General features: G+C 63.5%; 107 protein-coding genes and 2 pseudogenes (2 of these 109 only partly in view). 61 read left to right on the top strand and 48 right to left on the bottom strand.

The window, feature by feature from the left end:
- Positions 1-1,049, top strand: the 3' portion of a protein-coding gene (gene hpnN / locus AWB74_RS15270) for a hopanoid transporter HpnN (protein WP_061147590.1). It extends 1,612 nt beyond the left edge of the window; the window shows 1,049 of its 2,661 coding nt (coding positions 1,613-2,661); its start codon lies off the left edge, out of view; it ends in the stop codon at positions 1,047-1,049.
- Positions 1,046-2,038 (top strand): MlaA family lipoprotein, encoded by a 993-nt coding sequence (locus AWB74_RS15275; RefSeq protein ID WP_061147591.1) that lies wholly within the window; start codon positions 1,046-1,048, stop codon positions 2,036-2,038. Before hpnN ends, AWB74_RS15275 begins: the two co-directional genes overlap by 4 nt.
- A gap of 133 nt (positions 2,039-2,171) precedes the next feature.
- On the opposite strand, the gene AWB74_RS15280 is transcribed toward AWB74_RS15275, so the two are convergent.
- From AWB74_RS15280 to AWB74_RS15320, 9 genes are all read right to left on the bottom strand, one after another.
- A complete protein-coding gene (locus AWB74_RS15280; protein ID WP_235024588.1) occupies positions 2,172-2,537 on the bottom strand; it encodes a type II toxin-antitoxin system Phd/YefM family antitoxin in 366 nt (121 codons plus the stop codon).
- Entirely contained in the window at positions 2,534-3,190 is a 657-nt protein-coding gene (locus AWB74_RS15285; RefSeq protein ID WP_061147716.1) for a phosphorylase, read from the bottom strand. The genes AWB74_RS15280 and AWB74_RS15285 overlap by 4 nt, the downstream gene beginning before the upstream one ends.
- Positions 3,191-3,216: 26 nt before the next feature.
- Positions 3,217-5,196, bottom strand: coding sequence for a squalene--hopene cyclase (gene shc / locus AWB74_RS15290; protein WP_061147593.1), 1,980 nt, complete (start codon positions 5,194-5,196; stop codon positions 3,217-3,219).
- Complete coding sequence (gene hpnE, locus AWB74_RS15295) at positions 5,196-6,443, bottom strand: hydroxysqualene dehydroxylase HpnE (protein WP_061147594.1); 1,248 nt, start codon at positions 6,441-6,443, stop codon at positions 5,196-5,198. Before hpnE ends, shc begins: the two co-directional genes overlap by 1 nt.
- The gene (hpnD, locus tag AWB74_RS15300; protein WP_061147595.1) at positions 6,443-7,291 is read right to left on the bottom strand and encodes a presqualene diphosphate synthase HpnD; all 849 of its coding nucleotides are present in this window, start codon (positions 7,289-7,291) and stop codon (positions 6,443-6,445) included. The genes hpnE and hpnD overlap by 1 nt, the downstream gene beginning before the upstream one ends.
- 224 nt (positions 7,292-7,515) lie before the next feature.
- Positions 7,516-8,457, bottom strand: coding sequence for a GGDEF domain-containing protein (locus AWB74_RS15305; protein ID WP_061147596.1), 942 nt, complete (start codon positions 8,455-8,457; stop codon positions 7,516-7,518).
- A gap of 19 nt (positions 8,458-8,476) precedes the next feature.
- Positions 8,477-9,097 (bottom strand): chemotaxis protein CheC, encoded by a 621-nt coding sequence (locus AWB74_RS15310; protein WP_061147597.1) that lies wholly within the window; start codon positions 9,095-9,097, stop codon positions 8,477-8,479.
- Entirely contained in the window at positions 9,090-9,458 is a 369-nt protein-coding gene (locus AWB74_RS15315; protein ID WP_061147598.1) for a response regulator, read from the bottom strand. The genes AWB74_RS15310 and AWB74_RS15315 overlap by 8 nt, the downstream gene beginning before the upstream one ends.
- Before the next feature lie 110 nt (positions 9,459-9,568).
- The gene (locus AWB74_RS15320) at positions 9,569-9,769 is read right to left on the bottom strand and encodes a hypothetical protein (RefSeq protein WP_143749232.1); all 201 of its coding nucleotides are present in this window, start codon (positions 9,767-9,769) and stop codon (positions 9,569-9,571) included.
- A 493-nt stretch (positions 9,770-10,262) separates the two neighbouring features.
- Here AWB74_RS15320 and AWB74_RS15325 point away from each other — a divergent pair, with 493 nt between their 5' ends.
- Together AWB74_RS15325 and AWB74_RS15330 are read left to right on the top strand one after the other, a co-directional pair.
- Positions 10,263-12,542 carry a hybrid sensor histidine kinase/response regulator gene (locus AWB74_RS15325; protein WP_061147600.1) on the top strand — a complete coding sequence of 760 codons (2,280 nt, stop codon included), beginning with the start codon at positions 10,263-10,265 and terminating at the stop codon, positions 12,540-12,542.
- Positions 12,543-12,721: 179 nt separating this feature from the next.
- Positions 12,722-14,137: a hypothetical protein gene (locus AWB74_RS15330; protein ID WP_061147601.1), complete on the top strand. Its 1,416-nt coding sequence runs from the start codon at positions 12,722-12,724 to the stop codon at positions 14,135-14,137.
- Positions 14,138-14,206: 69 nt separating this feature from the next.
- Here the strand turns inward: AWB74_RS15330 and AWB74_RS15335 are convergent, their stop codons facing one another.
- A complete protein-coding gene (locus AWB74_RS15335; protein ID WP_061147602.1) occupies positions 14,207-14,758 on the bottom strand; it encodes an NADPH-dependent FMN reductase in 552 nt (183 codons plus the stop codon).
- A gap of 479 nt (positions 14,759-15,237) precedes the next feature.
- Between AWB74_RS15335 and AWB74_RS15340 the strand changes: the two genes are divergently transcribed.
- Positions 15,238-15,477, top strand: coding sequence for a DUF4148 domain-containing protein (locus AWB74_RS15340; RefSeq protein ID WP_061147603.1), 240 nt, complete (start codon positions 15,238-15,240; stop codon positions 15,475-15,477).
- A 117-nt stretch (positions 15,478-15,594) separates the two neighbouring features.
- On the opposite strand, the gene AWB74_RS48585 is transcribed toward AWB74_RS15340, so the two are convergent.
- Positions 15,595-15,978, bottom strand: a complete 384-nt coding sequence (locus AWB74_RS48585; protein WP_061147604.1) for an AEC family transporter — start codon at positions 15,976-15,978, stop codon at positions 15,595-15,597.
- Positions 15,979-16,540: 562 nt separating this feature from the next.
- Here AWB74_RS48585 and AWB74_RS15350 point away from each other — a divergent pair.
- Complete coding sequence (locus tag AWB74_RS15350; protein WP_061147605.1) at positions 16,541-17,110, top strand: lipocalin family protein; 570 nt, start codon at positions 16,541-16,543, stop codon at positions 17,108-17,110.
- Between the two features lie 9 nt (positions 17,111-17,119).
- Here AWB74_RS15350 and AWB74_RS15355 read toward each other — a convergent pair whose 3' ends face one another.
- Complete coding sequence (locus AWB74_RS15355; RefSeq protein ID WP_061147606.1) at positions 17,120-17,374, bottom strand: hypothetical protein; 255 nt, start codon at positions 17,372-17,374, stop codon at positions 17,120-17,122.
- 92 nt (positions 17,375-17,466) lie between these two features.
- A complete protein-coding gene (locus AWB74_RS15360; protein ID WP_061147717.1) occupies positions 17,467-18,921 on the bottom strand; it encodes a sigma-54 interaction domain-containing protein in 1,455 nt (484 codons plus the stop codon).
- 294 nt (positions 18,922-19,215) lie between these two features.
- On the opposite strand from AWB74_RS15360, the gene AWB74_RS15365 reads away from it, so the two are divergent.
- From AWB74_RS15365 to AWB74_RS15385, 4 genes are all read left to right on the top strand, one after another.
- Entirely contained in the window at positions 19,216-20,616 is a 1,401-nt protein-coding gene (locus AWB74_RS15365) for a GntP family permease (RefSeq protein WP_061147607.1), read from the top strand.
- An 803-nt stretch (positions 20,617-21,419) separates the two neighbouring features.
- A complete protein-coding gene (locus tag AWB74_RS15375) occupies positions 21,420-22,214 on the top strand; it encodes a 3-hydroxybutyrate dehydrogenase (RefSeq protein ID WP_061147608.1) in 795 nt (264 codons plus the stop codon).
- Between the two features lie 156 nt (positions 22,215-22,370).
- Positions 22,371-23,933: a methyl-accepting chemotaxis protein gene (locus AWB74_RS15380; protein ID WP_061147609.1), complete on the top strand. Its 1,563-nt coding sequence runs from the start codon at positions 22,371-22,373 to the stop codon at positions 23,931-23,933.
- Positions 23,934-23,987: 54 nt separating this feature from the next.
- Positions 23,988-24,221, top strand: coding sequence for a hypothetical protein (locus AWB74_RS15385; protein WP_061125777.1), 234 nt, complete (start codon positions 23,988-23,990; stop codon positions 24,219-24,221).
- A gap of 18 nt (positions 24,222-24,239) precedes the next feature.
- Here AWB74_RS15385 and AWB74_RS15390 read toward each other — a convergent pair whose 3' ends face one another.
- Positions 24,240-26,237 (bottom strand): AI-2E family transporter, encoded by a 1,998-nt coding sequence (locus AWB74_RS15390; protein ID WP_061147610.1) that lies wholly within the window; start codon positions 26,235-26,237, stop codon positions 24,240-24,242.
- A gap of 286 nt (positions 26,238-26,523) precedes the next feature.
- On the opposite strand from AWB74_RS15390, the gene AWB74_RS15395 reads away from it, so the two are divergent.
- The 6 genes from AWB74_RS15395 to zwf all read left to right on the top strand — a co-directional run bounded on the left by AWB74_RS15395 (position 26,524) and on the right by zwf (position 32,655).
- Positions 26,524-26,706, top strand: coding sequence for a DUF1289 domain-containing protein (locus AWB74_RS15395; protein WP_014251595.1), 183 nt, complete (start codon positions 26,524-26,526; stop codon positions 26,704-26,706).
- Positions 26,707-26,814: 108 nt separating this feature from the next.
- Positions 26,815-27,117, top strand: coding sequence for a hypothetical protein (locus AWB74_RS15400; RefSeq protein ID WP_061147611.1), 303 nt, complete (start codon positions 26,815-26,817; stop codon positions 27,115-27,117).
- A gap of 159 nt (positions 27,118-27,276) precedes the next feature.
- Entirely contained in the window at positions 27,277-27,897 is a 621-nt protein-coding gene (locus tag AWB74_RS15405) for a glutathione S-transferase family protein (protein ID WP_061147612.1), read from the top strand.
- A gap of 64 nt (positions 27,898-27,961) precedes the next feature.
- On the top strand, positions 27,962-30,037 hold the full coding sequence (locus AWB74_RS15410) for a 2Fe-2S iron-sulfur cluster-binding protein (protein ID WP_061147718.1): 2,076 nt from the start codon (positions 27,962-27,964) through the stop codon (positions 30,035-30,037).
- A 67-nt stretch (positions 30,038-30,104) separates the two neighbouring features.
- Positions 30,105-31,004 (top strand): LysR family transcriptional regulator, encoded by a 900-nt coding sequence (locus tag AWB74_RS15415; protein WP_061147613.1) that lies wholly within the window; start codon positions 30,105-30,107, stop codon positions 31,002-31,004.
- 175 nt (positions 31,005-31,179) lie between these two features.
- Positions 31,180-32,655 (top strand): glucose-6-phosphate dehydrogenase, encoded by a 1,476-nt coding sequence (gene zwf / locus AWB74_RS15420; RefSeq protein WP_061147614.1) that lies wholly within the window; start codon positions 31,180-31,182, stop codon positions 32,653-32,655.
- A gap of 27 nt (positions 32,656-32,682) precedes the next feature.
- On the opposite strand, the gene AWB74_RS15425 is transcribed toward zwf, so the two are convergent.
- Both AWB74_RS15425 and AWB74_RS15430 read right to left on the bottom strand, forming a co-directional pair.
- Positions 32,683-33,975, bottom strand: a complete 1,293-nt coding sequence (locus AWB74_RS15425) for an FUSC family protein (protein WP_087039028.1) — start codon at positions 33,973-33,975, stop codon at positions 32,683-32,685.
- 89 nt (positions 33,976-34,064) lie between these two features.
- On the bottom strand, positions 34,065-34,703 hold the full coding sequence (locus tag AWB74_RS15430; protein WP_061147720.1) for a LysE family translocator: 639 nt from the start codon (positions 34,701-34,703) through the stop codon (positions 34,065-34,067).
- A gap of 215 nt (positions 34,704-34,918) precedes the next feature.
- Between AWB74_RS15430 and AWB74_RS15435 the strand changes: the two genes are divergently transcribed.
- Positions 34,919-35,938, top strand: a complete 1,020-nt coding sequence (locus AWB74_RS15435; protein ID WP_061147615.1) for a DUF2515 family protein — start codon at positions 34,919-34,921, stop codon at positions 35,936-35,938.
- Positions 35,938-36,564, top strand: a complete 627-nt coding sequence (locus AWB74_RS15440; protein WP_143749234.1) for a flagellar biosynthesis sigma factor — start codon at positions 35,938-35,940, stop codon at positions 36,562-36,564. Before AWB74_RS15435 ends, AWB74_RS15440 begins: the two co-directional genes overlap by 1 nt.
- Positions 36,565-36,586: 22 nt before the next feature.
- Here AWB74_RS15440 and AWB74_RS15445 read toward each other — a convergent pair whose 3' ends face one another.
- The 3 genes from AWB74_RS15445 to AWB74_RS15455 are packed head-to-tail and all read right to left on the bottom strand — an operon-like array spanning position 36,587 to position 39,170.
- Positions 36,587-38,203 (bottom strand): alkaline phosphatase D family protein, encoded by a 1,617-nt coding sequence (locus AWB74_RS15445; RefSeq protein ID WP_061147617.1) that lies wholly within the window; start codon positions 38,201-38,203, stop codon positions 36,587-36,589.
- A complete protein-coding gene (locus tag AWB74_RS15450; RefSeq protein WP_061147721.1) occupies positions 38,161-38,757 on the bottom strand; it encodes a universal stress protein in 597 nt (198 codons plus the stop codon). The genes AWB74_RS15445 and AWB74_RS15450 overlap by 43 nt, the downstream gene beginning before the upstream one ends.
- Before the next feature lie 26 nt (positions 38,758-38,783).
- Positions 38,784-39,170 carry a hypothetical protein gene (locus AWB74_RS15455; protein WP_061147618.1) on the bottom strand — a complete coding sequence of 129 codons (387 nt, stop codon included), beginning with the start codon at positions 39,168-39,170 and terminating at the stop codon, positions 38,784-38,786.
- 392 nt (positions 39,171-39,562) lie between these two features.
- Here AWB74_RS15455 and AWB74_RS15460 point away from each other — a divergent pair, with 392 nt between their 5' ends.
- Together AWB74_RS15460 and AWB74_RS15465 are read left to right on the top strand one after the other, a co-directional pair.
- Positions 39,563-40,045, top strand: a complete 483-nt coding sequence (locus AWB74_RS15460; protein ID WP_061147619.1) for a glycoside hydrolase family 108 protein — start codon at positions 39,563-39,565, stop codon at positions 40,043-40,045.
- A complete protein-coding gene (locus tag AWB74_RS15465) occupies positions 40,045-40,740 on the top strand; it encodes a hypothetical protein (RefSeq protein WP_061147620.1) in 696 nt (231 codons plus the stop codon). Before AWB74_RS15460 ends, AWB74_RS15465 begins: the two co-directional genes overlap by 1 nt.
- A 54-nt stretch (positions 40,741-40,794) precedes the next feature.
- Here AWB74_RS15465 and AWB74_RS15470 read toward each other — a convergent pair whose 3' ends face one another.
- Together AWB74_RS15470 and AWB74_RS15475 are read right to left on the bottom strand one after the other, a co-directional pair.
- On the bottom strand, positions 40,795-41,091 hold the full coding sequence (locus AWB74_RS15470) for a hypothetical protein (protein ID WP_143749236.1): 297 nt from the start codon (positions 41,089-41,091) through the stop codon (positions 40,795-40,797).
- 85 nt (positions 41,092-41,176) lie between these two features.
- Complete coding sequence (locus tag AWB74_RS15475; protein ID WP_061125764.1) at positions 41,177-41,944, bottom strand: IclR family transcriptional regulator domain-containing protein; 768 nt, start codon at positions 41,942-41,944, stop codon at positions 41,177-41,179.
- A 268-nt stretch (positions 41,945-42,212) separates the two neighbouring features.
- Here AWB74_RS15475 and AWB74_RS15480 point away from each other — a divergent pair, with 268 nt between their 5' ends.
- Both AWB74_RS15480 and AWB74_RS15485 read left to right on the top strand, forming a co-directional pair.
- On the top strand, positions 42,213-43,622 hold the full coding sequence (locus AWB74_RS15480; RefSeq protein ID WP_061147622.1) for an MFS transporter: 1,410 nt from the start codon (positions 42,213-42,215) through the stop codon (positions 43,620-43,622).
- A gap of 117 nt (positions 43,623-43,739) precedes the next feature.
- The gene (locus tag AWB74_RS15485; protein ID WP_061147623.1) at positions 43,740-44,654 is read left to right on the top strand and encodes a LysR family transcriptional regulator; all 915 of its coding nucleotides are present in this window, start codon (positions 43,740-43,742) and stop codon (positions 44,652-44,654) included.
- Positions 44,655-44,663: 9 nt separating this feature from the next.
- Here AWB74_RS15485 and AWB74_RS15490 read toward each other — a convergent pair whose 3' ends face one another.
- Together AWB74_RS15490 and AWB74_RS15495 are read right to left on the bottom strand one after the other, a co-directional pair.
- A complete protein-coding gene (locus AWB74_RS15490) occupies positions 44,664-45,548 on the bottom strand; it encodes a bifunctional helix-turn-helix transcriptional regulator/GNAT family N-acetyltransferase (RefSeq protein WP_061147624.1) in 885 nt (294 codons plus the stop codon).
- Positions 45,549-45,609: 61 nt separating this feature from the next.
- The gene (locus AWB74_RS15495) at positions 45,610-46,623 is read right to left on the bottom strand and encodes an AraC family transcriptional regulator (RefSeq protein WP_061147625.1); all 1,014 of its coding nucleotides are present in this window, start codon (positions 46,621-46,623) and stop codon (positions 45,610-45,612) included.
- A gap of 189 nt (positions 46,624-46,812) precedes the next feature.
- On the opposite strand from AWB74_RS15495, the gene AWB74_RS15500 reads away from it, so the two are divergent.
- The gene (locus AWB74_RS15500) at positions 46,813-47,664 is read left to right on the top strand and encodes a class I SAM-dependent methyltransferase (protein ID WP_061147626.1); all 852 of its coding nucleotides are present in this window, start codon (positions 46,813-46,815) and stop codon (positions 47,662-47,664) included.
- Between the two features lie 52 nt (positions 47,665-47,716).
- Here the strand turns inward: AWB74_RS15500 and AWB74_RS15505 are convergent, their stop codons facing one another.
- The 4 genes from AWB74_RS15505 to AWB74_RS15520 all read right to left on the bottom strand — a co-directional run bounded on the left by AWB74_RS15505 (position 47,717) and on the right by AWB74_RS15520 (position 51,197).
- Positions 47,717-48,763: a Gfo/Idh/MocA family protein gene (locus tag AWB74_RS15505; RefSeq protein ID WP_061147627.1), complete on the bottom strand. Its 1,047-nt coding sequence runs from the start codon at positions 48,761-48,763 to the stop codon at positions 47,717-47,719.
- Between the two features lie 70 nt (positions 48,764-48,833).
- Positions 48,834-49,055, bottom strand: a complete 222-nt coding sequence (locus tag AWB74_RS15510; RefSeq protein WP_061147628.1) for a hypothetical protein — start codon at positions 49,053-49,055, stop codon at positions 48,834-48,836.
- A 103-nt stretch (positions 49,056-49,158) separates the two neighbouring features.
- Positions 49,159-50,538 carry an ATP-binding protein gene (locus tag AWB74_RS15515; protein ID WP_061147629.1) on the bottom strand — a complete coding sequence of 460 codons (1,380 nt, stop codon included), beginning with the start codon at positions 50,536-50,538 and terminating at the stop codon, positions 49,159-49,161.
- On the bottom strand, positions 50,535-51,197 hold the full coding sequence (locus tag AWB74_RS15520; RefSeq protein ID WP_061147630.1) for a response regulator: 663 nt from the start codon (positions 51,195-51,197) through the stop codon (positions 50,535-50,537). Before AWB74_RS15520 ends, AWB74_RS15515 begins: the two co-directional genes overlap by 4 nt.
- A gap of 196 nt (positions 51,198-51,393) precedes the next feature.
- On the opposite strand from AWB74_RS15520, the gene AWB74_RS15525 reads away from it, so the two are divergent.
- From AWB74_RS15525 to AWB74_RS15550, 7 genes and pseudogenes are all read left to right on the top strand, one after another.
- Positions 51,394-51,780, top strand: coding sequence for a hypothetical protein (locus AWB74_RS15525; RefSeq protein ID WP_143749238.1), 387 nt, complete (start codon positions 51,394-51,396; stop codon positions 51,778-51,780).
- Between the two features lie 158 nt (positions 51,781-51,938).
- On the top strand, positions 51,939-53,141 hold the full coding sequence (gene hpnI, locus AWB74_RS15530; RefSeq protein WP_061147632.1) for a bacteriohopanetetrol glucosamine biosynthesis glycosyltransferase HpnI: 1,203 nt from the start codon (positions 51,939-51,941) through the stop codon (positions 53,139-53,141).
- Positions 53,142-53,163: 22 nt separating this feature from the next.
- Positions 53,164-53,706, top strand: a pseudogene (locus AWB74_RS15535) (hopanoid biosynthesis associated radical SAM protein HpnJ); the annotation flags it as partial.
- 5 nt (positions 53,707-53,711) lie between these two features.
- Positions 53,712-53,861 carry a hypothetical protein gene (locus AWB74_RS47270; RefSeq protein ID WP_160110258.1) on the top strand — a complete coding sequence of 50 codons (150 nt, stop codon included), beginning with the start codon at positions 53,712-53,714 and terminating at the stop codon, positions 53,859-53,861.
- A 4-nt stretch (positions 53,862-53,865) separates the two neighbouring features.
- Positions 53,866-54,702 (top strand): hopanoid biosynthesis-associated protein HpnK, encoded by an 837-nt coding sequence (hpnK, locus tag AWB74_RS15540; RefSeq protein WP_061147633.1) that lies wholly within the window; start codon positions 53,866-53,868, stop codon positions 54,700-54,702.
- Positions 54,699-55,694 carry a lysylphosphatidylglycerol synthase domain-containing protein gene (locus AWB74_RS15545; protein ID WP_061147634.1) on the top strand — a complete coding sequence of 332 codons (996 nt, stop codon included), beginning with the start codon at positions 54,699-54,701 and terminating at the stop codon, positions 55,692-55,694. The genes hpnK and AWB74_RS15545 overlap by 4 nt, the downstream gene beginning before the upstream one ends.
- 98 nt (positions 55,695-55,792) lie before the next feature.
- On the top strand, positions 55,793-56,773 hold the full coding sequence (locus tag AWB74_RS15550) for a bifunctional helix-turn-helix transcriptional regulator/GNAT family N-acetyltransferase (RefSeq protein WP_061147635.1): 981 nt from the start codon (positions 55,793-55,795) through the stop codon (positions 56,771-56,773).
- Position 56,774: 1 nt separating this feature from the next.
- Here AWB74_RS15550 and AWB74_RS15555 read toward each other — a convergent pair whose 3' ends face one another.
- From AWB74_RS15555 to AWB74_RS15570, 4 genes are all read right to left on the bottom strand, one after another.
- Complete coding sequence (locus AWB74_RS15555) at positions 56,775-57,698, bottom strand: dihydrodipicolinate synthase family protein (RefSeq protein ID WP_200821975.1); 924 nt, start codon at positions 57,696-57,698, stop codon at positions 56,775-56,777.
- A gap of 13 nt (positions 57,699-57,711) precedes the next feature.
- The gene (locus tag AWB74_RS15560) at positions 57,712-59,424 is read right to left on the bottom strand and encodes an IlvD/Edd family dehydratase (RefSeq protein WP_061147636.1); all 1,713 of its coding nucleotides are present in this window, start codon (positions 59,422-59,424) and stop codon (positions 57,712-57,714) included.
- 145 nt (positions 59,425-59,569) lie between these two features.
- Complete coding sequence (locus AWB74_RS15565; RefSeq protein ID WP_061147637.1) at positions 59,570-60,886, bottom strand: MFS transporter; 1,317 nt, start codon at positions 60,884-60,886, stop codon at positions 59,570-59,572.
- A gap of 17 nt (positions 60,887-60,903) precedes the next feature.
- Positions 60,904-62,085 (bottom strand): M20 aminoacylase family protein, encoded by a 1,182-nt coding sequence (locus AWB74_RS15570; RefSeq protein ID WP_061147638.1) that lies wholly within the window; start codon positions 62,083-62,085, stop codon positions 60,904-60,906.
- Between the two features lie 134 nt (positions 62,086-62,219).
- On the opposite strand from AWB74_RS15570, the gene AWB74_RS15575 reads away from it, so the two are divergent.
- Complete coding sequence (locus tag AWB74_RS15575; RefSeq protein ID WP_061147723.1) at positions 62,220-63,122, top strand: LysR substrate-binding domain-containing protein; 903 nt, start codon at positions 62,220-62,222, stop codon at positions 63,120-63,122.
- A gap of 41 nt (positions 63,123-63,163) precedes the next feature.
- Here the strand turns inward: AWB74_RS15575 and AWB74_RS15580 are convergent, their stop codons facing one another.
- Entirely contained in the window at positions 63,164-63,682 is a 519-nt protein-coding gene (locus AWB74_RS15580; protein ID WP_061147724.1) for a hypothetical protein, read from the bottom strand.
- A 182-nt stretch (positions 63,683-63,864) separates the two neighbouring features.
- Between AWB74_RS15580 and AWB74_RS15585 the strand changes: the two genes are divergently transcribed.
- Positions 63,865-64,503: a YceI family protein gene (locus tag AWB74_RS15585; protein ID WP_061147639.1), complete on the top strand. Its 639-nt coding sequence runs from the start codon at positions 63,865-63,867 to the stop codon at positions 64,501-64,503.
- Between the two features lie 30 nt (positions 64,504-64,533).
- Here the strand turns inward: AWB74_RS15585 and tdh are convergent, their stop codons facing one another.
- Both tdh and AWB74_RS15595 read right to left on the bottom strand, forming a co-directional pair.
- On the bottom strand, positions 64,534-65,565 hold the full coding sequence (gene tdh, locus AWB74_RS15590) for an L-threonine 3-dehydrogenase (protein ID WP_061147640.1): 1,032 nt from the start codon (positions 65,563-65,565) through the stop codon (positions 64,534-64,536).
- A 99-nt stretch (positions 65,566-65,664) separates the two neighbouring features.
- The gene (locus tag AWB74_RS15595) at positions 65,665-66,867 is read right to left on the bottom strand and encodes a glycine C-acetyltransferase (RefSeq protein ID WP_061147641.1); all 1,203 of its coding nucleotides are present in this window, start codon (positions 66,865-66,867) and stop codon (positions 65,665-65,667) included.
- Between the two features lie 154 nt (positions 66,868-67,021).
- Between AWB74_RS15595 and AWB74_RS15600 the strand changes: the two genes are divergently transcribed.
- Positions 67,022-67,618, top strand: a complete 597-nt coding sequence (locus AWB74_RS15600) for a helix-turn-helix domain-containing protein (protein ID WP_061147642.1) — start codon at positions 67,022-67,024, stop codon at positions 67,616-67,618.
- A gap of 117 nt (positions 67,619-67,735) precedes the next feature.
- Here the strand turns inward: AWB74_RS15600 and AWB74_RS15605 are convergent, their stop codons facing one another.
- Complete coding sequence (locus tag AWB74_RS15605; RefSeq protein WP_061147643.1) at positions 67,736-67,924, bottom strand: CsbD family protein; 189 nt, start codon at positions 67,922-67,924, stop codon at positions 67,736-67,738.
- A gap of 267 nt (positions 67,925-68,191) precedes the next feature.
- Between AWB74_RS15605 and AWB74_RS15610 the strand changes: the two genes are divergently transcribed.
- Complete coding sequence (locus tag AWB74_RS15610) at positions 68,192-68,548, top strand: DUF2471 family protein (protein ID WP_061147644.1); 357 nt, start codon at positions 68,192-68,194, stop codon at positions 68,546-68,548.
- A 63-nt stretch (positions 68,549-68,611) separates the two neighbouring features.
- Here AWB74_RS15610 and AWB74_RS15615 read toward each other — a convergent pair whose 3' ends face one another.
- A complete protein-coding gene (locus tag AWB74_RS15615; protein ID WP_061147645.1) occupies positions 68,612-70,036 on the bottom strand; it encodes a DUF2252 domain-containing protein in 1,425 nt (474 codons plus the stop codon).
- A gap of 186 nt (positions 70,037-70,222) precedes the next feature.
- Here AWB74_RS15615 and AWB74_RS15620 point away from each other — a divergent pair, with 186 nt between their 5' ends.
- Positions 70,223-71,263 (top strand): tyrosine-type recombinase/integrase, encoded by a 1,041-nt coding sequence (locus AWB74_RS15620; protein ID WP_061147646.1) that lies wholly within the window; start codon positions 70,223-70,225, stop codon positions 71,261-71,263.
- Between the two features lie 16 nt (positions 71,264-71,279).
- Here AWB74_RS15620 and AWB74_RS15625 read toward each other — a convergent pair whose 3' ends face one another.
- The gene (locus AWB74_RS15625; protein ID WP_061147647.1) at positions 71,280-72,479 is read right to left on the bottom strand and encodes a DNA-binding protein; all 1,200 of its coding nucleotides are present in this window, start codon (positions 72,477-72,479) and stop codon (positions 71,280-71,282) included.
- 1,722 nt (positions 72,480-74,201) lie between these two features.
- Here AWB74_RS15625 and AWB74_RS15630 point away from each other — a divergent pair.
- Complete coding sequence (locus tag AWB74_RS15630) at positions 74,202-75,566, top strand: replication initiation protein (protein ID WP_061147648.1); 1,365 nt, start codon at positions 74,202-74,204, stop codon at positions 75,564-75,566.
- An 86-nt stretch (positions 75,567-75,652) separates the two neighbouring features.
- On the opposite strand, the gene AWB74_RS15635 is transcribed toward AWB74_RS15630, so the two are convergent.
- Positions 75,653-76,714 (bottom strand): ParB/RepB/Spo0J family partition protein, encoded by a 1,062-nt coding sequence (locus AWB74_RS15635; RefSeq protein ID WP_061147649.1) that lies wholly within the window; start codon positions 76,712-76,714, stop codon positions 75,653-75,655.
- Between the two features lie 24 nt (positions 76,715-76,738).
- Positions 76,739-77,338, bottom strand: a complete 600-nt coding sequence (locus AWB74_RS15640) for an AAA family ATPase (RefSeq protein WP_235024591.1) — start codon at positions 77,336-77,338, stop codon at positions 76,739-76,741.
- Between AWB74_RS15640 and AWB74_RS47275 the strand changes: the two genes are divergently transcribed.
- Positions 77,258-77,479 carry a hypothetical protein gene (locus AWB74_RS47275; RefSeq protein WP_235024592.1) on the top strand — a complete coding sequence of 74 codons (222 nt, stop codon included), beginning with the start codon at positions 77,258-77,260 and terminating at the stop codon, positions 77,477-77,479. The genes AWB74_RS15640 and AWB74_RS47275 overlap by 81 nt on opposite strands.
- A gap of 246 nt (positions 77,480-77,725) precedes the next feature.
- On the top strand, positions 77,726-80,167 hold the full coding sequence (locus AWB74_RS15645) for a bifunctional acetate--CoA ligase family protein/GNAT family N-acetyltransferase (RefSeq protein WP_061147651.1): 2,442 nt from the start codon (positions 77,726-77,728) through the stop codon (positions 80,165-80,167).
- A gap of 72 nt (positions 80,168-80,239) precedes the next feature.
- Here AWB74_RS15645 and AWB74_RS15650 read toward each other — a convergent pair whose 3' ends face one another.
- Together AWB74_RS15650 and AWB74_RS15655 are read right to left on the bottom strand one after the other, a co-directional pair.
- A complete protein-coding gene (locus AWB74_RS15650; protein WP_061147652.1) occupies positions 80,240-80,785 on the bottom strand; it encodes a hypothetical protein in 546 nt (181 codons plus the stop codon).
- A gap of 105 nt (positions 80,786-80,890) precedes the next feature.
- Positions 80,891-81,667: an IclR family transcriptional regulator gene (locus AWB74_RS15655; RefSeq protein WP_061147653.1), complete on the bottom strand. Its 777-nt coding sequence runs from the start codon at positions 81,665-81,667 to the stop codon at positions 80,891-80,893.
- Between the two features lie 236 nt (positions 81,668-81,903).
- Between AWB74_RS15655 and AWB74_RS15660 the strand changes: the two genes are divergently transcribed.
- The 11 genes from AWB74_RS15660 (at position 81,904) to AWB74_RS15710 (ending at position 93,626) form a co-directional block, all read left to right on the top strand.
- Positions 81,904-82,905: a sugar ABC transporter substrate-binding protein gene (locus tag AWB74_RS15660; protein WP_061147654.1), complete on the top strand. Its 1,002-nt coding sequence runs from the start codon at positions 81,904-81,906 to the stop codon at positions 82,903-82,905.
- Between the two features lie 8 nt (positions 82,906-82,913).
- A complete protein-coding gene (locus AWB74_RS15665) occupies positions 82,914-84,419 on the top strand; it encodes a sugar ABC transporter ATP-binding protein (RefSeq protein WP_407642445.1) in 1,506 nt (501 codons plus the stop codon).
- The gene (locus AWB74_RS15670; RefSeq protein WP_061147656.1) at positions 84,409-85,431 is read left to right on the top strand and encodes an ABC transporter permease; all 1,023 of its coding nucleotides are present in this window, start codon (positions 84,409-84,411) and stop codon (positions 85,429-85,431) included. Before AWB74_RS15665 ends, AWB74_RS15670 begins: the two co-directional genes overlap by 11 nt.
- Positions 85,432-85,440: 9 nt before the next feature.
- Complete coding sequence (locus tag AWB74_RS15675) at positions 85,441-85,758, top strand: UxaA family hydrolase (protein ID WP_061147657.1); 318 nt, start codon at positions 85,441-85,443, stop codon at positions 85,756-85,758.
- An 8-nt stretch (positions 85,759-85,766) separates the two neighbouring features.
- Positions 85,767-87,035, top strand: a complete 1,269-nt coding sequence (locus AWB74_RS15680) for a UxaA family hydrolase (RefSeq protein ID WP_061147658.1) — start codon at positions 85,767-85,769, stop codon at positions 87,033-87,035.
- Between the two features lie 34 nt (positions 87,036-87,069).
- Positions 87,070-88,119 (top strand): aldo/keto reductase, encoded by a 1,050-nt coding sequence (locus tag AWB74_RS15685; RefSeq protein WP_061147659.1) that lies wholly within the window; start codon positions 87,070-87,072, stop codon positions 88,117-88,119.
- On the top strand, positions 88,116-88,964 hold the full coding sequence (locus tag AWB74_RS15690) for an amidohydrolase family protein (protein WP_061147660.1): 849 nt from the start codon (positions 88,116-88,118) through the stop codon (positions 88,962-88,964). The genes AWB74_RS15685 and AWB74_RS15690 overlap by 4 nt, the downstream gene beginning before the upstream one ends.
- Before the next feature lie 52 nt (positions 88,965-89,016).
- Positions 89,017-89,760, top strand: coding sequence for an SDR family oxidoreductase (locus AWB74_RS15695; protein ID WP_061147661.1), 744 nt, complete (start codon positions 89,017-89,019; stop codon positions 89,758-89,760).
- A gap of 41 nt (positions 89,761-89,801) precedes the next feature.
- Complete coding sequence (locus tag AWB74_RS15700) at positions 89,802-90,650, top strand: ureidoglycolate lyase (protein WP_061147662.1); 849 nt, start codon at positions 89,802-89,804, stop codon at positions 90,648-90,650.
- Between the two features lie 179 nt (positions 90,651-90,829).
- Complete coding sequence (locus AWB74_RS15705) at positions 90,830-92,068, top strand: MFS transporter (protein WP_061147663.1); 1,239 nt, start codon at positions 90,830-90,832, stop codon at positions 92,066-92,068.
- Between the two features lie 85 nt (positions 92,069-92,153).
- The gene (locus AWB74_RS15710) at positions 92,154-93,626 is read left to right on the top strand and encodes a mechanosensitive ion channel family protein (RefSeq protein ID WP_061147664.1); all 1,473 of its coding nucleotides are present in this window, start codon (positions 92,154-92,156) and stop codon (positions 93,624-93,626) included.
- A gap of 29 nt (positions 93,627-93,655) precedes the next feature.
- Here the strand turns inward: AWB74_RS15710 and AWB74_RS15715 are convergent, their stop codons facing one another.
- On the bottom strand, positions 93,656-94,096 hold the full coding sequence (locus AWB74_RS15715) for a PaaI family thioesterase (protein WP_061126290.1): 441 nt from the start codon (positions 94,094-94,096) through the stop codon (positions 93,656-93,658).
- 272 nt (positions 94,097-94,368) lie between these two features.
- Here AWB74_RS15715 and AWB74_RS15720 point away from each other — a divergent pair, with 272 nt between their 5' ends.
- Positions 94,369-95,910, top strand: a complete 1,542-nt coding sequence (locus tag AWB74_RS15720; protein ID WP_061147665.1) for a methyl-accepting chemotaxis protein — start codon at positions 94,369-94,371, stop codon at positions 95,908-95,910.
- 12 nt (positions 95,911-95,922) lie between these two features.
- Here AWB74_RS15720 and AWB74_RS48590 read toward each other — a convergent pair.
- A pseudogene (locus AWB74_RS48590) lies at positions 95,923-96,050 on the bottom strand (AGE family epimerase/isomerase); the annotation flags it as partial.
- A 413-nt stretch (positions 96,051-96,463) separates the two neighbouring features.
- Here AWB74_RS48590 and AWB74_RS15725 point away from each other — a divergent pair.
- On the top strand, positions 96,464-97,207 hold the full coding sequence (locus tag AWB74_RS15725) for a glycosyltransferase family 2 protein (protein WP_061147725.1): 744 nt from the start codon (positions 96,464-96,466) through the stop codon (positions 97,205-97,207).
- Positions 97,208-97,254: 47 nt separating this feature from the next.
- Here the strand turns inward: AWB74_RS15725 and AWB74_RS15730 are convergent, their stop codons facing one another.
- Complete coding sequence (locus tag AWB74_RS15730; RefSeq protein ID WP_061147666.1) at positions 97,255-98,367, bottom strand: AGE family epimerase/isomerase; 1,113 nt, start codon at positions 98,365-98,367, stop codon at positions 97,255-97,257.
- Between the two features lie 126 nt (positions 98,368-98,493).
- On the opposite strand from AWB74_RS15730, the gene AWB74_RS15735 reads away from it, so the two are divergent.
- The 7 genes from AWB74_RS15735 (at position 98,494) to AWB74_RS15760 (ending at position 105,326) form a co-directional block, all read left to right on the top strand.
- The gene (locus tag AWB74_RS15735) at positions 98,494-99,177 is read left to right on the top strand and encodes an MgtC/SapB family protein (protein ID WP_061147667.1); all 684 of its coding nucleotides are present in this window, start codon (positions 98,494-98,496) and stop codon (positions 99,175-99,177) included.
- Positions 99,178-99,383: 206 nt separating this feature from the next.
- The gene (locus AWB74_RS15740; protein ID WP_061147668.1) at positions 99,384-100,352 is read left to right on the top strand and encodes a hypothetical protein; all 969 of its coding nucleotides are present in this window, start codon (positions 99,384-99,386) and stop codon (positions 100,350-100,352) included.
- Positions 100,353-100,608: 256 nt separating this feature from the next.
- On the top strand, positions 100,609-100,761 hold the full coding sequence (locus AWB74_RS46935) for a hypothetical protein (protein WP_200821976.1): 153 nt from the start codon (positions 100,609-100,611) through the stop codon (positions 100,759-100,761).
- Positions 100,762-101,218: 457 nt separating this feature from the next.
- Entirely contained in the window at positions 101,219-102,382 is a 1,164-nt protein-coding gene (locus AWB74_RS15745) for a quaternary amine ABC transporter ATP-binding protein (RefSeq protein WP_061147669.1), read from the top strand.
- Positions 102,375-103,277: a choline ABC transporter permease subunit gene (choW, locus tag AWB74_RS15750; RefSeq protein ID WP_061147670.1), complete on the top strand. Its 903-nt coding sequence runs from the start codon at positions 102,375-102,377 to the stop codon at positions 103,275-103,277. Before AWB74_RS15745 ends, choW begins: the two co-directional genes overlap by 8 nt.
- Before the next feature lie 12 nt (positions 103,278-103,289).
- Positions 103,290-104,282 carry a GlxA family transcriptional regulator gene (locus AWB74_RS15755; protein ID WP_061147671.1) on the top strand — a complete coding sequence of 331 codons (993 nt, stop codon included), beginning with the start codon at positions 103,290-103,292 and terminating at the stop codon, positions 104,280-104,282.
- Between the two features lie 99 nt (positions 104,283-104,381).
- Positions 104,382-105,326, top strand: a complete 945-nt coding sequence (locus AWB74_RS15760; RefSeq protein ID WP_061147672.1) for a choline ABC transporter substrate-binding protein — start codon at positions 104,382-104,384, stop codon at positions 105,324-105,326.
- A 121-nt stretch (positions 105,327-105,447) separates the two neighbouring features.
- On the opposite strand, the gene AWB74_RS15765 is transcribed toward AWB74_RS15760, so the two are convergent.
- The 4 genes from AWB74_RS15765 to AWB74_RS15780 form a co-directional block, all read right to left on the bottom strand.
- A complete protein-coding gene (locus AWB74_RS15765) occupies positions 105,448-106,866 on the bottom strand; it encodes a Kelch repeat-containing protein (protein ID WP_087039029.1) in 1,419 nt (472 codons plus the stop codon).
- 237 nt (positions 106,867-107,103) lie between these two features.
- Positions 107,104-107,868, bottom strand: coding sequence for a class II aldolase/adducin family protein (locus AWB74_RS15770; RefSeq protein WP_061147674.1), 765 nt, complete (start codon positions 107,866-107,868; stop codon positions 107,104-107,106).
- A 51-nt stretch (positions 107,869-107,919) separates the two neighbouring features.
- Entirely contained in the window at positions 107,920-109,011 is a 1,092-nt protein-coding gene (locus AWB74_RS15775; RefSeq protein WP_061147726.1) for a GlxA family transcriptional regulator, read from the bottom strand.
- A 137-nt stretch (positions 109,012-109,148) separates the two neighbouring features.
- Complete coding sequence (locus AWB74_RS15780) at positions 109,149-109,463, bottom strand: hypothetical protein (protein ID WP_061147675.1); 315 nt, start codon at positions 109,461-109,463, stop codon at positions 109,149-109,151.
- Between the two features lie 33 nt (positions 109,464-109,496).
- On the opposite strand from AWB74_RS15780, the gene AWB74_RS45635 reads away from it, so the two are divergent.
- The 3 genes from AWB74_RS45635 to AWB74_RS15790 all read left to right on the top strand — a co-directional run.
- A complete protein-coding gene (locus AWB74_RS45635) occupies positions 109,497-109,715 on the top strand; it encodes a hypothetical protein (protein ID WP_143749240.1) in 219 nt (72 codons plus the stop codon).
- Positions 109,716-109,845: 130 nt separating this feature from the next.
- The gene (locus AWB74_RS15785) at positions 109,846-111,240 is read left to right on the top strand and encodes an L-serine ammonia-lyase (RefSeq protein WP_061147676.1); all 1,395 of its coding nucleotides are present in this window, start codon (positions 109,846-109,848) and stop codon (positions 111,238-111,240) included.
- Between the two features lie 43 nt (positions 111,241-111,283).
- Positions 111,284-111,928 carry the 5' portion of a sarcosine oxidase subunit beta family protein gene (locus tag AWB74_RS15790; protein WP_008344986.1) on the top strand. It continues 600 nt past the right edge of the window, so 645 of the gene's 1,245 nt are visible here — the first part of the coding sequence; it begins with the start codon at positions 111,284-111,286; its stop codon lies beyond the right edge, outside the window.

Consider the following 111,928-nt stretch of genomic DNA (forward strand, 5'->3'; position numbering starts at 1 on the left):
CGCTCATCCCCGCCGATCAGCCGAAGAAGCTCGCGCTGATCAAGGCCGCAGCGGATCAGCTTTTACCGGCGCTTGATCAGCCGACCGCGTCGCCGGTGACGGACGAAGTGCGCGTCGCGGCGCTCAAGCGCCTGTCGAGCCAGCTGTCGCTCGCCGCCGACGAGCATCCCGGTCCCGGCGATAAGCAGGCAAAGCGTCTGTCGCAGACACTCGCGAAACTGGCGCAAGCCGACGCCGCGACGCGCGACCGCGCCGAGCACGCGATGGCCGAGCCGCTGCGCCTTGCGCTCGCGCACTTGCGCGCGCTGCTCACGCCGACGGAGATCACGCGCGCGACGCTGCCGCCGCAGATGGTCGCGTCGTTCGTGACGCCGGACGGCCAGGCGCTCGTCGATGTATCGCCGAAGGTTCCGGCGGGCGTCGATCCCAACGACGACACGCTGCTCGCCCACTTCGCCGATGCCGTGCAGAAGGCCGCGCCCGATGCGATCGGCGGGCCGATCTCCGTGCGCCATTCGGCGGAAACGATCATCAAGGCGTTCCAGCAGGCGGCGCTCTACTCGCTCATCGCGATCGCGGTGCTGCTGTGGATCGCGCTGCGCCGTTTTGGCGACGTTTTGCGAACTTTGGTACCGTTGCTCGTTTCCGCGATCGTCACGCTGGAGTTGTGCGTCGTCTTCCGGATGCCGCTCAACTTCGCGAACATCATCGCGTTGCCGTTGATGCTGGGCGTCGGCGTCGCGTTCAAGATCTATTTCGTGATGGCGTGGCGCTCGGGCCAGACGCGGCTGCTACAGTCCAGCCTCACGCATGCCGTTATGTTCAGTGCGGCCACGACCGCGACGGCATTCGGCAGCCTGTGGTTCTCCCATCATCCGGGGACGTCCAGCATGGGGCGGCTGCTGGCGCTGTCGCTGCTTTGCACGCTGATCGGCGCCGTGGTTTTTCAGCCGGTATTGATGGGCAAGCCGCGCAAAGTACGTGCGGCCGACCGTGCGAAGCTGCGGGCGGCGCGACGACATGACAACCTAAGAGGAATTGAAGAATGAAGTGGGGATCGACGGCTTTGACCGCTCGTGCAGTGCGCAAAATTGGAGTAAGTCTGGCGATCGCGGGCGCGCTCGCGACCGCGGGCTGCGCGACCGGCCCGGACCGCAATCCGAAAGACCCGCTCGAGCCGATGAACCGCAAGATCTTCACGTTCAACGACACGCTCGATACCTACGTCGCGAAGCCCGTCGCGCAGTTCTACGTCGATTACACGCCGAGCCCGTTCCGCACGGCGGTCAGCAACTTCTTCTCGAATCTCGGCGATTTCTCCAACTTCGCGAACAATCTGCTGCAGTTGAAGATCACCGACGCGACGCAGGACTTGATGCGTATCGCGATGAACTCGGTGTTCGGCATCGGCGGCCTGATCGATATCGCGTCGCCCGCGGGCTTGCCCAAGCATCATCAGGACTTCGGCCTGACGCTCGGGCACTACGGCATGCCGTCGGGGCCGTATCTGGTGCTGCCGCTGCTCGGCCCGAGCTCGTTCCGCGATTCGACGACCTGGCTCGTCGACTGGCGCGTGAATCCGCTGAGCTACTCGGGGCCCGAGATTCTCTGGCCGCTCTTCGGCGTGAATTTCGTGAGCGCGCGCGCGGATCTGATCGGCGCGACCGATCTGCTCTCGGCCGCCGCGCTCGACAAATACGCGTTTGTGCGCGACGCCTACACGCAGCGTCGTCAGTATCTGCTGACGGGCGGCGGCGCTGACACACTGCCCGATTACGGCGACGAGGGCGCGTCGGCACCCGAAGGCGCGAGCGCGCCTGAAGGCGCCAGCGCGCCGGGCGGAAGCGGTGGCGGCAGCAAGGAGCAAGGCTTGCCGACGTATGACGATCCGGGCGCGGCGGCATCGCCTGCGGGCGGTGTCGGCGGCAAGGCGCCCGCGCCGGCGGAGAGCACGCCGAAGGCTCAGCCGTCGCCGAGTTCGAGCAAGGGGCAGGGGTTGCCGCAGTATGACGATCCGGCGGCGCAGCCGGCGAAGTGAGTCTTCACAATGAAACGGGCGCTTCGGCGCCCGTTTTTTTAGTTGCCTGCAAAGACTCTGCCCTCTGTCCCAGGCAGCAGCGGCGGACGAGATCGACCAACCGATAACCTACGCCTCGCAGGTTCATGGGCCATCACAGATCGTCGAGACTGACCTTGACCGCGCGCTTCACCGATTTCAGCCGCGACTGGACCAAGGTGGCCAACTGGCGCTCGTCATACAGCTCGGCCGTTTCGGCCATCAATTCGGGCGAAACGGCATAGAAGGCCGGGCGGTTGTGGCTAAACACGGCGACGGGTTCGCCGCGTGCTTCTTCCAGCACCTTGCCGGGGTTTTGCCTGAACGCTGAAATGCTGACGGACAGCAACGCGTGGACACGTTCCATGACGGCATCAAAAAATAGGTCTTCACGACGATCAATGTAAGGCCTGCGCAGTTTCTTCCTCGACGACGAAACAAAGGTTTGGCCGGCAGGATGCAGCTTTCGACAACCGATCAACCCAATACCAACGCCCGCGCCGAATCCATCGCGTGCCGCGCCTGCACGAGCGTCGCGCGGGCTTCTCGCGCATCGGACGCTAGCCGCAGCAGCGCGCCGAGCTGCCGGGGCTCGCGCAGCAATTCCCGCAAAATCGGACCGATCGCCGTGGTGCCGTCGTCGCGCAAACCCGCGGTCGCGGCGGGCGGCAGCGTCCGCCAGGCCGGGTCGACCACCGCGCGGCACACGGCGAACGGCAGCCCGCGCGCCGTCGCGATCGCCCCGGCGATATGCGATTCCATATCCACGGCAAGCGCGCCCGTCGACGAATGCAGCGAGCGCTTTTCCGCCTCGCTCTTGACCGGCGCCGTCACGCCCGACATCTTGCCGCGCCGCATGACGCGCTCGACAGGCGTGCCCGCGAACGCATCGACGATACGCGCCGACCACGCCGCATCGGTGCGCAACTCGCCGAACGGCCCGCACACGCTCTCGGCGACGATCAGCGCGCCTGGTTCGAGATCCGGCGCAAGCCCGCCCGCCGTGCCGAAGCTGATGATGCCCGAGCAGCCGCGCGCGATCGCGTCGGACAAGGCGCGCTCGAGCCAGTCGGCGCGCGCCGCGAACACGACATCGACGCCGCGCCCGCGCACGATCTTCGCTTCGAACGCCATGCCGGTCACGGCGACGACGGGCGCGTTCACATCGCCGCCGTCACGCGCGTGAGACCTTCGCGCGTCAGATTGCGATAGCGCGCGAGCGCCCACAGCGGGAAGAACTTGCGATAGCCGTGGTAGCGCAGATAGAACACGCGCGGGAAGCCCGTCGCGGTGAAGCGCGTTTCGTCCCACAGGCCGTGCGTCTGCTGTGTCTTCAGCAGATAGTCGATGCCGCGCGCGACCGCCGGATGCCCGACCATTCCCGCCGCCATCAGCCCGAGCAGCGCCCACGCAGTCTGCGACGACGTGCTCGGCGCCTGTTCGTAGCCACGATAGTCGAGCTTGTAGCTCTCGCCGTCCTCGCCCCAGCCACCGTCCGCGTTCTGGATACCGATGAGCCAGTCCGCGGCGCGCGTCATGCGCGGGTCCGTCGGCGCGACGCCGGCTGCGTTCAGCGCGGACATCGCCGACCAGGTGCCGTAGACGTAGTTCAGGCCCCAGCGGCCATACCAGCTTCCGTCGCGTTCCTGATCGTTCACGATGTAATCGAACGCGCGGCGTGCAGGCTCGCTGTTCAGCGATGTCTCGCCGAGCTGCGCCAGCATCGAAAGACACCGCGCGGAGACGTCGACGGTCGGCGGGTCGAGCAACGCGCCGTGGTCCGAAAACGGGATGTTGTTCAGGTAGTACTGCGTGTTTTCCGGCTCGAACGCGCCCCAGCCGCCGTCGCTGCTCTGCATGCCGACGATCCACTCGCGCGCCCGCGCGATCGATTCGCCGTACATCGCGGTGCCGTTCTCGCGGTCGGCGCGCTCCATCGCCATCGCGACGACCGCGGTGTCGTCGACGTCCGGGTAATGCGGGTTCGCGAACTGGAACGCCCAGCCGCCCGGCCGCACGTTCGGGCGGCGCGAAACCCAGTCGCCGCGCACGTCGAGAATCTGCAGCGGCACCAGCCATTCGAGGCCGCGCGTGACCGCCGCGCGCGCTTTCGGCTCGCCCGTTTCGAGCAGCGCGTGCGCGGCGAGCGACGTATCCCACACCGGCGACAGGCACGGCTGGCAATACGCTTCGCCGTCGTCGGCTTCGTCGATGATCAGCAGTTTGTCGATCGACTTGCGCGCGATCGCGCGGTTCGGATGCTCCGGCGGAAGACCGAGCACGTCGTACATCATGACCGAGTTGGCCATCGCCGGGAAAATCGCGCCGAGGCCGTCTTCGCCGTTCAGGCGCTCATCGACGAAACGCACAGCTTCATCGATCGCGCGCTCGCGGCCCGCCTTCGGCAGCAGCGGATCGGCGACGCGCAGGATCGAATCGACGACGCGGAAGAACGCGAACCAGCCGCGGCTCTGATGCCCCGAGCGCGACGGCATGCCGGTGTTGACCGGCGGATTCGTGAACACTTCGTCGATGCGCACGCCGCGCGGATTGCGCGCGCGCGGGCGCTTCGCGTTGAGCACGAGCATCGGCACGATGACCGTGCGCGCCCAGTACGACACCTTCGACAGATGGAACGGGAACCACATCGGCAGGCGCATGATCTCGACGGGCATCATCGGCACCGCGCGCCACGACACCACGCCGAAGAGCGCGAGCAGAATACGCGTGAACACGTTCACCTTTTCCGCGCCGCCCGTGGCGAGAATCGCGCGGCGGGCGCGCTGCATGTGCTCGGCGTCGGGCGAATCGCCGATCATCTTCAGCGCGAAATACGCCTTCACGGTCGCGGAGACGTCCATCGCGCCGTCGGTGAAAAGCGGCCAGCCGCCGTCCTCGCGTTGAATGCGCCGCAGATAGCGGCCGATCTTCGCTTCCAACTTGTCGTCGGCGGTCTCGCCGAGATAGTGGACGAGCAGCACGTATTCGGCCGGAATGGTTGCGTCGGCTTCGAGTTCGTACAGCCAGTAGCCGTCGCGATGTTGCGCCGCGAGCAGCGCATCGGTGGCCTGGTGGATTGCGGTATCGAGCGGGGCGCCCGATACGCGCGCGTCCACGGCCGACAGGGATAATTCGTTCATCAGCGTTCCATCGATGGGTTCAACAGCGCGTCCACGGCCTTCTGGCCGGAACGGATCGCGCCTTCGATCGTCGCGGGCAGGCCGGTCGCCGTCCAGTCGCCCGCGAGCGTGAAATTGTGCCAGCGCGTGCGCGTGGCGGGCCGCGAGCCTTCCTGCGCGGGCACGGCGGCAAACGTCGCATGTTCCTCGACGACGACTCGCCACGGCGGCGTCGGCACGGCGGGCATGCGCACCGCCTTCGCCGTCTCCAGCCACGTCAGCCGCGCGAGTTCTTCGTGCGGCGTCGAAAGCCATCGTCCTGAATCCGCAAGCGTGACGGAGAGTCGCCCGTCAGCCGCGAAAATCCAGTCCGACATACCGGCGGGCGCGTCGGCGGCGAAATGCACCGTGACGATCGCCCGCGATGCTTGCGGCGCGCTCAGATCCGGCACTACGCGGCGCGCCGCATCGGGCGGCACGGCGAGCACGACGGCATCGTCCGCGCCGAGCACGACCGGTTCCGCCGCGCCTTCGAAAGCGAGCGAGCTTACACGCTCTCTCGAATCCGTGCCCGATATCCCGATGCCCGCCACGCGCGAGCCGAACCGGATGTCCGCGCCGCCATATTGCAGAAGGCGCAGCGCCGGCTCGACGAACGCGTGCGACAGCCCGCTTCTCGCGACGAGCGGACGGCAGGCCTGACCGCCCTGCGCGACCGTTTCGCGCAGCAGCCCGGCGGCGAGTTCCGCGCTCGCCTCCGACGGATCGGCGTTGAGCATCGCGCGCAAAAGCGGTCGCACGAGCAGGTTCCACACGCGATCCTTCCGGCGCACGGATTCATCGATCGTGCGGCCCGGCTTCGCGAAGAACAGCGGCAGGATCGGCAGATAGTCGGCGGGTTGCGTGCCGGGCACGCGCGCGTCGGCGTCGAAGATCCAGCGCGGCAAGCGTCCGGACGACATGCGGATGGTCCACGCGTCGCCGCTCGTCACGTCGAAGAACGGATACTCGGGCTGCGTCGGGCCGATGAGCGACTCCGCCGCGCCGATCGCGCGCAGATAAGCCATCGTCGATTGATTGCCGGACAGCAGCAGATGATTGCCGTTGTCGAGCGTGACGCCGAGTTTCGAATCGAAGAAAGAGCGGCAGCGGCCGCCTGCGTGAGACGCCGCCTCGTGCAGCACGACACGCGCGCCGCGTCGTTGCGCCTCGACCGCGGCGGCGAGGCCGGCCACGCCCGCTCCGACGACGAAAACCCGCCGGGACATCAGATCAGATTGCGCGCCACGATCCACAGCAGGCGCGAACGCGGCGTGCGCACGCGCGTGCGCGGCAGGTCGAAGCCGCGTTTCAGATTGGCGTCGAGCACGGTGCGGTACGCCGCCGACATGATGCGCGGCGCGCGCACCTGCGAACGCGGCGACGCGGCCATGATCGCGTCGGACTGGGCGTAGTGGCCCTTCGCGCGCTCGGCGATGACGGCGCACACGCGCGGCAGACGCGCATCGCCGACGATGGTCGCCGGATCGCTCGTCGAAATGCCTTCGCGCGCGAGCAGTTCGCGCGGCAGATAGACACGGCCGATTTCCGCGTCTTCGTCGATGTCGCGCAGGATGTTGGTCAGTTGCAGCGCCCGCCCGAGATGGTGCGCAAGGCGCCGTCCGGCGTCCTCGTGCATCCCGAAGATTCTCACCGATAGCCGCCCGACCGCGCTCGCCACGCGATCGCAATACAGGTCGAGCGTGGCTTCGTCGGGCGCGACGATATCGCCGGCGGCGTCCATCGCCATGCCGTCGATCACGGCCTGGAAGTCGTCGCGGGAAAGCTGGAAAGCCTGGATGTGACGCGTGAGCGCTTCGAGCGACGGCTTCGGCGTGCCGGCGTAGCACGCGTCGATGTCCGCGCGCCACTGGTCGAGCGCGAGCGCGCGCTCGCGGCGCGGCAGCGTGCCTTCGTCGGCGATGTCGTCGACCGCGCGGCAGAACGCGTAAATCTCGTACATCGCGTCTCGCTGCGCAGCGGGAAGGATGCGCATCGCGAGATAGAACGAGCTTCCCGACGACGTCTTCGCGGCGTCGGGAGCAGATTCGTCAGCGATGATGTTGGAAACGGCCAAGACGAACTCCGCTGTGGCGCCCCCAAGGGCAAATTAAGTGATCAGGCGCGGTCTCGATTCGACCCGGCGCGCGCGGAACCACCTGGCGCTGTAAGGGAAGAATCGAAGAGGAAAGCCGGCGCGAGCCGGCTGCGACTGCGCCGGAAGCGGCAAAGAGTATATCAATACTTTGACCGCTTGCGCCTGATCGCGCCGGGAGCGCCAGGCGGGACGTACAGCGCGCTTCAGGCGAAACCCACCGCCCGGTTGCGCCCTTCGCGCTTTGCGGTGTAGAGCGCCGCATCGGCCTCATTGATGAGCGCCTCGTACGACGACGTCACGCCGCTTCTCGCGCGCGCCGCGCCGACGCTCGCCGTCACCGGCACGCGCGCGCCCTGCACGTCGATGGGCGTTTCGCCGATCGCACGGCGCACCTTGTCCGCGACGATCATCGCGTCGTCAAAATTGGTGCACGGCAACAGCAGCGCGAATTCCTCGCCGCCGAAGCGCCCGAACACGTCCTGCACGCGCACGGTCTTCGCTACGCGCTCGGCCATCACGCGCAGCACCGTATCGCCGACGAGGTGGCCGAGATCGTCGTTGATGCGCTTGAAGTGGTCGAGATCGAAGAGCAGCATCGACAGTTCGCCGCCGTAGCGCTGCCAGCGCGAAAACTCGTCCGCGAGGCGCAATTCGAAGTAGCGCCGGTTCGCGATACCGGTCAGGCCGTCGCGGTCCGCGAATTCCTGCAGCTTCGCCACCGCTTCGTCGCGGGCGCGCTGCATCATGCTCGCGTGCGTCGCGTCGGAGATCGTCACGCACACGGCGCGCACTTCGCGCTCGAGCGTGAGCGGCATGAAGGTGCAATCCTGCTGCATGAAATCGACGCCGCCCGTGATCGGACGGTCGTGATCGAACTTGAAGAGATACGGCCGCTGCTCCCACGAGCTGAACGCGAAGCTGCCGAGCTGGAACACGCTTTCGACCTTGCGCGTGAACCATACGCGCGGCAGTTCCGGAAAGCTCGCAAAAATCGATTTACCGATGACCTGTTCCGCCGTCTTGCCGCTGTGGTCCTGCATGAACCGGTTCCACATCAGCACGTTCAGATCGCGGTCGAGCACGAAAATGCCAAAACCGACGCGCTCGATCACGAGTTCGGAAAGCGCGTGCCGCAGTTCATCCATACTCACGATGACGTCCCGTTCAGATGCTCGACAGCAGCGTGTCGAGCGCGTCGCTCAAGTGCGCGATGGCGTCTTCGGCCATCAGCATCACGAGGTGCGCGCGAAAACTGTGATCCTCGAGCGCGAAATTCACTTCGAGCAGGAGCGCGGTCTTCCACGCGAGCATTGCGGGCTGGAAGACATCGTCGAGGCCGATTTCCTGCCCGAGCATGCCCGGCGGCGAGAAGATCGGCGAGCGGCCGAGGCGGTCGAGAATGCACGACACGCACGCGCCCATCAGCACGGTGGCGACATCGAAGACGAGCTCGGTGCGCGTCGTCGCTTCATAGGTGGATTTGGTGTACGGATCGTCGACGAGCGCGCACAGCTGATCGACGCTGCCGCTCTTGCACAGCACGATCGCCTCGCCCTTGATGTCGGAGCGGAAGCCCTGGCGCACGGCGGTGACGGCATCGGTGATGCCGGTCATCTCGGCGAGCGCGGAGGAGGCCTCGGCCACGCTCACGACGCGCACGCGCGGCACCGACAGCTCGATGAACGTGCCGAGCAGCGCCGACAGGCGCGTCGCAGCCTGTCCCATCGCCATGTTGGCGACTTCCTGCAGCGCGTCGCGCTGATCTTCGTTCAGGGCTTCAACCATGAAGACCGTACTCCTTCAAAACGGGACGCAGCGCTTCGGGCGTCACCGGTTTCGGCAGGAACGCGATCGCGCCGAGCGCGCGCACCCGCTCCTGGGCCATCGGCTGCACGTCGGCAGACACGACGATCACGAACGTGTTCAGGTCTTCGTGCTGCAACGCGTCCAGCACCTGATAGCCGGTCATGTCGGGCATCGTGAGGTCGAGGAACATCACCGAGGCGCGTCCCGCGCGGTAATGCTCCAGCGCCTCGCGCCCGTTGGTCGCGTAGGAGATTTCGACGTCCCAGTCCGTCGGCAGCGCGCGCGTCAGCACCCTGCGCGCGAGCAGGGAATCATCGGCAATGACAATCGGCAACGGCATGGTTGGCTGGATCTCTTGTGCGGTTTCGGGCTGAGGACGTCATGTCGGCAGACACGGCGTGCTCTCGCATACTGATTACGGCATCCGCGCGGCGAACTTTATGGCGATGTTCACGGCGCGACCGGCGCGAGCCCTTTCGCCCGGCGGGAACGCGGGCGCTGTCGGAGTTGCAGTTCGGCGGCGATGAGCCAGGCGCGGCGCCCGTGGACGTACGCGCGCCATGCGGCGGGCGTGCGCTGTGTGATCGCCGTGCGCAAGGCACGCGATGCGTGTTGGGTTCCGATCGGCGTCATCGTGCCTGCCCCGTGCATGATCCGGACGTTTCCGGACAGTGGCCTTCTTCTCCTCGCCTGGTCGCGCGGCTGGCCGGCTTCGTCGCCGAATCAGCGGTACTTCTCCCCGGCGCGCGCCGCGAGGCTGCTCGTATCTCCGTCGCGCGCTCTGTGGCGTATACGTCGGAGGATTGCATTGTGTGCTCATGAGAATGTCAAAGCAACTCGACAAAGCGCATCACGCGAAATGATATGACTAAAAGGATTGCACGCCGAGCAATTTTCGCTCGATGTATCTTGATGTGATACCTTCCATGCTTTTGTGTACGTTTGCGCTTCCGGGAATCTCGCTAAGTGCGCAGACGGTCGAGTATTCATTCAAACGGCGCGCGTGCAAAAAGCGGTCGCCCGGTATGTTTCGTGCGTGCTTTCTGCGGTTCCGCAGCTCACGTCCGATGGGCCGGGCCCGCGCGCCCGTCGCCACGTGCGAAACGCGCGGGCTTCGAGTAAGTTTTCCAATTCGCTGCCAAAAATGACGCTGCAACGTGAGGAGTCCGAGACCGGGCCTGCTGCGCAATCCTGGCAGGACGAACCGCCATTCCCGGTGGTCCCCGAGCGCAACTTCACCGCGCAGCGGATGACGCTGTACGCGCTGCTCGTCGCGGCGATCGTGCTGCCGTGCGTGTACGTCGCGGCGACCGCATTCACCGATTACCACGCGCGCGTCGCCGATGCCTCCGAGCTCGTCGCGCGCAACGCCCGCGTCGCCGAAGAGCACGCGCTCAAGGTCTTCGATCTCAACGTGACGCTCAACGAGCGCATCGTCGATCTGCTCGACGACCTCGACGCCAGCGCGATCCGCCGCGACGGCGCGATGATCCATCAGCGCCTCAAGGCGATCAGCAACAGCTACCAGCAGGTCGCGGCCGCGTCGGTGTTCGGACCGGACGGCAAGCTGCTCGCGACGAGCCGCACGTATCCGACGCCCGACATCTCGATCGCGGACCGCGAGGACTTCGGCGGCCTGCGCGCGGGACGGCAAATCGAGCTGATTTCACGCGTGATGACCGGCCGCGTCGCCGGCGAGCAGGTGTTCAACACGGCGGTTGCGCGCCTGACGCCCGCCGGCAAGTTCGACGGCGTCGTGTCGATCGCGCTGCGGCCCGCCTACTTCGGCGCGTTTTATCGCGAGCTGATCGGCGATAACCCCAGCGTGTCGATCGGCCTGTCGCGCTCCGACGGCGAAGTGCTCGCGTGGTATCCGCCGCGCCCGCCGGAGCGCATGTCGCTCGCGGCCAGCTCGCCGCTGCGCGACGCGTATCGCGGCGGCGTCAGGAGCGGCGTCGTCAAGATGGTCTCGGGGCTCGACAACCAGCTGAAAATCGTCGCGTTTCGCCGCGTCGGCGGGTATCCGGTCTACGTGTCGAGCGGCTATCCGATCGCGACGATCTGGTCCGCCTGGTGGAAGCATCTGAGCGTGCTCGCGCTGTCGATCTTCGCGCCGTGCGTCGTGCTGTGGGGCGTGATCGGCCAGTCGCTTCGGCGGCTCGCGACGGAAGAAGAAGCGTGGGAGCGCTGGCAGGCGGAAGCGTCGATGCGCCGCTCGATCGAATCCGCGTACCGGCAGGCGCGCAAGATGGAAGCGCTCGGCAATCTCGTCGGCAGCGTCGCGCACGACTTCAACAATCTGCTGATGATCGTCTCGACCAACGTGCAGATCGCGCGGCGGCGCGGCGCGCCGGGCCTCGATCGCGAACTGACCGCGATGGAGCGCGCGCTGAAGAGCGGCCAGTCGCTCACGCGCCAGTTGCTCGGCGTCGCGCGCAAGCAGCCGCTGCGCAGCGAGATCATCGGCATCGGCAAATGGGTGACGGCCGGGCGCGAGCTGCTGCGCGCATCGCTCGGGGCGAAAGTGGCGCTCAACGTCGAGGTTGCGCCCGACGTGTGGTCGATCCGCGTCGATCCGGCCGAGCTGGAGCTGGCGCTCATCAACCTGGCCGTGAACGCGCGCGACGCGATGCCCAACGGCGGCACCTTCACCGTGCGCGCCAGCAACGTGCGCTTTCGTCATCAGGACGGTTTTCCGATCACCGGCGAATTCGTGCAGATCACGCTGGAGGACACCGGCATCGGCATGAGTTCCGATGTGCTCGGCCGCGCGTTCGAGCCGCTTTTCACGACGAAGCCGAAAGGCATGGGCACGGGACTGGGCCTGCCGCAGGTGTTCGCGTTCTGCGAGCGCGCGGGCGGGCTCGCGACCATCGACAGCGCGGTCGGCGCGGGCACGGCCGTGCGCCTGTATCTGCCGCGCGCGGCGGCGGCCGCGGCGCCGGGCGTGGCTGCCGCCGAAGAACACGCCGCGGCGGCCGAAGCCGACGGCCTGCGCGTGCTGCTGGTCGAGGACAACGAGGAAGTCGCCGCCGGCACCGAGGCGCTGCTCACGATGATGGGCCACCACGTCACCTACGTCTTCAACGCCGATACCGCGGCGACCGTGCTCGAAGCCGCGCGCGCCGACGCATCGATTAGTTTTCCGTTCGATGTCGTGCTGTCCGACATCCACATGCCGGGGCAGATGAACGGCATCGATCTCGCCGAAATGCTGCAGCGCTTCGAGCCGCACGTTCCGGTGATTCTCGTCACCGGTTATGCCGAAGAGCTCGACCGCGCGCGGCAGGTCGGCGCGCGCGTGCTGTCGAAGCCGTTCGACATCGCCTTGCTCGATTCGCTTTTGCGCGCGATCGGCGAGCGCAAGCGCGAGCCCGGCCGCTCGTCGTCCGACGTGCGGACGGCGCGTTCCACCGAGCGTTGAATCGGCGTCTTTTGTACGCGTGGTTGTAAAAGCGCCGCCCCGCTTTCGTCCCCCTTTTGTCTCCGCTCGTCCGCACGCGCCGCCCGCGCGCATCCGGCACGCGAGTTGCGTGAATCCCTCCATGTACGGCGACGCGACGTCGCCGATCCCAGGAATTCCGCCCATCGCAGGAGGCGACCATGCGGCACACCGTCATCGGAGTTTTCGACACTTTCGCGCAAGCCGAGGACGCGCGCTCGGCCCTGATCGCCGCCGGCTTCCCGCGCGCGGATATCGAACTGCAGGCCAATCCCAAACGCGACGACGCCGCCGCGCCGTCCGACATGCCCGACGCCCAGACGCACGCGGAGCCGGGCATGCTCGCGAACATCGAGCGCTTTTTCAGCATGCTCTTCGGCGGGCGCGATCAGCCGCCTGAAGTCGCGCATTATTCGGAGGCCGTGCGGCGCGGCGCGGTGCTCGTTGCGGTCGATACCCCGAGCGTCGAGCAGGCGGATGTCGCCCGCGCGACGCTGAGCGACCAGGGCGCGATCGATATCGACGAACGCGCGGCAAGCTGGACCGCGCTCGAGCACGGCACGCCGGCATCCGCGGCAGCGGACGACCGCGATCATTCGATACTCGACGAACTCGGTCTCGGACGCGGCAGCGCCGTGCCGGGCCGCGAACCGGTGAACGAGCCGGAGGTCATGCCGCCGCCGCGCGCGCGGGCTTATCCGCGGGCCGACGTCGGCGATCCGGCCGAGTTGACGCCGCGCGATTACGTCAGCGACCCGGCCGACGATCCGCTGATGCCGCGCCAGAGCATGCAGTCGCAATCGCAGTCGATGCAGTCGCAGTCTCAATCGATGATAAGCGAAAGCGAACGCGCCGCGCGCGACCCCCTCGCCGGACGCGATCCGCTGACGGGCCGCGATCCGTACGCGAGCACCGGCATCGATCCGCTTGCCGATCCGCTCGCCGGCACGTCCGCCGATCCGCTGGCGGCGCGCACGGAGCTTTCGGGTCAATCGCTGTCGGAGCGCGATGCGCTCGCGGGCCGCGATCCGCTGCGCACGACGGGCGCCGTTCCGCCCGATCGCGCCGCGATGGACGATCCGCTGATGGCGCGCGATCCGCTTCCGGGCGTGCGCACCGACACGGCATCCGAATGGCGCTCGGTCGAACCGCTCGGTCCGCTCGACGAGCCGGCGGCGCCGTATCAGCCGGGCGCGGCACGTGCGGCGGGAACGTCGCCCGATCCGGTCATGAGCTCGGCCGGCACGCAGGCGGGCGGCCCGGTGGGTCCGTCGCCGACGATGTATCCGCAAACCGTCCCCAACGAGTTCATGGAGTACGAAGAGGACTTCCGCGCCGACTACGATTCGAAATATTCGGCGACGGGCGAGCCGTATGAGGACTATCAGGGCGCGTATCGCTACGGCGCGACGCTCGGCAACGACGACCGCTTCCGCAGCCGCGCATGGGACGATCAGATGGAGTACGAGACGCGCCGCGACTGGGAAAGCAAGCATCCCGAAGGCGATACGTGGGAGCGCTTCAAGGCAGCGATCCGCCACGGCTGGGATCGCGTGACGGGACATCATCACGTGTGATTTTTCCCCGCGTCGTGAAAGCAACGGCCCGCGTTTGCGGGCCGTTTTGCGTTCAGACGAGGTGAACGATCACGCCGCGCGGTCGCGCACCCATGCGGCGTACTTGTCCATGAACGTCTGCAGGTACTTGCGCGTGTCCTCGCTGACGATGTTGCCGTTCGCGTCGATGCGGCTCTCGTCGTGCTTGATGTACATCTCCGGCTGATTCATCAGCACGATATCGAGATAAGCGCACACGCCGCGCAGATGCGATTGCGCGATGGCCGTGCCGATCGCGCCGACCGACGTGCCGATGATCGCGCCCGGCTTGCCGCCCCACACGCTCTGCCCCCACGGACGCGACGCCCAGTCGAGCGCGTTCTTCAGCACGCCCGGCATCGAGCGGTTGTACTCGGGCGTGACGATCAGGAGGCCGTTGGCATCGGCGATCTTCTGCTTGAACGCGCGCGCGACCTCGGGAAAGTCGCTGTCGTAATCCTGGCTGTAGAGCGGCAGGCCGCCGATGTCGACGAACTCGAAGGAAAAATCACTCGGCGCGAGCGACACGAGCGCATGCGCGAGCTGCTTGTTGAACGAATCCCGCCGCAGGCTTCCAACGACCACCGCGATCTTCAAGGCCATGACATGTCCCCCGTAAAGGATAAAAAAGTGAAGGAGCCGGGCGATGACCGGTCCGGAAACGCCGTCCTCATGACGGCGCGCGTGCACATGATAGGCGCATCGCGGGAGACTCGTCTTCGATGCCCGCCGACGCATTTCGCCTATTTTTGCGATGAATACTGAAATGTACCTTGCGCCGCGTCGCCATGCGGTTCGCGGCGAGCTATCCCCACGGTTATCCACAGAAACTGTGGATAAGTTCGGGGTAACTACCATGCCGTTTAGTTTTTGATACGAAAACGAAACACGGTGGATTTGAATCGACGGCGTGCCTGCTCAGGCAGCCAAAGTTTTCGATCGATGGAAGGCGAATCGCGCGCCAGCATTCAACCACTCTCGACAACAATGTGTTGGCTCAATCGGTATTTTTGTCCAATAGGTTTCCTCCTAGACTGCTTTTCAAGCGTCACCCGACGCAAAGCCATCCGAAGAGGTTTCCCATGAAAAAGATGCTGATCAGCGGTCTGGTCATGTCCGCGCTGCTGGCCACCGCGCCCGCTTTCGCTCAATCGACGTCCGCAGGCAAGACTCGCGCCGAAGTCAAGGCGGAACTCGCCAGCGCCCGGAGCGCGGGCGATCTCGATGCCATCAATTCGCTGAGCTATCCGCAATTGCGTCCGTATCAGGAGCGGCACGCACAGCTTCGCGCCGACATGCGCGATGGCGGCGGCTCGCGGTAATTCGCAACCCAACCAAGGAATCAGAGGCAGCACAGCCTGAACTGGCCCTCCTCCACCATCGAACAGAAGGTGGTTTCGCCCGGTGCGCTCGCGCCGGGCGTTTTTTTGCGTGCGTGCTCAGAGCATGGCGGTCAGACAGATCGTGACCGTGACGAGCGATATCACCGTCGAGAAGAGGATCGTGCTCGACGTCACGCCGCCTTCCCGTCGATAAAACTCCGCGAGCATGAACGGTCCGGTCCCGGTCGGCAGCGCGCTCAGGATTACCGCTGAACCGATGCCGAACGCAGCAATGAACGCGGGCTGATCGAGCATCCTCCACGGCGTCTTCGCCATGATGTCGAAGAGCAGCGCGGGCAGCGCGAGATAAACGACGAAACGGTTGAGCTCGGACGCCGCACCCGGTCCGAGCTTGTTCAGCTTGCGGCACGCGTAGCCTGCGAAGATGAGACCGAAGACCGGCGGGATGATCGTGAGGAGCGGAGTGAGCAGCGAAGGCAATGAGGCGAACGCTCGAGGCAAGTGAACCGGCGAAGGCATGAGGCAGCGCTTTGAATGCGGGATGGAAAGAGCGTGAGGATACGCTTCGTCATGAAGGGTGAGGCGTTTCGGGAGCCGGGCGACGGTGAGCCGCACAATGCGCGCGAGGCTCACTCTTCGATGAATCATCGGGAACGCGAAGCAATTATGCGATCTCAGTCACATTGTTAACTGGCTGACGCAAGCCATTGTTCCTTAACGTATTAAGTTTGCAGGGCGACAACGTTGCCTCGGTAATCGTGCGGCTTGCGCCGATCGGAGCCAGAACGAGCTGCATCGCCTTGCGAGGCTTTAGGTGAGGTGATTCGGGAGCAGTGCAGCGGGCGCGATGTTTGCATGTCCCTGCCCTACCGGTACAAGGCAAAATCCCCGCACACACAAGCACTTACGGGCTTTCGCCCCGATGCCGCGCACGAGCGTGAGCGCCTTCGCCGATGGCCAAAGGTGAGGAAATTCGGGAGCTGAAGCGGACGGAACGGAGCTTGCTGCTCCGTCTTCCCAGACTTCTCACTCACCGGGAAACATGAATATTCGAAGACCTTGGGCATACGGCGCTGCGGCGCTGGCTTTGATCGGCGGTATCGCGACGCTCATCGCGTCCGCATCGAACGGGGCGCGCAAGAGCGGCAACGATCACGTGCCGGAACCGTCGAAAGCCGTCGATCTCGATCGCTATCTCGGCCAGTGGCACGAGTTCGCGCGCTATGAAAACCGCTTCGAGCGCGACGGCGAAGCTGTCACGGCGAACTACGCGCGCCGCGAGGACGGGCTCGTGTCCGTTGTGAATGCTTGCAGGCAAGGCGGGCTGACCGGGCCGTACCGTTCGGCGGAAGGACGCGCGAAGGTCGTGCCGGGATCGAACGGAAGCAAGCTGAAGGTGTCGTTCTTCGGTCCGTTCTACGTCGGCGACTACTGGATTCTCGATCACGCCGACGATTACACGTGGTCCATCGTCGGCGAGCCGACCGGTCGTTATCTGTGGATCTTGACGCGCGAGGCGAAGCCCTCGGCGGAGTTGCGCCGCACGCTGATAGAGCACACGCGCGTGCTGGGTTACGACGTCACGATGCTGCGCGAGACGCAGCACATTTAGGCGGCATGCCTAACTTCCCTTGCACGCGACGAGCAGCGAGTTCTGATTGTTCTCCGTCGACTGGTCGAGCACGTCGTAACCGCTCGGGCAGAGCGCTTTCGCGTTGTCGGTGCAATTGCGCCAGCCGCCGTATGCGGGGCACTGGACCTGCTGCGTCGGACGTCCATCGGCGGAAAAGAGCGGCGGCGCGCTGCTGCATCCGGCTAGCGCCGATGCGAGGCCCGCAAGCATGATCGAAAGGCCCAGTCCCTTGCCGAGTTTCATCCCATACCCCTTTGATTTTTGGTCGTTATTTTCGATTTCGGGAGTATGCCACGCGCAGCTTTCGCGTCGATTTTGCCGTTCGCAAAAACCCTTCAGACGGTGATTCCGAGCGCGGTGATCTTCTTGTACAACGTCGCCCGCCCAATGCCGATTTTCTCGGCCGCATCCGCGACGCGCCCGCCGCTCGCGCGCAACGCATCGGAGAGAAAACGACGCTCGAAGTCGGCCATCGCGTCCGCGTAGGACACGGTCGGTGCATCGTCGCCGTCTTGCGCCGCCGTGTCCGCGGGCGGCGCGAGCGCCAAGCGTCCCGCGTCGATGAACGCGCTCAGCATGCGGGCGTCGATGTGCTCGGTCTCCGACAGCATCAGCGCGCGTTCGAGCGTGTTGCGCAGCTCGCGCACGTTGCCCGGCCACGCATACGCCTCGAGCAGCCGCAACGCGTCCTGGTGCAGCACGAAATGGCCGACCTGGCCGGGCCGCGTATCCGCCGACAGATCTTCGAGCGTCGCGTAGGCCAGCGCCTCGATATCGCCGGGACGCTCGCGCAGCGGCGGCGCGTGAATCGTCAGCACGTTCAGCCGATAGAACAGGTCCGCGCGAAAGCGTCCCGCCGCGACGAGCGCGGGCAGATCGGCCGATGTCGCCGCGATGATCCGCACGTCCGCGCGCACGATGCGATTCGAGCCGAGCGGCTCGAACTCCTTGTCCTGCAGCACGCGCAGCAGCTTGCCCTGAAGCGGCAGCGGCATGTCGCCGATTTCGTCAAGAAAGAGCGTGCCGCCGTCCGCGAGCTCGAACTTGCCGACGCGGCCCTTTCGCTCCGCGCCCGTGTACGCGCCCGCCGCCGCGCCGAAGAACTCGACTTCGAGCAGCGTGTCGGGAATCGCGGCGACGTTCACGGTGACGAGCGGCTTGCCCGCGCGCGTCGATGCGCCGTGGATCGCATGCGCGAGCAGTTCCTTGCCGGTGCCGGTTTCGCCGAGCAGCAGGACGGGCGAATCGACGAGCGCCGCGCGCCGCGCCTGGCGCTTCACTTCGAGACTCGCCGGACTCGTGCCGACGAAGCTCGAAAACGTGTACTTCGCGCGCCGCGCCTGAGCCAATGACTGGCGCGTCGCGATCAGTTCCTGCTGGACGCGCGAATAATGTGCGAAGAGCGGCGTGAGCGCCTTCATCTCGTCGAACAGCGCAAACCCGATCCCGCCGATGGTCGTGCCCGCCTCGTCCTTCAGCGGCAGCCGCGTGACGACGAGCGGCTCGCGGTCTGTCTCCAGCACGTCGAGCAGAATCGGCTTGCCGGTCGCGACGACTTCGCGCATGAGGCTGTTCGGAATCACCGCTTCGCAATCCAGCCCGATCGCGTCGAGCGGATCGGAAAAACCGAAGCGCGCCGCGTAGCGCTTGTTGATCCAGACGACGCGCGCGTCCGCATCGACGATGAAAGTGCCTTCGCTCAGATTCTCGAAAGTCTTGAAAAGCGATTCCATCGCGCGGCGCATCACGTCGCTGTAGTCCGCGGGCACGTTGATCCAGTCGTTGCGCATGACGCCCAAAGTCTCCGTTTTCTCTTTGTGGAGACGTAATATCTCAATTTTGAGACGAGCCGCCAATCCGCATCTGTACTAATCTTCTCGCCGCGATGACGATCGCGCGGCGCTTTCAGGGCGTCTCGATTCGGAGACATCGGGCTGAAACGTTGCGATGGCATTCTGATCGGATGCCCGTTCCGTATGGGTTTCGACACCTTGGCATGAAAGCTGCGTTACGCCCGCGCGCCTCGGCGTTTTCACAAGAAGCGCGCGAGCCGTGTTTCAAAGAACAAACCACCAGGAGACTCAATGTCGTTCATCATCGTGCTCGCCGCTCTGGCGTTCCTGATGCTCGCCGCCTATCGCGGCTACAGCGTCATTCTTTTCGCGCCGATCGCGGCGCTCGCCGCCGTCCTGCTCACCGATCCCGCCGCCGTCGCGCCGGTGTTTTCCGGCATCTTCATGGAGAAGATGGTCGGCTTCGTGAAGCTGTATTTCCCGGTGTTCCTGCTCGGCGCGGTGTTCGGCAAGGTCATCGAGTTGTCCGGCTTTTCCGAGTCGATCGTCGCCGCGGCCATTCGATACATCGGCAAGTCGCGCGTGAATGCGGTGATCGTCGCGGTGTGCGCGCTGCTCACCTATGGCGGCGTGTCACTGTTCGTCGTCGTGTTCGCGGTGTATCCGTTCGCGGCGGAGATGTATCGGCAGAGCAATATCCCGAAGCGCCTGATGCCGGGCGCGATCGCCTTGGGCGCGTTCTCCTTCACGATGGATTCGCTGCCGGGCACGCCGCAGATCCAGAACATCATCCCGACGACGTTTTTCAAGACGACCGGCTGGGCCGCGCCGTGGCTGGGCGTGATCGGCTCGCTGTTCATCATCGTGGTGGGCCTGAGCTTTCTCGAATGGCGCCGCCGCTCGGCGATGGCGAAGGGCGAGGGCTACGGCACGTCGCTCGTGAACGAGCCGGAGCGTGTGGAATCGACGTCGCTGCCGAATCCGGCGCTGGCGATTGCGCCGCTGATTCTCGTGGGCGTCGCGAACTTCGTGCTGACCAAGTGGATTCCGACGTGGTACGGCGCGAATTACACGGTTCCGCCGGAAGTGTTGCCTGGCGTGCATGCGCCGGTATCGACGGCGATCAAGACCGTCGTCGCGATCTGGGCCGTCGAAGGCGCGTTGCTGCTCGGCATCGTGCTCGTGCTTCTGACCGCGTTTTCGCGCGTGAAGGAGCGTTTTGCGGTGGGCACGCGTGCTGCCGTCGCGGGCGCTTTGCTCGCTGCGATGAATACGGCCTCGGAATATGGCTTCGGCGGCGTGATCGCGGCATTGCCGGGCTTTCTCGTCGTGTCGGATGCGCTGAAGAGCATTCCGAATCCGCTCGTCAATGCGGCGATTTCCGTTTCGGCACTCGCGGGGATTACGGGTTCGGCTTCCGGCGGGATGAGTATCGCGCTGGCGGCGATGTCGGATACGTTTATTGCGGGCGCGCAGGCGGCGCATATTCCTTTGGAGGTCCTGCATCGGGTTGTGGCGATGGCTTCCGGCGGCATGGATACGTTGCCGCATAACGGCGCGGTTATTACTTTGCTCGCCGTGACGGGGCTGACGCATCGGGAGTCTTATCGCGATATTTTCGCGGTCACTATCATCAAGACGCTTGCGGTGTTTTTTGTGATCACTGTGTATTACTTGACTGGGCTCGTTTGAGGGTTTTTTGGAGGCGGGGAATCCTGTTTTCGTGTTGGTTTATTAGCGTTGCCCCTATGCGGGGCGGCAGTCACTTTCTTTGCTGCTGCAAAGAAAGTAACCAAAGAAAGCAGCTTCTCCCAGCCTAAGCACTTCACACCGGCCGCGGCACAGGCGATTGACTTAATGGCCCCCGGAGTAGCGAGTGTTCTCGTAGGTCCAATCGGGCGTGGACCGCACACGGTCTGCCGCCCGATAGCTTTAAGCGTGCTGGTTCGGCACGAAAGAGTTCCGGCACAGCGCTACGCGCTGCCGAAGGGTCTGCAACGGAAACCAGCTTGTGCTTGTGCTTGTGCTTGTGCTTGTGCGGTGAGATAGAGACTTAAGCAAGGAAGCACGCGCAGACCCGCTTAACCCGGCAGCCGCGAAGCGGGCTGGAGCGTGCAAGGGCTGCGCCAGAGAACTCAACTGTGCGACGAGGCAGACCGTGCGCGATCCAAGCCCGGTTAGGCCTTCGAGGGCACTCGCTACTCCGGGGGCCATTCGGCCAATCGCCTGTGCCGCGGCCGGCTTGAACTGCTTAGGCTGGGGATAGCTGCTTTCTTTGGTTACTTTCTTTGCAGCAGCAAAGAAAGTGACTGCCGCCCCGCATAGGGGCGAAGCTAATAAACCAACGCGAATACGGGATCCGGCGAAAAACGAACGCGAAAGCGAAAAGCAAAAAGCGAAAACAAAAAGCAAAGCAAAACCCCAATTCCCACTACCCCCGCAGCACTCCAAACTCTCAACACTACAAAACCCAACCCGAAGGAAAAGACCCTCCCATGAATCAAACAACATCAAACAAACCGCTCGCAGGCAAAACCGCACTCGTCACCGGCTCGACGAGCGGCATCGGCCTGGGCATCGCCACAGCCCTCGCCCAGGCCGGCGCGAACCTCGTCCTCAACGGCTTCGGCGATATCGACAGCGCGCTGAAACAAATCGAAGCGACCGGCGCGAAAGCCGTCCATCACCCCGCCGACATGACGAAGCCGCAAGAAATCGAAGCGATGATCGCGTTCGCGAACGAGCAGTTCAACGCCGTCGATATCCTCGTGAACAACGCCGGCATCCAGCATGTCGCGACCATCGAGGAGTTTCCCGTCGATCGCTGGGACGCGATCATCGCCATCAATCTGAGCTCGGCGTTCCACACGATGCGCGTCGCCTTGCCGCAAATGCGCGCGCGTAACTGGGGCCGTGTCATCAATATCGCATCGGTGCATGGGCTCGTCGGCTCGGCGGGCAAGTCGGCCTACGTCGCCGCCAAGCACGGCATTCTCGGCCTGACCAAAGTCGCCGCGCTCGAAAACGCGCGCACCGGCGTCACGGTCAACGCGATCTGCCCGGGCTTCGTGCTCACGCCGCTCGTACAGAAGCAAATCGACGATCTCGCCGCGCGCGACTCGCTCTCGCCCGACGCAGCGCGCACGAAACTCCTCGGCGACAAGCAGCCGTCCGCGCAGTTCGTGACAGCGCAGCAGATCGGCGACATGGCCGTGTTTCTCTGCTCCGACGCCGCAAGCGAGATGCGCGGCTCAGCGCTGCAAATCGACGGCGGCTGGAGCGCGCAGTAACGAACGCGCGCCCTATCGGCGACAAATCGCCACACTTGAGCGTTTCGCTCGGATTCCCCTAAAGAACGTAGGGGCAATGTCCGTTATGTCCTTGTAATCAGACGCGCGCCGCCCCTCAGCAAGCGGCGCGCGAAACGAAGAAGAAACAAGGACATCATGCGCAACAACCAGCCCGTCACCCAGCAAGAGTTCGATTTCCCCGCCTCGGAGATGCTCGTCTCCGCCACCGATCTCTCCGGCAACATCCAGTACTGCAACCCGGCATTCGTGTCGGTGTCCGGCTTCTCGCGCGACGAGCTGATCGGCCAGCCGCACAACCTCATCCGGCATCCCGACATGCCGCGCGAAGCCTTCGCCGACCTCTGGGCGACGATCCGCGCCGGCCGCTCGTGGACCGCGCTCGTCAAGAATCGCCGCAAGAACGGTGACCACTACTGGGTGCGCGCGAACGTCACGCCGGTGATGGAGCACGGCAAGGCCGTCGGCTATCTGTCCGTGCGCGTGAAACCGACGCGCGATGAGGTGCGCGACGCCACCGCGCTCTACGCTCGAATGAAAGCGGGCGATGCCTCGCACAAGCTCGTGCGCGGCGCGCTCGTGAAAGAAGGATTCGCGGGCAAGCTCGCCGCGCTCGCGCACCTGCCGGTGAGCGCGCGTCTCGGCGCGGCCTTCGCCGCCGTGCCCGCCGCCATGCTGATCGCGGCGCTCGCCGGATGGCGCGGCGCGCCGCCGCTGCCCTTCTGGTGGGCGTTCGGCGCGAGCGCGGCCGCCGGCTTCGCGGGATGGCTCGCACTCTCGCGTCAGGTCGATACACCCGTGCGCTCGATGTCCGGCTTCGCGGCGCGCATGGCCGCGGGCGATCTGACCGTCGACATGCCCGCGATCGCCCGTCGCGACGATCTCGGCGACGTGCAGCGCGCACTCGGCCAGTTGAAGGCGAATCTCGCGGCGATCGTCTTCGACGTGCGCGGCCAGATCGGCGGGATGCTCGACGCCGCCAACGAGATTTCGAGCGGCAACACGGACCTGTCGCGCCGCACGGAGATGCAGGCGGCATCGCTCGAACAGACCGCCGCGACGATGGACCAGCTGACCACGACCGTGCAAGGCAACGCCGACGCCACCGTGCGCGCGCTCGAACTCGTGAAGGAAGCGCAGGCCGCGGCCGACGACGGCGGGCGCATCGCGAGCCAGGTCGAACAGACGATGGCGGGCATCACGGCGGCGTCTCGACGCATCGCGGATATCACCGGCGTCATCGACGGCATCGCATTCCAGACCAACATCCTCGCGCTGAATGCGGCCGTCGAAGCGGCGCGCGCGGGCGAGGCGGGCCGCTCGTTCGCCGTCGTCGCGACCGAAGTGCGCAACCTGGCGCAGCGCTGCGCGGCATCGGCGAAGGAAATCGAAGGCGTCGTGGCGACGAGCGTCGCGCAGATCGCGGAAGGCACGAGCCTCGTCTCGCGCACGACGAGCCAGATGCGCGCGATCGACGAAGCCGTGCACCGCGTATCGGCGATCATCATGGAAGTCGCGAAGGCGAGCGGCGAGCAGGCCGAAGGCATCGCGCAGGTGAATCAGGCCGTCGCGCATCTGGACGACTCGACCCAGCAGAACGCCACGCTCGTCGAGCAGGCGGCCGCCACCGCCAAGCGGCTCGCGGAACGCGCCGAAGTGCTCGATGAAGCCGTGCGCCTCTTTACCGTTGCGAAGGCTTAAGCAAGCGCGCGGCGCTTGGTACTATCGGTGCATTCACAACGAGGAGTGTCTCCGATGACCGCTGAGAACAATCGCACGGAAGAAGCGCGAGCGATGGAACGTATCGTCAACGCGACGCGCCAGGTTCAGTCCGCCTTTCTCGCGCTGCAAAAGCACTTTCCGCCCGAAGGCGACGCTCGCCCATCGCAAATGGCGCTGCAGACCTTCGACGCCGCGCTCCAGGAGCTCGAAGACGCGCAAGCCGCCTTCGACACCATGCTCAACGACCTGTTCGACGGCAACCGCTGAACGTCATTCAGCCCCGCGTCACTCGTTTCGCAGCTCGGCGACATCCTCGCGCGGGCCGCTCAGCGCCGCCTCGCCGCCCGTGTCGTCGAGGCCCGCCCACGGCACGCCGTCGGTGGACTGGCGCCGCGCGGCGGCCACGCACGCGTCCACCAGTTCCCTGAACGACACCGCCGCCGAGCTGGTGCGCACGAGCACTTCGCCTTGCAGCGGGCTTTCGGGAAACACCAGTCCGACGATCAGTTCCGCCAGCGGCGCCCGCTGATGCAGCCGCCGCAGCAGATTGCGCAGATACGGCGGCGACTCGGCCGCATCGAACGACACGACGCAGATGATCGACACGCCCGCGAGGTCCACTTCGCCGAAGCGCCCGCGCGAGAAGCGCTCGTAGCCCGCGAGATCCGCATGCAGGCCGTGCTTGCGGAATAGCTGCACAGCGATGGCCGCCGCGAGGTCATCGAGTTCGCTGCGCCCCGCGATGCACAGCACCGACGCCGTGTGTCCTTCCTTTGCGGCGTCGAAGCGAGCGGGCGGCAGCTCGTGCGGCAGCGGCCCGTCGTCCGGGGAATCCAGGCTCGCGGGCAATTCTTCCTTCGGTACGGCGGTGACCGCCGTGTCTTCCGTGTCCTCCAGTCCTTCGATGATGTCGAGCGCCGATTCGTTGATGCGCCGCAGCTGATCCGCCGTCACGACACCGCGCAGCACGTCGTTATGGGCGTAGCGCAGACCTTCGAGCGCGACTTCGTCGTAATAGGCGATGAGCGAGCGCTCCTTCAGCAGCGACTCCGCCTGCACGAGCGCTTCGTCGGGATCGTTCGCGAGCAGGCGCTGATAGAAGTTTTCGGCCGGCGTGAGCGCGGGCCGGTCGCCGAACAGCACATCGAGAAATTCAAGGCGATCGACGTGGCGGCCGAGAATCACGAGACATAGCGTGAGCGGCGTCGAGAGCACGAGGCCGATCGGCCCCCAGATCCAGCTCCAGAAGATCGCCGCGACGATCACCGCGAACGGCGACAGCCCCGTGCTGTGCCCGTACAAGAGCGGCTCGACGACCTGCCCCGCGATGATGTCCGTGGCGGCGAAGATCACGATGGTCCACACGAGCATCGCCCAGCCGGGGCCAACCGCCGCCGCGAACACGACCGCGATGATCGCCGCGATCCACGTCCCGACATACGGCACGAAGCGCAGCAGCGCGGTCATCACGCCGAACAGCAGCGCACCCGGCACGCCGATGATCGCAAGCCCTATCGCGATGACGATGCCCGCGCCCACGTTGATGCCGAGCTGCGCGAGGAAGTAGCGCGACAGGCGCCGCGCGGCTTCGTCCATCGCGGTGGTCGCGCGATGCAGATCGCGCGAGCCGAAGAGGCGTATCAGCCGGTCGCGCAAATCTTCGCGCTGAAGCAGGATGAACACTGCGACCACCAGCACGATGCCGGTGGTCTCCAGCGGACTGATGACGGGCGACAGGAAGCGTTGCGCGAGCTCCAGCGGCGTCGGCGTCGGTTCGTGGACTTCGACGGGCATCGGCTGGTCGATCGGCGACGCGGCCGGGTTGTCCTCGTTCTTCTGTTCCTGCTCGCGGGCCGGCGACAGGCGCTTGAGCGCATGCGCCGCGCGGCCAAGAAACTCGTCGGCGCGGCCGATCGTCAGCTTCTGCACGGTGTCGACCTTGCGCTCGACCGCGACCTGATATTTCGGCAGATCGCCCGCAAGCTGCGCGACTTGCGCGCCGATCAGCGCGCCGACCGCGGTCAGCACGGACAGCGCAATCACCACCGCGACGATCACCGATGGCACCTGGCCGAAGCGCAGCCGCCGCAGGAAGTCGACGAAAGGCGCGAGCAGGAAGCTCAGCAGAATCGCGAGGATGATCGGAATCATCACCGCGCGTCCGAAATACAGCGCGCAAATGACGACGACGCCCGTCACCAGCGACGCCAGCGCGCGCACGCCGGGCGCTTCGGGCGGCAGGATCTTCGCGGGTGGCCGGCGCGGCCCGGGTGCTTGCGGCATGGGTAACGGCTCGCTGTTGGAGTGAAGGCAGGCGGCGCCCGGCGGGTGCGGGAGGCAACATCAATAAAGCAAGGCACGTGCCGTCGAGCGCGTGCCCGCCCCGCAAAGGTGAGCCGGTTCGGGAGCCGAATTCTACTGCAACCGGTGCAACGGTGAGGAAATACGGGAGTGACGCGGGGAGGCGCGGGAGTTGCGGCGTGCTCTATCGAAATGATCGAAACAATCAGTTGGATGCGCGCACGAAGCGCGTGCGACATTGGCGCAACTGGAACGCACGGGACTCATCATGGCAGTCGATTCACCCTGCATCAGCATCTGCAAGTTCGACGAGAAAACCGGCTTCTGCATCGGCTGTTTGCGTACGAAAGACGAATGCAAACAGTGGAAGAAGATGAAGGACAAGCATCGCGTGCGGATCATCGACGACCGGTCCGCGCGCAAGGCGAAGCTCAAAAAGCACAAGAAGTAGGCACCGCGTAAGAACAAACGCTGGACTGGTCGGGCGTAGGGTGATCGCGGATTACTGACTGCGCCGGGACTACACTGGAAGCGCCATCGGCTCTCCGTGGAGTCCGCCATGAAACTGACGACAGCCGCATTCGTTTTCGCGTCTTCCTTCGCTGCATCCGCCGCTTTCGCGCAACTGCATCCGAGCGCCGAAACCGACATGTACGCGCCGCAGAACAGTACGAAGCTCATGCCGAACGCACCGCTCGGCAGTCAATATCCGACGCACGGCAACGCGCAAGCGGGCGAGCTCAATCTCAATCCGAGCGATCCGCGCGCTCAACTGGTCAACGGCCTGCCGAACAACGCGAATAGCGGCGGCTACGGCTCGCCGCTCGCGGGCAACAAGGCGAACGTGCCTCGCGGCGAATAAATCCAAAGTGAGCCGAAATAAAAGACTGCCCTCACCGTTCTCGTTTCGAGAATAGTGATTTGAATTTCCCCGGTATTCAGCTTCATCACGCAAGAACCCATACTTGGTTTCACGCGGCGGACCTCTCCCGCCCGACACGATCAACCAAGGAGACTTGCCATGAAGCTTTACTACCATCCGCTGTCCGGGCATGCTCACCGCGCGCGTCTTTTCCTGAGTCTGCTTTCGATCGAGCACGAAGAAGTCTTCGTCGATCTCGCGGCCGCCGCGCACAAGACGCCTGAATATCTGAAGCTGAACAGCTTCGGCCAGATTCCCGTTCTAGTCGATGGCGACAACGTGATCGCCGATTCGAACGCGATCCTCGTCTATCTCGCGAAAAAAGCGGGCGCCGCGCAATGGCTTCCCGAGACGCCCGCGCAAGCCGCCGCCGTGCAGCGCTGGCTCTCCGTCGCGGCGGGACAGATCGCGTTCGGCCCCGGCGCCGCGCGGCTCATCACGGTGTTCGGCGCGAAATTCAACGCGGATGAAGTCATCGCCCGCGCGCATGCCGTGCTCAAGGTGATCGACGTGGAACTGGCGAATCGCAAGTGGATCGCCGATTCCGGCAGCGCGCATCCGACCATCGCCGATATCGCGCTCTACAGCTATATCTCGAGCGCTCCCGAAGGCAACGTCGATCTCGCCGCTTACGCGAACGTGAACGCGTGGCTCGCGCGTGTCGAAGCGCTGCCCGGCTTCGTTCCGTTTCAAAAGACGGCCGCGGGTCTCGCGGCGTAAAGTGAGCGCGGCGGCGACGCGCGTTCGCGTGGCCGCCGCGCACGAATCGAAGAGGCATACGATCATGTCCGCTTCCGCCCCCGTTGTTGTGACACCGTCGCCGTGGCATCGCGGCGAAATCGCCATTCAGAAGGCCTTCGGCGCGTTCGAGCGCATGGACGGCGTCGGACGGCGCGTCGTGCGCGATCACATGCCGGATCAGCATCGCCAGTTCTTCGCGCAACTGCCGTTCATCGTGGCCGGTTCGGTCGATGAGCACGGCGATCCGTGGGCGACGCTCTTCGCCGGCCATCCCGGCTTCATGCGTACGCCCGATGCGAAAACACTGGCGATGACCCGCGCGCGCGATCCGCTCGATCCCGCCGACGCCGGCATGCACGACGGCGCGTCGGTGGGACTGCTCGGCATCGAATTGCATACGCGCCGCCGCAACCGCATGAACGGCGTGATCCGTCGCGATGGCGCGGATGCCGCATTCGATGTGGCCGTCGAGCAGAGTTACGGCAATTGCCCGCAGTACATCCAGTTGCGCGATTTCGAATTCGTGCGCGATCCCGCCGTGCCTTCTCCGGTACCGCCGCTCGCGCTCGATGCGTTGTCGCCGCGCGCAAAGTCGATGATCGAGAGCGCGGATACGTTCTTCGTCGCGTCGTATTTCGATCGCGAGGACGGACATCGGCAAGTGGATGTGTCGCATCGCGGCGGCAAGCCGGGATTCGTGCGCGTGGCCGACGACGGCGCCCTCACCATCCCCGATTTCGCAGGCAATCTCTTCTTCAACACGCTCGGCAATATTCTCGTGAACGGCCGCGCGGGACTCGTGTTCGCCGACTTCGAAACGGGCGACCTGCTGCAACTCGCGGGCGACGCTGAGGTGCTGCTCGATTCGCCCGAAATCGCCGCTTTCCAAGGCGCGGAGCGGCTGTGGCGCTTCACGCCGCGGCGTATCGTGTATCGCGCTCAGGCGCTGCCGCTGCGATGGAAGGCGCGTGACGAAGGTGCGTCGCCGAATTCGCTGATGACCGGCGACTGGCGGCAGGTCGACGAGCGCATGAAGGCCGCCGCGCTCGCGAACGCGTGGCGCACGTTCCGCGTGAGCAAGATCGTCGACGAAAGCGCTGCGATCCGCTCGTTCCATCTCGAACCGGCGGACGGCGCGGGCATCGTGCCGCACAAGGCCGGCCAGCACTTGCCGATCCGCGTCACATTGCCGAGCGAGACCAAGCCGATGATCCGCACGTACACGCTGTCGGTGGCGCCGTCGGACGGCGTGTACCGGATCAGCGTGAAGCGCGATGGACGCGTGTCCGCGCATCTGCACGACACGCTGAAAGCCGGCGACATCGTCGAAGCGCGCGCACCGGCGGGCGACTTCACGATCGACCCGTTAGAGCGGCGTCCGGCTGTGCTGATGGCGGCGGGCGTCGGCATCACGCCGATGCTCGCGATGCTGCGGCACATCGTCTACGAAGGCCTGAGAAAGCGGCGCGTGCGGCCGGTATGGATGATCGTGTCGGCGCATTCGCTCGCGAGCCGCGCGTTCGCACGGGAAATCGACGCGCTCGCGCAAAGCTCGGGCGGCGCCGTCAACGTGATCCGCGTGCTGAGCGACACGAACGGCGCGCAGATCGAACGCGATTACGACGTGTCGGGGCGCATCGATATCGATCTGCTGACGAGCCGACTGCCCTTCAACGACTACGACTTCTATCTGTGCGGGCCGGGCACGTTCATGCAGACGATCTACGACGGCCTGCGCGCGCTCAACGTTTCCGATGCGCGCATTCACGCGGAGGCATTCGGTCCATCGGCGCTGAAGCGCGCGGCGGATCGCGGCGCGGACGTGAAGCCGATGCGTCCGGCCGCCGCCGAGCCCGTCAAGATCGAATTCCTGAAGTCGGCCAAGAGCGCGCAGTGGAAGCCGGGCTGCGGCACGCTGCTCGAACTGGCCGAGGCAAGCGGCCTGTCGCCGGAGTTCAATTGCCGCGGCGGGACGTGCGGAACCTGCAGGACGCGCATCGTGAAAGGCGCGGTGTCGTATGAAAACGAGCCGGCGTTCCATGTCGGCGATAACGAAGCGCTGATCTGCTGCGCGCTGCCCGCAGCCGACTCGGACGGGACACTGCAACTCGATCTCTAGATTGTGTCGGGCGCGCCGATCCTCGACAATGCACGGCATCTTTTCAGCGGATGCCCGGCGCGCTCACATGGACCGATTACAGGCAATGACGACCTTCGTCACGGTGGTCGAGACGGGCGGCTTCGCATCGGCGGCGCGCAAGCTGGATGTATCGCCATCGGTCGTGAGCCGCGTCGTGACGGAGCTGGAAGAGCATCTCGGCGTGCGGCTGCTCACGCGCACGACGCGCGTCGTGCGTCTCACCGACACCGGCAGCGGCTATTTCGAGGACTGCCGCCGCATTCTCGGTGAAATCGATATCGCCGAGCTTTCCGCGACGGGCACGCATTCGTCGCCGCGCGGCCTGCTCTCGATCACCGCGCCGGTCATGTTCGGCCGCCTGCATGTCACGCCGATCGTGCTCGACTATCTCCGGCGCTATCCCGAAACCGATGCGAACTGCTGGTTCGTCGACCGCGTCGTGAATCTCGTCGATGAAGGCATCGATGTCGCGGTTCGTATCGCGCAACTGCCGGACTCGTCGTTGCAGGCGATCAATGTCGGACGCGTGCGGCGCGTGCTGTGCGCCTCGCCCGCGTATCTCGAACAGCACGGCACGCCGCGTCATCCGGACGAACTCGCGGAGCATGTCGTGATCGCGTCGACGGGTTCGTCGACGCCGCCGGAATGGCGTCTTCAGGATGGCGAGCGGCAGATCGCCGTGCGCACCCATGCGCGCTTCACGACGACCACCAACGATTCGGCCATTGCCGCCGCACTCGCCGATTTCGGCATCGCGCGGCTGATGTCGTATCAGGTCGCGCAGCATGTGAGCGAAGGGCGGCTCGTCATCGTGTTGCCCGATTTCGAGCCGCCGCCCTTGCCGATTCATCTCGTGCATCGCGAAGGACGCCATGTCGCGCAGAAGGTGCGCGCGTTCCTCGATCTCGCCGTGAGCACGCTGCGCGCCGACGATACGCTGCGCTGATCCCCGCGCACCCATACGCACCGCGCGTGACAATTCGTCCATGATCGGGAAATCGAACGCCCGTTAGCACGACCGCCGTGCAAAATGCCGGCAAAACATGCAACATAGCTGTCTCGAACGATCGCACCGATCGGCGCGCTTTCGGCTTATCTGAACCCTTACCGGCTCACGCACCATGACGAAACCAACTTCTCCTTCGAACGAACGCCCGCTCGACATGATCATCTTCGGCGGCGGCGGAGACCTCGCCGCGCGCAAGCTGCTGCCGGCGCTTTACATGGCGCACACGCACTGCAACCTGCCCGCCGACACGCGCATTCTCGCGATCGGCCGCAAGGACTGGTCGCGCGAGGATTATCTGAAGAACTTCATGGAAGAACAGGCGCGCCCGTTCATCGAATCGAAAGTCTTCGATGCGCAGTCGTGGGACAAATTCCTCGCGCTGTTCGACTATGTGCGCATCGATGTCGAGAATCCGTCGGACTTCCAGCGTCTCGCACAAGCCGTGCGTCCGGGCTCGCAGCGCGTACTCTATCTGTCGACGTCGCCGGAACTGTTCGTGACCATCTGCGAGAACCTCGACAGCGCCGGCATCCTCGATGACAACGCGCGCGTCGTGCTGGAAAAGCCGCTCGGCCACGATCTCGCCTCCGCGGTCGCGATCAACGATGCGGTCGGCAAGCACTTCAAGGAAGAGCAGATTTATCGCATCGACCATTATCTCGGCAAGGAAACCGTGCAGAACCTGATGGTCCTGCGCTTCGGCAATGCGATCTTCGGGCCGCTGTGGCAATCGCCATATATCAAGAGCGTGCAGATCACGGTGTCGGAGACGGTCGGCGTGGGCAGCCGCGCGGGGTTCTACGATCACACCGGCGCCTTGCGCGACATGGTGCAGAACCACTTGCTGCAACTGCTGTGCATCGTCGCGATGGAGCCGCCCGTATCGCTCGATCCGGACGCCGTGCGCGACGAAAAGCTGAAGGTGCTGAAGTCGCTGCGTCCGATGACCGTCGCCGATATCGCACGCGACACGGTGCGCGGCCAGTACACGGCGGGCGCGGTGGGCGGCGAGGCGGTGAAGGGTTATCTCGAGGAACAGAACGTTCCGGCCGACAGCCGCGCGGAAACCTTCGTCGCGTTGCGCGCGCATATCAACAACTGGCGCTGGGCCAACGTGCCGTTCTTCCTGCGCACCGGCAAGCGCATGCAGAATCGCCGCTCGGAGATCGTCATCGACTTCGCGGATCTGCCGTTTTCGATCATTCCGGAAGGTCCGCGTCACTACGGCAACCGGCTCACCATCACGCTCCAGCCGGAAGAATCCATCCAGTTGCAGATGATGGCGAAGGAACCGGGCAGCGGCATGCACATGCAGCCCGTGACGCTCAATCTCGATCTCCAGCAAGCGATGACGCAGCGCCGCGCCGAGGCGTACGAGCGTTTGCTGATCGACGTGATTCGCGGCCGTCTCACGCACTTCATGCGGCGCGACGAACTGGAAGCGGCATGGACGTGGGTCGAGCCGATTCTCAACGGCTGGAAAGAACTGGGCGACCGGCCGCGCGGCTATACGGCGGGAACGTTCGGGCCGGCGGCATCGAGTGCGTTGATGGCGCGCGAGAATCAGGCTTGGGCGGAAGAGGCTTGATGCCGGGCTGGATTCGCTGATTCAGGCTTACCGCATCGCGGCGTGTGGCGCTTTTCTTGCTGCCCGCGCCGCGCCCGCCGCCATCACCGCCGACAGCACCACGATCCCGCCGAGAATCCCGCCGAGCCTCATCAGCGCCGGCATCGGGTCCGACGACCAGTGATGGTCCTGCACGAAGACCATGATGAACGCGATGCCGAACTGCCGCCCGACATAGCTCGCGCCTTGCGTGCCGGTCTGCACGTGGCAGCCGATCCATACGCCCGCGCACAGCGCGATCATGCAGGCGAACGCGTTGTCGCCGAGCAAGGGCAGCAGCGCGAGACTCACCGCACCCGCCAGCAGGCAGCCGACGAAGCGCTGAATCATGCGCTCCGCGATCGGCTTGTGCGTCGGCTTGCCGAGCGCCGATGCGGGCAGGATCAGCACGGCGATCGCCGTGACCATTGCCTGCGCGAAGCCGGGCAGGTCCCATACGTAGGCAAGCGATGCCAGGATCATCACCGACCACGCGCTTTGCCAGCCGAGCCGCTTGCGCATTGCGAGCGCGCTTTGCTCGGCGCGCGCCGCGTGGGTCGCATCGAGCGCCTGCACGGCCAGAGCCGCATCGGACGGCATGACGGTAACGATTTGCGCATTGGCGCCGTCGACGCGATCGATCGTCGATGCCGCCTGTGCGCGCGGCACCGGCGCCGCGCCGCGCGACTTGCGATAGTGCTGCACGCCCGCATGAAACAGCGCCGACACTGCCACGCACGCCACCGTCCCGACGACCACTTCCGCGACGCGCAATAGCGCGAAGGACGCCGTCGCCGCCGCGGACACGAGCCGATGCGCCTCGAAAATCACCATCAGCGACGTGACCGCGCCGAGCACCCACGCGTAGCCCGCATCGGAAACGAGCGCGCGGTACACCGCTACGCCCGTGATCACGCCGAGGAGCGGCACGAAGATCCACGGCACATCGCCGATGACGGGTCCGGCCGCCGCGCCGATCAGCGCGCCCGCGACCGTGCCGACCACGCGCTGCACGCCGCGCTGCGCGCATGCGGAGAACTTCGACTGCATCACCGCGAAGCCGCTGATCGCCGCCCACCAGATGTTGCTCAGGTGAAACGCATAGGCGAGCGCCACGGCGAGCCCGACGGAGAGCATCGCTTGCGTGGCGAAGAGCGCGCGCGCCGGCGTCGGCCTGATCGCGATCAGCTCGCGCCCGAGCGACGCAAACGCATCGCCGACGATGCGAACGAGCGTGCCCAGTGCAGCGGCGCTTTCATGAAGGATCGGCTGGGCGCTTCGGGGAGAATCGTCGGTTGGCATCGTTCTGGCGATTGATCGGGCGTTTGACTTGAGCGTAGCCGCCCGTCGCCCGGATGCAAAGCCGAACTGCGCGAGGTGCGGCAAATCCGCTACACGCGCGAAGTCAAAAGCCGGATGCCCGCCGCGCCGAACACGAGCGCGAGACACGCATCGAGCCCGCGCTGGACGCGCTTGTAGATGCGCCGCGCGGACGCCATCGAAAAGAGCGCGGCGTAGCCGCCGAACACGCATGCGCCGATGCACAGACATCCCGCGACGACGACGAGCATATGCCCCGGCCCCTCGCCCGACGACGATCCGAGCGCTGCCACCGACATCCACACGAGAATCGCCTTCGGGTTGGTGAGATGCAGGAGCGCGCCGCGCGCGTAGAGCTTGCGCCCGCTTTGTCCTTGCGCATCCGCCGACGCTGAACGCACCGGCGGCTTCAACGCCGCGCGCCCCGACTTGAACGCGAGCCACAGCAGATACAGCCCACCGCAAATCTTCACGCCGACGAGAAAGCCCGAATAAGCCGTCAACGCCGCGGAAAGGCCGAGCGCGGCGAGCATCGCCCAGAAGAACGAGCCGGACATCACGCCCGCCGCGAATGCGAATGCCGCGCGCCGGCCCGACGTGCTTGCGATCGACATGATCGCGAGATTGCTCGGCCCGGGGCTCGCGGTGCCGACGAAGTAGGCCGAATAAGCGATGAGCAGATTCGCGCTGAGCAAGGCGTGGCCGTTCATGGCGGTGGCGTCTCCATCCGGATTGGAACGTCTGACATTGTCGGCGAGTTGCGCCGTGCGCGTCCATGAACGATTTGCGGTTGCGTGGGCGGGCCAGTTCGGTGCGTTCAATTCAAAGCGGTGTGGCGCAACATATATCCACGAATCGGGCCTATCCACGCGGTATGTTTTCCGTTGATCCATCAGGATCGCCAACGAATAACAACGAACCGCGTATGAGCGACAGAGAAAAGTGTGACAACCCCCGCTGCCCCGTCTGTTACCCGAACTGGAAAGAAGAGGAAGAAGCGGCGAGGCGCAAGGCTGAAGAGGATAAGGAGAACTGCATCACCTGCTGGCGCAACTTGCAGAAAGAAGCCGAGAGGATCGCTTCCGCATCCGATCCGATTGCCCGTAACCGCCAGATCAATGCCGCCTATGCGCAACTGTGGTGGGAGGAGCGCCGTTTTCAGTGGGCGGGGCTCGCGGCCTTCGCCTCAAAGCAGGTTGGTTGCGGCCTTCTCAACGCCGCCGAGATGATTCAGAAATCGAATCGCCAGCGCGACGCATATCAGCGCTGGGACCGAAACGCTTCGGCGCTCGAGAGAATGTCGCCGTATGGCAGCCCGCGCATGCCCATGCAGGATCAGGCGATGGGCGAAGGCGCGACCAAGGTGCATCAGATGCTCGCGTTGGGGAACACGGCCCTGTTTCTCGAAATCTGGCCGCTGCACAAGTTTTACGAGGCGTTCGGTCTTGAGCGGTTCAAACAGTGTTACCCGCTTCGTAAAACCATAGCCGCCGAGGTCAACTGGCCGCTCAGTCGTCAGATCGAGTTTGGCCGCCCGTGGACGGAGGTGACCGAGGCATTTTCTGCAATCGACCGTGGCGATATCGCGGGCGGTGTTGACTGGATGGCGCGTCACGAACAGCTCAACATTTTGCAGCCCGCCCTCTACGAGGACCCGATGTTCGTCACCCTGATGCGAGGCAATCAGCTTGCATGGGCCACGCACTTTCCCACGGGATCGGCCAGGGAGGTTCAGTTGACCCTTGCCAGCCAGTGCACGGTGAGGGGAAACAATGCCGCTCACGTGCCGTTTAGCAAGGAGCCGCTGGCGAATCTCGCTGATCCGGTGCAGCGCATGAAGTTCGTTCGGGAGGCTGCCGAACGATTCGACAAGATGCTCCATCACGCTTTCGAGAAGTATGACGTGGAGAATTCCCTTTATCTGCTTGCTCATCCGAGGTCATGATGATGTTCAGAAAAACCTGGCTGGTACGGTGTTTCGCGTTTGCACTCAAGGCGTCGCTTCTTGCCGCCCTCGTGGGGCAATTGTGCAGCGGGAAGGAATCGACTGATGTGGTAGTGCTGAAGCTGGCTGAACCTTACGAGCAGGTACGTCAGCATTCTCGGTCCACGTTGCCCCCGTGGGAACCGGGCGACTTTCTGGCCATCGTCACCCGGCCCGCGACGTTTCGCTTCGATGATGCGCGATATGGCTTCACGACGCCTGCTGCAAAATTTCTGGCGGTAGGTATGAGTAGTCGCACGAGCAAGGTCGACTCAGTCACGCTTTCGCCGCAAGTCGAGGCGCTGCCGCTCGATGACGCCGTGGCGATACTCCTGGACTTGCAAGCTCAGTTGCGACGGAGTGGATGGCGGCCATTTCAGGCAAGTTACTGGCGTCCTATTGAGGATGAAAGCGAACTACGCCGCGCTATCCGCGAGTGCAAATCCCCAATGACCGTCTGGAATGCAGGGACCGAGTATCAGGTCAATCTGGATATTCGATGTTTTGGCACTGATCCGCGACGTGAGCGCTACCTGATTACACTTCAGTTCGGGCGTCAAGTCTTCGAAGACTTTCCCTACGATTGACTGGGGCTTTCCCCCCGAACGCTCAAACCTCCACATCGAGCTTCACTTCCCAAAGCGACTTGCCGTTCAGATCATGCAATGAAACGGTCATCGCGCGACTTACAGGATCGATCTTCGCGCGCCCATAGAACTGTTGCAGTGCCGCGGGCGAGCGGTTCTGCAGATTATCCTTCGGCACACTCACATAGCGCAGCTCGGGACCAAACGTCATGTCGAGATCGTTCGGGCCGAACGTGCCCGCGTTGATCGGCCCGCCGACGAACTCCCAGAACGGCTTGAACTCCGTGAACTGCGCGCGCGACGGATCGTAGTGCGTCGCCTGCGCGTAGTGCACGTCCGCCGTGATCCACACGACGTTCCTGATATCTTCCTGCTTGATGAATCGGAGGATCTCTCTCAACTCCAGTTCACGGCCGAGCGGCGTGCCGTTGTCCGCGTTGGCCCAGGCTTCGAACGTGCCCTTCGGCACGTCGGGGTTCGCATCGGGGACGACGAGCGAGATCGGCATGTCGCTCGCGATCACCTTCCACGTCGCGCGCGAAGCCTTCAGCGACGCCTTCAGCCACGCGGTCTGCTGCGAGCCGAGAAAGGCAGAATCCGCATCGAGGCGCGTCTGCCTGTTCGGCGAATTCGCGCCGCGATACGAACGCTCGTCGAGCATGAATACATCGAGCAGCGGGCCGAACTGAAATCCGCGATACACCTGCTCCGGATCGAGCTGATTGATGCGATACGGGTTGTATTCGAACATCGCCTGCTTCGCGCGCGCTTCGAGCAGGTTGATCGAGCGCGTCTGATAGCGCTTCTCCGCGTCGCCGATCTGCTGACCCGGATACCAGTTGTTGCGCACTTCGTGATCGTCCCATTGCACGAGGAACGGCACTTCGGCGGCGAAGCGGCGCTTGTTCTTGTCGAGCTGGTTATAGGCGAACGCGGCGCGGTAATCGTCGAGCGTCTGCGCGACATGCGACTTGCCTTCGGTGACGATATTGGTCCACATCGTGCCGTCGGGCAGCTTCACTTCCTCTTCGATCACGCTGTCCGCATAGATCTGGTCGCCCTGATGGATGAAGAAGTCCGGCGACTCGCGGCGCATCGCTTCATAGATGCGATAACCGCCGAAGCGCTCGTTGATGCCCCAGCCCTGCCCCGCTTCATCGCCGGAGAAGACGAACGTGACCGGCTTGTTCGCGTCGAGCGATGCCGTGCGCAGGCGTCCCGTCACGGGTTCGCTATACGCCTTGTCATCGACGAGATCAGCGAAACGCACGCGATAGAACACGTCGGCGCCGGGCGGCAGATCGGTCAGATCGACGCGCGCCGTGAAGCCGCTGCCTTCGAGCGCCGCCGGCCCGATGCGCCGCTGAAACTTGTCGAAGCGCTCGCTCGTCGAGTATTCGACGATCATGCGCGCGGGCCGGTCCGTGCGGCTCCAGACGATGCCGCTCGTCGCGGTGACATCGCCGCTCATCACGCCGCCGGGCAGTTGCGGGCGCAGCTTGTCCGACGTGACGACCGCCGGCGCGACGCCTTGCGCGAGCGCATCGGCGAGACCCGCGCCCGTGAGCGCGAGTCCCGTGCCGGACACGAGGCCCTTCAGCAAGGTGCGTCGGGACGGTTTGACGATGCGATCCGGCATGGCAGGCTTCCTCTGGAACTGTACGCGGGGGCAGCGGTGCGCTGCGTCGAATCGACGATAGTAAAACGTAACGGTGTCGCTTTTGTTGCAGCGGGCGCTTCAAACTCATCATCCGCTGGGTTCGATGCGATCAGCAAGCGGCGGTTGCTGTGACGGCTCACCGCGTCGGACACGCGTTCTTGCCAGAAGCGCCAGTGCGTGCCCTTCGCGCGGCCGATCACGATGAGGTCAGCATCGAACTCGCGCGCCGCCTCGGCAATCATGCGTGCGAGCGTGTTGCCCATCGGCAGATCCATCGTGACGCAGATGCCGTCCACGTCCGATGCGCGCATGGTCTGCAAGGTGCGCCGCTCGACTTCGCGCGCCACTTCGTCGACATGCGCGAGCGCCGCGCCGAAGTCGTACTGTGCCGACGATACCGCCCAGAACGGCATGCGGTCCACGATATGCAGCGCCGTTAGACGCGCGTCGAATTCGCGGGCCCGCGCGATGCCGAGTGTGAGCGCGGCATGGCTGAGGCCTGGTCCCACCGCGACGAGAATGTGTTTTTGCATGATGTCGTCTCCAGTCGATCGCGCGTTCACTGCATGCGCCACGTGCGCTTTACGGCATCGATCACATCGGCTTCAGAACACGTCATGAAGCCGTCCGCGACAACCGCCGATTCGCATAGCGTGAGCACGTCGCGTCTCATGCGCTCGTCGCGCACCTCTTCCGCTAGCTGCTGCACGATATGCGTATCGACGCGGCACACGTCATCCCATGTGAGATGCGAATGACGCATGAGGTCCTCACACACCTCGCGCACGATGTCGTGCAGGTCGCCGGGCGCGAGCCCGAGCCGCGCATAGAATCCGCGCCGTTCGAGCTCCTCGATCTCTGCACAGCCGATATGCCCGTCCGCAATCAGCGACATCACGACGATGCGCGCCGCCGCACGGGGACTGTCCGATGGATAGTGACGCATGGCTTCTCTCCTCGATGAAACGTCGTCAACGAAAGGCAGTGCGTCCTTCTTCATCGATATCGCGCCGCCTGATGCCTTGCATCGTAGGGACGGAGAATGAGCCTCGAATGAGCATCGGCGTTGTTCGTGCGGCCCGAACAGGCGCGTTGAGAAGCGTTGGCTAAAGCACGACAGTTCGCTTTGGTTCTAGCCCTCGTCAATCCCGGTGAACCTTGCAGCACAAGGCTTCCGCACAACTGGCACGGCCGATGCATAAGGCATAGCCGTCGCGTCATGACTGCCTGCCACTGTTTGACGCGACCGGGCCGGCCGCCTCGTGCGCCGGCCCGTTTCATCCGGCGCCGCGCTCGTTCAGGTTCCGGCGGCACGCGCAGGCGCCAGGGAGAATCACCATGAACAACTTCGACGACGCCTTCGACGCGCTGATCGGCAGCGAAGGCGGCTACTCGTTCCATCCGGCGGATCCGGGCGGCGAAACGATGTGGGGCGTGACGGCGCGTGTCGCGCGCGGTTACGGCTATGCGGGCGCGATGAAGGATCTGCCGCTCGAACTTGCGAAGCGCATCGCCAAGCAAAAGTATTGGGATCCGCTGCATCTCGATGAATTCGATCCGCGCGTCGCCTTCCAGATTTTCGATGCCAACTACAACGGCGGCCTCGTCGTGCTCTGGATGCAGAAGGCATCGGGCGCGAAGGAAGACGGCAAGTTCGGCCCCGATACGGTCGATGCCGTGAAGGCCGCCGATCCGATGCGTTTCGTACTCCGATTCATTGCGTATCGCTTGCGTTATCTGAAGGGCCTGCACGCATGGCCGACGTTCAGCCGCGGCTGGACCGAGCGCATGGCCGTGAATCTTCTTTTGGGAGCAGCATGATGGACTGGTCGAAAGTGGCGTCAACGATCGGCGCGAAGGCGCCTCTTCTGGCGGGTCTCATCGGCGGGCCGGTGGGCCTCGGCGTGACGACCGCGGCCGCGATCATCTCGCATGCGCTCGGCACGCCGAGCGATCCGGATGTCGTCGAGACCGCGCTCAACGATCCCGACGCGCTCGACAAGATCGGCCGAGCGGAAAGCGCGAACTCGCTGCAGTTGCAGCAGCTCGTGGTGGCGGCAGCGCAGGCGCGCCTTACGTTCGAAGCGGACATGGCGCGCATCGCTGCGGGCGACCGTGCCGATGCGCGCGCGATGGGCATCGCCAACAAGGACTGGGTGCCGAAGGTGCTCGCGATGTGCGTGACGGTCGGCTTCTTCGGCATTTTGTTGTTGATGGCGTTGCGCGCGTTGCCCGAGCCGAATCGCGATCTCGTGAACGTCGTGGTCGGCGCGCTCGGGACGGCGTGGATCAGCATCATCGGTTATTACTTCGGGACGTCGGCAGGCTCGATGCGCAAGACCGAGCTGCTCGCGCAGCCCAGCGTGCCGATTACGTCGGAAACCGCGGTGACCTTGCGCGATCCGGCGCCGGCATCGGGGTCTACGGCTCGCGATGCGTCCGGCGCTCACGCCGATCATGCGCCGCGGGCGTTCGTGCCCGGCGGGCAGGGTCCGATCTTTACGGGCGGGTCGTGAGGTTCAATCGATCGTGCAGCGCGCGCATGTCGAGCGGCTGCACGGTTCGCGCGATTATCGTCGCGCGCTCGATGCCTTGGCTGCTCTTAGCATTGCGATAAGTTCAGCATGCACATCCTGAGCGGCGAAATATTCTCGCGTTCTTCGCGCTTCTTCCGACGCCGCAATACCGCAGGCCACGAATTTGCCTTGACAAAGGGACTTGTCGAGGGCGTCGCATGTTTGTGATTCCTCGGGCGACACGGCGGAACGTGCGATTTTCATTTTCTGGATGAGTGGTTTCGGCGACGCCAGAATAGCACCGACGAACATCGCTTCGGCTTCAAAAACATAATTCCCGAAAACCCTCACCTTTCGCGCTTCTGCGCTCGCCCAAGGCCCTTACTACAAGGGCCTCGAACGCTCTCCGGCATCCCCACTCCCGAAAACCCTCACCTCAGATCACATTTAGCATCGACAGCGCCGTTTCCTGCAACGGCTGCAGCACTCGTAGCAGCGCCGCCTCGCCCGTCTCTTTCCCGATCGGCATGTTCGCCGACAAAGCCGCCACCACTTCGCCATGCCGGTTCTTCATCGGCACCGCGACGCCGCGCACGCCCATCTGCAATTGCTGCTCGATCGCGACATAACCATCGACGCGCGCCTGGCGGATCTTCTCGTAGAGCTTTTCCTTGTTGGTGATCGTGAGCGGCGTGAAGGGCTTGAACTCGGTCGCATCGAGCCACTGGCGCACGGAGGCTTCGTCCTTGTACGCAAGCATCGCGATGCCGCCCGACATCAGCGCCGCCGGCACGCGCGCTCCTAGCACGAAGCCCGTCGTCATCACGCGCGTGGAGCCGTTGCGCGCGATGATCACGAGATCCCAGTCGTCCAGCACGCTCACATACACGGACTCGTGTATCGACGCACTCAGTTGCTGCAGATAAGGCTGCACGATGCGCGGCAGCCGCGCCGACTCGAAATACGACCACCCCATGCGCAACACGCGCGGCGTCAGATTGAAGAGCTTGCCGTCAGTCTGCACGTAGCCGAGATGCGCGAGCGTCAGCAGATAACGGCGCGCGGCCGTACGCGTCAGGCCCGTGCGCATCGCGGCCTGCGTCGGCGTCATGCGCGCGTGCTGATCGTCGAAGGCTTCGAGGATCGCCAGACCCTTTTCGAGACCCGCAATCCAGTCGCGTTTGTCGAGTGCCGGTTTAGTCATGCTGACATGCTTGTTTAGTTATGGATCACGGGATGTTTCGGTGCCCCACGAAAGCCAATTGCTAGTGCTAACCCCGAAAGTGAACGATTATCGGACACTAGCGTGCGATAATCGCGCAAAATTTATCATAAAACATTGATCCAAAGGGGTTGCGCTCTTATTCTCCAATCACTTTCAGAGCGACGCGAATTCCGGCAAACAAAATGCCCCGCCGCTCGACCAGGTTCCCAGGCTCAACTCCATAAACCCATTGTTCGGAGACATCTCTATGGCTAGCCCTAAGGACGACGCGCACGGCGGCCGCCAGGCGAAAAAAGCGACGGCGAGCGGCTGGATCGGCTCGGCGCTCGAGTATTACGACTTCTTCATTTACGCCCAGGCAGCAGCGCTCATTTTCCCGCAGTTGTTCTTCCCGTCAGGCAATCCGAAGGTGGCGATCATCGCGTCGCTCGCGACGTACGGCGTGGGCTACGTGGCCCGTCCGATCGGCGCATTCGTGCTCGGCCATCTGGGCGATACGCACGGCCGCAAGAACGTGCTGCTCATCTGCATGTTCCTGATGGGTTTCTCGACGATGGCAGTCGGTCTCCTGCCGACGTATCACAGCGTCGGCATGCTGGCTCCGGCGTTGCTCGTCGTGTTGCGACTGGTCCAGGGCTTCGCGGTGGCCGGTGAAATCTCCGGCGCCAGCTCGATGATTCTGGAGCATGCGCCGTTCGGACGCCGCGGTTACTACGCGAGCTTCACGCTGCAGGGCGTGCAGGCCGGCCAGATTCTCGCGGCCGCCGTGTTCCTGCCGCTCGCCACGTTCATGCCGGAAGACATGTTCAACTCCTGGGGCTGGCGCGTGCCGTTCCTGCTGTCGGCCTTCGTGCTGGTCGCGGGCTACATCATCCGGAAGGAAGTGCATGAAACGCCGGCGTTCACGGCCGAAGAATCGCACGGCGATCTGCCGAAGTCGCCGATCAAGGAAGCGTTCGCCAACAGCACGCCCGACATGATCCGCGTCGTCTGCATGGCGCTGATGAACGTGATTCCCGTCGTCGCGACGATCTTCGGTGCGGCGTATGCGGTGCAGTCTTCGTATGGCATCGGCTTTCACAAGAGCGTGTATCTGTGGATTCCGGTGGTCGGCAATATCGTCGCGGTGCTGGTGATTCCGTTCGTCGGCAATCTGTCGGACAAGATCGGCCGTCGTCCGATGATGATCGGCGGCTCGCTGATTTCCGGCATGCTGGCGTTCGCCTATCTCTATGCGATCAGCATCCACAGCGTGCCCCTCGCATTCCTGATGTCGCTCTTGATGTGGGGCGTCGTGTATCAAGGGTATAACGCGATTTTCCCGAGCTTCTATCCGGAACTCTTCCCGACCCGCTCGCGTGTTTCGGCGATGGCGATTGCGCAGAACATCGGCACGACCATCACCGCGCTGTTGCCCGCACTGTTCGCAGCGGTTGCGCCGCCGGGATCGAACAACATCCCGCTGACGGTCGGCGCCATCGCGTTCGGCGTGACGATCATCGCGGCGATCGCGGCTTACTCGGCGCGTGAGACGTATCGTATCCGCCTGAACGATCTGGGCAAGAAGGACGCGGTGCCGATGAGCGAGCAGGAATACGAACGCCTGCGCGCCGACTCGATGAGCGTGGATAAGGTCGCCAAGGCGCGCCACGCGTAAGAAGACCGTGTTGGAGTGATTTTCGGGCCCTTCGGGGCCCTTTTTTTTGTGCGCAGTGTCCGATCCCGCGTTAGCCGATAACATGAATGCCCTTTCATCGATGACGCGGAGTCGTGAATGGCGGGCTTCAACGAACGCATCCTCAACGGCATCAGCGTATTCGCAGCGATCGTCGATGCAGGCACGTTCGCCGCCGCGGGCGATCGTCTCGGCATGTCGCAACCGGGCGTGAGCCGCGCGATCGCACGTCTCGAAGCGCGCCTGAAGATTCGTCTTTTCGATCGCACGACGCGCAGCGTCGCGCTCACCGACGACGGCCGGCGTTTCTTCGCGCAAGTCATGCCGCACCTCGCGGGCCTCGAAGAAGCAGCGGCTACCGCATCGGGCAGTTCGACGGCGGTGCGCGGGCGCTTGCGCGTGAATGTCGATCCGATTTTTTCGCGCCTCTTGCTCGGCCCGAAGCTCGATGCGTTCTTGAAGACGCACGCCGATCTGCAACTGGAGCTCATCACGAGCGACCGCCTGGGCGACATGATCGCCGACGGTTTCGATCTCGCCGTGCGCTTCGGCGAGCCGCGTGAATCGAGTCTCGTCGCGCGCAAGCTGCTCGATACGCCGGTGCGCACCGTGGCCGCGCCGTCCTATATCAAGCGATGCGGCAAACCCGCGACGCCGCATGAACTGGCCGATGATGCGCATACCTGCATCGAGTTTCGCGATCCCGAAACGGGGTGGCCGTTCGTGTGGGAGTTTCATCGGAAGAAGAAGCGCATGACGGTTCAGACGCATGGCCGTCTGACGGTGAACGATCCGGGCACGATGCTGAGCACGCTGCTATCGGGCTATGGCATCGCACAGATTCTCGCGCTCGGTCACGAGCATCTGCTCGCGGATGGCAAGCTGATCGATCTATTCCCCGACTGGCCCGACGAGCGCTTTCCGCTGTATGCGTTCTATCCGTCGCGGCATCATCCGCCGGCGAAGACGCGCGCGTTTCTCGATCTCGTCATCGCATTGACGGGCAAGCGCTAAGGACACGCATCAACCTAAGACTTTCTCGAACCAGTGATCCGCGTAAGCTTCGTCGCTGAATGGCGCGACTTCGACATAGCCCGCTTGCCGATACAGCTTGACCGCCTCTTGCAGCGCCTTGTTCGTCTCCAGACGCACGGCTTTCGCGCCGCTTTGCCGCGCGTGCTGCTCGGCCTCCGCGAGCAAGCGTCGCCCGACGCCGAGCCCGCGCGCGGACGCGCTCACCCACATGCGCTTCAACTCCGCCGCTGACTTGCCATGAAACTTGAGGGCCACGCAGCCCAGCGCCGCGCCACGCAACCTCGCCACGATCAGCGCGCCATGCGGGGCGACGAGTTCGCGCGCATCGGCGGACAGGCTGAGCGACGGATCGAAACCCGCATCGAAGCGCGCATTCAACTCGGCGAAATATTGATCGATGCACCATCGGGCGTCATCGCTCGTCGGATCTTCGAGCGCGAAGCGCATCAGCGAGGGCTGCAGCAAGCGCTCCACTTCCGCCATCGCCGCGACAAGCCGCTCGCGCTGCGACTCGCTCAACGGCTCCAGCATGCTGCCCGCGACCGTATCCGATAGCCGTTCGAGTTCGTCGCGTTCGCCGCGGCCCGCTTCGGTCAGCACGGCGCGACGCACCCGGCGATCGTCTGGACGGGATTCGACCGCGACAAGCCCTTGCCGCTCGAGCGATGCCAGCGTGCGGCTCAGATAGCCCGAATCGAGACCGAGGCGCTCGCGCAGCACGCGAAGATCGACGCCTTGCGCACCGATCTCCCAGAGCAGCCGCGACTCGCCCATCGGCCGGCCGCGTCCGAGAAAATGATCATTGAGCGCGCCGATGCCCTCGGCAACGGTGCGATTGAAGCTGCGAATCTGGTTGATGGCGGTCGGATTCATGGCGATGACTCGGGCAAATCGATATCTCTGACCTTAGTCAGAGAATCGGCCCGCGTCAAGCTCAATGCGCTTCTGTCGCGGCTTCCACGCGCGTCTTTTCGCGTCGCCACGTAGCGGGCGGCTTGCCGACGAGACGCTTGAACGCGCGGATGAACGCCGCCTCGGACGCATAGCCCACATCCTGCGCGACCGACGCGATCGTCGAGTTCGTATTGCGCAAGAGGCCAGCCGCGACCTGCATGCGCCAGTTGACGAGATATTGCATCGGTGGAAGTCCGATCATGTCGACGAAGCGCTCGTGCAGCGCCGAACGCGAGAGACCCACGCGCTCGCCGAGTTCCTCGACCGTCCACTCGTGCGCGGGCTCGTCGTGCATCACGGCGAGCGCGCGGCCGACGAACCGGTCGCGCAATCCCGCGAGCCAGCCGCGGCTTTCGTCGGGCAGCACATCGACGTAACGGCGCACCGCATCGACGAACATCATTTCGCTCATGCGCTCGAGCATCGCCTCGCCGCCTGGCCGCTTATGGCGCGATTCGACGACCGCCTGCTGCATGAAGTGATTGATCCAGCCCTGAGTGCCCGTTTCCCTGAGATGCAGGAGCCGCGGCAAGGTGGCGATCAGCGGATTGAACGGACGTAGATCGCAGCCGAGAAAACCGCATACGAGCATCGTTTCGTATGAATCGTCGGGACGGCGATTGTTGCGCGCCTCGACCGCGTCGTAGGTCAGCGTGAAGGGCAACTGATCGATCTTCATCGCGAACGGATCGACATCGGCTTCGGCGCGAATGCCCGGCGCGCTCGAAATCACGTGCGCGTCGCCATGCGGAAACACGATGATGTCGCCGCTCGCAAGGCGCACCGGCGCCTCGCCGACGAGCGCGCCCCAGCAATTGCCGTGCGTCACGACGTGATATTCCATTACGTGCTCGCAATCCGGCATGACGATGCTCGCGATATCGCGCGCGGGCGGCGCTTCTGCCGCCCAGTTGCGGTTGCCGCTCACGTGAAAGAAAAGCGCGCCGCGCAGGCGCACGGTGCGCAGCACGTCGGACAGGATGTCGTGACTCATGTGTCGGCTCCCGTGATCGAAAGCATCGGTGCGCCGCAAACAATCAGGAGAATCGCAAAGCGGACGATCGGGCAATTCGCGGCGACGCACGGACAGGCATCGAAGCGATGGTAACGGGATACTGCACGTGCCCGCCATAGGGCGATGCTCGACACATCATCTGGAAACTGGGAACCTGGAGAAGGAACCATGCATGCGTTGAATACATCCGCGGTTTGCGACGAGCCGATCAAAGCACATCCCGACTTCGCCGCGATCAAGGCGAAGCAGCAAGCCACATGGGCGAGCGGGGACTTCGCGGTGATCGGCACGACATTGCAGATCGTCGGCGAGATGCTCGCCGAGTCCGTCGACCTGCGCGCGGGCGAACATGTCCTCGATATCGCCGCAGGCAACGGCAACGCGACGCTCGCCGCCGCGCGCCGCTTCGCTCACGTGACATCGACCGATTACGTGCCCGCGCTGCTCGAAAAAGGCCGTGCGCGCGCGCAAGCCGAAGGACTCGCCGTCGATTTCAAAGTGGCCGATGCCGAAGACCTGCCCTTCGACGACGGCAGCTTCGACGTCGTGCTGTCCACCTTCGGCGCGATGTTCACGCCGGATCACAGGCGCCCCGCGGCCGAAATGCTGCGCGTGGCGAAGAGCGGCGGGCGCATCGGCATGGCGAACTGGACGCCCGAGGGCTTCATCGGACAACTATTCAAGGTAATCGGCTCATATGTGCCGCCGCCCGCGGGCCTGCAATCGCCGGCGCTGTGGGGCACGGAGCCGCATCTCGTCGCGCTGTTCGGCGCCGAAGCCGTCGATATTCGCTGCGTCCGCAAACACTTCAGCATGCGCTATGAATCGAGCGCGCACTGGATTCAGGTATTCCGCGATTTCTATGGCCCGGTGCATCGCGCGTTCGCGGCGCTCGATGCCGCGAAGCAGGCGGATCTCGAACGCGATATCACCGCGTTGCTCGAGCGCTGCAATGTGGCGGGGGCGTCATCGCTCGTGGTGCCGAGCGAGTATCTGGAAGTGGTAATCGTCAGGCGCTGAAGCCCGGGCGAAGATTCACGCGTCCGCGCGGCGCGTGAATCGCCCGCGAAAATCAGAGCGTCACGGGCTTTTCGCTGCGCGCGCTCTTGATGATCGCCGCAAGCGTCGCGGCGTTGTCGAGGCTCACTTGCGCGTAGTACTCGATCGCGGCGGCATCGTTTGCCGCGATCATGCGCGCGAAGCTTTCCGCCGCGAAGAAGAAGCCGCTGCCCGCGTCCGATGCGACCGGCTCGAACGGCACCGAATTCGGAATGCCGCGCCGCACGCGCAACTGGCTCGGCAGATAGCCGTATTGATCGCCGGCAGTCTCCGCGCTCGTGTGATTCAGGTACTCGGTATCGATCGTGCCCTGCGTACCGATGATCGTCGCATGACGATGATTCGCCGCGTCCATCGAGCACGAGACTTGCGCGCGGCGGCCATCGGCATAAATGAGCGTCGCCATGAGGCTGATATCGACGTTGCTGTCGGCCCAGGTCGCGACCGCATCGACGCGTTGCGGTGCCCGTCCCATCACGAGGCGAATGAGGCTCAGCGGATAGCTGCCCGCATCGAGCAGCGCGCCGCCGCCGAGCTCCGGCTTCATGCGGATATTCGCGCCGGGATTGCCCACCGTGAAACCGAAGTTGGCCTGAATCGCGCGCACATCGCCGATCGCGCCCTCGCCGATCAGCGACATCATCGCGGCCGTCTGCGGCTGGAAGTAATACGGGAACGCTTCGAGCAGCATCACGTCATTGCGGTCGGCGGCTTCGAACATGCGCACGGCTTCATCGAGACCGAGCGCAAGCGGCTTTTCGCACAGGATGTGCTTGCCGTGATTCGCGGCCTTGATCGCCCATTCGGCATGCAGGCTGTTGGGCAGCGGAATGTAGACGGCGTCGATGTCGGGAGAAGCGAGCAGCGCGTCATAGCTGCCGAACCAGGATTCGATGCCGTTCGCTTCGGCGAACGCTTTCGCGCTTTCGTCGCTGCGGCTCGCAACCGCGACGACACGCACCGTTTCGCTCGGCCTGACGTCGCGCGTGAATTGTTTTGCGATGTTCGCGCCGCCGAGAATGCCGAGGCGCAGAACGGAAGAGGCTTGAGTGGAAGACAAGGCGGCTCCTTGAATTTTGTACCAAACGGTTCACTCACGAAAGGTACCACAATCGCGCGCCTTCCGGTTTTCAGTGCACGCACGAATCCGGACGAGGCTTCGTGCCGCGCTGTTCGACGGGCACGTTGCAATTGTCTACCCGTTGTTCGTCGCTGGCCTTGTCGCCGAGACGTTCCTTCAAGGTCTTCGGCTCCGATGCGGCGGACGAAGTGGCATCGGGCGCGGCGGCATCCACGGCATGCGCGGCGCCGGTCCACACGAGGCAAGCACAGATCAGAACGAGCTTCTTCATGACAGGCCCGGCAGCAAGGATCGAAACAGCAAGCATCGCCGCGTGCGAAAGGCGCGACGCCCCGCTTCTTGCGCTTTCATTTGCGCTTTCATTGCGCTTTGATTCACGCATGCATTCCGCTGACGATATCGCTCGCGCGCGCCGATGACGTCACCGCGCGCAAGCCGCGCACCGATACGCTGAGCCCGCTCGCGCCGTCGCGGTTCTTCACGTCGAGCGTCGCGTGATGCCGTTGCGCGACGCGATGCGCGATGGCGAGTCCGAGCCCGCTGCCGTGCCCCGACGTGCCGCTGCAACGATAGAACCGGTCGCACACGCGGTCTATCTCGCTCTCGGGAATGCCCGATCCGGAATCGAGCACCGTCAGCGCGATGCCTTGCGCTTCGCGCCGCAACGTCACGTCGACGCGGCCGCCGATCGGCGTATGGCGCACCGCGTTGTCGAGCAGATTGTTCACGAGCGCGGCGAGCGCGTGCGTGTCGCCCATGATGACGAACGCGTCGCCGTCGCTCTGCGCGTGCTCGAGTTCGAGACCGAGATCGATCTTCCTGGCCTCCGCCAGCAACGAGAAATCGCCGACGCGCGATTCGCAGAGCGCGCGCAGGCTCATCGGCGCGATGGCCGCTTCGGGCGCGGCGTCTTCGCGCGCCATGCTGAGCAGTTGTTGCGCGAGATGGATGAGCCGGTTCAGGCGGCCATCGATCTTCGCGATCGTCGCGTGTTCGACCTGCAGCGAGCCGTCGCTGATCGCGCTCTGGATCTGCAGCTTCAGCGCGGTGAGCGGCGTGCGCAACTCGTGCGCCGCATCCGCGACGAAGGTTCTTTGCGCCTGCGAGGCCTCGTTCAGGCGCGCAAGCAGGCCGTTCAGCGCGTCGACGAGCGGGCGCAGTTCGTCCGGCATCGGCTTCGCCAATGCAATGGGCTCGAGCGATTCAGGCGAGCGCGTGGCGAGCGAATGCGACAGCTCGCGCACCGGCGACAGCCCGCGCGCGACGACGACGAGCACGATCACGACGATCACCGGAATGAGCAGCGCGAATGGCCAGATCGTGCGCAGCGCGAGTGTGACGACGAGCTCGTCGCGAATGAAGTACGGCTGCGCCACCTGCACGAAGCGGTCCGGCTGCGCGACGCCGAACGCGCGCCAGCGATAGCCTTCGCGTTCAGCCGACCGAAAGCCTTCGCCGAAGCGCGGCAACGCCGGTTCGTGCGGCGAGTGATAGATGAGGCGGCCCGAGCGGTCCCATATGTCGATGACGAGCCGGTCGTCCGCGATGCCATGCAACTCGGGACTGCGTCCCTGAGCGACATCGTCGGCGGTGATGTTGTGCGGCAGCGAGAGCGCGACGGTGCGCAGTTCGTAGTCGAAGAGCTCGCCCGCCTCGATCCGCACGGTGTTGAAAATGCCGAAGCCCGCGACGAGACATGCGATGCCAAGCCCGCAGATCAGCCAGCCGAGCAGCCATCGTCGGATCGACGTCATCCGATCCTCTTCAGGCGATAACCGACGCCGCGCACCGTCACGATTTCCTCCGCGCCAATCTTGCGCCGCAGGCTGTGCACGTGGACTTCGATCGCGTTGCTGCCGACCTCCTCGCCCCAGCCGTACAGCTTTTCTTCGAGCTCGTGGCGGCGAAACACGCGCGACGGTTCTTCGATCAACGCCTGCAGCAGCGAGAATTCGCGCGGCACGAGATTGAGCGCCACGCCGCCCTTGCTGGCTTCGTGCGCGGCGGGATCGAGCGCCAGTTCGCCATGCGTGTACACCGGATGCTTGTGCCCCGTGCGCCGTCGCAGGAGCGCGCGCACGCGGGCGGCAAGCTCGTCGAGATCGAAAGGCTTCATCAGATAGTCGTCCGCGCCGGTATCGAGGCCGCGAATGCGGTCATCGATGCCATCGCGCGCGGTCAGAATCATCACGGGTGCGTCACCGCCCTGCTTGCGATAGTTCGCGAGCACGTCGATGCCGTCGCGCTTCGGCAGCGTCAGGTCCAGCAGCACGAGGTCGTACACGTCGTTGCCGAGCGAAAGCTCCGCGGCCCGGCCGTCCTGCGCCCAGTCGACGGTGTAACCCGCGCGGCGCAGCGCGGCCAGCACGCTCTCCGCGATCATCTCGTCGTCCTCCACCAGTAACAGGCGCATGCACTTTCTCCGCTCGAACACCTCGCCGCCGATTCTCCGTCTCGCATGCTTAAGCGCCACTTAAGCAATGCGTGCGGCCGCACACTGTGTCCCCGTTATCGACGGCGCGCGCTCGTGGCTTAAGCATCGCATAAGGAGGGACCACGCACTATACGACGACGCGCCGGTTCGTGGCGGCGCAGTAACGGAGATGCCGATGCGACCATCCACGCTCGTTTGCCTGCGCGCGAATGCCGTGCTGATTGCGTTGTGCGTCGCCGCGTCGGATGCGGCATGGCTCGCCGTCTGCGGCTGCGCGGGCCATGTGCAGGCGCTCCAAACCACCGCGATACGGCTCGCGACGCTGACGAGCGCGGCGGGCATCGTGCTCGTCGTGCGTCGTCTCGCGAGGCTCGCATTCGACACGGCCCGCTCGGCGCGGCGCATCGCCTGGGCATCGGACAGACTGGTGATCGACGGAACAGGGCCGGGCGACTGGCTCGTGCAGCTTCATGCGGAACTGCATCCGGCCGGCTCCCGGCACAGCGCGCATGCGTGTTCCCGCAGCGCGGCGTGCAGCAGAGTGCCACGCGGTCGGGCGTGACTCGGAACTCGCCCGATCCCTTTTCGCCCGGCCTCGAGCCGGGCTTCTTTTTTGTGCGTCGCCTTACATTTCCCTGTGCGCGACGGTCTCCGGCGATAAGCGTTTCTTAAGCGTCGCGGCCGCAGGCTGCGGGTTCATCATGCCTACGCGACTCGCTCATGACCGCACAATCGATTCCGCTCGTGTTGTGGCTCCTGATCGCGCTGTGCTGCGCTGCGACGTGTCACGCCGCGCTGGCCGCGCTGGTGTATCCGGGCCCGCGTGCCGCATCGGGCGCGCGGCGTCACGTCGACGTGTGCGGCTCCGTCAGTGTGCTCAAACCGTTGTGCGGCGACGAGCCGCGCCTTTACTCGAATCTCGAGACGTTCTGCACGCAGACGCATCCGTCGTATCAACTGCTGTTCGGCGTGGCGAGCCCAACCGATCCGGCCATCAACATCGTGCGGCGTCTCGCTCGCGCGTGGCCTCAGCGCGATATCGAACTCGTGGTCCACGGCAGTGTGCACGGCAGCAATCGAAAGGTATGCAATCTGATCAGTCTCGCCGCGCGCGCGAAGCACGAGCTCATCGTGATTGCGGACAGCGATATCGCCGTCGAGCCGGACTATCTCGTGCGCGTGACGGCCCCGCTCGCCGATGCGTCCGTCGGCATCGTCACGTGTCCGTATCGCGCGCGGCGCGTGGGCGGCTTCTGGTCGCGCATCGGCGCGCTTTTCATCGACGAATGGTTCGCGCCTTCCGTGCATGTGGCGCACGCGCTCGGTCGCGCGCGCTTCGGCTTCGGCGCAACGCTCGCACTCAGGCGCGACGCGCTCGCGAGAAGCGGCGGCTTCGAGGCGCTGCGCGATTGCCTCGCCGACGACTACTGGCTCGCAGAACGCGTGCACGCGCTCGGCTTGCGCACGGTGCTGTCCGATGTCGTCGTCGCAACCGATGTGACCGAGCGCGATCTCGCGTCGCTGTGGCATCGCGAAACGCGCTGGCTGCGCACGATCCGCTCGATCGAGCCGATCGGCTTCGCGTTCCTCTGCCTCGGCTTCACCACGCCGTGGCTGCTGACGAGCGCATTGCTCGGACTCGGCTTCGAGCACGGCATGGACCCGGCACAATCCATCGCCGATACGATCGTCGATCTGAGCACGTCGCTCGGCCTTTCCGCGCGGCTCGTGCTGCACTGGCGCAGCGCGCGCTCGTGGCGCGCTTTCTTGCGCGACCTGCCGCTCATTCCGTTGCGCGACATGCTGATGTGGCTGCAATGGCTCGCCGCTTCGTTCGGCTCGAGCGTCGTGTGGCGCGGCGCGCGCATTCCGCTCGACGATGCGCGCGACCGCTACGACGCCAACGCCTCCGATAGTCAATGACGCACTCACCGGACTACGCATCATGAAGCACACGCTCTTGTTGCAGGGGCCGTCCTTCGACGGCGGCGCCGGTTCGCGCTATCAGGCGAAGCGCGAGATCCGCTCGTTCTGGTATCCGACGTGGCTCGCACAACCCGCCGCGCTCATTGCCGATAGCCGCCTGCTCGACGCCCCCGCCGATGGCCTGTCCGTCGACGCGGCGCTCGATATCGCCGCGCAATACGAGCTCGTGATCATCCATACGAGCACGCCTTCGTTTCCGTCCGCTGCGTTCTGCGCCGAGAAGCTGAAAACACGCGCGCCGTCGATCCTGATCGGCATGGTCGGCGCGAAAGTGGCCGTCGATCCGCACACCTCGCTCATCGCAAGCGATGCAATCGATTTCGTGTGCCGTGAGGAATTCGATTTCACGTGCAAGGAGATTGCCGAGGGCCGCGCGTTCGCCTCCATTCGCGGCTTGAGCTATCGCTTGCCCGATGGCTCGATCGAGCACAATGAAGCGCGTCCGATCCTCGAAAACATGGACGAGCTGCCGTTCGTCGCGCCGGTCTACAAGCGCGATCTGAACACGTGAAGAACTACTTCTATAAACGCTTCTATTTCCGTCCGTCGAAGATATGGGAAATCGTGCGCGAGATGCTTACGAGTTGGGAAATGATGACGCGGCGTCTGCGCGAAGGCGTCGAGTTCTTCCGCGTCCTGCGCGCACACGAGGCGTGATGCGGTGCGCGGTCTGATCGTCACCGCCGATGACTTCGGCCTGCACGAGCGCGTGAATGCGGCGGTCGCGCGCGCGTATCGCGATGGCGTGCTCACGTGCGCGAGCCTGATGGTCGGTGCGAGCGCCGCCCACGATGCCGTGAAGATCGCGCGCAAATTGCCGGACTTGCGCGTCGGGCTGCATATCGTGCTGACCGATGGCGCCGCGTCGCTGCCGCGCTGGTCGATACCCGATCTCGTCGATTCGCGCGGCAATTTCGCAGGCTCGATGTTCTGGAACGGCATGCGCTTTCATTTCCTGCAACGCGTGCGGCGTCAGCTCGCCATCGAGATCCACGCGCAGTTCAGGGCGTTTGCCGCGACCGGGCTGGAACTCGATCACGTCAACGTGCACAAGCATTTTCATCTGCATCCGACCGTGCTTGCGCTGATCCTCGATATCGGTCCGCAGTTCGGCATGCGCGCGATGCGGTTGCCGCGCGAGATGCACGGCTCGTTCTTCCTTGCGCCGTGGGTCGCGTGGATGAGGCGGCGGCTCGATCGCGCGGGCATCGCGTACAACGACCGCGTCGCGGGCATCTCGGCGACGGGCCGCATGGACGAAACCGCGCTGCTCGCTCTACTGGCCGACGCGCCGGAAGGCGTGCTCGAAATCTACAGCCATCCCGCGACGGAAGGCCCCGGACCTTTGACGCCGTCCATGCGCGGCTATCGGCACGCCGACGAGCTCGCCGCATTGTGCTCACCGCGCGTGGCGCGCGCCATCGAATCGACGGGCGCGATGCACGGCGGCTTCGCGGATATCTTCGGGCACGCGCGCACGCCGGAGCCGGTCACGTGAGCGTTTTCCTCGGGCGCATCGCGTGGCTGCGCTGGCCCGCGTCCATCGCGCTGCTGGTTGCGCTCGCGCTGCACGAAGGCATCGCGGACGCGTTCTCGCTCATCGCGCGCACGGGTCCGGTGCTCCTGTGGCTGGTGCCGCTGCACGCGCTTCCTCTGCTGCTCGATGCACGCGCATGGCAGCTTCTTCTCGATGAACGCATCGGCCTGTCCGCGCTATGGTGGATCGCTGCGGTGCGCGAAGCGATCGGGCGGCTGCTGCCCGTGCTCGGCATCGGCGGTGAGCTCGCAGGCATCCGGCTCGCCACGCGCTATCTGCCGGACGTGAGCCGCGTCAGCGCATCGGTAATCGTCGAACTGCTCGTGACGATCGCCGTGCAATATCTGCTCGCCATGCTCGGCCTCGTGCTGCTGCGCTTTCATGCGAACGATGCGCGTGACATCGGCAACGTGATCGCCGTGGCGCTGGTTGCGTCGCTGCCGGTTTGCGTCGCCGCGTTCGTCGTCGCGCACAAGGGCGCGCCGTTTCATCGTCTCGAAGCGCTCGCGCGGCGCTGGCTCGATCCCGCGCACGCACTCGCTGCACGGCTCGACGGCAAGCGGCTCGATCGCGATATCCGCGCGTTGTTGCAGCGCATGCCGTTGCTCGCGAGAGCCTTGGCGTGGCAGTTCGCCGGATACGTGCTCGGCGCAGCCGAGGTTTTCGTAGCGCTCGACATGCTCGGGCATCCGGTGTCGATCGCCGGCGCCATCGCTATCGAGGCGTTGACGCAAGCCGTGCGCAACGCGGTATTCATCGCGCCCGCCGGCCTCGGCGTGCAAGAAGCGACGATCGTCGCGATCGCGTCGGCATTCGGCGTCGATCGGCAAGCGGCGCTCTCGTTCGCCTTGCTGCGGCGCGTGCGCGAATTCGTGTGGGGCGGCATCGCGCTCGCGCTGCTGCGCATGATGGATGCGAAACGCGACGGCGATTTGGTACGCGATCGGGGCTAAAGGTGAGAGTTTTCGGGAGCATCGTTTTCCTTGCGAAAGTTGCAGTCCGCAACTAATATCGAACGATGTAGTTGCGCCTCGCAACCAATGGAAACCTCATGGACTTCATCGATCCGCCCGTTCAATCCCGCGACAAAACCATCCTCGAACTACGCGAGTTTTCGCGCAAGCTCGTGCGCGAGCTGGGCTTCATGCGCAACACGCTCGCGGATAGCGGCCTCGCGCCTTCGGCGGTGCACGCGATCATCGAGATCGGCGCGACGCCCGGCATTCAGGCCCGCGATATCGCCGCGACTCTGCGGCTCGACAAGTCGAACGCGAGCCGCCAGATCGCGCGGCTGGAAGCGGCGGGCCTTATCACGCGCCAGACATCGAGTGAAGACGCGCGCTCGTCCGAGCTCTATCTCACATCGGCGGGGCAAAAGCTGCGCAGGAAGATCGACAAGTTCGCGACCGATCAGGTCTCCGACGCGCTGCGGCGCATGGTTCCCGAAGATCAGCAAACGCTCGTGCGCTCGCTCGCGCTGTACGCCGATGCGCTCGCGCATGGCCACGATCACGCACGCGAGAAGCCGCGCGCCGCGCAGACCGGGAGCGTGCGCATCGTCGAAGCTTATCGGCCGGGATGCATCGGCGATATCGCGAGTCTGCACGCGCGTTTCTATGCGCATCACGCGGGCTTCGGCGTCTTCTTCGAACGCAAGGTCGCGACGGAACTGGCCGCGTTCGCCGAAGGCTTGCCCGCGCAAGGCAAGGCGTTGTGGCTCGTGATGGAAGGCGAGCGCACGCTCGGCTCGCTCGCGATAGACGGCGACATGGCGACGCGCGTCGCGCATCTGCGCTGGTTCATCATCGACGATGCGTTGCGCGGCAGCGGTATGGGCAAACAATTGATGGCACGCGCGATGGACTTCGTCGACGCGCACTACGACGAGACCTACCTCTGGACCTTCAAGAGCCTCGACGCCGCGCGTCACTTGTACGAATCGTTCGGCTTCGCATTGACCGATGAAGCCGAAGGCAGGCAATGGGGCAAGCCGGTGACCGAGCAGCGCTTCACGCGCCGCCCGGTGCGATGAATCATCGGCGCAGTACGCGCGATGTCGGCCCGAGATATTGCGCGAAACGCCGCGCGCATTCGATGCCGAACTGCGTCGGACGCGCGCCGCGATCGTGCGCGACATCGAAGCCCATGCGCCACGCCGCGATGCGCTTGCCGTAACAGGTGAGCGTTTCCAGGGACTGCATCACGAAGACGATTTCCGGCAGCACGTCCGCATACAGCGATTGAGCGTCGTGCTCGTGTCCTTCGGCAAAGGCGTCATGGATGGCAACCTGACGATCGTACGCATCCGGCGCGACGATAAGACCATCGCAGCCCGCGCGCAAGTTATCGACGAGTTCCTGACCGCCGCGTCCATTGAACACCGCGAGCGTCTGTTCGAGCGCGCGAAGGCGTTCGATGGTCGCGCGTATCGTCACGGCAGGGCCTTCGCCCTTCAGCAAGCGGAAGTTGGGCCGTTCGGCGGCGAGCGCGGCGATCGATTCCACCGACAAACCCACGCCAAGATATTCAGGCGCGTTCTGTATGCCCGCGTTCGCGCCGGTCCGTTCGAGCACCGTGGCGAAGAAGTCGTAGTAGAAGGCCTCGGGCTCGCCGCGCTTCGAAGGCGGCTGAAGAATCAGCCACGACGCGCCGCGTTCCAGCGCATAGTCTGCGAGCGCGACTTGAGCATCGACACTGTCGCCCGTGATGGTGACGGCGAGCGGCACGCGGTTCGCGATATGCGCGGCGCAATCGTCGATCATCGTGCGCTTTTCTTCTTCCGACAAGCGATTCACTTCCGTCGCAAGCCCGAGCGTGACGATGGCAGGCGCGCCCGCCGCGATGGTCGCGTCGATCTGCTTGCGCGTGGCGTCGCTGTCGAGGCGGTTCAGCGCGTCGAAGAAAGCGTAGAGAACCGGCCACATGCCCGGCGGCGGCGCCTGATGATGGTTCGTCATGAATCGCCTCCGGTCAATGCGAGTCGCGCGGCACCGGCGCGCCGCTCGATCCGACGAGGAAGTCGAGATCCGCGCCCTGATCCGCCTGCAACACGTGCTCGACATACAGGCGGTAGTAGCCGCGCTTCGGCAACTCCGGCGCCTGCCACGCGGCGCGGCGTCGTTCGAGTTCCTCGTCCGATACGTCGAGATGCAGGCGCCGCGCCTCGACATCGAGCTCGATCATGTCGCCCGTTTGCACGAGCGCGAGCGGACCGCCCGCCGCCGCTTCAGGCGATACATGCAGCACGACCGCGCCATACGCCGTGCCGCTCATGCGGCCATCGGAGATGCGGACCATGTCCGTGATGCCCTTTTGCAGCACCTTCTTCGGCAGCGGCATGTTGCCGACTTCGGCGAAACCCGGATAGCCTTTCGGCCCCGCGCCCTTCAACACCATGATGCAGTGCTCGTCGATATCAAGCGAATCGTCATCGACCTTCGCATGCAATTCCTCGACGTTTTCGAACACGACCGCGCGCCCGCGATGCTTCAATAGCGACGCCGTCGCCGCCGATGGCTTGATCACCGCCCCGTTCGGCGCGAGATTGCCCTTCAGCACCGCGATGCCCGCATGCGGCTTGAACGGCTTCGCAAACGTGGTGATGACCTTTTCGTCGTAGTTCGGCGCTTCGCTCACGTTGTCCCAGATCGTGCGGCCGTTCACCGTGAGCGCATCGCGATGCAGCAGGCCTTGCTCGCCAAGCTGGCGCAACACCGCAGGCAAGCCGCCTGCATAATAGAAGTCTTCCATCAGGTACTCGCCCGATGGCTGAAGGTTCACGAGGCACGGCACGCTGCTGCCGAGCTCCCAGTCTTCGAGCGTCAGTTCCACGCCGATGCGCTTCGCGAGCGCGATCAGATGCACGACCGCATTCGTCGATCCACCGATGGCCGCGTTCGTGCGAATCGCGTTTTCGAAAGCCTCACGCGTGAGGATCTTGTCCATCGTGACATCGTCTTTGACCATGTCGACGATACGCCGCCCCGCCATATGCGCAAGCACCTGGCGACGCGCATCGACGGCGGGAATCGCTGCGTTTTGCGGCATGCCCATGCCCAGCGACTCGACCATCGAGGCCATCGTGGAGGCGGTGCCCATCGTCATGCAATGTCCGCGCGAGCGGTTCATGCACGATTCGGCTTCGACGAATTCTTCCTGCGTCATCGTGCCCGCGCGCACTTCCTCCGACATCTGCCATACGCCCGTGCCCGAGCCGAGCGTGCCGCCGCGAAAGCGCCCGTTCAACATCGCACCGCCCGAGACGGCGAGCGCGGGCAGATTGCACGACGCCGCGCCCATCAGCAACGCGGGCGTGGTCTTGTCGCAGCCGACGAGAAGAATGACGCCATCGATAGGATTGCCGCGTATCGACTCTTCGACATCCATCGACGCGAGATTGCGAAACAGCATGGCCGTGGGCCGCAGATTGGATTCACCGAGCGACATCACCGGGAATTCAAGCGGCAGACCGCCCGCCTCGCGCACGCCGCGCTTCACGTATTCCGCGAGCTCGCGAAAATGTGCGTTGCACGGCGTGAGTTCAGACCATGTGTTGCAGATGCCGATGACCGGACGGCCATCGAAATTATCGTGAGGAATGCCCTGGTTTTTCATCCACGAACGGTGAATGAAGGCGTCTTTGTCTTTACCGCCGAACCAGCTTTGAGAACGGAGCTTGCGCATGAATGTCCCCTTTTTGATGTGCGTTTGTCATAGTGTGGGATCCAGAAGAAAAGGCCGCACGGGGCGGCCTTTGTCGTTCCCGGATTTGTCGAGTTATACACCTCGCTCATCGATCCGGTGCGCTTTCCATCGCAAGATTTGACGATCAGTCGAGTGTTTCCCTCGATCGTTCGCGCATGCACGCCACAGCGATCACCGACAGCGTGCCGCAGCCGATCACATACCATGCGGGCGCCATCACGCTCTTCGTGATGACGATGAGCGACGTCACGAAGAACTGCGCGAAGCCGCCGAAAATTGCGACGCCCAGACTGTAGACGATGGCCGCGCCGGTCGCACGCACCGAACGCGGGAACAGCTCGCCGAGCATCGCGCCCGTCGGTCCGACGTTGAGCGAATGCACGATCGACAACGCCGTGACGACCGCGAGCAGCGTCGACGTGGTCGGCGATTGGTTCAGCAGCGCGAACGCCGGCCAGATCGCGAGCATGAGCAGGATGCGCGTCGTCTGCGCGAGCCGGTTGCGGCCGATGCGATCCGACAAATAACCGCCGATCGGCGCGACGATGAAGAGAATCGCGCCCGACACGCAGCCCGAAAGCATCGCGGTCCAGTTCGGCAGGCCGAGTTGCTTCACGCCGTAAATCGACAGATAAAACACGATGATGAAATGCGCCGACGTGCCTCCGATGGTAAGGCCCAGTCCGTTGAGCACGGCGCGGCCATGTTCGCGCAGGACCGTGACGAGCGGCATCTTCGGCGCTTTCGGTTGTGCCTCGACAGTTTCGCGCGGCGCTTCCTCCATCGTGCGGCGCAACCACCAGCCGACCGGCACGATCGCGGTGCCGATGATGAACGGCACGCGCCATCCCCAGCTTTCGAGTTGCGCCGATGTCAGCGATGCCGTGAGCGCGACGCCCGTCAGCGCACCCGCGAGCGCCGACAGGCCCTGGCTCGCGAACTGCCACGATGCGTAGAGGCCGCGCCGGTTCGAAGGCGCTTGTTCGAGCAGCAGTGTCGTCGATGCGCCCACTTCGCCGCCCGCCGAAAAGCCCTGAATCAGCCGCGCGATCACGAGAATGATCGGCGCAGCGATGCCCGCCTGCGTGTAGGTCGGCGCGACGGCGATCATCGCGGTGCCGAGCGCCATCAGGCCGAGCGTGAGCAGCATCGCCTTCTTGCGGCCGGCGCGGTCGGCGTACATGCCGATCAGCAAACCGCCCACGGGACGCGTGAAGAACCCGACGCCGAAGCTCGCCACCGCGAGCAGCAACTGGCCGACCGGATCGTTCACCGGAAAAAACAGCTTGCCGATAATGAGCGCAAAGAACGCATAGACCGTGAAGTCATAGAACTCGAGCGCGTTGCCGACTGCCGCCGCCATCACCAGCCGCGTGCGCGCTGCACGGCTCGTCTGCGTCGATGCATTCGCCGGCGCGCTGGCGAAAGTGGGTGCGTTCATGGTGTGCTCCGAAGGAATCAGTCGGCGAGCCAGGCTTCGGCCAGGCGCACCCAGTAGCTCGCACCGATTGCGAGGATGTCGTCGTTGAAGTCGTAGCCGGGGTTGTGGACCATGCAGCCGCCTTTCGAGCCGACGCCGTTGCCGATCCACGCATACGTGCCCGGGCACGCTTCGAGCATGAACGCGAAGTCTTCGCTGCCCATCAACGGCTTTGCGGCCGGATCGACGCGTTGCGCGCCGAGCATCTTCACGGCGACATCGGTGGCGAAGGTCGTGGGTTCGGCGTGATTCACGAGCACCGGATAGCCGAGTTCGTAATCGATCTCGGCCGTGCAGCCGTAAGCGAGCGCCTGTGCGTTCGCGAGCGCGGTGATCCGTTCCTGCAGAAGTGCGCGCACACCCGCGTCGAGCGCGCGCACGGAGAGCTTCATCAGCGCGGTTTCGGGAATCACGTTGCACGCCTCGCCCGCCTGCACGCTGCCGACCGTGACGACCGCGGGCTTCTGCGCATCCACTTCGCGCGCGACGATGCTGTTGAGACCGAGCATGATCGATGCAACCGCGGGCATCGGATCGCGTGCGACGTGCGGCATCGCACCGTGACCGCCGACGCCGCGCACCGTGATGTTCACGCGGTCCGACGACGCCATGCCCGGCCCCGGCGTGAAGAACATGTCGCCCGCGGGCAAGCCGGGCATGTTGTGCAGGCCGAACACGGCATCGCACGGGAATTTGTCGAAGAGCCCGTCTTCGATCATTGCGCGCGCGCCCGCCTCGCCTTCCTCGGCGGGCTGAAAGATCACGATGAGCGTGCCCGAGAACTGCCGGCTTTCCGCGAGATAACGCGCGGCGCACAGCAGCATGGCGGTGTGGCCGTCGTGGCCGCATGCGTGCATCGTGCGGGCGTGCTGGCTCGCATACGGCAGGCCGGTGGTTTCTTCGATCGGCAACGCGTCCATGTCCGCGCGCAGGCCGATGCGCTTGCCGCCCTCGCCCGCCTTCAGCACGCCGACGACGCCGGTCTTGCCGAGCCCGCAATGCACTTCGTAGCCCCACTGCGCGAGCGATTCCGCGACGAGAGCGCTGGTTTGCGTTTCTTCGAACGCCATTTCGGGATGGGCGTGAATGCGTCGCCGGACATCGACGAATTCTGACGCGATAGCCGCGATGCCTGGGATGACGGGCTCGACTGACAGCATGTGACACTCCTTGCTCGATGCAGTTTTCAACGTGTTCCAAGCATATAAAGCCTAAAAGCAAACCAAAAGACTGTAAATTTGCTCCGTGATGACTGATGGTTGTCGGGCATAACCCTAAGGTGTCGCTGATGAGCATGAAATACCACCAGCTCCGCGCGTTTCTCACGACCGCCGAGCAAGGCAGCATCCGCGCGGCCGCGCGCAGCCTGCACCTTTCGCAAGCCGCGCTCACGAAAGCGATCAAGGAACTGGAGCAGGATCTCGGCGTGCCGCTCGTCTTGCGCACCGCGCGCGGCGTGCAGCTGACCGCGTTCGGGCAGCAGTTGCGCGTGCGTGCGCATCTGATCGTGAGCGAGATGCGCCGCGCCGAGGACGACATCGCGCAGATGAAAGGCACGGGCGCGGGAAGCGTGAGTGCGGCTGTCACACCGACTGCGGCGCTGTCGATCCTGCCGCAGGCGTACCGCGCGTTCCGCCGGCAGATGCCGAATGCGCGCGTGAGTTTCATCGAAGGCTTTCCGGGCGTCGCGATGCCGCGTCTGAGGGATGGTTCGCTCGATTTCGTCGTCGCGGTGGTCGTGCCCGAGCATCTCGCGCCGGAATTCGATCACATCGAGCTGTATCAAAGCCGCTCGGCGATCGTCGGGCGCGCGGATCATCCGTTGCGGCACTGCACGTCGCTCGCGGAGCTGTCGGATGCGGAGTGGCTGTTGAATCCGTCGCCGGAAAGCTCGACGCGGGCGCTGCTCGATTCGTATGCGGAGCGCGGCTTGATGGTGCCGGGTCGCGTGATCGAGTGTCCGAGCTTCATCATCGCGCACGGATTGTTGCGCGGGTCGGATGCGTTGGCTGCAATGCCGGCCGCGCTGCTCGAGCATCCATGGGTCAGCGACGGGCTCGCGATCTTTCCTATCGCCGATCCGTTGCCTGCCGTGTCGGTTCGTGTCGTGACGCGGCGGGATAGTCCGTTGACGCCCGCCGCCAGCCTGTTGCTCGAGTGCTTGCAGCACGCGGCGCGTTCATTCGACACACCATGAACTGAAGTGTCAGTGCGACCGGTGAGAATATTCAGGATCGCTTAAAATTTCACTTTGAGCATGAAGCCGAGCGTGAACGGCAGATCACTAGAAGGTATCGGCGGAATCAGGATGATGTTCGCGCCCACACGCTTGTAATCGAGCATGATGAGCGGCGCGGCCACGGGCCCGACCGTATGGTTATGACCGATGCCGTAACTGCCGTAGTCGTAGCCTGAAATGAGGCCGGCCATCACGGCGAGCCTGATGTGATTCCAGTGCAGGAAGTCCGGTCCCCAGACGCCGCCGCCATAAAAGGAAGGCTTCGACAACGAGTTGCGGAAGTAGCCGCCCGTGACCGCCCATTGCGGCGCGACCCAGCATTCCAGTCCGATGCCGGGATTAAATTGTTCGAAATCCTTGTCAGGATGAAAGTGGTGCGAGGCGATCATCGCATCGACCCAAAGGCCGTCGCCGCACCATTCCGCGTGCGCGGCAGGCGCCCATGCCGAAGCGACCAGGACGACAGCCGTCAGAAAGCGAGCGCGGAAGTGTCGGAAAGGAAGCAGCCATGTGCGCATGTTTTCTCCGCCATCGCACGTATCCAATGGCGCCTTATTTTTGAGATGTTGGTTCGAGGCGAACTCTACCTGATCGCGCTATTTTCGGGGGAGCGGGCGAAAAGCGCGTGACGATCCGCGCACGTTTGCTCGTTCTCGGCGAAACTTGTCGGCGTTCTATTTCTTATTCGAGGCAAAGCGCGATGAAGTTTTATAAGCATCTCATTGCGTTTCTGGCGGCTGGCGCATTGATGGCCTGTACGCCGTTGCAGGTGGTCACGCATCGCGTGTCGGCGAATGAAGCGAGCGTGCCGCCGGGGCGTTATCAGCTCGACGCGCATCACTGGAACGTGAGCTTCGACGTCGATCATTTTCACTACTCGCGATTCGTCATCCGATTCGACAAGACGACGGCGCAGCTCGACTGGAATGCGGACGGCATGTCCGGAAGCTCGGTGCGAGCGACCATCGATGCATCGAGCGTGAACACAAACGTGCCGCTGCTCGATCGCATGCTCAAAGGGCCGGACATGTTCGATGTCGCGCGTTACCCGAGCATCGTTTTCGCGAGCACGGGTTTTCAGCGCACCGGAGACGACAAGGGCGTGCTGACCGGCGATCTGACGATACGCGGCACGACGAAGCCGGTCACGCTGAACGTGACGTTCAACGGTCACGCGGTCAATCCGCTCACGAAGCAGGAAACGCTGGGCTTTTCAGCCGACGGACATTTCAGCCGTGCGCAATTCGGATTGACGACGTGGTATCCGGCCGTCGGCGACGATGTGCACGTCGCCATTCAGGCGGAGTTTTCGAAGGCGCCCGCGGATGCGGCGCAGTGATGCGCCTATCGGGCGCGTCGTGTCGGTGTTTCAGGCCTCGGTCCAGTCGAGCACGACTTTGCCGCTATTGCCCGAGAGCATCGTGTCGAATGCGCGCTGATAGTCGTCGACGGGGAAGGTGTGCGTGAGGATCGGCGACAGATCGAGACCGCTTTGCAGCATCGCGACCATCTTGTACCAGGTTTCAAACATCTCGCGCCCGTAGATGCCTTTGATCTCGAGTCCCTTGAATATCACCTTGTTCCAGTCGATCGCGGTTTGCGCCGGCGGAATGCCGAGCAACGCGACCTTGCCGCCGTGGTTCATCGATTCCAGCATCGACGTGAATGCGCTCGGCACGCCGGACATTTCCAGACCGACGTCGAAGCCCTCGGTCATGCCGAGTTCGCTCATCACGTCGCGCAGTTGCTCCCTGGCCACGTTGACGGCACGCGTCGCGCCCATCTTGCGGGCGAGTTCCAGGCGGTAATCGTTGACATCGGTGATGACGACATTGCGCGCGCCGACATGCCGTGCAATCGCCGCGGCCATCACGCCGATCGGGCCCGCGCCGGTGATCAGCACGTCCTCGCCGACGAGATTGAACGAGAGGGCGGTATGCGTCGCATTGCCGAACGGATCGAAAATCGCGGCGAGGTCGTCGGAGATATCGGGCGGAATCTTGAACGCATTGAACGCCGGAATCACGAGATATTCGGCAAACGCGCCTTCGCGATCCACGCCGACGCCGACCGTATTGCGACACAAATGCCGGCGCCCGGCGCGACAGTTCCGACAAAACCCGCAGGTGATGTGTCCTTCGCCGGACACGCGATCGCCGATGGCAAAACCGCGCACCTCCTGGCCCATCTCCACGATCTCGCCGACATATTCGTGACCGACATGCATCGGCACCGGAATCGTCTTCTGCGCCCACTCGTCCCACTTCCAGATGTGGATGTCGGTGCCGCAGATCGCAGTCTTCCGGATGCGGATGAGAACATCGTTGTGGCCGACTTCGGGCCGCTTCACGCGCGTCAAGGTAAGGCCGGGCGCGCGTTCGAGTTTGGCGAGGGCTTTCATTGCGTTTGATCCTGACGTTTGGTCTTGGTGGTGCTTCTTCGAGGATCGCAGGCTTGTGGCCCGGTCCCCTCGCTTTATGCGCATAAAGTCGCGCTGCGCTCAGCGGATGACACCGAGCGATCGGCCGACGCGCGCGAACGCATCGACCGCGCGATCGATCTGTTCCGGCGTATGCGCAGCACTCATCTGCGTGCGGATGCGCGCGCGTCCCTTCGGTACGACGGGATATGAGAAACCGATCACATAGACGCCTTCATCGAGCAGCGCATCGGCCATTTTCGACGCGAGTTGAGCGTCGCCAAGCATCACGGGGATGATCGGATGCTCGCCAGGAACGAGATCGAAACCGTGAGACGACATGGCGCGGCGGAAGTGCGCGCCGTTCTCGCGGACGCGTTGACGCAACGCGGCGCCTTCGTCGCTGTCCAGTAGTTCGAGCACTTTCAGCGTAGCGGCCGCGATATTCGGCGCCAGCGTATTCGAAAAGAGATACGGCCGGCTGCGCTGACGCAGCAATTCGATGATTTCCTTGTGCGCGGCGACATATCCGCCCGACGCACCACCGAGCGCCTTGCCGAGAGTTCCGGTGATGATGTCCACGCGATCCAGCACGCCGCAGTGCTCCGGCGTGCCACGTCCTTTTTCTCCGATGAAACCGACGGCGTGGGAGTCATCGACCATCACGAGTGCGCCATAACGGTCTGCGAGATCGCAGATGCCGGCGAGGTTGGCGATGATGCCGTCCATCGAAAAGACGCCATCTGTCGCGATCAGCTTGAAGCGTGCGCCGGCGGCGTCGGCCTCCTGAAGGCGCGCTTCGAGATCCGTGAGATCGTTGTTCTTGTAACGCAAGCGCCTCGCCTTCGAAAGACGCACGCCATCGATGATGCTGGCGTGATTCAATTCATCGCTGATGATCGCGTCTTCTTCGGTCAGCAACGTTTCGAAAAGTCCGCCGTTCGCGTCGAAGCAACTCGAATAGAGTATGGCGTCCCCGGTTTCGAGAAATTGCGCGATCGCCTGTTCGAGTTCCTTATGCACGGTTTGCGTACCGCAGATGAAGCGCACGGACGCCATGCCGAAGCCGTCGGCGTCGAGGCCCGCTTTCGCAGCGTCGATGAGACGACGATCATCGGCAAGCCCGAGGTAATTGTTCGCACAGAAGTTCAGCACGTCGTTCCCATTCGCCAGCCGAATATCCGACGACTGTGGGCTCGCGATGACGCGCTCCGCTTTGTAAAACCCCGCCGCACGAATTTCGTCGAGCGTCGAGCGCAAATGGGATAGGAATTGGTCTTTCATCGCGATCCTTGTTCTTGGCCTGTCCGGGCGATCCGCGCTTCGCTGCTCGCGGCGCGGCCCTTAGCCCTGTTATAGTGCATCCATCGAATCGGACATGTTCGATATTTCGAACATTTTTCCGATATGTCGAACACTCTAAGGGATTGACCGAGACATGGCAAGCACGGGCCCAGACGGAAAAGCAGGCGACTTCGCGGGAACGGCGCCGCCGCGCGTCGGAGAAATCATTCAGCGATTGCGCAATGAACGGAAACTCACGCTCGACGACCTGTCACGGGCCGCCGGCGTATCGAAGTCGATGCTCTCGGAAATCGAACGCGACAAAGCCAATCCGACGATCGCAGTCGCCTGGCGACTGACCAACGCGCTAGGTATCAGCCTCGATCAGCTATTTACGCAGCAGAAGCCGGCAGAGGCGATACGCGTCGCCGGGCCGCACGACATCCCGACTTTGAGCGGCGACAACGGCGGCTATCAGTTGCGCGTCTGGGGGCCGATAGAACTCGCCGGCAAATTCGAGTGGTACGAGCTCACGCTACAGTCGGGCGCGGCACTTACGTCGAACGCGCACGAGCCGGGGACACGCGAGCACCTTACGGTGCTGAACGGATCGATCGAAGTGGAGGCATCGGGCGCGACTCGTCGACTCAAAGCTGGCGAAACCGCGCGATATGCGGCCGACGAAGCGCATGCGATTCGTAACGTCGGACGCGCCGAAGCGCGAGCACTGCTGGTGGTGATCCACGGCTGACTTTATGCGCATCAAGTTTGGACCGGCCGGCAATGCCTCGGCCCAACAAAAAACGGGACGCGCAAAATCCGCGTCCCGCATCTAAGCGGCGCCGCGAACGGCGCCGTCAAGCCCGTGTTACGGGTTCTTCTTGACGCTGTCCTTCAGATCTTCGCGTGCGTCACCCACGCCTTTTTGGACCTTGCCCGCCGCCTGCTGCAGGTCACCCTTGGCTTCCTGAGCCTTATCGCCGGTCATTTTTCCGACGCCCTCGTTGATCTTTCCCTTGACCTGCTTGCCAACGCCTTCGACTTGATCCTTGTTCATAGCAGTTCTCCCGTGGTTTGCAGCGCGATTGGCCGCGCGATGCCGTCGAACGTACGCAGAAGAGCGCCTGCGCGTTCCGCTCAGGAGATTTCCTAAGCATGGTTCCACGATGCGCTTCGTTCGCGAGCGCGCATAGCGGCGCCTGTCTGAAATGCACGTAGGCGGAATCGCACATACACCCGGGCCGACTAGCGAGAGGCTATTTTTATTGCAACAAGTACTGTATGTTTGTACAGTACTATAAGACCAGTTGGGAAGGGGTGAATCATGGAGTCGAACGGCGAAAATCTAAGCAAGAGGCAGTTTGCCCGTGCTGTGCATGATCTCGAACGCATTACGCGTCAGATAGCGGGGCGGTACATCGACAAAAACGTGCCGCTGACCTGGCGGCTGCTGCATGCCATCGAAGCCGAAGCCGTGGCAGACCTGGGCTTTGCGGGAAGGCACGAAGCGACATTGCGCGAGCTGTTTGCGCGTCCCGATAACTTTCACTTCCCCGAAACCGACGACGTAGTCGACGTCGCATCCTCCGATGCCTTGCCCGCCGTCTTCGCTTTCGCCGTGGACGCCTACGAGCGCGCCGCACGACACGGCCGACCGCAACTCGCCATCGCCGCACACTGACGCGCGTCCCCGGCACGCGCCCGCGTGCCGTGCGCGGTTCCGCTCATCACGCAACGCACATCATCACGGCGCGAAATCGGCTGACATGTCGGCGTCGGATCGCGCTTCGAGCTTGCCGTCCCGGCACGCCGCGCGAAACGTCTCGTAATCCTTTTCCACCTGATCCGCATAGCCGCGTCCGTAGCGCACGAGCACTTCGGCCATGCGATCGCTGTTGCCGAGATAGCCCGAGATCTCCGGCGCGCATCCGCCCGATTTCGCATGCGCGCGGGCGAGCGCCCAGCCGCACATCGCGGCATATTCGCGAAAGGCGTCATCGGTGAAGGTCTCGAGCTCGGCGGAGATTTTCATGTCGCGCAACTGACGGATGTACAGTGAGCGTCCGAGCGGGCCCGTCGCCCAGCCGAGGAACGGATCGGTGGCCGCCTGCATCAAACGTTGTCCATGAACGACGCGCTGACCGTCGTGTTCGGGATCGTCCGCATCTTTCGCTTGCTTCGCGTATCGCGCGACGACTGAGGTCGATGCCTCCTTCATCTGCAGGAAGAGCGGCTTGTCGTGGGCATCGGTGAGCAGCAGAACGAGGCAGCGCGTGCCGACACTGCCTACGCCGACCACCTTGAACGCAACGTCCTGCAGCGTGAACTGCGAAAGTAGCCGTGCCCGCTCGGGCGTCAGCGTCACGACGTATTTGCGCATGAGACTCGCATAAATCTCTTCTCGAGTGCCCTCGAGGGTCATCCATTCGTCGTTCTTGTCGATCAGCGTGCTTTTGCCGCGAACGTGGAACACGGCGGGCGGCGCATCGCGGATGCGCCACATGCCGCCCGTTCGATCCGCCAGCTTCGGCAACATCGTCTCGTGCGTGCGGCGCGAAGCACGCTCGATGCCACGCTTGATGCGCCGCCGGGCGTCATCGCTCTGCACGGCAGCGTACATGCGATCGAACGTGATCCGTTCGTACCAGAGATCGAGCGCGCTCATTTCGGCGTACTCACGCATATGCGTCTGATAGCTGCGCGCAGCGAGAAAGGCAAACTCGTCGGCGGCAAGGTCGCCGTGACCGAGATGGCGCCCGGCAATCGTGAAGCTCGCGACAAGGCGCTTCACATCCCACTCCCAAGGACCGGGCGCCGTTTCGTCGAAGTCGTTGAGATCGAAAATAAGCGCACGCTCCGGCGTCGCGAAGCCGCCAAAATTGGACAAGTGACAGTCGCCGCAAATCTGGATGGCGATACCGCTGTTCGGCGTAGTGGCCAGATCGTGCGCTTGCAGGATCGCGCTGCCGCGGTAGAACGTGAACGGCGACACCAGCATGCGGCCGTAGCGCAGCGGAACGAGCGCCTCGACGCGCCCCTTGCTGCTCGATTGCAACAGTTCGATGGGATCGCGATCGATATCGCCGATCGCTTCGTGCGCGCCCCGTGGCGTGCGCTCGCGCGCGGCGCGTCCGATTGCGCGGCGGTCCTGCCAGGATTGCTGGGCCATCGTTCACTCCTAGTTGCGCATGAGCTCGAGGGTGGAAGGAAGCCGCATAGATGACAGTAGTCGACAAGTCACGCGCCCCGCAAGACAGTTATCGACACTTCGATGAACACCTTCGCTTGACGTCAGCCCCCCGAAGCCCGACCCTGTGCCCAGTGCCATACAGCGGGCGATGCGCCTTCCGACACCATGCCGAACACTTCCGATCTCTTCGACCAACAGCGCGCCGACTGGCAGGCGGATCCGCACGCCGCCTTCGACGCATGGCTCGCTCAGCAGGCATTCCGGGCGTCATCGGCGGATGTTTATCGCGCGCAGTGGGGCAACTTCCTCGAGTGGCTGACCGCGAAACGCGCGACGCTGCACACGGTGCAGCGTCCCGTCATCGAGCAGTTCGTCGCGCAACTGGATATCCGCCGTCCGCAGCGCATGCGCTACCTGAGGTTGATCGAACGCGTGCTGGATCACGTGCGCGAAGTGGAATCGGCCGCGACGAACCCGGCGCGCTTCATCGCTCAGGACGGCAACGCCGCGTGGCGCAAGGCGCGCGATAACGAGCCGACCGGCTTTCTGACTCACGACGAGCGCGCGCTGCTCGTCGCGCATCTGTTCTCGCCGATCGGCGCGTTGCCGGCCGGACAGCGTTGGCGCGAGCGGCGCGATCGGGCGTTGGTCGCCGTCTTTTTGGGTGCAGGCGTGAAGACGGGCGAAGCCGCGCAATTGACGATCGATTGCTATGCGGCAGGCGCGCCGTATATCACCGTGGACGCGTCGAATCCGTTGCTGATCCGGCAGGCGCGGCTCGCGCCGTTCGCCGTCGAATTGCTCGACAACTGGATCAGCGAACGCAAAACGGCGGGACTCGCGGGCGAACTGCTGTTTCCGGCCGCGCCGTCGGGACGCTCCATGCACAAGGCGACGATGCTGCGCGCGATCGACGCGGTGGTGGCCGCGTCGGGAATCGCCGCGTCGCGCGTCGCACGGGCGAGCCCGCAGACCTTGCGCAACACGTATGCGGCGGAACTGTTCGAAGACGGAACGGACCCCGATCGTGTCGGGCAATGGCTCGGATTCCAGCAGACGATCTCCGGCCACCGCCTGCATCGCGCGTGGGAGGAATGGATGGGTGAGCAAATACGGGAGCGGGATATCGCGAAGGCGCGCGCCGGTATGGCTGTGGACGCTGGCTCGGCGGGCCCGATCGAGGGTCCCGAAAACACTCACCTTTGACGTTTTCCGACGCCGGTCAGGAGGCGTCGACGCGGGCGGACCGGATGAAACCATCGACGGCCGCGAGTTTCGACGAAACCGCGCCCGATGTCCGCTCGCAATTCGGGCAGGACAGCTCGTACTCATCTTCGTGACGCTGCAATTCCGGTTCCGCGAGTTCGCAAGCCGGACAGACCCCAGGCGCCGCCACATGCGCATCCAGTTGCGTCCCCAGACCGGCGATTTCGGCGGCGCTCAGGCGTCCCTCCGCCGCCATCGACGCGATCAATGCGCCGACTTCGGCGCTCGCTCCGGACTGAACGCGTTGGGCATCGCGTTCGCGAATGAGTGCATCGATTTCGTCCGACTGCTCCCGAACTTGCGATTCGAGCCGGTCAGCTCGGCTTCTTGCGGCGCTAAGCTGTTGAATGAAATCGAATTCTTTCTGGCTTGTGTCGCGAACCCCGGCCTGATAGGTGGCAGCCATACCGCGCAGGGAATCGAGTTCCACCAGCATCGGCCGGACGCGTCGCTCGGCTTCCTTGATGGCGTCCTTGATCTGCTGAGCGTAGTGCTCGGTATTCTGACGCAGCTCGCTCTGCAGTTCATCGATACGGTCGCGCAGCCGCGCCGTCGAAGCTTGTTCTTCGCTGAGGCGCTCGGATAGCGCCTGGCTCTCCTTTTCCCAGCGTCCGATAACCTCGCGCAAGCCCGCTTGAGCGTTCGATCCCTGATCGCGCAGCGCCTTGAGCTCGGCCTCGAGTGCCGCGATCCGCGCCGCGCCGGCTTCGGCGCGCGCCTCGGCGCGTTGATGAGCTTGCTCGATCGCCTCGCGGCGAACATCGGCCTCGTGAACCTGGGCTTGCGCGGCTGAGAGGACAGCGTCGAGGTGGGCTTTGTCATCGACCAGGGACGCACGTGCCTGCCGTTGGGCCTCGTCATACAAAGCCGCCAATAGTTCGCCGGCACGTTCTTGCAGCGATTCGGGAATCGCGCCAGCATCGATACGCATGCGCAACGCTGAACGCAAGCTGGACCAGAACGCTTCGATGTCTTTCGGGATATCGCTCGCACTGCCTGTTTGCGTGAATTCGCGGACCGCGGTTACCGAGGGTCGAATACCCAGATCGAAGAAAAGGCGCTTGCATGTGTGTTGCGAGAGATCTTGCCGCCGAGCGCCGGCAGCGCGCATGGCATCGATTTCTTGCCGCAGGGCATCGCGAATGTGGTGTTCCATGTCGGAAATGAGCCGGATTTAACGTAACAATCATAACCTTTTACGTGTCAGGCGTTACGAATATCGAATTGTCCTCCGCCTGCACGTGGATGCATCACCATTCACGCCTCATCGACTAGACTCTGCTCAATGACAGTAGAGAGTCTCGTGAAACATCTTTAGGAGATGATCTTAACTCACTGATTGAGCGGCGATTTTAGCTTGATCCGCGGATAGATGTCGTGTTTCACGACTCTTCGGTTTTGAACATGTTCGCTAGCCACGACACTGGGCTTGAGAGTAATAGAAGTAAACACCCTTGAACCTTCTTGAAAAACAGTTAACGCCGCGCGAAAGCCTTGTGCCATAAGGGTTTGCGGGATGTTGGGTGAGACCTTTCGGGACCTATGGTGAAGCTTTGCAGGATATATCGGTGATGGGCTTCAGGGGGCTTGGTGAGTTCTCGCGGGAAACATCGTGAGCGGATTCGGGAAGCCCCGGTTTCGCTCAGGTGAGCGTTTTCGGGAGGTCTATCGCGAGCAGGCATTGATTTGACGGGATGAGGAAGCCGCTGAATTTCTCTTGATGGTGAGATTCCTCGGGACCTGAAGAAACGCACTTTTTGCAAGCCGATTTAGGTAAGGTTTTCCGATTGGTGAGTGATTACGGGGAAGAATCGCATGCAACGGTGAGGGTTTACAGGTAGCCGTGTGCTGTCGTACTGGAACAAAACCCTCTTTCGGTTCGAAGGTGAGGTTTTACGGGAGTAACAAGCCAGCAGCCGAACTTCTACGGGACTGTATCGGTTCGTTGGCGGCCTTTTTGCGCTGTCATGCCGTTAAGGTGAGACTTTGCAGGAGCGTGCGGGCGCCAATTTTATTCTCGTCCGGTCCGGGTTTAGGCGGAAAGGTGAGTATCTTCGGGATTCTCATTTGTTGCCAGGGGATACTGGACGCGTCGGCGTTTCTGGATAGCAATTTGTTTAAAAACAGTTAGTTATCCCCAATCTGTCAGTATGCGCTCAATCAATGGTGAGTAAATTCGGGAGCCGTCGAACGAGCGCCATAACCGAAGCCCGACGAAGGTGCAGTGAGCTTTTACGGGAGGATATGTGTTTGCCGTTAGCTCGAGAGAGCGAGATGAGTGCCTGCTACGGGCAACTTTGGAGTTAGCGATACAGAAAGGTGAGTGTTTGCGGGATCACGTGAGTGAGTCGTTGGAGGACGTCTGAACACGAGAGGGAAGCCCAGTAAAGCCAAGGCTTTACTGGAGACGGTTGCTCTGCTAAGGCCTGTATAAAGCCGTGATGCTTTGCTCTCCGACCCGTGTCAGTCGCTAAAGGTGAGGTTCTTCGGGAGCGTTCGCGCTTTCCTTCGCGAGTGAGTCGGACAGTCGATGGATACGCACCGCGAGCCGTCGATGAGTCGGTCGAAAAACGCGCAACTAGTGCGCTGTCTCTCGTGCGCCACAGCTGACTGTTGCCGAAAATATTTTGAGGTGAGTGTTTTCAGGACCCCGCTTGGGCGTTGCGAATTCGAGTGAAACGCGCTGCAATCCGTTTACCCGCATGGATGCTAGATATATGAGATGGGTGCGATCGGTGAGCGGTGAGCGTTTACGGGGGCGCACCGCAGTGAGGCTCAACAACGTGTCCGTTATCACCGCAGGATGGTGAAGACACCCCTATAGACGCGGTTCACCCCAATCGGTATCCTTCGTCGCAACATCGATCCTGACCATCGCATGGCCACGAAGCGCGCAAAGAAGACCGACGTTGTCAGCCCGAGCTCGGCGGAATTGCGCAAGGCTGTCGAGGCCATCGCGATTCAGCCGAAAAACGGCAAGATTACGCTGCTGACTCGAAAGCTTTTCAACGTGCTGCTCGCGGTCGCCCAGCAGGCTGACGAATCCGGGGACACGTATCGTGCGCTGCTTTCCGATATCGTCGCCAATTCGGCGTTCGACTCGAACGATACTGCGCTCGTCAAAGAACATCTGCGTCGCATGGTGTCGGTGCAGGTCGAGTGGAGCACCGGCACATCGAGCCAGAAGCCCGGCCGCAAGTGGGGCATCTCGACGTTGATCGCCGATGCGGAAATCCTGGAAGACCCGACGACGCGCCGTGTATGGGTCGAGTTTTCCTTCGCGCCAAAAATCAAAAAGAAGCTGCTGGATCCGGTTCAATATGCGCGTCTGAGCCTGCAGTTCCAGAGCCAGTTGCGCAGCAGCGCGGGCCTTGCGCTCTATGAGATCTGCGTCCGCTACCTGACCAATCCCAGCCATTTGACGATGCGCGAAACTTGGGAGTGGTGGCGCCCGATCCTGTCCGGTACGCCCGACACGGAAGCCGGTGACGAAGCCAAGCGCGAATACAAATACTTCAAGCGCGATTATCTGCGCCCCGCGATTGCCGAAGTGAACGCGGTGACGAACATCTTCGTCGAGTTGGTGGAGCATCGCGAGGGAAGGCGTGTTGCGGAGATCCAGTTCCGCGTGACCGAGCGCAAGCAGCCGATGCTCGCGCTCGACGAGCATCCGAACGTGTTCGACAGCACCCTGGTCGATCGGATGGTGAAGATCGGCATTCCGCTCAAGGACGCTCAGACGCTCTATGCGGACAGCGAGGAGAATCGCATCCGGGCGGCATTGCAGATGACCGAGCAACGCATGCGCAGCACGTCCTTGCCACCGGTTCGAAGCGCAGCGGCGCTTTTCAAGGATGCGCTCAAGAAAGGCTATGCGCCGCCGGTGGAGGCGTTGCCTCCTGCGACGAGCGGCGCGCCGGCACGCACTCCGGGGGCTGCCGCCGCGGCCGCTGACGATCTCAAGGCACGCTTGCTGAGCGAATTTTCCGCGTACCGTCGCAAGGAAGCGCGTGTGCTGTACGACGAGCAAGGTGAGGAAGAACGGGAACTCGCACGTCAGTCGTTCGAGGATGACGTGCTGCCGGCTTTGGGCACGCACATGCGCGACGATTGGCGCAAGCGCGGATTGGATTCGAAGCTCGCCGAAACTTCGTTCTTCGACTGGCTTGCTCGAAAGACCTGGGGCGAGCCCACCGACGGCGACTTGCTGGCATTCACGTTGAGCCAATCGCGCGTGGGTTGATACCTTAGGCCCCGCGACAAGTTCTTCAGAACGATTCTCGCGATTCAGTATGGCCACCGAGAAAGACTCGGTGGCCATGCATCACTTCACTTCTTCGTCTCGACAGGCTGAAGCATCGACTCGATCTGATGCAGCAGCTCGTCACGCCGTTCACGCGATAACCCGCGCAAGCGCAGTTCGAGGCGGTCTTCCCCATATGACTTCAGATCACCGACCGCGACGCCATCGAGCTCGATCTCGAGGCGCTGCGCATAGCGCTGGCGACTCGGCGTCTTCGGTGTGTCCTGAGGGCTCGCGCGTCCCTTGACGATATCGGCGACCTGGCGCGTGCTCAGGTCGTCCGATGTGATCTTGTTGATGAGACGCAGCGTGGAGTCGCTGCCGCGAGCGGCGTGGTATCGGGCGATCTGATAGGCCATGTTCGATCCGAAACGGTCGGGCCGCGCGACCATCTCATGCATCACGTTTTCAGGAAGCTTCGCGATGGACAACGCCACGGCGATCGTCGATTCGTCGAGGCCCAGATGATCCGCGAGTTCGCGCTGGCTCTGAAAATGCGCCTCGTCGAGGAAGCGCCGCCAGACCACAGCGTTGTCGAACACCGTCTGCGAGTCGCGTTGAACGTTCAGATCGTAGCCCAGCTTGTAGCTCTGAATGCCGATCGGCAGATCAACGACCACAGCCTTGACGGCTTCCTTGTTGGCTTCTTTAAGCGCCCGCACGCGCCGACCGCCATCGCTGACGAAGAACGTTCCCGGATTCTCATAATCGGGGATGACGTGAATTGCCTGTTGCTGCCCTTGCTTTGCCAGGTTGACGGCCAATTCCGCGATCGAGGACTTGAGATAGAAATGACGCGGGTTGAACGGACTGGTCTTGATCGACTTCAATGGCAGTTCGATCACTTGTCCCGTCGTATAGCGATTCGCGCGTCGCCATGCCCGATAGTCCTCGGACTCGACGCCGGTAGCGATATCGCCGGGTTCCTCGGCGACAAATGCGCTCGACCGGCCGTTTGCGGCCTGCCCTACGTGCTGAAGGTCAACGATGCCGTCGATGGCGTTCAGGCGATCGAGTGCCGTGCGCTTTTCGCTGCTCGTCGAGTCGGGGCGGGCCTTGAAGCCCTTTGCAAACTGGGACGGTTTCATTCAGGGTCCTTTATGCGCATAAAGTCAGGAGAGCATGTCGAGGATTTCGTCAGCCACGGCGCGGATCTCCGCAGCACCGAGGCGCGATCCGCGGTCACTCATTTGCAGAACGGTTTGTCCGAGCGCCATCGCCTGCTTGTAGCACTCGCGTGTGGGAATTTGCGTTTTGAGCAGGGGAAAACCGAGCTCCTCGAGCGCGACCTTGAGTTCGCGCGTGAGCATGCGCTTCTCTTCCGTCTTGTTCAGAAGGAAGACGGCGCGCAGGTCTTCGTTCATGACTTGCGCTTGCTGAACGAGCTTGACGAGACCGACACTCGACCAATAGTCCGCCGGCGACGATGACGTGGGAATCACCGCGACACTCGCCGCGAGCAGTACGACACCCGATACCTTCTCGGTGATCGACGGCGGGCAATCCACCACGATGAACTCGTAGTCGTTGACGAACTTCTTGATCTCACGATGGATCTGCCCGCCCGCTTCAGAAAGATTGACCACGGGAAAGGGTATTCCACTCGCGCCATCCGATGCGGCGCTCGACCAATGGATCAGCGTGTTCTGCCCATCAGCGTCGACTACGAGAACGCGCTTCTTCTTTTCGTGCAGGGCCGCACCGAGGTGCATTGCGATCGTGCTTTTGCCGACCCCGCCCTTTTGCTGCGTGATCGCTATGATTTCCGCCGCCACGTTCCGCTCCGAATTTTTAAGTTCGTTGAATTCTACATTGGCGTAATCATTTTTCCAGTGAAATTCGACAAGATATGACGCGCGTTAGCCATTCGGCCTAGCTTTATGCGCATAAAGTCCGATGCACTGCGCCCAGGGCTTCATGCGATGCGTCGGCGCGAGATCGATCGGAGCTTTATGCGCATAAAGTCGCGGGTGCTTCCGATCGCCGAGGACGGTCGATGAGGATCGTCTGACAAGCGCATATGACGTCGCCCATCATCACCCGCTAAACGAAATCGCCTATCCTAGCCCCTGTCTAATCGTCCCTGTGCCGGAGCCGCTATGACCGTTCGCAACCTGGACATTCTGTTCGCCCCTAAATCCATCGCGATCATCGGAGCCTCATCGCGCCCGGGCAGCGTCGGTGAAATGGTATGGGCGCGCGCTGCATGCGCCGGCTTCTCAGGATCGCTTTGGCCCGTCAACCCAAAATACGGATCGCTAGGCGGCGAACTCGTGTACGCCGACATCGATGCGCTGCCCGAAGCCCCGAACGTCGCCGTGCTCTGCACGCGACCGCATACGTGGCCGGATCTCATCGAACGATTGGGGCGTCGCGGAACGAAAGCGGTCGTGATCGTGGGTGAGGCGATACAGCGAAGTGCGTCATCGATATCGCGACAGGACGATCTGCATGGCTCCGCTGCCGGAGCAGACGAGTGGACTATCCGCACGCTTGCCGCCGCCCGCCCCTTCCTCGTGCGCATCGTCGGACCTGCCAGTATCGGCGTGGTGACACCCGCGATCGGCGCCTGTCTCGGCGCGCCTGCCTGCAACGTCAAATCGGGCGGAGTCGCATGGGTATCCGGATCGAACGCATTGACCAACGGCGTGTTGGGCTGGGCGCGTGCGCGCGGCCTCGGCTTCTCGCGAATCGTCGCCCTTGGCGATGAAGCCGACGTCGATTCCGGCGATCTCCTCGATTTCCTGGCGAGCGATGCGTCGACGCGGGCGATTCTGCTCGCGATCGAAACCGTGCGATCTGCGCGCAAATTCATGTCTGCCGCGCGCGCCGCTGCGCGAAACAAACCGGTGCTCGTGCTTCGCACCGGCCGAGACGATCCGTTCGATCGACTCTACGGCGCTGCTTTCCGTCGTGCCGGACTCGTGCGCGTCGATTCACTCGACGACTTGCTCGACGAAATCGAAACGCTCGGCATCGGCCGCGTCGCGGCGAGCGACGTCGCGACCGTCGTCACGAGCGACCGCGGCGTCGCAGCGCTCGCGCAGGATGCGTTCGGCGCTGCGGGCGACGACCTCGCGCAATGGCCCACTGCTGCGCGCGATGCGATAGCGGCCGCGCTGCCTCGCGCTCGCGCGGGAAATCCGCTTCTGCTCGGCGACGCGGCCACTCCCGCCGATTTTGGCGCCGCTCTGGAAGCGCTAGCGTTGCATCGCGAGACCGGCACCGTGTTCGTCGTGCATGCGCCGACGCACAGCGCGCCCGTTGCGGACGTCGCGCGCACGCTGATTGCCGAGCGGCGCCATGCCTACCGCGGATTGCTGGCGTGTTTCTTTGGCTGCGTCGATGCCGCGACGCGCGACGAATTGCACGCGAACGGCATTCCGGTGCATACGACGCCGCATCGGCTCGCACGTGGATTCGCGCGACTCGTCGATTTCCGGCAAGGCCGCGAATTGTTGATGCAAACGCCCGACGGCCTGCCAGCCGATATCCCAGACGACATCGATGCCGCACAACGCGACATTCGAAGCGCACTCGCGAGCGGAATCGCCGAACTGAATGGTGAACGTGCGGCGCGTGTGCTCGCCCGCTTCGGCATCACGGTGAAGCCGGGGCCACCGGATTCGCTGACGAGCGATGCCGTCGAGATTCAGGCGCGGATGCTCAACCACCGCGTATTCGGCCCGGTGTTCGAATTCAAGGCCGAAGGTGCACTCGGTCTGGCGGACGCGCTCCACGAGTTCGCCTTGCCGCCGCTCAATCCCGTGCTCGCGCGCGATCTCGTCAAGCGTTCGCCTCGGTCGCGCGAATTGCCCGCGGACACGCTGCTCAATTCGTTGACGTCGCTGTCGCAACTCGTTTGCTATATCGAAGAAATCGTTGCGTTGCGGCTCGTCCTTCGGGTGACGCGCGATTCGGTCGCCGTTCACGAGCCGCAGCTCACGCTGGGCGCACATCGTAAGCCGCTTGCGATCGTGCCGTATCCGCGCTGTCTGGAAGAGACGCTCGACTGGCGAGGTATGCGCGTGACCGTGCGGCCGATTCGCCCAGAGGATGAAGAAGCGCATGCCGCGTTTGTCGCCGCGAATACCGCCGAAGACTTGCGCCTGCGCTTCTTCGGCGCCGTGCGCAGCTTCGATCATTCGCAACTCGCCCGGATGACGCAGATCGACTATGACCGCGAGATGGCGCTGATCGTCACGCGGGCGAATGGCGAAGGCATGAGTGAGACGCTCGGTGTCGCTCGCGCTATCGCCGATCCGGACAACGAAACCGCCGAATTCGCCGTGGCCGCGCGTTCGGATATGAAGGGAAAGGGATTGGGAAAGCTACTGCTGTCGCGCACCATCGAATATGCGAAAAACCGCGGTACGCGCTGGATGATCGGCGAAGCGCTGCGCGAGAACGCCGGCATGATCGCGCTCGCGCGCAACATGGGCTTCGAACTGACGAAGACCGAAGACCCGGGCGTCGTCGGCTTCAGATTGCGATTGTGTGAAACGCCGTCGCCTACTTCGAGGGGCGCGAGCGGCGATTGATGCGGCATGCAGATCGGCGATGGCCGCACCTCGACTTTATGCGCATAAAGCCAGGCGCAGCCCCTCACTGACTCACGCTGCCAGCTTGCCAAGCGCTTCATCGACGTGAACGCGCGAAAGCGAGAGTTCATCGAGCAATGCTTCGGCGTACGTATTTCCCGTTTCCTTCTCGAGCCGCGCGATCGTCAATGCGCAGCGCGACGTGTCCTTCAATGTCGCGATGAACGGTTTCACCGATTGCCCCGACGTGAACGCTTCGAACAGCGGCACGCGAATCTCCTCGGGCAGCGCACGCGAAGTCCACTGATACGGCTTGCCGTTGTGCGTCAGTTGCGGCGGCAGCGTGCGTTCTTTCTTCGCAGCGGGAATGAGGCCGAAGGTGCGGGCGGCGTCGCCGATCTGCTCGGCCGAGAAAAGTTCGTCCGGCGTGATGTCGAACTGCGCGATATACGCTTCGATTGCCTGCATCGCGGCCGCACGATCGTCGCGCTTCTTCTGCGCGTGTGCGACGATCTCGCGCAGTTCATCGGCTTCGTCGGACGTGATCGTGAAGTTCGCCTGCTTTTGCTGTAGTTCGGTGAAGCGGAGGAATTCGGAATCGGAAAGGAGTTTCGCCATCGGGGAATGCGTCTGTTATGCGTCGGAATGGAAACGGCGGCACGCTATCGAAGCCCGCCGCCATTTTGAGAGGGCCGCCATTCTAACGCGCGAAGAGACTGACGGTCAGTCGTGCATCATCGAAAGCGATGCGGCCGCGTCCTTCAGTAACGCGGTGACGTCTTCGATGGACGGCGCCACGTATTCATCGATGCGACGCATGTAAGGGCAGGTGAGGGCGGCGATCGCCTGTCCAGACGGCCCGAGCAGCGGAAAGGTCACGTCCGTCACACCGAAGGTCTGCTGACTGTCCTTCTTCGAATAGCCGATTTCGCAAATTTGCCGGTAGTCGGCATCGAGCACCGCGCGATCGAGCGCAAGTTCGCCCTTGACCTTCGTATGTTCGGCGAGCATGTGTTCGCGCTGTTCGTTCGTCTGGAAGGCGAGCACCACACGGCCCGAACCGGTGTCGATCAGTCCGACGCGCGAACCGAGCCGCACCGAAATGCCCCACGTTCCGGGCCCATCCACCTGCGCGATGACCAGCAGATTGCCGCGATCGTAGACGGCGAGATGCACCGACTGCTCGGCTGCGTCGGCGAAACGCTGCATCACGGGCAGCGCCTCGGCAATCAGCCGATTCATCGGCGGATGACGATGCGCGAGCGCATAGAGCTTGAGGCTCAACGAATAGCGGTCGCCTTCGGGCGAACGCACCACATATTGCCGCGCGACGAGCCGCTCCAGCATCCGATACATCTCGCTCGCGTTGCGCCCCAGCATCTTCGTTATTTCCGCGCGCGTGAGCCCCGATTTCTGCTCGGACAGCAATTCGAGGATATCGAGCCCCTTGTCGAGCGCGGGTGCGCGGTAACGGTCGGCATCGTTGTCGTCAACGTCCATATGCAGTCTGGGTCGATTCATGAATTGGCGCCGAGTTTAAGCCTTTCGTCAGGGAGCGCGGACGTCGTCGGCGAAAAACCGGCTAGGGAAATTACCGATCGTCGTTGCCCATCATCGTTCTTGACTTCGATTTGTGCGTATATGAATAATACGTTCACTGATGAATATATGCATCGACAGTTTCCGCAGTACCCACGTTGCAGTCACGAAAGAACGCACGTATCAGGAGACAACGCATGAAATTCACGAAGACGCTCGCCGTCACCCTCGCCGCAGTCGGGACGATCGGCCTCGCCAACGCCGCCGACAGCGGCAAAGTCGGGCTCGGCTTGCCGATGCTCACATCGCCGTTCTGGCAGTCGTACAACAACTACCTGCCGAAATACGCGAAGGACATGGGGCTCGACATCCTCGCGCCCGTCAACTCGAACGGCGATCCCGCGCAGCAGATCACCGACATGAACAATCTGCTGAACCTCGGCGCGAAGGGCATCCTGGTCGGGCCGCTGGATTCGGCGGCGATCAGCCGTGCGCTGGACGCATCGTCGGCGAAGAGCGTGCCGGTCGTCGCCGTCGATGTCGCCCCGACGCAGGGCAAGGTCGCGATGGTCGTGCGAGCCGACAACCGCGCATACGGCACGAAGTCGTGCGAGTACATCGGCGAGCACGTGAAGTCGGGAAAGGTCGTGCAGATCATGGGCGATCTGGCGTCGGTGAATGGACGCGACCGGTCCGAGGCGTTTCGCGAGTGCCTGAAGAAATATCCGTCGCTGAGCCTGCTGGAGATTCCCGCCGCGTGGAAGGGCGACGCCGCCGCGACCGCGCTCGACAGTCTGCTGACCGCGAATCCCGATGTGAAGGCGATCTACATGCAGGCGGGCGGCGTTTATCTGTCGCCGACGCTTCAGACGCTGCGCCGCAAGCAACTGCTCTTCAAGGCGGGCGATCCGAAGCACATCGTGATCGTCAGCAATGACGGCATTCCGCAGGAATTTGATGCGATCCGCCGCGGCGAGATCGATGCGACCATTTCCCAGCCCGCCGATCTCTACGCGAAGTACGGCCTCTTCTATATCAAGGCGGCGCTCGCCGGACAGACCTTCAAGCCCGGTCCGACCGATCATGGCAGCACCATCGTCCAGCGCGCGCCCGGCATTCTCGAGGATCAGTTGCCCGCGCCGCTGGTGACGAAGACCAACGTCGACGACAAGTCCCTCTGGGGCAACACGGTCAAATGAGCGATCAAATGAGTGCGCCCGTTGTGGAAGCGCTCGGCCTGACGAAGCGCTACGGTTCGACCGCCGCGCTCGCCGACGTCACGATGCGCGTGTTGCCCGGCGAGTCTCACGCGCTCGTCGGGCGCAACGGCGCAGGCAAGTCGACGCTCGTGTCGATGATCACCGGCTTGCGCAAACCCGACGCCGGTGAAATCCGCTTCGGCGGCGAGCCGGCGCCGCCGCTCGCTGACCGCGACGCGTGGCGCGAGCGCGTAGCGTGCGTCTATCAGCATTCGACGATCATCCGCGAGTTGTCGGTCGCCGAGAACCTCTTCATCAACCGGCAGCATCGGCGCGGCGGCGTGATCGACTGGCGCGCGATGCGCCGTGACGCCCGCTCGCTGCTCGATCACTGGAAGATCGACGTGCCTGAGGACGCGCGCGCCGGCGATCTGACGGTCGAGGCGCGGCAGCTCGTGGAAATCGCGCGGGCGCTGTCATATGGCGCGCGTTTCATCATCCTCGACGAACCGACTGCACAGTTGGACGGAGAGGAGATCAAGCGTCTCTTCAGGCGTATCGAAGAGTTACAGACAGAAGGCGTCACTTTCCTGTTCATTTCCCATCACCTGCAGGAAGTGTACGAAATCTGTCAGGCAGTGACCGTGCTGCGCGATGCACGCCATATCGTCAGCGCGCCGGTGTCGGCTTTGCCGCGCGACAAGCTGATCGAAGCGATGACGGGGGAGCAGGGCGGTCTCGCCGTCGCGGATGCCGCCGCGCGTGCGCCTTTACCCGCCGATGCATCGATCGCATTGCAGGTCGATTCCCTCTCCGGCGACGACTACGCCGACGTCAGCTTCCAGGTGCGGCGCGGCGAAGTCATCGGCCTGACGGGCGCGACGACGAGCGGCCGCACGAGCGTCGCGGAAGCCATCGCCGGATTGAAGGCGCAGAAGCGCGGCACGATCCGGGTCGATGACCGTGCGCTTCCGCCCGGCGACGTGCCCGCCGCGCTCGCGAGCGGCGTCGGCTGCGTGCCGAAGGACCGGCATCGCGAAGGTCTGGTGCTGTCGCAGTCCGTCGCGGAAAACGCATCGATGACGATCGCGCGCACGCTCGGCCGCTTCGGAATCGCATCGCCCGCGAAGAAAAACGCGTTCGGACGCCGCATGATCGCCGCGCTCGGTATCAAGACACCTGGGCCCGATCACGAAGTGTCAGGCCTGTCGGGCGGCAATCAGCAAAAGGTCGTGATGGCGCGCGCACTCGCCACTGACCCGAACGTGCTCGTGCTCATCGATCCGACCGCCGGCGTCGACGTGAAATCGAAAGAAGCGCTGCTCGGCGTCGTCGAACGCGTGCGCGAGGAAGGCAAGGCTGTGCTCGTCGTCTCCGGCGAACTCGACGACCTGCGCACCTGTGACCGCGTGCTCGTGATGTTCCGCGGCGCGATCGTCGCCGAATTCCCTGCCGGATGGCAGGACCATGAACTCATCGCATCCGTCGAAGGAGTGAGTCTCCATGAAGCATGACGTTTCCAGTCCGGCGATGGCCGGCGTGCCGATGCAACGGCCGCGCCCGCGCATCGAGCTTGCGCGCTTTCGCGATCTCGCGCTCGTGCCGGCGCTTGCGTTGCTGCTCGCGATCGGCGCGTTCGTCAGCCCGAGCTTTCTGACGCAGGCGAACCTGATCAGCATTCTCGGCGCGTCGGCGGCGCTCGCGCTCGTCGTGCTCGCCGAATCGCTGATCGTGCTGACGGGCAAATTCGACCTGTCGCTGGAATCGACGGTCGGCATCGCGCCCGCCGTCGGCGCAATGCTCGTGATGCCCGCGGCGTCGTCGGGCTTCGGTCTCGAATGGCCCGCGGCGGGCGGGCTCGCGGCGATCGTCGTCGTGGGCGCGCTGGTCGGTTTCGTCAACGGCTTTCTGGTCGTGCGGCTGCGGCTCAACGCGTTCATCGTCACGCTCGCGATGCTGATCGTGCTGCGCGGCATGCTGGTCGGCGCGACGAAGGGCGGCACGCTGTTCGACATGCCGCCGTCCTTCTTCACGCTCGCGACGACGCTCGTGCTCGGCCTGCCGCTCTCCGTCTGGCTCGCGGCGGCGGCGTTCGCGTGCGCGGCGTTCATGCTGCGCTATCACCGCCTCGGCCGCGCGCTCTATGCGATCGGCGGCAATCCGGAAGCGGCGCGCGCTGCGGGCATCCGCGTCGAACGCATCACGTGGGGCGTGTTCGTGCTGGGCAGCGTGCTCGCGTCGATCGGCGGATTGATCGTCACGGGCTACGTCGGCGCGATCAACGCCAACCAGGGCAACGGCATGATTTTCACGGTGTTCGCCGCAGCCGTGATCGGCGGCATCTCGCTCGACGGCGGCAAGGGCACGATGCTCGGCGCACTGTCCGGCGTTTTGCTGCTGGGCGTCGTGCAAAACCTGCTGACACTTGCGCAAGTTCCGTCGTTCTGGATTCAGGCGATCTACGGCGCGATCATTCTCGGCTCGCTGATGGTGGCGCGGCTCGCGGGTGGCGAAGCGCAAAACTGAGAGACACACATGCAAGGAAACACCGACCCGCGGCTCATTCTGCTGAGCCCGGACGACAACTGCCTGATCGCCGCCGCGCGTTTGCCGGCGGGCGAAACGCTGATGATCGAAGGCGAGGCCGTCACGCTCGCGACGACCATCGACCTGGCGCACAAGATCGCGCGGCGCCCGTTGTCGAAGGATGAAAAGGTGCTGCGCTACGGCGCGATCATCGGTCATGTGAATGTCGATGTCGCACGCGGCGAGCATCTGCATACGCACAATCTGGACAGCGACTACATTCCCACTTACACGCACGACGCCGGACACGCCTACGTGCAGCACTGAACACTTCCATGAACACTTCCGCACTGCAAGGCTATCTCCGCGCGGATGGCCGGAAAGGCATCCGCAATGTCGTCGCGGTGGCGTATCTCGTCGAATGCGCGCATCACGTCGCGCGCGAGATCGTCGCGCAGTTTCGTCCTTCGTTCGATGACTTCGATTCCGCCGCACGCGACGACGAACCTCCCGTGCATCTGATCGGGTTTCCGGGTTGCTATCCGAACAGCTACGCCGAAAAGATGCTGGAGCGCATCTGCACGCATCCGAATGTCGGCGCGGTGCTGTTCGTGTCGCTCGGCTGCGAGAGCATGAACAAGCACTATCTCGCCGATGTCGTGCGCGCGAGCGGCCGTCCCGCCGCGGTGCTGACGATTCAGGAGAAAGGCGGCACGCGCAGCACGATCCAGAACGGGCTCGACTGGGTGCGCGACGCGCGCGCCACGCTTGCCGCGCAACAGAAAGTGCCGATGGCGCTCGACGAGCTCATCGTCGGCACGATCTGCGGCGGCTCCGACGGCACGAGCGGCATCACGGCGAATCCGGCGGTGGGCCGCGCGTTCGACGCGTTCATCGATGCGGGCGCGTCCTGCATCTTCGAGGAAACGGGCGAGCTCGTCGGCTGCGAGTTCCATATGAAGCGGCGCGCGGCGCGGCCCGAGCTCGGCGACGCCATCGTCGAATGCGTGCAAAAAGCCGCGCGCTATTACACGACGATGGGCCACGGCTCGTTCTCCGTCGGCAACGCGGACGGCGGGCTGACGACGCAGGAAGAGAAATCTCTCGGCGCGTATTCGAAGAGCGGGGCTTCGCCGATCGTCGGCATCATCAAGCCGGGCGACGTGCCGCCGACCGGCGGCCTCTATCTGCTCGATGTCGTCCCCGATGGCGAACCGCGCTTCGGCTTTCCGAACATCAGCGACAACGCGGAGATCGGCGAGCTGATCGCGTGCGGCTGTCACGTGATTCTGTTCACGACCGGGCGTGGGTCGGTGGTCGGCTCGGCGATATCGCCGGTCATCAAGGTCTGCGCGAATCCGTCGACGTATCGCAATTTGTCCGGCGACATGGACGTCGACGCCGGCCGCATCCTCGAAGGCCGCGCGACGCTCGACGAAGTGGGCCGCGAAATCGTCGATGTGACGTTGGCGGTGGCGGCGGGCGCGGCGTCGAAGTCCGAATCGCTCGGGCATCAGGAATTCATCCTGACTTACAAAACCTTCGAGCCTGTCGGTCCGGCGTGTTTGCCGGGCGGCGCGGTACGCGTTACTGTGGCGGCTTGACTTCCGCCATCTCGAAATCACTCGGGGCTTGCAGATGACCGCAGAAGCGCAAGAGGCAGTTTCACGCCGGCGCAGGATTGGCCGCACCGCGCTCGATGTCACGGCGCTGTCGCTCGGCACGGCGCCGCTCGGTGGGCTGTATCACGAATTGTCGGAAGACGAGGCGCGCGCGACCGTCGATGCCGCCTGGCAGGCGGGCATCCGTTTCTTCGATACCGCGCCGCACTACGGCCACACGAAGGCGGAGCATCGGCTCGGCGATGCGCTGCGGCGTTATCCGCGCGGCGACTTCGTGCTGTCGACCAAAGTGGGCCGGCGCTTCGTTCCACGCACGACGCCTTATGACGGCAGCGAGGGCTGGGCCGCGCCGCTGCCGTTTCAGGCGATCTACGACTACACCTACGACGGCATCCTGCGCTCGTTCGAGGACAGCCAGATGCGCCTCGGCATGACCGATATCGATATCGTGCTGATCCACGATATCGGCCGCGTCACGCATGGCGAGATGAACGCGCACTACTGGAAACAACTCGTCGATGAAGGCGGTTTTCGCGCGCTCGACGAATTGAAGAATTCGCGCGGCGTGAAGGCGGTCGGGCTCGGCGTGAACGAAGGCGCGGCGGTCATGGAAGCGATGGCGGAATTCGACATCGACTGCGCGTTGCTGGCCGGCCGCTACACGCTGCTCGAACAAAACACGCTCGACGATCTGTTGCCCGAATGCGAAAAGCGCGGCGTGAGCATTCTGCTCGGTGGCGCGTTCAACTCCGGCATTCTCGCGCGGGGTCTCGATGCGAACGCGCATGGCGACCTCAAGTTCAACTACGGCGACGCGCCGAAAGCGATCGTCGAGCGCGTCGGCAAACTGGAGCGCGTGTGCCGCGAGCATGGCGTCGCACTGTCGACGGCGGCCATCCAGTTTCCTTATGCGCATAAAGTTGTGGCCACGGTGCTGATGGGCGCGCGCACGCCCGATGAAGTGCGCGAGAACGCGGCATCGTTCGCGACGCCGGTTCCTTCGGCGCTGTGGGACGCGTTGCGCGCCGAAGGTTTGCTTCACGCAAACGCGCCAGTGCCGCGATGAATACGCAACCGCACATCGATGCGCATCAACATTACTGGGACCCGGCTCGCGGCGATTACGGTTGGCTCACGCCGGAACTGAAGCCGTTGTATCGCGTATTCGGTCCGGCCGATCTCGCGCCTCTGCGTGAAGCGACGAACATCAAACGCACGGTCGTCGTTCAAGCTGCGCCGACCGTCGAAGAAACGCGCTACTTACTCGATCTCGCGCGCTGCGACGATTCGATCGCAGGCGTCGTCGGCTGGGTGCCGCTGGACTCAATCGATGCCGTATCGATCATCGAGGAGTTCGCGCACGAGCCGAAGTTCAAGGCCGTGCGCCCAATGCTTCAGGATTTGCCCGACGATACGTGGATCGAACATGCGCCGCGTGAGGAAGCCATCGAACGCCTGATCGATCTCGATCTCGCCTTCGACGCGCTGATCTTCGCGCGGCACGTTCCGTCGATCGTGAAGTTCGCCGGGCGTTACCCGAAGCTCAGAATCGTCATCGATCATGGCGCAAAGCCGCCGATCCGCGATGGCATCGAGAAAGGCTGGCAACCGTGGGCCGATGGCATCGCGCAACTCGCCGCATTGCCCCAAAGACTACTTTGCAAACTTTCCGGTCTGGCGACGGAATCGAAGGAAAACTGGATCGACGAAACCTTAGAACCTTACGTCGCGCATCTTCTCGAACATTTCGGACCGCAGCGTCTGATGTGGGGCAGCGACTGGCCGGTGCTGAACCTGAACGGAAATTACCGCGACTGGCACGCGACGGCCCAAAAACTCACCGCATATCTCGAAAAAGCAGATCAGGACGCGATTTTCGGCGGCAATGCCCGCCAGTTCTATCGGCTCTGAATCGGCCGAAATACCCGGCATGTCTCAAAAACACATTCGACTGGAGCAGTAGATGGTACAAAGACTGGCAGGCAAGACGGCGCTCATCACGGCGGCCGGACAGGGCATCGGGCTCGCGACGGCCGAGCTGTTCGTGAAGGAATGCGCGCGCGTGATCGCAACCGACATCCGCACGGAATCGCTCGAAGGCAAGCCGTTCGAGGTCAAACGCCTCGACGTGCGCGACGCGCAGGCGATCAACGCGCTCGCTGACGAAATCGGCCCGATCGACGTGCTCTTCAACTGCGCGGGTTTCGTGCATGCCGGCTCGGTGCTCGAAGCGAGCGAGGAAGACTGGGATTTCGCCTTCGACCTGAACGCCAAGGCGATGTATCGGACGATCCGCGCGTTCCTGCCGAAGATGCTGGAGAAGGGCGGAGGCTCGATCATCAACATGTCGTCGGCGGCGTCGAGCGTGAAGGGCGTGCCGAATCGCTTCGTGTATGGCGCGTCGAAGGCGGCCGTGATCGGTCTCACGAAGTCCGTCGCCGCCGACTTCGTCACGCGCGGCATCCGCTGCAACGCGATCTGTCCCGGCACGGTGGAATCGCCGTCGCTGAAGGATCGCATCGCCGAGCAGGCGCAGGCGCAGGGCGCGACCGTCGAGCAGATCCAGGCGGCGTTCGTCGCGCGCCAGCCGATGGGCCGCGTCGGCCGCGCCGAAGAGATCGCCGCGCTCGCGCTCTATCTCGGCTCGGACGAATCGTCGTTCACGACCGGCCAGATTCATATAATCGATGGCGGCTGGTCCAACTGATCAACCGCTCAACTTTTTTCGGAACCAGGAGATCAAACCAGATGAAGCTGCTTCGTTACGGCCCCAAGGGTCAGGAAAAACCGGGTCTGCTCGACGCCGAGGGCAAGATTCGCGACCTGTCGAAGGTCGTCGATGACATCGCCGGCGCGACGCTGACCGAGGCGGGCCTGGCGAGACTGCGCGCCGTCGATGTGGCGACGCTGCCCGTGGTCGATGGCACGCCGCGCATCGGGCCGTGTGTTGGGCGCGTCGGCAAGATGGTGTGCATCGGGCTGAACTATGCCGATCACGCTGCGGAATCGAATCTTCCGGTGCCGACCGAGCCTGTCATCTTCAACAAGTGGACGAGCGCGATCTGCGGCCCGAACGACGAAGTCGAAATCCCGCGCAATTCGGTCAAGACCGACTGGGAAGTCGAGCTGGGCGTCGTGATCGGCAAGGAAGCCAAGTACATCGATGAAGCCAACGCGCTCGATTACGTCGCGGGCTATTGCGTCATCAACGACGTCTCCGAGCGCGAGTGGCAGCTCGAGCACGGAACGCAATGGGACAAGGGCAAGGGCTTCGACACGTTCGGCCCGATCGGTCCGTGGCTCGTCACGAAGGACGAAGTCGCCGATCCGCAGAAGCTCGATCTCTGGCTCGAAGTCGACGGCCATCGCTATCAGAACGGCAACACGAAGACGATGGTCTTCACCGTCGCGCAACTGGTCGCGTATCTGTCGAAGGTGATGAGCCTGCAGCCGGGCGATGTCATTTCGACGGGCACGCCGCCGGGCGTCGGCATGGGCGTGAAGCCGAACGCCGTCTATCTGAAAGCGGGGCAGACGATGCGTCTCGGCATCCAAGGCCTGGGTGAGCAGCAACAGAAGACCGTCGCCGCGCAATAAACAGCGCAAGACATTGCAGATTTTGGGGAAGCCCGCCGCTTGACACGCGTGCGGGCTTTTTCTTTGGCGCAGAGCCGCCATTGTTCGGCCACGCCGGCAACTCTGTTCAATGCGCGGCGCTTTTTCCCATGCGGATCGGGGCCTAGAGTGTCAGGCCTCAATCCAGCATCAGTGCCATCATGCAAATCGATACACCAGCAATGCCAGCGTCGTCGGGAGGAGATTCTACGTCCGTGCGTCAATGGCTTTCGGTCATCGCGGTAGCGGTGAGCGCGTTCGCGTTCGTGACAGCGGAATTCCTGCCTGTCGGATTGCTGCCGCAGATCGCACAAGACCTCGGCGTGTCGACGGGCGTCGCGGGTCTCATGGTCACGACGCCCGGCGTCATGGCCGCGATCTTCGCTCCGACGCTCATCGTCAGTGCAGGCCGCATGGACCGCCGTTACGTTTTCCTGCTCCTGACCGCCGTGCTGCTGATCGCCAACGCCGTGTGCGCGGTCGCAGCCAGTTTCCCTGTCATGCTCGTCGGGCGAGCCCTGCTCGGCGCCGCGCTGGGCGGCTTCTGGACGCTCGCTACCGCCGCCGCGCCGCGACTCGTGCAGGCAAAGGATGCAGCGAAAGCGACAGCCACCATTCTGACCGGCGTGACCTTCGCAACCGTCATCGGTGTGCCGCTCGGAACGTTCATCGCATCGTTCGCGTCATGGCGTCTGTCCTTTGCCGCCACGGCCGGATTGGTGGCGCTGGCGCTCGTCGCGCAGGCGTTTCTCGTGCCCTCGCTGCCGTCGGCATCGGCGCTGCGCATGGCAAGTTTCAGGACGCTGCTGGGCCGGTCTCATACGCGCATGAGCCTGTTGATGGTCGCGCTCGTCTTCGGAGCCCATTTCTCGACGTATACCTACATCGCGCCGTTGCTCGAACAGGACTTTTCGCTAAGCGCGATCACGCTGCTGCTCTTTGGATTCGGGCTCGTCGGCTTCTTCTCCAATGCATCGATGTCGATGATGGTCTCGGACCACCTCAAGAAATCCGTCGCCATGATGATCCTGCTGCTGCTGGCCGCCATGTCGTCGATGCTGTTGCTCGAACATTCGACGATCGGCGAGACGGCCGGGATGCTGCTGTGGGGCATTGCGTTCGGAGCGCTGCCGCTTTGCTTCAGCGTCTGGATTCAGCGCGGGACGGCGGACTTGCCGGAAGCGGGTTCCGCCATGTTCGTCAGCATCATCCAGGTTGCGATTGCGGCAGGTTCGGCGGTGGGCGGCACGATCGTCGACCGCGCGGGCGTCCACGCCGACTTCACGCTGGGACTCGTGCTCGCGCTGCTCGGCCTCGTGACGCTGCAACGGCTCGCAGCCCTCGAGCGATCTGACAAGGCCTCGTCTTTCGAACGGACCTGCGACGCATCGATCGATTGAATCACGCTTTGCGCGCACGCCGTGGCCAGCGCGGCGTTGCTACAAATGTGTATTCTCTCGTAGTCGTTCCTCGAGAGGAGCCGCCGTGAAATACCCGCTGATTCTGGGCTTCGGTATCGTTGCCGTGGATCTGGTCGTGTGGCGCGCGAAGCTGCCCGGCAACGACCTCGCGCGGCTCTTCATACGGCTCGGACTCTTGTTCGCGTTGAGCGCGGTGCTCTTTTCCTCGGGGCTGAGTCCGTTCACGCAAGCCCCTTACAACGACGTCGTCGAGCTGCACTGGCTCGGGCAGATCCTCGAAATCATCTGGTGGTTGATGGGTGCGCGTCTGCTCACCCTCTCGCTGGACACGCTGTTGCTTCCGCGTGCGTGGAGAAAGCAGCGCCTGTTCTCCGACGTATTCGGCGCCGTCGTTTTTCTCGCGGCGGCAGTGGCGGCGCTCGGTTTCGTGCTCGAACTGCCCGTGCGCGGACTCGTCGCGACGTCGGGCGCGCTCGCCATCGTGCTGGGCCTCGCCATCCAGAGCACGCTCAGCGACGTTTTCGCCGGCATCGTCATCAACACGACCGAGCCGTATGCGATAGGCGACTGGGTGACGATCGATGACGTCGAGGGCAAGGTCGTCGAGATGAACTGGCGCGCGACGCACTTGCTGACCGGACAGGGCAACACGCTCATCGTGCCGAACGCCGTCGCGGCGAAGGCGAAGATCGTCAACAACAGCAGACCGGGGGACGTCCACGGGCTGTCGCTCATGCTCGAGATCGAACCCGAGGCGCGGCCGAAGACCGTACTGGATGCACTGGGGCGTGCGCTCACGGGCTGCAACGTCATCCTGTCGACGCCGGCTCCGTTCGCGCGCATGAAGCGCACCACGGCCAACTCGGTGCAGTACGAAGTCGTCGCTTTCGTGGACGATATGAACAAGAAACTCGCCGTATCCAACGAGCTGTTCGATCTCTGTTACCGCCATCTGGCGGCGGCGGGCGTCGGCTTGCGCGCGCTCGGCGTGCCGGCGACGATGCTCACCTCGCGCGATGAAAAAGAAGCGCTGCTAAAGCGCGTGAGCTTGTTCGACAGCCTGTCCGGCGAGGACGTGACGAGGCTCGCGAAGCGTCTCTCCCGACACGAATATCAGCCGGGTCATCAGGTTCTGGCGCCCGACACGGTACCCGACAGCCTGTCGATCGTGCATTCCGGCGTGCTGTCGGTCTCGATTATCGAGTCGGGCAGCACACGCGAAATTTCTCGCATTGGACCGGGAGAAGCGTTCGGCGAAGCGGGCCTGCTTGCCGGGCTCGCGATGCAGGTGTCCATCACGACGCTGACGCCGTCGGTGCTGTTTCAGCTCGTCAAGGACGATATGACTTCGTTCCTCAAGGACCATCCCGATGTCGCGAAGCAGATGTGCGAGCTATTGGCGTATCGGCAGGACAAGCTCGGCAAGCTCACGACTGCGATGCCCGCCGAGCAGGAGAAGGATCACTCGCTGTTCCAATGGCTCATCGGGAAAGTCTGGAATCTGCATTCCCTGCACGATGACACCAGAAGTAGTTGAGGTGCACCCGCGATGGCGCATGCCAACTCTCAAGCATGAAAAACCGGCTGCGCAGCGGTGCTTTCCGCAATCCGCGTGATCGTGCCCTGCGCGACCGCGACGAGCTGTTCGGCGCCGCCGTCGGTGACGAACACATCGCACTGGCAGGTCGCCTGCGTCATGCCGGCGTGCACGACGCGCGCCCGCGCCATCAACGTGCCGGAGACGGCCGGACGCAGATAGTTGATCTTGTATTCCCCGGTGACGACCTTCGGCCCGAGCCGCAGCGCGCCCGCGAAAGTCAGCGCGTTGTCGACGAGATAGCTCACGACCCCGCCGTGCACGAAACCGTGTTGCTGCCTCAACTCGTCCCTGATGGTCAGGCACAGCGTGAGACTCGCTGAATCGACCTGCATCAGTTTGGTTCCGAGCAAGGCGCTGAACGGCTGCGCATTGAGCGCACCACGCGCGATATCGACGATTTCGGCCATTCGGACACTCCTTGGGTGGGTTCGGTGCCGTCCTGCAAAGACAATAGGAAGCGTTCGCGCGCACTGCAAGGAAGTCACGCAAAAATTGTGCAATGGTGCGTTTCGGGCGGCACGCGCGTGTCTTCGACGACGATTCGCCGACGCCGCGCATTCCCTGCATTCGCGTAGACCAACCGTCGAGGCAAACGATTCAAGCTTTGGTGCCCCACTGCCGTAAACCCGCAGTGTCCCCGCATAGGGCGGGCCTATTTTCGGAAGTGTGGGTGTCTGTGATGTTCGGAAAAATCAAGGTTTCATCGGGTTTGCTCGCGGTTCTGGTGGTGTTTTGTCTCTTTCAAGTGGTGACCGAAGGGCTCGGATTCTGGTCGCTGTCGCGCACGCACGACGATGTCGGCAGCCTGTCGGACATCGCGCTCGCGCAGGTCAACGCGGTCAACAAGACCACGCAGCATCTGATGGACGCGCGCATCAACCTTTCCCGCGCGGGCACGCGCATGGTGCGCGGCGGCACGGAGCCGACGGAAATCGTCCAGCACGCGCGCGAGCAGATCGCGGCGGCGGACAAGTCGTTCACCGCGTTCCTGAACGCGCCCAAAACCGGCGACGAAAACACGGCGCGCATGACCGCGCTGCAGGCGAGGTACGCCGAGTATGCAAAGGCGCTCTCGGAGCTTGTCCAGTATCTCGATGCGGGCAATATTCAGGCGTTTCTGGATCAGCCGACGCAGGGTTTTCAGGACCGCTATCTCGCCGAGCAGCAGAAGTTCGTCGATTTCGGCGATGAAGCCGGCCGCGGCTATCTCTCGTCGATCGACACGCGCTACGCGTGGTTCCGCGCGGTGGGCATCGCGATTTTCGTGGCACTCGTCGCGGGCGTGGCGCTCACGCATGTCGCGCTGCGCCGCGGCGTGATCGAGCCGCTGGAGGAAGCGGGGCGTCATTTCGAGCGCATCGCGAACGGGCGTCTCGATGAGCGCATCGAAGACCGCGGCACGAACGAAATCGGCCGTCTGTTCGCCGGACTCGCGACGATGCAGGCGAGCGTCGCGGGCACCGTGAAGACGGTGCGCGAGACGTCGGATTCGATCAACTTCGGCGCCGACGAAATCGCCAGCGGCAACGCCGATCTGTCCGCGCGCACGGAGAATCAGGCGGCGTCGCTGGAAGAAACCGCATCGAGCATGGAAGAGCTGACCGCGACGGTGCGTCAGAACGCCGAGCACGCGCGCGAGGCAAACACGCTCGCGGGTCAGGCGCTCGACGCGACCTCACGCGGCTCCAGTGTGGTCGATGACGTCGTCGAGAAGATGCGCGGCATCGCGGCGAGTTCGGACAAAATCGCGGAGATCATCTCGGTCATCGACGGCATCGCGTTCCAGACCAACATCCTCGCACTGAACGCGGCGGTCGAGGCGGCGCGCGCGGGCGAGCAAGGGCGCGGCTTCGCGGTCGTGGCGGGCGAGGTGCGCGGGCTGGCGCAGCGCTCGGCGCAATCGGCGAAGGAGATCAAGGAACTGATCGGCGAATCGGTCGCGCAGGTGAGCGACGGCTCCGTGCTCGTCGAGCGCGCAGGCACGGCGATGCGCGATGTGTCGGCGTCGATCTCGCGCGTCACGCAGATGATGGCGGAGATCAGCGCGTCGTCGCTGGAGCAGAGCGTGGGCATCGAGCAGGTGAATCAGGCCGTCACGCAGATGGACGAGATGACGCAGCAGAACGCGGCGCTCGTCGAAGAGGCCGCGGCTGCCGCGTCGTCACTGCACGAGCAGACGCGGCAACTGAAAGCGGCGGTTTCGGTGTTTCAGCTCGCCTGAGTCTGCTTTCGCTCAGAGAGACAGCGCCGCGTACGACGTCGCGAGGTGATACGGCGTGGTCGACGGCATCTCGGCGCGGGTGATTTCGCTTGCGCCGAGCGGCATTCGACCCGGCCGGTGCCATGCAGAAAGCGCGGGCCAGCCCTTTTCATCGAAACTCGCTTGAACACGGTGCGTCGTCTCCTCCACGCCGTCACGCCACTTCGAATAATCCCCGGCTCGAGTCGGTAACCTGACGCGCACGTCGGCGACGTCGCGGCCGCGTGCGCCCTTCCTATGCCCATTCGAAAGGGATAAAGCGACATTTCCGAATCGATAATTCGTCACGATAAGCCCGCATCATGAGCCGCTGCGCGGGAATAGCCTTGATGAAACGTTGAATTTCATGTAATTCGTGCGCAACTCGTTGACCGATATTACATTCGATGCAAACATTGACTCTCTCTGCGGCAAAGACTAAACGCTTTAACGCTTTGTCGCGCCCTTGATATGCCGTCGTAATAAATGCGACCGTATTGTCAAAGCTCTTTATAGATAAGTCATGTTGCCTAGAATGCCTAACGTCTCAATCGTCATTCCGTGCTTTAATGCAGCGCGGACTTTGGCCCGCGCATTGGATAGTTGTATTGCTCAGCCTGAAGCGGCGCAAATTATCGTCGTGGATGACGCTTCGCAAGACAGGTCAGCTTCTGTCGTCGAGTACTTTGCGCTCAAAGACCGACGAGTCCAATTATTGCGGATGTCTGAGAACGCCGGCCCCGCAAAAGCACGAAACTACGGAGCGAGTCGCGCAGAGGCTCCGCTTCTGGCATTTTTAGATGCCGATGACGAATATCTTCCGGGTGCGCTGTCAGTCGCGACTTCCTACTTGGCCGGAAATCCGCTGCGATTTGCAGCGCGCCTGGACGTCGATTTCTCCACCTTTCCGCGAGAAATTCTCAACTCGCCCGACTTCGCACGTCATGCCAACATGATGAGCGAGACGGTAGCGAGCAGCCTGATTATCAAGCGTTCGATTTTTGCTTCGCTAGGTGGATTTCCGCTCGACGACGTGTTTCGTCAATATGGCGGCGAAGATGCTGCGTTGGCTAACGCGATAAATGACATCTTCGGGTGTTTTCGAATTTTGGGACCTAAGCGGGTGCGCATGCACTATCACGAGAATAGCCATGCCGCGCGCTACTTTCGACGCGCGATGGGCGAGCCGATGGATCCTCGCGAGGTCAGCGAGATTAATGAAGCCATTAACCGATTCGTGGAATCTGCGCGCCACGCGATTCATCTGAAAGCGCAGTAATAGAAGCATCGCGATGCAGCGGTAAGAAGCAGCCAGCATCAAATGAATCAGAGAGGCAACGCCGCGTATGACGTCGCGAGGTGATACGGTGTCGTCGACGGCATCTCGGCGCGGGTGATTTCTCCTTGCGCCGAGCGGCATTCGACCCAGCCGGTGCCATGCAGAAAGCGCGCGCTGAAACGCTCGATCTGCGGCCCGACGGCGTCGCCCCGCGTAGCCAGCGCGCGCAGATATTCCGTCTGCGCCCAGATGCGTTGCGTGCCATCGATCACGCGGCCGCTTTCGTCGACGGCGGCGTACACACCGCCGGTTTCCTCGTCGACCCCGTGTTGCTGCGCGAAGTCGAAGGCGCGCACGAGTCTTTCGTTGAGGCCTGCCGCTTCGAACGCGGCGTGCCCGCTGCCGAGCGCCAGGAAGTACCACTCGAACTGATGGCCCGGCTCCAGCCGGTTGCCCGCGGCGCCCATCGGCAACTCGGCGATCGAGCCGCTCGGCTCGTGCACGAACGCATCCGCGACGGATCGCGCGAGCTGCGCGAGACGCTTGTCGTAGGCGGCGGCGCCCGTCGCCTCGCGCGCGGCGAGCCACGCTTCGGCGAGATGCATCAGCGGATTTTGCAGCGGGGTTTCGAGCGTCGTGCCGAAGTCCTCTGCGAGCGCCGCGTTCAACAGATCGCCGCCGCTCGAAAAGCGCGTCTCGATGACCCGCGACGTTTCATCGAGCAGTGCAAACGCTTCAGCCGAGCCGCTCTTCTTCGCGTAGTGCGCGCACGCGAACACCACGAACGCGTGCGTGTAGAGATCCTTCTGACGCTCGAGCGGCGCACCGCTCGCATCCACGCTATAGAACCATCCCCCGTTTTTTCTGTCCTGAAAATAGTGCCGCAGCGATTCGAAGAGCGTCGCGGCATGCGCGAGGTCGCCGGCTTCGGAGAACACGAACAGTTGCCGGGCGCAGGCCATCGCGCGATAACGCTTCGGCTGCAACGGCGCGTGATCGCCGGGCGCGACGGCTTCGTACGCCAGCCCGAGCGCCGCATTGAACCCCGGCCCGCGCCATACGGGCAGCACGATGTTCTCGTAATGCGCGCGCAACGGCGCGGCGGAATCCGGGCTTGTCGATTGCACCGGCGATGAAGTGGATGGTTGCTGATCCTGCATACGAAGACTCTGATTAGGTCCGGAAAGCGCGTTGCCGTGGGAGGCGCACGCAACGGGAAAGAATAGCAAAACCGGCCCGGCGCGCGCCGCGTTTTCGGGCTTTCTACGGCGAGGAGGGCGCAAAACATGTTGGGAAATATCGAACTCGTTTCGCGGCTCGTCATGGCCGCGGCGCTCGGCAGCGTGATCGGCTTCGAGCGCGAGCGGCTCGCGTGGGCGGCGGGGTTGCGCACGCACATGCTCGTGTGCGTCGGCTCGGCGCTCTTCATGATCGTATCGGCGTTCGGCTTCGCCGATGCGCTGACGGCCAGTCACGTCGTCCTCGATCCGTCGCGGGTCGCGGCGCAGGTCGTGTCCGGCATCGGCTTCCTCGGCGCGGGATCGATCCTGCTGCGCGGCGAAATCGTCCGCGGGCTCACGACGGCCGCGAGCCTGTGGTCCGTGGCGGCGATCGGGCTTGCGGTTGGCGGCGGCCTCTACACGGCGTCGATCGCGGCGACGGCCATCATCCTCATCATCCTCGCGGGGATCAAGCCGCTCGAGCGCCGCTTCATCAACGTGAAGCAACGCCGGCAACTGACGATGCTCGTCGATCGCGGTGCGCTCAGCTTTCACGCGCTGCACGAGGCGCTCGGGCCCGGCAGCGTGCGCGTGAAGCAGTTCGTCGTGCAGCAAAGCGACGATTCGGCCGATCTGGACGAGGTGCGCGTGGAGTTGTCCCGCGCATCGGCGCCCGAATATCAGGCGATCTGCGAGCGTTTGCGGCAACTCGACGTGGTGCGCGAGTTCCGCGAGGACGACGCGAGTTGAATTTGCCTGGCGGCCGCCGTTTTGCCCGTGCCGCCATGCGACAATGCCGCCTCTCGAAAATATCCGCTGAAACGCCGGTGCGCCTTGCGCGTCGGCCGTGGAAGCTGCCGGCTTGCGAACCTATGCCAGATTCCGCAGTAGAAAGAGATCCTGACACGCTCCGGGGCGAATCCGCCGCAAAATCCCGTCGCCGGCGTGCGGCCGGCATGCGCGACGAGCACGACATGCCCGGCGCCGATGCCGAAAAGAAGCTCGCCCGCGCCGCGCGCTCGGCGCAGCGCCTCGCGCAACTGAGCGAAGACGCGCGCGGCGGTGAAACGCTCGATCTGTTTGCCGAAGACACCGAGCGCGCGCAATTCCAGGCGATGAACACCGATATCCGTCAGGGCACGTTCGAAGGATTCGAGTTGCCGGAAGTGTTTCTGGCGGCGGTCCAATCGAATTGCGGCACGGCGCCGGCGGGTGTCGATGCGGCCGAATCCGCCGCCGCGAAACGCGCCGCGCGCGGGACGGCGTCATCGGTCGTCCCGGAGCAGGGCCTGTTTCAGGACGAACTGCCTCACGTCGACGCCGCACGGCCGGATCAGCCGAAGTCCGCGGACAAGACCGGCGCGATCGCCGCTGCGGCGACGGGCTCCGCGAGCGTCAGCACGTCCGTCGCGCTGGAGAGCACGGGCTTCACGCTGATTGCGCACGATCATGGCGACCCGGGCGAACGCGGGCCGCTCGCGCAGACGTCCGCGCCCGAACTCGACCGCGCCCGTGTCACGGCATTCGCTGACACCATCGACGCGCTCCATGCGGTGATGGCCGAGCAGCGCACGTCCGCCGCGGCCCACGCGCGCCGGATGAAGACGATGCTGACGATCATCGTCTGCGTGATGCTCGCCACGGTGGCGACCGGCATCGCGCAGACCGCGGTGCTGCTGCGCATGAGCCACGACGGCAAGTTGCAGCAGGATCGGACCGAGCAATTGATGCTGAATCAGCAGGCCACGCTCGCCTCGCTCTTCGATACGGATTCAGCGACCATCAGCCTGCACCGCCCATCCGACACGCCGCGCATCGCTGACGACGCGTCGCCCGTGCAGCCCGTCAGCGCCGTCCAGTCCGATTCCTCGCCGAAAAAGCACACGCGTCACGCGCACCATCGCGCCAGTTCCACGGCGCACTGATCCCGCCCTCCGTCACATTCCTGCGACACACCGCGCCGCGGCGGCGTGTCGCTGCTTTCTGCCGCTCGCTGGCGGAACCCCGTCGAATGGACATGTGCGTCCTGTCCCTGCTTCCATGACGCTGCCAAAACGCCCTCAAGGTAGAAAAACTACAGGCAATTTTCCTAGAAATGTTGCATTGCACTAGAAATCAGACCGAGTCATCTCTATAATTATTTCTAAGGGAAAACCCTCAAACATCAAACCGGAGTCAGTCATGAGCTACCTTTTCGCCCTGCTGCAAAAATTTGCTTCGATGTTCGAATCGCCGCACCTTCCGATGGACACCGATTACTCGTATCAAGCGCGTTTCCGTGAATCCGAGCGTCAGCGCAAGTCGCGCGGCACGGCTTTCGGCTTCCGTCTGTAATGCGTCGTTGATGGCGGCGCGGGAAACACAAGATAAGCAACACACGACGGCCAACGCCGTACGCCCCGCCCGCCCATTTTTCTGCGCTGTGTAGTTTTTCTAGTAGTCTCTCCTCATCTCAGCGTTCTCATGGACGTGTCTCTTCTCCGCGCTTTTTCGCGCGCGACGCAGTTTTCTTTCCTTTCGTCTTTCTGACACTCGCTTCGCAAGCCGCCTGCATCGAAAAAAGCGTCCCGACTTGTTCTCGCGCGACATGCCGGAATTGCCGCGCTAATCCGCTTCATCGCCCGCAAAGCCTTGTCGGACAAAGCTCTCGTCGCACCGGCGAACAATTGCCTATATTCAAGTGTCGTATTTCCACATGTGGTTGTCGCAAATAGTCGGCTGATGAGACTTTTTTCTAGCAACTATGTATGCACAGCGCGGACGCACGTCCGCCCTCGCCAGGAGATATTCGATGAATTCCCCGAAGGTAGTAGTCGAAGGACTGTGCAAAGTATTCGGCAACAGTCCCAAACAGGCACTCGACATGCTGGCCGGCGGCGCGACGAAGGAAGAAGTCTTCAAGCGCACCGGACAGATCGTCGGCGTCCATAACGTCTCCTTCGATGTCAAGGAAGGCGAGATTTTCGTGCTCATGGGCCTGTCCGGCTCGGGCAAATCCACGCTGATCCGGCTCATCAACCGGCTGGTCGAGCCGACCGCCGGCAAAGTGCTGATCGATGGCCGCGACGTCGCCGCCGTGAAGCGCTCCGAGCTCACGGCGCTGCGCCGCAAGGACATGAGCATGGTGTTTCAGTCCTTCGCGCTGATGCCGCAACGCACGGTTCTTTCCAACGCCGCATTCGGCCTCGAGGTCGCGGGCGTCGGCAAGAAGGAGCGCGAAGCGCGCGCGATGACCGTGCTCGAACAGGTCGGTCTCGCGCCTTTCTCGCAGAAGTTGCCGGCGCAGCTATCGGGCGGCATGCAGCAGCGTGTGGGTCTCGCCCGCGCCCTCGCGGTCAATCCTTCGCTGATGATCATGGACGAAGCGTTCTCAGCGCTCGATCCGCTCAAACGCAAGGAAATGCAGAACGTGCTGCTCGATCTGCAACGCGAGCAGCGCCGCACGATTCTCTTCGTGTCGCACGATCTCGAAGAAGCGATGCGTATCGGCACGCGCATCGCGATCATGGAAGGCGGGCGGGTGGTGCAGATCGGCACGCCGCAGGAAATCATCACGAATCCCGCCGATGACTACGTTGAGGCCTTCTTCGAAGGCATCGACACGAGCCGCTATCTCACCGCCGGCGACCTGATGCAGACCGACGAAGTGCCGCTCATCAGGCACAACATCCAGATCGACGCGTCGAGCGTCGCGCAGACGCTGAACGGCAGCGCCGACTATGCGTTCGTGCTCGATGCGCAACGGCGCATCCGCGGCTTCGTCGGGCGCGAGAACGCCAGTGTGCAGCATATCGATTGCATCGAGCGGCACATGGCGCTGGACGACGTCGTGAACCGTGTGGTCGCGAGCCCTGCGCCGCTGCCCGTCGTCGAGGCGGACGGCTCGTACTGCGGGTCGATCAACAAGACCAATGTCCTGAAGGTCCTTACGCACCATCGAGGTTCCCATGTCTGAAATCATTCCGCTTGGCAGTTGGGTGGACCACGGCGTCCACTATCTCCTCGATCACGACGCGAAGACGTTCGATTCCATCGGCAAGGTCATCGAGACTTTCGCCGCGGCGATCGAGCACGCGCTGCAGTCCGTTCCGATGTGGGCGCTGATCGCGATTTTCGTGGGCATCGGCCTGTGGCGGGTCGGCTGGCGATTCGCGGCGTTCGTGCTCGCTTCGTTATTGCTGATCTATGCGACCAACTTCTGGGATCAGATGGTCATCACGCTGGGCCTCACGCTGTCGTCGACATTGATCAGCCTGCTGCTCGGCATCCCGCTTGGGATCTGGGTCTCGAAGAGCAAGTATGTCGAAATGGCCGTGCGCCCCGTGCTCGACCTGATGCAGACCATGCCCGCGTTCGTCTACCTGATTCCCGCCGCGATGCTGTTTGGCCTGGGCCGCGTGCCGGGCATTCTGGCGACCGTCATTTTCGCGATGCCGCCTGCCGTGCGTCTCACCGCGCTCGGCATCAAGCAGGTGAATCGCGAGATCGTGGAAGCGGGGCAGGCGTTCGGCTGCACGTCGTTCCAGTTGCTCTACAAGGTGCAGATTCCGAACGCGCTGCCTTCGATCATGACCGGCGTGAACCAGACGATCATGATGGCGCTGTCGATGGTCATCATCGCGTCGATGGTCGGCGCGGGCGGTCTCGGCAACGACGTGCTCGCATCGATTCAGCGTCTGGATATCGGCCTCGGCTTCGAGAGCGGCTTGTCGGTGGTGTTGCTGGCGATCATTCTCGACCGCATCACCGAGAGCTTCGGACGGTCGCCCGGCATGGCGCGCGCCCCGCTGTTCTCGGGTCTCAAGAGCGTGATGAAAGTGCGCCGCACGCCGGCGACGCAACAAAGCTAACGAGGCTCCTGCATGAAGCGCGACGTGATCGTCCCAGCGGTTACCGATTCACCGTTGTCCAATCTCGCGCACTTCGGCTTTCTCACGCTGCCGAACTTCTCGATGATCGCGTTCACGAGCGCGGTCGAGGTGCTGCGCATGGCCAATTACATCGGCCGCGCGCAGCACTATCGATGGTCGATCATCACGCCGGACGGCGAGCCGGCGCGCGCGAGCAACGGCATCACCGTGAAGCCGACGGTGACGCTCGATGAAGCCGGCATGCCCGATGTTCTGATCGTGTGCGCGGGATGGCATGTCGCTGAATACGTGGATGATAAGGTCATCGAACTATTACAGCGCGGGCATGCAGCGGGCATTCCGCTCGGCGGCATCTGCACCGGTCCTTATGCGCTGCTCGCGGCGAAGCTGCTCGATGGCTATCGTTGCACGCTGCACTGGGAAGACATGTCGCCGGTCAACAAGCGCTTTCCGCATGTACGCTTCGCGGATGAGCTCTTCGTGATCGATCGCGACCGCATGACCTGCACGGGCGGCACGGCGCCGCTCGACCTGATGCTCAATCTCGTCGGTTTGCGGCTCGGGCAGGCGCATGCGGCGCAGGTGTCGGAGCAGTTTATCGTCGAACGTATTCGCGGGTCGACGGATTACCAGCACATTCCCGTCGATGCGCGCGTCGGTTTCTCTCGCGCGGAGCTCGTCGAAGTCGTGCGGCTGATGGAGGCGAATATCGAGGAGCCTTTATCGCTCGAAGAACTTGCGCGGCTCGTGCATCTGTCGCAACGGCATTTGCAGCGCATGTTCAAGATGTTCCTCAACGTTTCGCCGACGCACTACTACCTGACGCTGCGGCTGCGTCGCGCGCGTGAATTGTTGCGCAACACGGATGCGTCGATTGCGCGTGTGACGAGCATCTGCGGATTCCATTCGCCTTGTCATTTCAGCAAAGCGTATCGCGCGCAGTTCGGACATGCGCCGAGCGTCGAGCGGCGATTATCGGCCTGACGTTTTTCTGCTTGCTTTCTTCGGCCGCGCGGGCTGCTTCGAGCCTCGCGCGCGGGCCCTGTCGTGCTTATGTGCTTATAAAAAACCTGGGAGAGAGATATGAAACGCTTGTGGATCGCATCGATAGCGTCGATGGCGGCGGCAATGTTATCGGGCGCGTATGGCGCCGAGCCTGCCGCATGCAAGAACGTGCGCTTCGCCGATGTCGGCTGGACGGATATCGCCGCGACCACCGGACTTGCATCGACCATTCTTCAGGGCCTGGGTTATAACCCGACGAAGACGATCGCTTCGGTGCCGATTACGTTCGCGGGCGTGAAGAGCAAGCAGATCGACGTGTTCCTCGGCTACTGGTCGCCGACGATGGACCCGATGATCGATTCGTTCAGGAAAGCGAATCAAGTGAAGGTGCTGGCGACGCCGAACCTGACCGGCGCGAAGTACACGCTCGCGGTGCCGGATTATGCGTACCAGGCGGGCATCAAGACCTTCAACGACATTGCGAAGAACTACGACAAGCTCGATGGCAAGATCTACGGCATCGAGCCGGGCAACGATGGCAATGCGCTCATCAAGAAGATGATCGACAGCAACATGTACGGGCTCGGCAAGTTCAAGCTGGTGGAGTCGAGCGAGGCGGGCATGCTGGTCGAAGTGAATCGCGCGATTCGCGATAAGAAGCCCATTGTGTTTCTGGGCTGGGAACCGCATCCGATGAACGTGCAGATGAAGATCGATTATCTCGCGGGCGGCGATGATGTATTCGGGCCGAACTATGGCGAAGCGAAGGTGCTGACGGTGACGCCGACCGATTACGACACGCGGTGCCCGAACGTCGCGAAGCTCGTGGCGAATCTTCAGTTCACGACGGATATCGAGAACCACGTGATGGTGCCGATCATGAACAAGACGGATGCGAACAAGGCGGCGCGCGAGTGGCTGAAGGCGAATCCGGCGGTGCTGGATAAGTGGCTGGCGGGGGTGAAGACTTTCGATGGGAAGGAAGGGTTGCCGGCGGTGAAGGCGTATGTGGCGGGGAATTAGGAAGAGATAGTCCGCAATTGCAAGCAGACGGAACTTTAGTCGGCGGCGCCCAATGAATCGAATGCCGAGCAGAGGAGCCTTGAAGTGACGCGCGAACGAGTTCGCACGTCACCTCGTTCTCTTACTCGAACCAGCGCTCACTCGTAGGGGTGTTGGCTCCGCCGAAGACCATCACCCCTCCGTCATCCAGTACCGTGGAGCCGTGGAATATGCGGCCATTATTCATGTCTTTAGCGAGCGACCATTTGCCCGTGGCGGGGTCGTAGATCTCCGCAGACGAGAGTGGGGAGACTCCGGAACCGCCGCTGATCAATACCTTGCCACTTGCGAGCAGCACAGCGGAAGCACCGACCCGCGCGACATTCATTTGGCCCGCGCTACTCCATTTACCGGAAGAAGGATCATAGATTTCCGCACTGGCTATCGCAGCAGCGTCCCAGCCGCCTGCCACGAGGACGCGACCGTCGCGTAACGCCACCGCGGCAAATTGATCTCGCGCCGTGTTCATCGTTCCGGTAGGCGTCCACGTTCCGATTGCAGGATCGAAGACTTCCGTCGAGGCCGAGACACTGAAGTTCGAGTCTCCCCCAGCGACAAGCACCTTTCCGTTCGGTAGGCGTATGAGCGTCGGTCGTTCACGAGGCGTGTTCATTTGGCCTGCATCGACCCACCTGCCGCTCGACGGATCGAATATCTCCGATGAAGCAATCGAACCGAATGTGGAGCCGCCGGTAACCAGTACCTTGCCGTCGGCGAGCAAGACCATAGCCGGACTCACGCGCGCTTGACTCATGTTCCCTGTCAGGCTCCAGCGGCTTGTCTTCGGATCGTAGATTTCGGCTGACGAGAGGAAATTGGTTTGAGAGCGACCTCCAGCCGCCACCACTCTTCCGTCGGCAAGAACAGTCACGGCTAGTTTGGAGCGTGGCGTGTTCATCGTGCCGGTGTAAATCCATTTCCCGGTCGGCGAGTCGAAGACCTCGGCGCTCGGAAGCGCATTACCGCCGGTGTCCGTGCCGCCAGCCACCACGATCTGGCCGCCGGGGAGGACTGCAACGCCAGGAGCGCTGCGTTGTATGTTCATAGCACTCGCACCAAACCATTCCCCTGCGAGAACCACCGATATTGCGATGCCGGTCACCGTCTTCCCTGCACCGTTCTCACCGGTGATCGTGTAATAGCTTCGCTCCTGCTTGAGTGTAGGTGTCCCGCTAATCACGCCGGTCTCGGAATTCAGAGTCAAACCGTCGGGCAACGCTGGCGATACCGAATAGTGGGTAATGGCGCCACCTTGCGAGTCGGGCGTAGTTGGCGAGATTGCTCTTCCCACTGCGAAGGTCGAAATATTAGTCGAATAGCGAAGATTCGCCGGGGGCGTTTCGACCTTGGGCGCGGGAGAATCAATCTGTGGTTCGCTGGCCGCAGAGGGACGGCCTTCGGTTGCTGTTCGGCCGGAGTCTCCATCTCCTCCTCCGCCACATCCAGCCAGCCAAGCAGAGGCCAATGCGCTTACAAGAATTGCTTTTGTGATTTTTCTCATCGATTTCGAGTGGTTTGGATTATCGAGCGAGTGCGCTCGCCGAAAGTTGACCACAAGCTTTCAATGAAATATATTGAGACGCTTTGAATAGACGTAATATTACATAGCTCGATGAACTATCGAGAGGCGGTCACCGGAAAGTGAGAACGTCCGAGATTATTCAATGGAAACGTGGGGTTGCCGGCGGGGAAGGGTTTATCTGCCGGCAACTGAATGTGTCATTGTAAGGCGAATGACTCAACTCCGATAATCCGTCTTCGCACCTTCAATCATCCTCAACGCCGCATCCCACTGCAGCGCCAGGATCCCATCGGCTTCATCGCGCCGATACTGGGAAGCCGTCAACTCGCAAACCTTCTGCGACGGCAGATTCAATTCCGCATTTCCCGCGAGTGCCCGAATCTGAATCTCGCACGCCCTTTCAAGAAAATACATTTCCTGAAACGCCTCCGGAATCGACTTACCGCAAGTCAATAATCCGTGATTCTTCAAAATCATCGCGTTATGCGACCCGAGATCATTCACGAGCCGATCGCGCTCCGCGAGATCCAGAGCAATCCCTTCATAATCGTGATACGCGATATGCCCGTAATACTTCAGCGCATGCTGGCTGATCGGCAAAAGCCCTTGCTTCTGCGCCGATACCGCCGCGCCCGCCGCCGTATGCGTATGCACGACGCACAGCACATCGGGCCGCGCCATGTGGATCGCCGAGTGAATCGTGAAGCCCGCCGGATTCACGCGATACCGCTCGGGATCGCCGCTCGCGCCCGCTTCGACGGGACGCCCTTCCTCATCGATGCGCACCAGATCCGATGCGCGCATCTCGTCGAAGAGCACGCCATAGCGATTGATCAGAAAGTGATGGTCCGCTCCCGGCACGCGCGCGCTGATGTGCGTGAAGATCATGTCGGTCCAGCGGAAGTGACCGATCACGCGATAAAGCGCCGCCAGATCGCAGCGCACTTTCCATTCTTCCTGCGAATACCCGTGAGTCTCCATGCCGTTCCTCCCTGGTTTGACGAGCCGCGGAAAGCGTGAAGCGGATAAAGCCTAGATTGCCTGAGCGCGGCCCGGAAAAACTTCGTCGTAGTCCATTGCCTGAGTGGCTTCCTGCGCGTCCTGTGCGCCGCCGCCCTGCTCGCGATACATCATCGGCGGCACACCGAATTGCTTGCGGAACTCGCGGCCGAGATGCGATGCATCCGAAAAGCCGCAGCTCGACGCGATATCCGCGACGGTCTTGTCCGAACTCGTCAGAAGCCACGCGGCGGTACGCAGCCGCACCTGCTTCGCATACGCCTGCGGTGCCTTGCCCGTCTCCGCCTTGAAAAGCCGTTCGAGCTGCCGCGTCGACAGATCGAGCTTGTAGGCGAGTTCATCGAGCGAGAGCGAACGGCCGACGTGCTGCTCCATCAGCAGGATCGCACGTTTCACCTTCGGATGCGTCGCAGGGGCGAGACCCGGCGGATGCGGCTGCGGCGCGTTGCCCTTCTGCATGTCGTCGACGAGCAAGATGCGCAGCGCCTTTTGCACCGTGGCGGTTTCGAAGTGACGAAGCAGAATCGCGGCGGCGACATCGATCGATGCGCGCCCGCCCGAACATGTGATGCGCCGTCTGTCGATCACGAAGAGACGGTCCGCGACGAGCGCCTGTTCATCGGCATGCGGAAAACGCTCGACGAAATCCCAGTAGTGAAACCAGCTCACGCAGATGCGATGACCTTCGAGCACGCCCGCGCGCATCAGCGAGAACACGCCCGTGCACATGCCGACGAGCGTCGCGTTCGTCGCGGCGGCGCGCCGGATGAACTGTAGCGTCGCCTCGCTCGTGGCGGGTCCGGAATGCAGCAGGCCGCCGACCACGACGACATAGTCGAACGGCTCGGCCTGATCGTAGGTTTCCCACGGCGTGATCTGGATGCCGCAACTCGCGCGCACCGGCGCGAGCGTCTCGCCGATCACGCTCCACGAGCAGCGCACCGGGCGGCTGAAATCGCCTTCGTCGGCGGACAGACGCAACAGATCGACGAAACCGGAGAACGCGGTCAGCGTGAAGTTCGGCAGCAGGATGATGCCGAAGCGGATGCGCGATTTCGATTGACCGTCGATAGACGACGGCGGAAGGGATTCTGCGGGGCTCATGCGGGCGACATGCGGCTGGACGTTATCCAGCGAGCATAACACTCGGCCGCGCGCGACGGGCGCGTGTCAGAAACGAAGCGGCCGGCGTCGCGTGACGCCGGCCGCGTGAATCGAAACGGAGAACGACAGGAGACGGTTCAGCCGCCGAGCACGGCGAAACCCCATGCGAAGACGCCGCCGATCAGCGCGCCCGTCGCGCGGCCGAGCACGCTCGCGATCGTGTAATCGCCCCAGCGCTGTTCGATTTCGGCCTTCAACACGCCGAAGTAGCGCAGCACCGGATCGATCGAGCAGAGGAACATGAGCGCGGCCCAGACGGGCGCCTGACGCGTGAGCACGTGTTCGGGCGAGAGCAGGCCGATTGTCTGAAGCGCGCCGACGACACCCGCGCCGATGAGGAAGGAGAGAACCCAGGACTTGAAGAACTGATCGGGTAGTGCGTGAGTTTCCATCGATGCAAACCGGAAGAAGCGAGGAAAGAAAGCGTGAGCAAGGGCCCAGCCGAGAACCTAGGGAATATACCGAGACGGGCTCTTCCGACGCTTCGGATCAGTCTCAAAAATATGGAAAGTGCAACGAAGATGCGCAAAAAAGCACCAGATGCGAAATGGTCTGTTACGCGCGGCGTGATGAAGAAAGCGCCCCTCGAAGCGGCTGCGGCGCTGCGGGAAACCCTGACGAAAAGCCGGCGATTCACGCGCTGACGCCGCTATCCCATTTCGACGGCGTTTTTGTTCTATCGGGTCTTTTTAGGGTTTGGTGCAATAAGCGCCATAGAGAAACCCGCCAAACCACGGCAGCGCAGCGCGCCACGCCAAACCCAGGGACACGCCAATGAACGTCAGCGTCTTCGATCTGTTCAAGATCGGCATCGGACCGTCGAGCTCGCATACCGTCGGGCCGATGATCGCGGCATGCCGGTTCGCGTCGCATATCGAGGATGCCAATTTGCTCGGCTTCGTCACCCGCGTGCGTGCTGAATTGTTCGGCTCGCTCGGTGCGACCGGCAAGGGCCACGGCACCGACAAGGCCGTGCTGCTCGGTCTCGAAGGCAATCTGCCCGACCTCATCGATCCGGACCTCATCGCGCCGCGTCTGAAGGAAATCCGCGACAGCAAGCGCCTCAATCTGCTCGGCAAGCACGAAGTGGTGTTCGAAGAGCGCGAGCACATCGGTTTCTATCGCAAGCTGATGCCGGGCGCGCCCGGATCGAGCATCGTGCACCCGAACGGCATGCGCTTTCAGGCGTTCGACGAGAACGGCCAGCTGCTCGTCGAGAAAGAGTATTACTCGATCGGCGGCGGCTTCGTCGTGAATCGCGAAGGCGATCGCGTCAACGGTTTGCGCGCGGGCGGCACGGTGCCGCATCCGTTTCGCACCGGCGACGACCTGATGCGCATCTGCAAGGAGACAGGTCTGTCTATCGCCGAAGTGACGATGCAGAACGAATGCGCGAGTCGCACCGAGCAAGAGGTGCGCGAGGGCATGCTCGCCGTGTGGCGCGTGATGGCCGCGTGCGTCGAGCGCGGCTGCAAGGAGCGCGGCGAGCTGCCCGGTCCGATGCGCGTGAAGCGCCGCGCAGCCGACTTGTCCATCCAGTTGCGCACGCGTTCGGAAGAGTCACTGCGCGATCCCCTTTCGATGCTGGACTGGGTCAATCTCTACGCGATGGCCGTGAACGAAGAGAACGCAGCGGGCGGCCGCGTCGTCACCGCGCCGACGAACGGCGCCGCCGGCGTGATTCCCGCCGTGCTGCATTACTACGTGAAGTTCATGCACGGCGCGAACGATGAAGGCATCGTGCGCTTCCTTCTGACCGCGGCCGCCATCGGCATCATCTACAAGGAAACCGCGTCGATCTCCGGCGCCGAAGTCGGCTGCCAGGGTGAAGTGGGCGTCGCCTGCTCGATGGCCGCCGCCGCGCTCGCCGCCGTGATGGGTGGTACGCCCGAGCAAGTGGAAAACGCTGCGGAAATCGGCATGGAGCACAACCTCGGCATGACCTGCGATCCGGTCGGCGGGCTCGTGCAGATTCCCTGCATCGAGCGCAATGCGATGGGCTCGATCAAGGCAATCAACGCGGCGCGCATGGCGATGAAGGGCGACGGCAAGCATTACGTGTCGCTCGACTCGGTCATCAAGACGATGCGCGAAACCGGCGCCGACATGAAGACGAAATACAAGGAGACGTCGCGCGGTGGCCTCGCCGTCAACGTCATCGAATGCTGAATCGATTGCAAGCACAAACCCCGCACGAAGGAAGAGATACACCATGAGCCGCTATTCCATCTTCAGCCTGCTGCGCAACGGCATGTCGTATCACGAGAACTGGGAGCGCCAGTGGCGAAGTCCCGAGCCGAAGCGCGAGTACGACGTGGTGATCGTCGGCGGCGGCGGTCATGGTCTCGCGACTGCCTACTATCTTGCGAAAGAGCATGGCATCACGAATGTCGCGATTCTCGAGAAGGGATGGATCGGCGGCGGCAATACGGCGCGCAACACGACCATCGTGCGGTCGAACTATCTGTGGGATGAATCGGCCGCGTTGTACGAGAAGGCGATGAAGCTGTGGGAAGGCCTCTCGCAAGACCTCAACTACAACGTGATGTTCTCGCAACGCGGCGTGATGAACCTCGCGCACAATCTGCAGGACGTGCGAGATACGGAACGTCGCGTGAACGCGAACCGCCTCAATGGCGTCGATGCCGAGTTCCTCACGCCGCAGCAGATCAAGGAAATCGAGCCGACGATCAACCTCAACAGCCGTTATCCGGTGCTGGGCGCGTCGATTCAGCGTCGCGGCGGCGTCGCGCGTCACGATGCGGTGGCCTGGGGCTTCGCGCGCGGCGCCGATCGCGCGGGCGTCGACATCATCCAGAACTGCCAGGTCGTCGGCATTCGCCGCGATGGCAGTCAG

It is taken from the genome of Caballeronia arvi, from assembly GCF_001544695.2.
GTDB classification, from domain to species: Bacteria; Pseudomonadota; Gammaproteobacteria; order Burkholderiales; family Burkholderiaceae; genus Caballeronia; species Caballeronia arvi.

What these genes read in the sequence shown, in the direction of transcription:
- AWB74_RS15275 (WP_061147591.1), top strand. Translation starts at nt 1,046, where the DNA reads ATGAAGTGGGGATCGACGGCTTTGACCGCTCGTGCAGTGCGCAAAATT.
- AWB74_RS15285 (WP_061147716.1), bottom strand. Translation starts at nt 3,190, where the DNA reads ATGGCGTTCGAAGCGAAGATCGTGCGCGGGCGCGGCGTCGATGTCGTG.
- shc (WP_061147593.1), bottom strand. Translation starts at nt 5,196, where the DNA reads ATGAACGAATTATCCCTGTCGGCCGTGGACGCGCGCGTATCGGGCGCC.
- hpnE (WP_061147594.1), bottom strand. Translation starts at nt 6,443, where the DNA reads ATGTCCCGGCGGGTTTTCGTCGTCGGAGCGGGCGTGGCCGGCCTCGCC.
- AWB74_RS15305 (WP_061147596.1), bottom strand. Translation starts at nt 8,457, where the DNA reads ATGGATGAACTGCGGCACGCGCTTTCCGAACTCGTGATCGAGCGCGTC.
- AWB74_RS15310 (WP_061147597.1), bottom strand. Translation starts at nt 9,097, where the DNA reads ATGGTTGAAGCCCTGAACGAAGATCAGCGCGACGCGCTGCAGGAAGTC.
- AWB74_RS15315 (WP_061147598.1), bottom strand. Translation starts at nt 9,458, where the DNA reads ATGCCGTTGCCGATTGTCATTGCCGATGATTCCCTGCTCGCGCGCAGG.
- AWB74_RS15320 (WP_143749232.1), bottom strand. Translation starts at nt 9,769, where the DNA reads ATGCACGGGGCAGGCACGATGACGCCGATCGGAACCCAACACGCATCG.
- AWB74_RS15325 (WP_061147600.1), top strand. Translation starts at nt 10,263, where the DNA reads ATGACGCTGCAACGTGAGGAGTCCGAGACCGGGCCTGCTGCGCAATCC.
- AWB74_RS15330 (WP_061147601.1), top strand. Translation starts at nt 12,722, where the DNA reads ATGCGGCACACCGTCATCGGAGTTTTCGACACTTTCGCGCAAGCCGAG.
- AWB74_RS15335 (WP_061147602.1), bottom strand. Translation starts at nt 14,758, where the DNA reads ATGGCCTTGAAGATCGCGGTGGTCGTTGGAAGCCTGCGGCGGGATTCG.
- AWB74_RS15340 (WP_061147603.1), top strand. Translation starts at nt 15,238, where the DNA reads ATGAAAAAGATGCTGATCAGCGGTCTGGTCATGTCCGCGCTGCTGGCC.
- AWB74_RS15350 (WP_061147605.1), top strand. Translation starts at nt 16,541, where the DNA reads ATGAATATTCGAAGACCTTGGGCATACGGCGCTGCGGCGCTGGCTTTG.
- AWB74_RS15355 (WP_061147606.1), bottom strand. Translation starts at nt 17,374, where the DNA reads ATGAAACTCGGCAAGGGACTGGGCCTTTCGATCATGCTTGCGGGCCTC.
- AWB74_RS15360 (WP_061147717.1), bottom strand. Translation starts at nt 18,921, where the DNA reads ATGCGCAACGACTGGATCAACGTGCCCGCGGACTACAGCGACGTGATG.
- AWB74_RS15365 (WP_061147607.1), top strand. Translation starts at nt 19,216, where the DNA reads ATGTCGTTCATCATCGTGCTCGCCGCTCTGGCGTTCCTGATGCTCGCC.
- AWB74_RS15375 (WP_061147608.1), top strand. Translation starts at nt 21,420, where the DNA reads ATGAATCAAACAACATCAAACAAACCGCTCGCAGGCAAAACCGCACTC.
- AWB74_RS15380 (WP_061147609.1), top strand. Translation starts at nt 22,371, where the DNA reads ATGCGCAACAACCAGCCCGTCACCCAGCAAGAGTTCGATTTCCCCGCC.
- AWB74_RS15385 (WP_061125777.1), top strand. Translation starts at nt 23,988, where the DNA reads ATGACCGCTGAGAACAATCGCACGGAAGAAGCGCGAGCGATGGAACGT.
- AWB74_RS15390 (WP_061147610.1), bottom strand. Translation starts at nt 26,237, where the DNA reads ATGCCGCAAGCACCCGGGCCGCGCCGGCCACCCGCGAAGATCCTGCCG.
- AWB74_RS15395 (WP_014251595.1), top strand. Translation starts at nt 26,524, where the DNA reads ATGGCAGTCGATTCACCCTGCATCAGCATCTGCAAGTTCGACGAGAAA.
- AWB74_RS15400 (WP_061147611.1), top strand. Translation starts at nt 26,815, where the DNA reads ATGAAACTGACGACAGCCGCATTCGTTTTCGCGTCTTCCTTCGCTGCA.
- AWB74_RS15405 (WP_061147612.1), top strand. Translation starts at nt 27,277, where the DNA reads ATGAAGCTTTACTACCATCCGCTGTCCGGGCATGCTCACCGCGCGCGT.
- AWB74_RS15410 (WP_061147718.1), top strand. Translation starts at nt 27,962, where the DNA reads ATGTCCGCTTCCGCCCCCGTTGTTGTGACACCGTCGCCGTGGCATCGC.
- AWB74_RS15415 (WP_061147613.1), top strand. Translation starts at nt 30,105, where the DNA reads ATGGACCGATTACAGGCAATGACGACCTTCGTCACGGTGGTCGAGACG.
- zwf (WP_061147614.1), top strand. Translation starts at nt 31,180, where the DNA reads ATGACGAAACCAACTTCTCCTTCGAACGAACGCCCGCTCGACATGATC.
- AWB74_RS15425 (WP_087039028.1), bottom strand. Translation starts at nt 33,975, where the DNA reads ATGCCAACCGACGATTCTCCCCGAAGCGCCCAGCCGATCCTTCATGAA.
- AWB74_RS15430 (WP_061147720.1), bottom strand. Translation starts at nt 34,703, where the DNA reads ATGAACGGCCACGCCTTGCTCAGCGCGAATCTGCTCATCGCTTATTCG.
- AWB74_RS15435 (WP_061147615.1), top strand. Translation starts at nt 34,919, where the DNA reads ATGAGCGACAGAGAAAAGTGTGACAACCCCCGCTGCCCCGTCTGTTAC.
- AWB74_RS15440 (WP_143749234.1), top strand. Translation starts at nt 35,938, where the DNA reads ATGATGTTCAGAAAAACCTGGCTGGTACGGTGTTTCGCGTTTGCACTC.
- AWB74_RS15445 (WP_061147617.1), bottom strand. Translation starts at nt 38,203, where the DNA reads ATGCCGGATCGCATCGTCAAACCGTCCCGACGCACCTTGCTGAAGGGC.
- AWB74_RS15450 (WP_061147721.1), bottom strand. Translation starts at nt 38,757, where the DNA reads ATGCAAAAACACATTCTCGTCGCGGTGGGACCAGGCCTCAGCCATGCC.
- AWB74_RS15455 (WP_061147618.1), bottom strand. Translation starts at nt 39,170, where the DNA reads ATGCGTCACTATCCATCGGACAGTCCCCGTGCGGCGGCGCGCATCGTC.
- AWB74_RS15460 (WP_061147619.1), top strand. Translation starts at nt 39,563, where the DNA reads ATGAACAACTTCGACGACGCCTTCGACGCGCTGATCGGCAGCGAAGGC.
- AWB74_RS15465 (WP_061147620.1), top strand. Translation starts at nt 40,045, where the DNA reads ATGGACTGGTCGAAAGTGGCGTCAACGATCGGCGCGAAGGCGCCTCTT.
- AWB74_RS15475 (WP_061125764.1), bottom strand. Translation starts at nt 41,944, where the DNA reads ATGACTAAACCGGCACTCGACAAACGCGACTGGATTGCGGGTCTCGAA.
- AWB74_RS15480 (WP_061147622.1), top strand. Translation starts at nt 42,213, where the DNA reads ATGGCTAGCCCTAAGGACGACGCGCACGGCGGCCGCCAGGCGAAAAAA.
- AWB74_RS15485 (WP_061147623.1), top strand. Translation starts at nt 43,740, where the DNA reads ATGGCGGGCTTCAACGAACGCATCCTCAACGGCATCAGCGTATTCGCA.
- AWB74_RS15490 (WP_061147624.1), bottom strand. Translation starts at nt 45,548, where the DNA reads ATGAATCCGACCGCCATCAACCAGATTCGCAGCTTCAATCGCACCGTT.
- AWB74_RS15495 (WP_061147625.1), bottom strand. Translation starts at nt 46,623, where the DNA reads ATGAGTCACGACATCCTGTCCGACGTGCTGCGCACCGTGCGCCTGCGC.
- AWB74_RS15500 (WP_061147626.1), top strand. Translation starts at nt 46,813, where the DNA reads ATGCATGCGTTGAATACATCCGCGGTTTGCGACGAGCCGATCAAAGCA.
- AWB74_RS15510 (WP_061147628.1), bottom strand. Translation starts at nt 49,055, where the DNA reads ATGAAGAAGCTCGTTCTGATCTGTGCTTGCCTCGTGTGGACCGGCGCC.
- AWB74_RS15515 (WP_061147629.1), bottom strand. Translation starts at nt 50,538, where the DNA reads ATGACGTCGATCCGACGATGGCTGCTCGGCTGGCTGATCTGCGGGCTT.
- AWB74_RS15520 (WP_061147630.1), bottom strand. Translation starts at nt 51,197, where the DNA reads ATGCGCCTGTTACTGGTGGAGGACGACGAGATGATCGCGGAGAGCGTG.
- AWB74_RS15525 (WP_143749238.1), top strand. Translation starts at nt 51,394, where the DNA reads ATGCGACCATCCACGCTCGTTTGCCTGCGCGCGAATGCCGTGCTGATT.
- hpnI (WP_061147632.1), top strand. Translation starts at nt 51,939, where the DNA reads ATGACCGCACAATCGATTCCGCTCGTGTTGTGGCTCCTGATCGCGCTG.
- AWB74_RS15550 (WP_061147635.1), top strand. Translation starts at nt 55,793, where the DNA reads ATGGACTTCATCGATCCGCCCGTTCAATCCCGCGACAAAACCATCCTC.
- AWB74_RS15555 (WP_200821975.1), bottom strand. Translation starts at nt 57,698, where the DNA reads ATGACGAACCATCATCAGGCGCCGCCGCCGGGCATGTGGCCGGTTCTC.
- AWB74_RS15560 (WP_061147636.1), bottom strand. Translation starts at nt 59,424, where the DNA reads ATGCGCAAGCTCCGTTCTCAAAGCTGGTTCGGCGGTAAAGACAAAGAC.
- AWB74_RS15565 (WP_061147637.1), bottom strand. Translation starts at nt 60,886, where the DNA reads ATGAACGCACCCACTTTCGCCAGCGCGCCGGCGAATGCATCGACGCAG.
- AWB74_RS15570 (WP_061147638.1), bottom strand. Translation starts at nt 62,085, where the DNA reads ATGCTGTCAGTCGAGCCCGTCATCCCAGGCATCGCGGCTATCGCGTCA.
- AWB74_RS15575 (WP_061147723.1), top strand. Translation starts at nt 62,220, where the DNA reads ATGAAATACCACCAGCTCCGCGCGTTTCTCACGACCGCCGAGCAAGGC.
- AWB74_RS15580 (WP_061147724.1), bottom strand. Translation starts at nt 63,682, where the DNA reads ATGCGCACATGGCTGCTTCCTTTCCGACACTTCCGCGCTCGCTTTCTG.
- AWB74_RS15585 (WP_061147639.1), top strand. Translation starts at nt 63,865, where the DNA reads ATGAAGTTTTATAAGCATCTCATTGCGTTTCTGGCGGCTGGCGCATTG.
- tdh (WP_061147640.1), bottom strand. Translation starts at nt 65,565, where the DNA reads ATGAAAGCCCTCGCCAAACTCGAACGCGCGCCCGGCCTTACCTTGACG.
- AWB74_RS15595 (WP_061147641.1), bottom strand. Translation starts at nt 66,867, where the DNA reads ATGAAAGACCAATTCCTATCCCATTTGCGCTCGACGCTCGACGAAATT.
- AWB74_RS15600 (WP_061147642.1), top strand. Translation starts at nt 67,022, where the DNA reads ATGGCAAGCACGGGCCCAGACGGAAAAGCAGGCGACTTCGCGGGAACG.
- AWB74_RS15605 (WP_061147643.1), bottom strand. Translation starts at nt 67,924, where the DNA reads ATGAACAAGGATCAAGTCGAAGGCGTTGGCAAGCAGGTCAAGGGAAAG.
- AWB74_RS15610 (WP_061147644.1), top strand. Translation starts at nt 68,192, where the DNA reads ATGGAGTCGAACGGCGAAAATCTAAGCAAGAGGCAGTTTGCCCGTGCT.
- AWB74_RS15615 (WP_061147645.1), bottom strand. Translation starts at nt 70,036, where the DNA reads ATGGCCCAGCAATCCTGGCAGGACCGCCGCGCAATCGGACGCGCCGCG.
- AWB74_RS15620 (WP_061147646.1), top strand. Translation starts at nt 70,223, where the DNA reads ATGCCGAACACTTCCGATCTCTTCGACCAACAGCGCGCCGACTGGCAG.
- AWB74_RS15625 (WP_061147647.1), bottom strand. Translation starts at nt 72,479, where the DNA reads ATGGAACACCACATTCGCGATGCCCTGCGGCAAGAAATCGATGCCATG.
- AWB74_RS15630 (WP_061147648.1), top strand. Translation starts at nt 74,202, where the DNA reads ATGGCCACGAAGCGCGCAAAGAAGACCGACGTTGTCAGCCCGAGCTCG.
- AWB74_RS15635 (WP_061147649.1), bottom strand. Translation starts at nt 76,714, where the DNA reads ATGAAACCGTCCCAGTTTGCAAAGGGCTTCAAGGCCCGCCCCGACTCG.
- AWB74_RS47275 (WP_235024592.1), top strand. Translation starts at nt 77,258, where the DNA reads ATGGATCAGCGTGTTCTGCCCATCAGCGTCGACTACGAGAACGCGCTT.
- AWB74_RS15640 (WP_235024591.1), bottom strand. Translation starts at nt 77,338, where the DNA reads ATGCACCTCGGTGCGGCCCTGCACGAAAAGAAGAAGCGCGTTCTCGTA.
- AWB74_RS15645 (WP_061147651.1), top strand. Translation starts at nt 77,726, where the DNA reads ATGACCGTTCGCAACCTGGACATTCTGTTCGCCCCTAAATCCATCGCG.
- AWB74_RS15650 (WP_061147652.1), bottom strand. Translation starts at nt 80,785, where the DNA reads ATGGCGAAACTCCTTTCCGATTCCGAATTCCTCCGCTTCACCGAACTA.
- AWB74_RS15655 (WP_061147653.1), bottom strand. Translation starts at nt 81,667, where the DNA reads ATGGACGTTGACGACAACGATGCCGACCGTTACCGCGCACCCGCGCTC.
- AWB74_RS15660 (WP_061147654.1), top strand. Translation starts at nt 81,904, where the DNA reads ATGAAATTCACGAAGACGCTCGCCGTCACCCTCGCCGCAGTCGGGACG.
- AWB74_RS15665 (WP_407642445.1), top strand. Translation starts at nt 82,914, where the DNA reads ATGAGTGCGCCCGTTGTGGAAGCGCTCGGCCTGACGAAGCGCTACGGT.
- AWB74_RS15670 (WP_061147656.1), top strand. Translation starts at nt 84,409, where the DNA reads ATGAAGCATGACGTTTCCAGTCCGGCGATGGCCGGCGTGCCGATGCAA.
- AWB74_RS15675 (WP_061147657.1), top strand. Translation starts at nt 85,441, where the DNA reads ATGCAAGGAAACACCGACCCGCGGCTCATTCTGCTGAGCCCGGACGAC.
- AWB74_RS15680 (WP_061147658.1), top strand. Translation starts at nt 85,767, where the DNA reads ATGAACACTTCCGCACTGCAAGGCTATCTCCGCGCGGATGGCCGGAAA.
- AWB74_RS15685 (WP_061147659.1), top strand. Translation starts at nt 87,070, where the DNA reads ATGACCGCAGAAGCGCAAGAGGCAGTTTCACGCCGGCGCAGGATTGGC.
- AWB74_RS15690 (WP_061147660.1), top strand. Translation starts at nt 88,116, where the DNA reads ATGAATACGCAACCGCACATCGATGCGCATCAACATTACTGGGACCCG.
- AWB74_RS15695 (WP_061147661.1), top strand. Translation starts at nt 89,017, where the DNA reads ATGGTACAAAGACTGGCAGGCAAGACGGCGCTCATCACGGCGGCCGGA.
- AWB74_RS15700 (WP_061147662.1), top strand. Translation starts at nt 89,802, where the DNA reads ATGAAGCTGCTTCGTTACGGCCCCAAGGGTCAGGAAAAACCGGGTCTG.
- AWB74_RS15705 (WP_061147663.1), top strand. Translation starts at nt 90,830, where the DNA reads ATGCAAATCGATACACCAGCAATGCCAGCGTCGTCGGGAGGAGATTCT.
- AWB74_RS15715 (WP_061126290.1), bottom strand. Translation starts at nt 94,096, where the DNA reads ATGGCCGAAATCGTCGATATCGCGCGTGGTGCGCTCAATGCGCAGCCG.
- AWB74_RS15720 (WP_061147665.1), top strand. Translation starts at nt 94,369, where the DNA reads ATGTTCGGAAAAATCAAGGTTTCATCGGGTTTGCTCGCGGTTCTGGTG.
- AWB74_RS15725 (WP_061147725.1), top strand. Translation starts at nt 96,464, where the DNA reads ATGCCTAACGTCTCAATCGTCATTCCGTGCTTTAATGCAGCGCGGACT.
- AWB74_RS15730 (WP_061147666.1), bottom strand. Translation starts at nt 98,367, where the DNA reads ATGCAGGATCAGCAACCATCCACTTCATCGCCGGTGCAATCGACAAGC.
- AWB74_RS15735 (WP_061147667.1), top strand. Translation starts at nt 98,494, where the DNA reads ATGTTGGGAAATATCGAACTCGTTTCGCGGCTCGTCATGGCCGCGGCG.
- AWB74_RS15740 (WP_061147668.1), top strand. Translation starts at nt 99,384, where the DNA reads ATGCGCGACGAGCACGACATGCCCGGCGCCGATGCCGAAAAGAAGCTC.
- AWB74_RS46935 (WP_200821976.1), top strand. Translation starts at nt 100,609, where the DNA reads ATGAGCTACCTTTTCGCCCTGCTGCAAAAATTTGCTTCGATGTTCGAA.
- AWB74_RS15745 (WP_061147669.1), top strand. Translation starts at nt 101,219, where the DNA reads ATGAATTCCCCGAAGGTAGTAGTCGAAGGACTGTGCAAAGTATTCGGC.
- choW (WP_061147670.1), top strand. Translation starts at nt 102,375, where the DNA reads ATGTCTGAAATCATTCCGCTTGGCAGTTGGGTGGACCACGGCGTCCAC.
- AWB74_RS15755 (WP_061147671.1), top strand. Translation starts at nt 103,290, where the DNA reads ATGAAGCGCGACGTGATCGTCCCAGCGGTTACCGATTCACCGTTGTCC.
- AWB74_RS15760 (WP_061147672.1), top strand. Translation starts at nt 104,382, where the DNA reads ATGAAACGCTTGTGGATCGCATCGATAGCGTCGATGGCGGCGGCAATG.
- AWB74_RS15765 (WP_087039029.1), bottom strand. Translation starts at nt 106,866, where the DNA reads ATGAGAAAAATCACAAAAGCAATTCTTGTAAGCGCATTGGCCTCTGCT.
- AWB74_RS15770 (WP_061147674.1), bottom strand. Translation starts at nt 107,868, where the DNA reads ATGGAGACTCACGGGTATTCGCAGGAAGAATGGAAAGTGCGCTGCGAT.
- AWB74_RS15775 (WP_061147726.1), bottom strand. Translation starts at nt 109,011, where the DNA reads ATGAGCCCCGCAGAATCCCTTCCGCCGTCGTCTATCGACGGTCAATCG.
- AWB74_RS15780 (WP_061147675.1), bottom strand. Translation starts at nt 109,463, where the DNA reads ATGGAAACTCACGCACTACCCGATCAGTTCTTCAAGTCCTGGGTTCTC.
- AWB74_RS15785 (WP_061147676.1), top strand. Translation starts at nt 109,846, where the DNA reads ATGAACGTCAGCGTCTTCGATCTGTTCAAGATCGGCATCGGACCGTCG.